The organism is Brenneria nigrifluens DSM 30175 = ATCC 13028, assembly GCF_005484965.1.
Lineage (GTDB): Bacteria > Pseudomonadota > Gammaproteobacteria > Enterobacterales > Enterobacteriaceae > Brenneria > Brenneria nigrifluens.
Map to the genome: position 1 here is coordinate 3212970 of NZ_CP034036.1, position 115343 is coordinate 3328312.

Annotated in this window: 106 protein-coding genes, 2 tRNA genes, 1 other RNA gene and 1 riboswitch (2 of these 110 cut by a window edge); of the genes, 28 read left to right on the forward strand and 81 right to left on the reverse strand. The window is 53.4% G+C overall.

The window, feature by feature from the left end:
• From EH206_RS14960 to EH206_RS14970, 3 genes are all read left to right on the forward strand, one after another.
• Positions 1-270 carry the 3' portion of an amino acid ABC transporter permease gene (locus EH206_RS14960; protein WP_198008363.1) on the forward strand. It extends 420 nt beyond the left edge of the window, so 270 of the gene's 690 nt are visible here — the last part of the coding sequence; its start codon lies off the left edge, out of view; the stop codon is at positions 268-270.
• Between the two features lie 44 nt (positions 271-314).
• Entirely contained in the window at positions 315-1541 is a 1227-nt protein-coding gene (locus tag EH206_RS14965; RefSeq protein WP_009113665.1) for a PLP-dependent aminotransferase family protein, read from the forward strand.
• 134 nt (positions 1542-1675) lie between these two features.
• Positions 1676-2197 (forward strand): rhodanese family protein, encoded by a 522-nt coding sequence (locus EH206_RS14970; protein WP_009113666.1) that lies wholly within the window; start codon positions 1676-1678, stop codon positions 2195-2197.
• 104 nt (positions 2198-2301) lie between these two features.
• Here the strand turns inward: EH206_RS14970 and EH206_RS14975 are convergent, their stop codons facing one another.
• From EH206_RS14975 to cobU, 10 genes are all read right to left on the reverse strand, one after another.
• Positions 2302-3444, reverse strand: a complete 1143-nt coding sequence (locus tag EH206_RS14975; RefSeq protein ID WP_009113667.1) for a M24 family metallopeptidase — start codon at positions 3442-3444, stop codon at positions 2302-2304.
• Positions 3445-3477: 33 nt separating this feature from the next.
• Positions 3478-4257, reverse strand: coding sequence for an ABC transporter permease (locus tag EH206_RS14980; RefSeq protein WP_009113668.1), 780 nt, complete (start codon positions 4255-4257; stop codon positions 3478-3480).
• A complete protein-coding gene (locus tag EH206_RS14985) occupies positions 4254-5105 on the reverse strand; it encodes an ABC transporter permease (RefSeq protein WP_009113669.1) in 852 nt (283 codons plus the stop codon). The genes EH206_RS14980 and EH206_RS14985 overlap by 4 nt, the downstream gene beginning before the upstream one ends.
• Positions 5102-6223, reverse strand: a complete 1122-nt coding sequence (locus EH206_RS14990; RefSeq protein WP_009113670.1) for an ABC transporter ATP-binding protein — start codon at positions 6221-6223, stop codon at positions 5102-5104. Before EH206_RS14990 ends, EH206_RS14985 begins: the two co-directional genes overlap by 4 nt.
• Positions 6223-7356 carry an ABC transporter substrate-binding protein gene (locus tag EH206_RS14995; RefSeq protein WP_009113671.1) on the reverse strand — a complete coding sequence of 378 codons (1134 nt, stop codon included), beginning with the start codon at positions 7354-7356 and terminating at the stop codon, positions 6223-6225. Before EH206_RS14995 ends, EH206_RS14990 begins: the two co-directional genes overlap by 1 nt.
• Positions 7357-7428: 72 nt before the next feature.
• On the reverse strand, positions 7429-8319 hold the full coding sequence (locus EH206_RS15000) for a MurR/RpiR family transcriptional regulator (protein WP_009113672.1): 891 nt from the start codon (positions 8317-8319) through the stop codon (positions 7429-7431).
• Between the two features lie 493 nt (positions 8320-8812).
• Positions 8813-9877, reverse strand: coding sequence for a nicotinate-nucleotide--dimethylbenzimidazole phosphoribosyltransferase (cobT, locus tag EH206_RS15005; RefSeq protein ID WP_009113674.1), 1065 nt, complete (start codon positions 9875-9877; stop codon positions 8813-8815).
• Between the two features lie 12 nt (positions 9878-9889).
• A complete protein-coding gene (locus tag EH206_RS15010; protein ID WP_009113675.1) occupies positions 9890-10498 on the reverse strand; it encodes an adenosylcobalamin/alpha-ribazole phosphatase in 609 nt (202 codons plus the stop codon).
• A 58-nt stretch (positions 10499-10556) separates the two neighbouring features.
• The gene (gene cobS / locus EH206_RS15015; protein WP_009113676.1) at positions 10557-11303 is read right to left on the reverse strand and encodes an adenosylcobinamide-GDP ribazoletransferase; all 747 of its coding nucleotides are present in this window, start codon (positions 11301-11303) and stop codon (positions 10557-10559) included.
• Entirely contained in the window at positions 11300-11845 is a 546-nt protein-coding gene (gene cobU / locus EH206_RS15020) for a bifunctional adenosylcobinamide kinase/adenosylcobinamide-phosphate guanylyltransferase (RefSeq protein ID WP_009113677.1), read from the reverse strand. Before cobU ends, cobS begins: the two co-directional genes overlap by 4 nt.
• A 306-nt stretch (positions 11846-12151) precedes the next feature.
• Here cobU and EH206_RS15025 point away from each other — a divergent pair, with 306 nt between their 5' ends.
• Complete coding sequence (locus EH206_RS15025) at positions 12152-13204, forward strand: IS110 family RNA-guided transposase (protein ID WP_009113678.1); 1053 nt, start codon at positions 12152-12154, stop codon at positions 13202-13204.
• Positions 13205-13845: 641 nt separating this feature from the next.
• Here EH206_RS15025 and EH206_RS15035 read toward each other — a convergent pair.
• The 13 genes from EH206_RS15035 to EH206_RS15095 all read right to left on the reverse strand — a co-directional run bounded on the left by EH206_RS15035 (position 13846) and on the right by EH206_RS15095 (position 25685).
• A complete protein-coding gene (locus EH206_RS15035; protein WP_040343988.1) occupies positions 13846-15405 on the reverse strand; it encodes a cobyric acid synthase in 1560 nt (519 codons plus the stop codon).
• Between the two features lie 66 nt (positions 15406-15471).
• Positions 15472-16188, reverse strand: coding sequence for a cobalt-factor II C(20)-methyltransferase (locus tag EH206_RS15040; protein WP_009113681.1), 717 nt, complete (start codon positions 16186-16188; stop codon positions 15472-15474).
• Positions 16185-16979, reverse strand: a complete 795-nt coding sequence (cbiK, locus tag EH206_RS15045) for a sirohydrochlorin cobaltochelatase (RefSeq protein ID WP_009113682.1) — start codon at positions 16977-16979, stop codon at positions 16185-16187. The genes EH206_RS15040 and cbiK overlap by 4 nt, the downstream gene beginning before the upstream one ends.
• Before the next feature lies 1 nt (position 16980).
• On the reverse strand, positions 16981-17772 hold the full coding sequence (locus tag EH206_RS15050) for a cobalt-precorrin-6A reductase (protein WP_009113683.1): 792 nt from the start codon (positions 17770-17772) through the stop codon (positions 16981-16983).
• Positions 17769-18494 (reverse strand): precorrin-3B C(17)-methyltransferase, encoded by a 726-nt coding sequence (locus EH206_RS15055; protein ID WP_009113684.1) that lies wholly within the window; start codon positions 18492-18494, stop codon positions 17769-17771. Before EH206_RS15055 ends, EH206_RS15050 begins: the two co-directional genes overlap by 4 nt.
• Positions 18488-19558, reverse strand: coding sequence for a cobalt-precorrin 5A hydrolase (cbiG, locus tag EH206_RS15060; protein WP_009113685.1), 1071 nt, complete (start codon positions 19556-19558; stop codon positions 18488-18490). The genes EH206_RS15055 and cbiG overlap by 7 nt, the downstream gene beginning before the upstream one ends.
• A complete protein-coding gene (locus tag EH206_RS15065; protein WP_009113686.1) occupies positions 19539-20348 on the reverse strand; it encodes a cobalt-precorrin-4 methyltransferase in 810 nt (269 codons plus the stop codon). The genes cbiG and EH206_RS15065 overlap by 20 nt, the downstream gene beginning before the upstream one ends.
• Positions 20341-20910 carry a decarboxylating cobalt-precorrin-6B (C(15))-methyltransferase gene (locus EH206_RS15070; RefSeq protein ID WP_009113687.1) on the reverse strand — a complete coding sequence of 190 codons (570 nt, stop codon included), beginning with the start codon at positions 20908-20910 and terminating at the stop codon, positions 20341-20343. Before EH206_RS15070 ends, EH206_RS15065 begins: the two co-directional genes overlap by 8 nt.
• On the reverse strand, positions 20900-21502 hold the full coding sequence (locus EH206_RS15075; RefSeq protein ID WP_009113688.1) for a cobalt-precorrin-7 (C(5))-methyltransferase: 603 nt from the start codon (positions 21500-21502) through the stop codon (positions 20900-20902). Before EH206_RS15075 ends, EH206_RS15070 begins: the two co-directional genes overlap by 11 nt.
• Complete coding sequence (gene cbiD, locus EH206_RS15080) at positions 21499-22665, reverse strand: cobalt-precorrin-5B (C(1))-methyltransferase CbiD (RefSeq protein WP_009113689.1); 1167 nt, start codon at positions 22663-22665, stop codon at positions 21499-21501. The genes EH206_RS15075 and cbiD overlap by 4 nt, the downstream gene beginning before the upstream one ends.
• A complete protein-coding gene (locus tag EH206_RS15085) occupies positions 22662-23294 on the reverse strand; it encodes a cobalt-precorrin-8 methylmutase (protein ID WP_009113690.1) in 633 nt (210 codons plus the stop codon). The genes cbiD and EH206_RS15085 overlap by 4 nt, the downstream gene beginning before the upstream one ends.
• Positions 23295-23310: 16 nt before the next feature.
• Complete coding sequence (gene cbiB, locus EH206_RS15090) at positions 23311-24276, reverse strand: adenosylcobinamide-phosphate synthase CbiB (RefSeq protein ID WP_009113691.1); 966 nt, start codon at positions 24274-24276, stop codon at positions 23311-23313.
• Positions 24273-25685, reverse strand: coding sequence for a cobyrinic acid a,c-diamide synthase CobB (locus EH206_RS15095; protein WP_009113692.1), 1413 nt, complete (start codon positions 25683-25685; stop codon positions 24273-24275). Before EH206_RS15095 ends, cbiB begins: the two co-directional genes overlap by 4 nt.
• Positions 25686-25814: 129 nt before the next feature.
• A riboswitch (cobalamin riboswitch) is annotated at positions 25815-25992 on the reverse strand.
• A gap of 240 nt (positions 25993-26232) precedes the next feature.
• On the opposite strand from EH206_RS15095, the gene EH206_RS15100 reads away from it, so the two are divergent.
• From EH206_RS15100 to EH206_RS15110, 3 genes are all read left to right on the forward strand, one after another.
• Positions 26233-27291, forward strand: coding sequence for an NAD(P)-dependent alcohol dehydrogenase (locus tag EH206_RS15100; protein ID WP_009113693.1), 1059 nt, complete (start codon positions 26233-26235; stop codon positions 27289-27291).
• Between the two features lie 99 nt (positions 27292-27390).
• Positions 27391-28464: a threonine-phosphate decarboxylase CobD gene (gene cobD / locus EH206_RS15105; RefSeq protein WP_009113694.1), complete on the forward strand. Its 1074-nt coding sequence runs from the start codon at positions 27391-27393 to the stop codon at positions 28462-28464.
• Complete coding sequence (locus tag EH206_RS15110) at positions 28457-29317, forward strand: GHMP family kinase ATP-binding protein (RefSeq protein WP_009113695.1); 861 nt, start codon at positions 28457-28459, stop codon at positions 29315-29317. Before cobD ends, EH206_RS15110 begins: the two co-directional genes overlap by 8 nt.
• Before the next feature lie 83 nt (positions 29318-29400).
• Here EH206_RS15110 and EH206_RS23090 read toward each other — a convergent pair whose 3' ends face one another.
• Positions 29401-29571: a hypothetical protein gene (locus EH206_RS23090; protein WP_009113696.1), complete on the reverse strand. Its 171-nt coding sequence runs from the start codon at positions 29569-29571 to the stop codon at positions 29401-29403.
• Between the two features lie 338 nt (positions 29572-29909).
• Positions 29910-31316, reverse strand: a complete 1407-nt coding sequence (gene gndA / locus EH206_RS15115) for an NADP-dependent phosphogluconate dehydrogenase (protein WP_009113697.1) — start codon at positions 31314-31316, stop codon at positions 29910-29912.
• A gap of 248 nt (positions 31317-31564) precedes the next feature.
• Here gndA and EH206_RS15120 point away from each other — a divergent pair, with 248 nt between their 5' ends.
• The gene (locus EH206_RS15120) at positions 31565-32095 is read left to right on the forward strand and encodes a plasmid pRiA4b ORF-3 family protein (RefSeq protein WP_232216511.1); all 531 of its coding nucleotides are present in this window, start codon (positions 31565-31567) and stop codon (positions 32093-32095) included.
• 257 nt (positions 32096-32352) lie between these two features.
• On the opposite strand, the gene EH206_RS15125 is transcribed toward EH206_RS15120, so the two are convergent.
• The 6 genes from EH206_RS15125 to EH206_RS15155 all read right to left on the reverse strand — a co-directional run bounded on the left by EH206_RS15125 (position 32353) and on the right by EH206_RS15155 (position 37793).
• Positions 32353-32643 carry a helix-turn-helix domain-containing protein gene (locus tag EH206_RS15125; protein ID WP_136163856.1) on the reverse strand — a complete coding sequence of 97 codons (291 nt, stop codon included), beginning with the start codon at positions 32641-32643 and terminating at the stop codon, positions 32353-32355.
• Between the two features lie 2 nt (positions 32644-32645).
• Complete coding sequence (locus tag EH206_RS15130) at positions 32646-32978, reverse strand: type II toxin-antitoxin system RelE/ParE family toxin (protein WP_009113699.1); 333 nt, start codon at positions 32976-32978, stop codon at positions 32646-32648.
• A 168-nt stretch (positions 32979-33146) separates the two neighbouring features.
• Complete coding sequence (locus tag EH206_RS15135; RefSeq protein WP_232216512.1) at positions 33147-34430, reverse strand: type II toxin-antitoxin system HipA family toxin; 1284 nt, start codon at positions 34428-34430, stop codon at positions 33147-33149.
• A complete protein-coding gene (locus EH206_RS15140; RefSeq protein ID WP_009113701.1) occupies positions 34427-34783 on the reverse strand; it encodes a helix-turn-helix domain-containing protein in 357 nt (118 codons plus the stop codon). The genes EH206_RS15135 and EH206_RS15140 overlap by 4 nt, the downstream gene beginning before the upstream one ends.
• Before the next feature lie 286 nt (positions 34784-35069).
• Complete coding sequence (locus EH206_RS15145; protein ID WP_009113702.1) at positions 35070-35972, reverse strand: sugar phosphate nucleotidyltransferase; 903 nt, start codon at positions 35970-35972, stop codon at positions 35070-35072.
• A gap of 615 nt (positions 35973-36587) precedes the next feature.
• On the reverse strand, positions 36588-37793 hold the full coding sequence (locus EH206_RS15155; RefSeq protein ID WP_009113704.1) for a right-handed parallel beta-helix repeat-containing protein: 1206 nt from the start codon (positions 37791-37793) through the stop codon (positions 36588-36590).
• Between the two features lie 197 nt (positions 37794-37990).
• On the opposite strand from EH206_RS15155, the gene EH206_RS15160 reads away from it, so the two are divergent.
• On the forward strand, positions 37991-39211 hold the full coding sequence (locus EH206_RS15160; RefSeq protein ID WP_009113705.1) for a hypothetical protein: 1221 nt from the start codon (positions 37991-37993) through the stop codon (positions 39209-39211).
• 804 nt (positions 39212-40015) lie between these two features.
• On the opposite strand, the gene EH206_RS15170 is transcribed toward EH206_RS15160, so the two are convergent.
• The 18 genes from EH206_RS15170 to wecA form a co-directional block, all read right to left on the reverse strand.
• On the reverse strand, positions 40016-41182 hold the full coding sequence (locus EH206_RS15170) for a nucleotide sugar dehydrogenase (protein WP_009113707.1): 1167 nt from the start codon (positions 41180-41182) through the stop codon (positions 40016-40018).
• A gap of 232 nt (positions 41183-41414) precedes the next feature.
• Positions 41415-42635, reverse strand: coding sequence for a lipopolysaccharide biosynthesis protein (locus EH206_RS15175; RefSeq protein ID WP_009113708.1), 1221 nt, complete (start codon positions 42633-42635; stop codon positions 41415-41417).
• A 9-nt stretch (positions 42636-42644) separates the two neighbouring features.
• Positions 42645-43877, reverse strand: coding sequence for a rhamnosyltransferase WsaF family glycosyltransferase (locus tag EH206_RS15180; RefSeq protein ID WP_009113709.1), 1233 nt, complete (start codon positions 43875-43877; stop codon positions 42645-42647).
• Positions 43878-43935: 58 nt separating this feature from the next.
• Positions 43936-44787, reverse strand: coding sequence for a glycosyltransferase family 2 protein (locus tag EH206_RS15185; RefSeq protein WP_009113710.1), 852 nt, complete (start codon positions 44785-44787; stop codon positions 43936-43938).
• A gap of 148 nt (positions 44788-44935) precedes the next feature.
• Complete coding sequence (locus EH206_RS15190; protein ID WP_009113711.1) at positions 44936-46126, reverse strand: O-antigen ligase family protein; 1191 nt, start codon at positions 46124-46126, stop codon at positions 44936-44938.
• A gap of 267 nt (positions 46127-46393) precedes the next feature.
• Positions 46394-47869 carry a hypothetical protein gene (locus EH206_RS15195; RefSeq protein WP_009113712.1) on the reverse strand — a complete coding sequence of 492 codons (1476 nt, stop codon included), beginning with the start codon at positions 47867-47869 and terminating at the stop codon, positions 46394-46396.
• Positions 47870-47925: 56 nt separating this feature from the next.
• The gene (locus EH206_RS15200) at positions 47926-48768 is read right to left on the reverse strand and encodes a glycosyltransferase family 2 protein (protein WP_009113713.1); all 843 of its coding nucleotides are present in this window, start codon (positions 48766-48768) and stop codon (positions 47926-47928) included.
• A 15-nt stretch (positions 48769-48783) separates the two neighbouring features.
• Positions 48784-49653 (reverse strand): glycosyltransferase, encoded by an 870-nt coding sequence (locus EH206_RS15205; protein WP_009113714.1) that lies wholly within the window; start codon positions 49651-49653, stop codon positions 48784-48786.
• A gap of 75 nt (positions 49654-49728) precedes the next feature.
• Positions 49729-50583 carry a dTDP-4-dehydrorhamnose reductase gene (gene rfbD / locus EH206_RS15210; RefSeq protein ID WP_009113715.1) on the reverse strand — a complete coding sequence of 285 codons (855 nt, stop codon included), beginning with the start codon at positions 50581-50583 and terminating at the stop codon, positions 49729-49731.
• Positions 50580-51116 carry a dTDP-4-dehydrorhamnose 3,5-epimerase gene (gene rfbC / locus EH206_RS15215; RefSeq protein ID WP_009113716.1) on the reverse strand — a complete coding sequence of 179 codons (537 nt, stop codon included), beginning with the start codon at positions 51114-51116 and terminating at the stop codon, positions 50580-50582. The genes rfbD and rfbC overlap by 4 nt, the downstream gene beginning before the upstream one ends.
• Position 51117: 1 nt before the next feature.
• Complete coding sequence (gene rfbA, locus EH206_RS15220) at positions 51118-51987, reverse strand: glucose-1-phosphate thymidylyltransferase RfbA (protein WP_009113717.1); 870 nt, start codon at positions 51985-51987, stop codon at positions 51118-51120.
• A gap of 17 nt (positions 51988-52004) precedes the next feature.
• A complete protein-coding gene (gene rffG, locus EH206_RS15225; protein ID WP_009113718.1) occupies positions 52005-53069 on the reverse strand; it encodes a dTDP-glucose 4,6-dehydratase in 1065 nt (354 codons plus the stop codon).
• A 47-nt stretch (positions 53070-53116) separates the two neighbouring features.
• On the reverse strand, positions 53117-54025 hold the full coding sequence (locus EH206_RS15230) for a glycosyltransferase family 2 protein (protein WP_009113719.1): 909 nt from the start codon (positions 54023-54025) through the stop codon (positions 53117-53119).
• A 109-nt stretch (positions 54026-54134) separates the two neighbouring features.
• Positions 54135-55568, reverse strand: a complete 1434-nt coding sequence (gene wbaP, locus EH206_RS15235; protein ID WP_009113720.1) for an undecaprenyl-phosphate galactose phosphotransferase WbaP — start codon at positions 55566-55568, stop codon at positions 54135-54137.
• Between the two features lie 472 nt (positions 55569-56040).
• A complete protein-coding gene (gene wzc / locus EH206_RS15240) occupies positions 56041-58209 on the reverse strand; it encodes a tyrosine-protein kinase Wzc (RefSeq protein ID WP_009113721.1) in 2169 nt (722 codons plus the stop codon).
• 16 nt (positions 58210-58225) lie between these two features.
• Entirely contained in the window at positions 58226-58660 is a 435-nt protein-coding gene (locus tag EH206_RS15245; RefSeq protein WP_009113722.1) for an arsenate reductase/protein-tyrosine-phosphatase family protein, read from the reverse strand.
• Positions 58661-58669: 9 nt separating this feature from the next.
• Positions 58670-59806 (reverse strand): polysaccharide export protein, encoded by a 1137-nt coding sequence (locus EH206_RS15250; RefSeq protein WP_009113723.1) that lies wholly within the window; start codon positions 59804-59806, stop codon positions 58670-58672.
• 124 nt (positions 59807-59930) lie between these two features.
• The gene (gene wecA, locus EH206_RS15255; protein WP_009113724.1) at positions 59931-61010 is read right to left on the reverse strand and encodes a UDP-N-acetylglucosamine--undecaprenyl-phosphate N-acetylglucosaminephosphotransferase; all 1080 of its coding nucleotides are present in this window, start codon (positions 61008-61010) and stop codon (positions 59931-59933) included.
• Between the two features lie 952 nt (positions 61011-61962).
• Between wecA and EH206_RS15260 the strand changes: the two genes are divergently transcribed.
• The 4 genes from EH206_RS15260 to EH206_RS15275 all read left to right on the forward strand — a co-directional run bounded on the left by EH206_RS15260 (position 61963) and on the right by EH206_RS15275 (position 66073).
• Entirely contained in the window at positions 61963-63549 is a 1587-nt protein-coding gene (locus tag EH206_RS15260) for a TerC family protein (protein ID WP_009113725.1), read from the forward strand.
• A 39-nt stretch (positions 63550-63588) separates the two neighbouring features.
• On the forward strand, positions 63589-63849 hold the full coding sequence (gene hepT, locus EH206_RS15265) for a type VII toxin-antitoxin system HepT family RNase toxin (protein ID WP_009113726.1): 261 nt from the start codon (positions 63589-63591) through the stop codon (positions 63847-63849).
• A gap of 132 nt (positions 63850-63981) precedes the next feature.
• Positions 63982-64917 carry an Rpn family recombination-promoting nuclease/putative transposase gene (locus tag EH206_RS15270; RefSeq protein WP_009113727.1) on the forward strand — a complete coding sequence of 312 codons (936 nt, stop codon included), beginning with the start codon at positions 63982-63984 and terminating at the stop codon, positions 64915-64917.
• Positions 64918-65173: 256 nt separating this feature from the next.
• Complete coding sequence (locus EH206_RS15275; RefSeq protein ID WP_009113728.1) at positions 65174-66073, forward strand: Rpn family recombination-promoting nuclease/putative transposase; 900 nt, start codon at positions 65174-65176, stop codon at positions 66071-66073.
• Between the two features lie 242 nt (positions 66074-66315).
• Here EH206_RS15275 and asmA read toward each other — a convergent pair whose 3' ends face one another.
• From asmA to apbC, 4 genes are all read right to left on the reverse strand, one after another.
• Positions 66316-68148, reverse strand: coding sequence for an outer membrane assembly protein AsmA (gene asmA / locus EH206_RS15280; protein ID WP_009113729.1), 1833 nt, complete (start codon positions 68146-68148; stop codon positions 66316-66318).
• 38 nt (positions 68149-68186) lie between these two features.
• Positions 68187-68768, reverse strand: coding sequence for a dCTP deaminase (gene dcd / locus EH206_RS15285; protein WP_009113730.1), 582 nt, complete (start codon positions 68766-68768; stop codon positions 68187-68189).
• A gap of 46 nt (positions 68769-68814) precedes the next feature.
• On the reverse strand, positions 68815-69456 hold the full coding sequence (gene udk / locus EH206_RS15290) for a uridine kinase (RefSeq protein ID WP_009113731.1): 642 nt from the start codon (positions 69454-69456) through the stop codon (positions 68815-68817).
• Positions 69457-69682: 226 nt separating this feature from the next.
• Positions 69683-70792 carry an iron-sulfur cluster carrier protein ApbC gene (apbC, locus tag EH206_RS15295; protein ID WP_009113733.1) on the reverse strand — a complete coding sequence of 370 codons (1110 nt, stop codon included), beginning with the start codon at positions 70790-70792 and terminating at the stop codon, positions 69683-69685.
• A gap of 198 nt (positions 70793-70990) precedes the next feature.
• Here apbC and metG point away from each other — a divergent pair, with 198 nt between their 5' ends.
• From metG to EH206_RS15310, 3 genes are all read left to right on the forward strand, one after another.
• A complete protein-coding gene (gene metG / locus EH206_RS15300; protein WP_009113734.1) occupies positions 70991-73018 on the forward strand; it encodes a methionine--tRNA ligase in 2028 nt (675 codons plus the stop codon).
• A 441-nt stretch (positions 73019-73459) separates the two neighbouring features.
• Positions 73460-74539, forward strand: a complete 1080-nt coding sequence (locus tag EH206_RS15305) for a sugar ABC transporter substrate-binding protein (RefSeq protein ID WP_009113735.1) — start codon at positions 73460-73462, stop codon at positions 74537-74539.
• A gap of 15 nt (positions 74540-74554) precedes the next feature.
• On the forward strand, positions 74555-75805 hold the full coding sequence (locus EH206_RS15310; protein WP_009113736.1) for an LVIVD repeat-containing protein: 1251 nt from the start codon (positions 74555-74557) through the stop codon (positions 75803-75805).
• 144 nt (positions 75806-75949) lie between these two features.
• Here EH206_RS15310 and pgl read toward each other — a convergent pair whose 3' ends face one another.
• Positions 75950-76948: a 6-phosphogluconolactonase gene (pgl, locus tag EH206_RS15315; protein ID WP_009113737.1), complete on the reverse strand. Its 999-nt coding sequence runs from the start codon at positions 76946-76948 to the stop codon at positions 75950-75952.
• Positions 76949-77109: 161 nt separating this feature from the next.
• Here pgl and EH206_RS15320 point away from each other — a divergent pair, with 161 nt between their 5' ends.
• A complete protein-coding gene (locus EH206_RS15320; RefSeq protein WP_009113738.1) occupies positions 77110-77931 on the forward strand; it encodes a pyridoxal phosphatase in 822 nt (273 codons plus the stop codon).
• Positions 77932-77990: 59 nt separating this feature from the next.
• Here EH206_RS15320 and EH206_RS15325 read toward each other — a convergent pair whose 3' ends face one another.
• From EH206_RS15325 to EH206_RS15350, 5 genes are all read right to left on the reverse strand, one after another.
• On the reverse strand, positions 77991-79019 hold the full coding sequence (locus EH206_RS15325) for a PDDEXK nuclease domain-containing protein (RefSeq protein WP_136163855.1): 1029 nt from the start codon (positions 79017-79019) through the stop codon (positions 77991-77993).
• A gap of 109 nt (positions 79020-79128) precedes the next feature.
• Positions 79129-80187, reverse strand: a complete 1059-nt coding sequence (gene modC / locus EH206_RS15330; RefSeq protein WP_009113740.1) for a molybdenum ABC transporter ATP-binding protein ModC — start codon at positions 80185-80187, stop codon at positions 79129-79131.
• A complete protein-coding gene (modB, locus tag EH206_RS15335) occupies positions 80187-80876 on the reverse strand; it encodes a molybdate ABC transporter permease subunit (protein WP_009113741.1) in 690 nt (229 codons plus the stop codon). Before modB ends, modC begins: the two co-directional genes overlap by 1 nt.
• The gene (modA, locus tag EH206_RS15340; protein ID WP_009113742.1) at positions 80876-81649 is read right to left on the reverse strand and encodes a molybdate ABC transporter substrate-binding protein; all 774 of its coding nucleotides are present in this window, start codon (positions 81647-81649) and stop codon (positions 80876-80878) included. The genes modB and modA overlap by 1 nt, the downstream gene beginning before the upstream one ends.
• A 279-nt stretch (positions 81650-81928) precedes the next feature.
• Entirely contained in the window at positions 81929-82084 is a 156-nt protein-coding gene (locus tag EH206_RS15350; protein ID WP_009113743.1) for an AcrZ family multidrug efflux pump-associated protein, read from the reverse strand.
• 205 nt (positions 82085-82289) lie between these two features.
• Between EH206_RS15350 and modE the strand changes: the two genes are divergently transcribed.
• The 10 genes from modE to gpmA all read left to right on the forward strand — a co-directional run bounded on the left by modE (position 82290) and on the right by gpmA (position 94913).
• Positions 82290-83081, forward strand: coding sequence for a molybdenum-dependent transcriptional regulator (gene modE, locus EH206_RS15355; protein ID WP_040343323.1), 792 nt, complete (start codon positions 82290-82292; stop codon positions 83079-83081).
• A gap of 70 nt (positions 83082-83151) precedes the next feature.
• On the forward strand, positions 83152-84672 hold the full coding sequence (gene modF, locus EH206_RS15360; RefSeq protein ID WP_009113745.1) for a molybdate ABC transporter ATP-binding protein ModF: 1521 nt from the start codon (positions 83152-83154) through the stop codon (positions 84670-84672).
• A 231-nt stretch (positions 84673-84903) separates the two neighbouring features.
• Positions 84904-85920, forward strand: coding sequence for a UDP-glucose 4-epimerase GalE (galE, locus tag EH206_RS15365; protein WP_009113746.1), 1017 nt, complete (start codon positions 84904-84906; stop codon positions 85918-85920).
• A gap of 24 nt (positions 85921-85944) precedes the next feature.
• Positions 85945-86982, forward strand: coding sequence for a galactose-1-epimerase (gene galM / locus EH206_RS15370; RefSeq protein WP_009113747.1), 1038 nt, complete (start codon positions 85945-85947; stop codon positions 86980-86982).
• A 297-nt stretch (positions 86983-87279) separates the two neighbouring features.
• Positions 87280-87726: a hypothetical protein gene (locus EH206_RS15375; protein WP_009113748.1), complete on the forward strand. Its 447-nt coding sequence runs from the start codon at positions 87280-87282 to the stop codon at positions 87724-87726.
• Positions 87727-87800: 74 nt separating this feature from the next.
• Positions 87801-88133, forward strand: a complete 333-nt coding sequence (locus EH206_RS15380) for a copper-binding protein (RefSeq protein ID WP_009113749.1) — start codon at positions 87801-87803, stop codon at positions 88131-88133.
• A gap of 13 nt (positions 88134-88146) precedes the next feature.
• Positions 88147-89406, forward strand: coding sequence for a TolC family protein (locus tag EH206_RS15385; RefSeq protein WP_009113750.1), 1260 nt, complete (start codon positions 88147-88149; stop codon positions 89404-89406).
• Positions 89403-90890, forward strand: coding sequence for an efflux RND transporter periplasmic adaptor subunit (locus tag EH206_RS15390; protein WP_009113751.1), 1488 nt, complete (start codon positions 89403-89405; stop codon positions 90888-90890). Before EH206_RS15385 ends, EH206_RS15390 begins: the two co-directional genes overlap by 4 nt.
• Entirely contained in the window at positions 90887-94012 is a 3126-nt protein-coding gene (locus EH206_RS15395; RefSeq protein ID WP_009113752.1) for an efflux RND transporter permease subunit, read from the forward strand. Before EH206_RS15390 ends, EH206_RS15395 begins: the two co-directional genes overlap by 4 nt.
• A gap of 148 nt (positions 94013-94160) precedes the next feature.
• Complete coding sequence (gene gpmA / locus EH206_RS15400; protein ID WP_009113753.1) at positions 94161-94913, forward strand: 2,3-diphosphoglycerate-dependent phosphoglycerate mutase; 753 nt, start codon at positions 94161-94163, stop codon at positions 94911-94913.
• A 112-nt stretch (positions 94914-95025) separates the two neighbouring features.
• Here the strand turns inward: gpmA and aroG are convergent, their stop codons facing one another.
• The 3 genes from aroG to nadA all read right to left on the reverse strand — a co-directional run bounded on the left by aroG (position 95026) and on the right by nadA (position 98293).
• Positions 95026-96081, reverse strand: coding sequence for a 3-deoxy-7-phosphoheptulonate synthase AroG (gene aroG / locus EH206_RS15405; protein WP_040344003.1), 1056 nt, complete (start codon positions 96079-96081; stop codon positions 95026-95028).
• Positions 96082-96298: 217 nt separating this feature from the next.
• Complete coding sequence (pnuC, locus tag EH206_RS15410; protein ID WP_009113755.1) at positions 96299-97024, reverse strand: nicotinamide riboside transporter PnuC; 726 nt, start codon at positions 97022-97024, stop codon at positions 96299-96301.
• Between the two features lie 207 nt (positions 97025-97231).
• A complete protein-coding gene (gene nadA / locus EH206_RS15415; RefSeq protein ID WP_009113757.1) occupies positions 97232-98293 on the reverse strand; it encodes a quinolinate synthase NadA in 1062 nt (353 codons plus the stop codon).
• Between the two features lies 1 nt (position 98294).
• Here nadA and EH206_RS15420 point away from each other — a divergent pair, with 1 nt between their 5' ends.
• Entirely contained in the window at positions 98295-98510 is a 216-nt protein-coding gene (locus EH206_RS15420; protein ID WP_009113758.1) for a hypothetical protein, read from the forward strand.
• A gap of 15 nt (positions 98511-98525) precedes the next feature.
• Here EH206_RS15420 and EH206_RS15425 read toward each other — a convergent pair whose 3' ends face one another.
• The 19 genes from EH206_RS15425 to sucA all read right to left on the reverse strand — a co-directional run.
• Positions 98526-99242, reverse strand: a complete 717-nt coding sequence (locus EH206_RS15425; protein WP_009113759.1) for a DUF554 domain-containing protein — start codon at positions 99240-99242, stop codon at positions 98526-98528.
• A gap of 188 nt (positions 99243-99430) precedes the next feature.
• Positions 99431-99561, reverse strand: a non-coding RNA gene (locus EH206_RS15430) — RtT sRNA.
• Between the two features lie 15 nt (positions 99562-99576).
• A tRNA-Lys gene (locus EH206_RS15435) sits at positions 99577-99652 on the reverse strand.
• 35 nt (positions 99653-99687) lie between these two features.
• Positions 99688-99763: transfer RNA gene (locus EH206_RS15440), tRNA-Lys, on the reverse strand.
• 176 nt (positions 99764-99939) lie between these two features.
• Complete coding sequence (gene cpoB, locus EH206_RS15445) at positions 99940-100701, reverse strand: cell division protein CpoB (protein WP_009113760.1); 762 nt, start codon at positions 100699-100701, stop codon at positions 99940-99942.
• Positions 100702-100710: 9 nt separating this feature from the next.
• Entirely contained in the window at positions 100711-101223 is a 513-nt protein-coding gene (gene pal / locus EH206_RS15450; protein ID WP_009113761.1) for a peptidoglycan-associated lipoprotein Pal, read from the reverse strand.
• A gap of 41 nt (positions 101224-101264) precedes the next feature.
• Positions 101265-102557, reverse strand: a complete 1293-nt coding sequence (gene tolB, locus EH206_RS15455; RefSeq protein ID WP_009113762.1) for a Tol-Pal system beta propeller repeat protein TolB — start codon at positions 102555-102557, stop codon at positions 101265-101267.
• A 138-nt stretch (positions 102558-102695) separates the two neighbouring features.
• A complete protein-coding gene (gene tolA / locus EH206_RS15460; protein ID WP_009113763.1) occupies positions 102696-103829 on the reverse strand; it encodes a cell envelope integrity protein TolA in 1134 nt (377 codons plus the stop codon).
• A gap of 56 nt (positions 103830-103885) precedes the next feature.
• Complete coding sequence (gene tolR / locus EH206_RS15465) at positions 103886-104311, reverse strand: colicin uptake protein TolR (RefSeq protein WP_009113764.1); 426 nt, start codon at positions 104309-104311, stop codon at positions 103886-103888.
• 12 nt (positions 104312-104323) lie between these two features.
• Positions 104324-105010, reverse strand: a complete 687-nt coding sequence (tolQ, locus tag EH206_RS15470) for a Tol-Pal system protein TolQ (RefSeq protein WP_009113765.1) — start codon at positions 105008-105010, stop codon at positions 104324-104326.
• Positions 105007-105411 (reverse strand): tol-pal system-associated acyl-CoA thioesterase, encoded by a 405-nt coding sequence (gene ybgC / locus EH206_RS15475; RefSeq protein WP_009113766.1) that lies wholly within the window; start codon positions 105409-105411, stop codon positions 105007-105009. Before ybgC ends, tolQ begins: the two co-directional genes overlap by 4 nt.
• Positions 105412-105544: 133 nt before the next feature.
• Complete coding sequence (gene ybgE, locus EH206_RS15480; RefSeq protein ID WP_009113767.1) at positions 105545-105838, reverse strand: cyd operon protein YbgE; 294 nt, start codon at positions 105836-105838, stop codon at positions 105545-105547.
• Positions 105835-105951 carry a cytochrome bd-I oxidase subunit CydX gene (cydX, locus tag EH206_RS15485; RefSeq protein ID WP_009113768.1) on the reverse strand — a complete coding sequence of 39 codons (117 nt, stop codon included), beginning with the start codon at positions 105949-105951 and terminating at the stop codon, positions 105835-105837. The genes ybgE and cydX overlap by 4 nt, the downstream gene beginning before the upstream one ends.
• A gap of 16 nt (positions 105952-105967) precedes the next feature.
• Positions 105968-107107 (reverse strand): cytochrome d ubiquinol oxidase subunit II, encoded by a 1140-nt coding sequence (gene cydB, locus EH206_RS15490; RefSeq protein WP_009113769.1) that lies wholly within the window; start codon positions 107105-107107, stop codon positions 105968-105970.
• 13 nt (positions 107108-107120) lie between these two features.
• Complete coding sequence (cydA, locus tag EH206_RS15495; protein WP_009113770.1) at positions 107121-108689, reverse strand: cytochrome ubiquinol oxidase subunit I; 1569 nt, start codon at positions 108687-108689, stop codon at positions 107121-107123.
• 731 nt (positions 108690-109420) lie between these two features.
• Positions 109421-110293: a succinate--CoA ligase subunit alpha gene (gene sucD, locus EH206_RS15500; protein ID WP_009113771.1), complete on the reverse strand. Its 873-nt coding sequence runs from the start codon at positions 110291-110293 to the stop codon at positions 109421-109423.
• Positions 110293-111459: an ADP-forming succinate--CoA ligase subunit beta gene (sucC, locus tag EH206_RS15505; RefSeq protein ID WP_009113772.1), complete on the reverse strand. Its 1167-nt coding sequence runs from the start codon at positions 111457-111459 to the stop codon at positions 110293-110295. The genes sucD and sucC overlap by 1 nt, the downstream gene beginning before the upstream one ends.
• 132 nt (positions 111460-111591) lie before the next feature.
• Positions 111592-112815, reverse strand: coding sequence for a 2-oxoglutarate dehydrogenase complex dihydrolipoyllysine-residue succinyltransferase (odhB, locus tag EH206_RS15510; protein ID WP_009113773.1), 1224 nt, complete (start codon positions 112813-112815; stop codon positions 111592-111594).
• A 15-nt stretch (positions 112816-112830) separates the two neighbouring features.
• Positions 112831-115343, reverse strand: partial view of a 2-oxoglutarate dehydrogenase E1 component gene (gene sucA / locus EH206_RS15515; protein WP_009113774.1) — the 3' portion only. The gene runs 295 nt beyond the window's last position; the window shows 2513 of its 2808 coding nt (coding positions 296-2808); its start codon lies off the right edge, out of view; the stop codon is at positions 112831-112833.

The following is a 115343-nucleotide window of genomic DNA, read 5'->3' on the forward strand; positions in this document are numbered from 1 at the left end:
CGACAAACCATGATGTACGTCATTTTGCCGCAGGCCATGCGCAATATGCTGCCGCTGTTCCTGACCCAGACGATTATCCTGTTTCAGGACACATCGCTGGTCTACGTCCTGTCGATTACCGACTTTCTCGGCGCGGCCGCCAAGGTCGCCCAACGCGACGGGCGCCTGCTGGAGATGTATTTGTTCGCCGCCGCCGTTTATTTCATCATTTCCTATCTGGCGTCCAACGCCGTGCGGCTACTACAGAAGCGCACCGCCATTATCCGTTAAGTGATGAAAGGTCTACGTCTTTTTCAAACCGATTGGTGAATTGAATGCCCACAACGCAAGATAACAACCAGGCCGATAACCCCGTATCCATCGCCAAAGACAACGATGCGCTGTTACGCCTGTGCGCCGCGCGCCTTGATACCCTGAAAAATGATCGCATCGTGCTCTACGCCGGCGCCAATTTACCCAGCGAAGCGGCGATCGCCGCCTACTCCCCGGCGCTAAGCGCCTATCCGGCCATGGGCCCCCGTTTCGCCAAGGAACAGCCGGATACCGATCTGGTGTCAAAACTGGAAATCGCCGTGGAAAACGAAGTGAACGCGCTGTTCGGTTCGCAATGGGCGGAAACCCGCCTGGCGAACTGCACCACGGCGAATCTGGCGGTATTCCATGCGTTTTCACAACCCGGCGATCTGCTGCTGGCGCCGACCGCCGCCCACGGCGGTCATTTAAGCCAGCGGCGCGGAGGAACGCCTGAACTGGCGGGACTGAAGGTGATGGATCTGCCGTACGACGCGCGGCACGACCGTCTGGACGCCGCCGCCGCCGCCGAAATGATCCTGACCGTCAAGCCCAGGCTGGTGATGCTGGGCCGTTCGGTAATGATTAAAGCCGACGATCTCGCTCCTGTGGTCGCCAGCGCGCACCAGATCGGCGCCAAAGTAATTTTCGACGCCTCCCATGTGTTGGGGCTTATCGCCGGCGGAATGTTTCCCAATCCGCTGGCGCTGGGCGTCGATATCATGACCAGTTCGACCTATAAAACCTTCCCGGGCCGCCCCCACAGCATTATCGCCGGCCGTCATGCAGACGATCGCCGGCTTCTATCGCGGCTGATCGAAAGCCGGATGATCGCCAACTGCGACGCGGGCTGCCTGCCGTCATTGCTGGTGACGCTGCTGGAAACCCGGCGGCATGGCGCTGGCTATGCGCGGCAAATTTGCCGCAACACCGCGGCCATGGCCGAAGCGCTGCGGGCACAGGACGTGTCGGTGATTGCCGCACAGGCGCATGAGACCGCCACCCATCAGCTATTGATCCCGATGGATTCGTCGATGCCGGCGAAAGCGACCATTACCGCGCTCGAACGGCACGGCATTCTGGTCGGCACCTGCGCCGATCCGCGCGCGCTGAATGAATTCGCGCTGCGCGTCGGCACGCAATTTATGACGCGGCAGGGAAAAAACGAAGCGGACTTCGCGGCTATCGCCCAAAGTCTGGCGCAACGGCTGGAGAAAACGGCGGCGGGACGCATGCGCTATCGGGGGTAAACCGGCGCGGCGGCAAAATATCCTCCTGCGCCGAGGATCGTCTATTAGCATCCGTAACCTGGAGAAAATCATTTTCACGCGCAAAGAGATATACTGTAGCTATATGGTCACAGGTCGCCACCAAGGAAATTAATATGCCCATCAAGCTTATCCAGCCTCAGAACGCTCGCGAACTGATCGAGAACGGCGTCCTGCTGGTCGATATCCGCGCGGCCGATGAGTACGCGCGCGAACATATCGCCCAGGCGCGGCATATTCCGCTAAGCGACATTGCGGCGCAGCCGCCGCTGACCGACGCCGGCGGCGTTATCTTCCACTGCCTCTCCGGTAACCGCACCCAGGCCAATGCCGACAGGCTAGCCGCCAGCGTGCCGGGCGACGCCTATATTCTGGACGGCGGGCTGGCGGCCTGGAAACAGGCGGGGCTGCCCACCGTGGTCGATAAGTCACGGCCGCTGGAGCTTAACCGCCAGGTGCAGATTACCGCCGGCGCCATCGTGCTGCTGGGCGCCGTCCTGGGGGCCACGGTTTCCCCCTGGTTCCACGCCCTGTCGGGATTTATCGGCGCCGGGCTTATCTTTGCCGGTATTTCGGGTTTCTGCGGGCTGGCCCGCCTGCTGCTGAAGATGCCCTGGAACCGCGGATCGCCGCTCTGATAAGCCATACGCTCCCGCCGGTATCCGGTGTAAGATCGCTGTTGGTGGATGAATAACGGCGTAATGCACGATTCAGCGCATTACGCCGCATTAACCCGCGGACATCAGCCGGCAATAAATAACCGCCGCGGCGCCTGGGTCAGGCGGACATGGCCCTGCTCCGTAATGGCGATGGTTTCGCTGAACGCCAGCCCCTCGGCATAGATATACATATGAAATACCATTCCGACTTTCAGGCGCCACTGCGCATTGGGTAAAAAGACGCGGCTGAAATCGCTGGTTCGGGGGGTGGAAATCGGATAATAGCCCAGGCTATATCCCGTAATACCGCCGTAATCCTCCCGCAGCCCGGCGGCCAGCACGGCGTTGCGCGCCAGCGCATCAATATCCTTAGCCATGGCGCCCGGCCGCATGGCGTCGAACTGGGCGTCCTGAATGGCGATCAGCTGCTGCGCTATCTCCTGCTGCCGCGGCGATGCCCGGCCGATAATCGCCGGGCGCATCAGGCGGGCGCTGTAACCATGCAGAACAGGTACTAATTCCATATGGACAATATCTTCCGTCGCCAAGGGCCGTTGATGCAAATTGCCGTGCAAAAAACTGTTCCCGACGCCGGTGGTGATAATACCGTAGCGGGCTGAGTCCAACCCATTCTGCATAAACACCTGATGAACGATAGTCGCCGCATCGCGTTCGGTTTTCCCTATGCTTAAACCGGCAACAGCGGCGGACAGCGCGAGATCTCCGACTCTGGCCGCCTCGGCGATATAGCCAATCTCTCGTTCTGTTTTGCACTCCCGTAATTGCTCCAGAACGCCGGAAAAATCACGCAAAGGCCGGGAAGGGAGGCGGCTTTGCAGGCGATTAAAGCGCGCCACCGTCATACAATAAGAGTCAAAATCCACGCCAATATGCTGTTTATCCCAACCGCGCTCGACAATCGTGCCGATAATCACCTCTATGGGATCTTGCCAGTCGGCAAAGGTTACAGTATCCGTTATCCAGCTGTTTTCCTGAAAGGTATGCGCATCCATCGCCCGATATACCATTACCGCATCGCCCTCCAGCGGTAATAAACAGGCGCGATACATATTTTCGGAAATGCTGAACCCGGTCAGGTAAAACAAAAACTCCGTCTGATCAACCAATAGCAGACCGATATCTTTATCCCGCATATAAGCGCGTATTTTTTCTATCCGCTGACGATATTCCTGCCGTGTAAAAACCAGCGTTTTATCACTCTTCATTTTATTTATCCCCGGAAAATATTCACAATGTCGCTATCGTTGTTTTGTTAGCCAATTCGCCGTCAGTAGCGTGACCATGGTAATCAGAACCAGCAATACGCTCACCGCCGCAATGGTCGGATCGAGCTGGAACTGCACGCTGTTCCATATGCGCACGGATAGCGTCTGCGCTTCATTACCCGCCATAAACATAGCGATTAACAACTCGTCAAAAGAGCTGAGAAAAGAGAAAATCGCGGCGGATATCATGCCGGGCGCCGCCAGGGGAAAAGTAATGCGCCGAAACACGGTGAAGTTGCCGGCGCCGAGGCTCATCGCCGAATACTCAAGCTGGCTGTCTATTCCCTGTAAGGTGGAAGAGATAATAATCGTCGCAACAGGTAATGAGATAATAGTATGGCCGATAATAATCGCACTGATGCTATTAAATATATCGACCGCGGAAAAGAAAAAGAACAATGAGAGCGCCGCGATAATATTAGGGACGATCAACGGCAGCAAAACCAGCACATAGATAATCTTCTTCCCGCTAAAGCGGTAGCGAACCAATGCCAGCGCCAGCAGCAGGCTTAATAGCATCGCCATCAGAGTTGACATCACAGCGATGCGAAAACTCAGCCACAGCGAATCCAGCCAGGCCGAATCGGTCAGCACTTTTTCCACCCAGCGCAGAGAAAATCCGCCGGGGGGAAACGTCAGGTAGGCCGACGGACTCAACGCCAAAGGGAAAATAATAATGATGGGCAACGCCAGAAATAACAGCACCAATAGCGCCATAATCAGCGAAAACAGCCCCGGTCTGCCGGTATTCATCGTTTTGCCTCAAACAGCTGTTCCAGACCGATAAGCCGCTGATAAAGCCAGAATAACGCTAGTGTAACGATCAGTAATACCGAGGAGAGCGCAGAGCCGAATCCCCAGTCGAAATAGGTTTCTATCTGACTTTCAATCACCATTGAAACCATCGTTTGCTGCGGGCCGCCCATCAGCGCGGGGGTAATGAAAAAGCCCAGCGACAGAATGAATACCAGCAACCCGCCCGCGGCGACGCCCGGTAAAGAGAGGGGCACAATAATTCGCCAAAAGGCGCGGCGGCGTGAAGCGCCCAGGCTTTCCGCCGCGCTCAGCAAACCAAGATCAATGCCGCGCATTACGCTGTAAAGCGCCAGAATCATATACGGCAGCAGGATATAGGTCATACCGATAAGTACCCCCGTTGAGGTATACATCAGTTTTAGCGGTTCGGTGATTAGCCCCACGGCGGTCAACAGCTGGTTCACGATGCCTTCCGCCCCCAGCAGCACCATCCAGGCATAGGTGCGCACCAGCACGCTGGTAAAATAAGGAATAATCACCACAATCAGAAAAATATTCGCCGTGCGCGGTTTCAGCGTCGCCAGCACCCAGGCCAACGGATAGCCCAGCAACAGCGTACTCAACGTCACCCACAGGGATATGCGCAGAGTTATCCACAGAACGTTTATCCAGACGGGCTCATGGATAATGCGCAGGTAGTGTCGCCAGGTAAAATCCGGGCCGTAGAGGCTGACGCTCAGCATATTGAGCAACGGGTAGATAAAGAACACCAGCAGCGCCAGCAACGACGGCGCCAACAGCAACCAGGGCTTCCAGTTACGACGCGCCGGCAGAGAGAGGTTCATTGCCGTTGCTCCCCGGCGATCAGCCACAGGTTTTCCGGCTGCCAGCCGAGGGAAACGGCCATTCCAGGGGTTATCGCCTTTTCCAGATCGATGTTCTGGGCCTGAACCAGCAGCGCCGTGCCGTCATTAAGCCGTACGGTCACTTTCACCGTGTGCCCCAGATACAGTACATCGCTTATCACGGCGTTTAGCGGCAGTTGATCCGCCGCCGCCAGACGAATTTTCTCCGGGCGTAATACCGCCAACACGCGCTGCCCGTATGACAGATGCTTGACGCCCCGTCCACTTATCCGTTCGCCGCTGTCCAGCCTGAGGTCATATCCAGCGGCATGCACCCCGTCGATATAACCGCCAATAAAATTGGATTGCCCGATAAATTCGGCAACCCAGCGGCTTTGCGGCTGTTCGTATAAGGATTGCGGCGTGTCTATTTGCGCAATCCGCCCATCCTGCATCACCGCAATACGATCGGATAGCGTGAGCGCCTCCTCCTGATCGTGGGTAACAAACAGCACCGTGGAACCGCTTGAGGTATGCAAACGTTTCAGTTCCAGCTGCATATGCTCACGCAGTTTTTTGTCCAGCGCACCCAGCGGTTCGTCCATTAGCAGAGCCTGAGGCTCAAAAATCAGCGCCCTTGCCAGAGCAACCCGTTGTTGCTGCCCGCCGGATAGCTCGCGCGGCAGCCGGTGGCCTTTATCAGCTAGTTGCACCATATCCAGCGCATCCGCCACTTTTCGCCTGATAACGTTCCCCGCTACGCCGCGCATTTCCAGCGGAAACGCCAGATTGCGGAAAACCGAGAGATGGGGAAATAAAGCGTAGTTCTGAAACACCACGCCCAGGTTCCGTTTGGCGGGAGGAAGATGCGTCACATCCCTACCGCCGATCAGGATCCGCCCTTTGCTGGGGGCGGTAAAACCGCCGACCATCATCAGCGTGGTGGTTTTTCCCGATCCGCTGGCCCCCAGCAGGGTGACAAACTCTCCGGGTTCAACGGTCAGATTCAGATTATCTACTGCGGCCGCGTGGCCAAAACGCCGGGTCAGCCCTTTCAGACGAAGCTCCGCTCCCGCTTTCAATTGGTCGGAGCGAAGCGATAGATTGGCACCACTCATTAAGCCTGACCCAAAATCCAGGGCTGCCAGACTCTCCCCACCCGTTCCAGATTATCCGACCACCACTGCGCATCCTGTACAAAGGTGTTTGCAAAATAGGCCGGGTTCGAGGGCAGTTTCGCCCGATCTTCAGGGCGGACGAAATCAAAGGCTTTTTTATTGGTCGGGCCATAGGCGATATACTGGGTCAGTTTGGCCTGAACCTCTGGCTGTAAGGCAAAGTCGATAAGCAACTGGGCATTCTCCGGATTCGGCGCGCCTTTGACCACGCTCCAGTATTGCACCTGCTGTTTTGCCTGGTTCCACTCAATCGCCAGCGGCGCGCCTTGATCAATCAATGCCTGCGCTCTGCCATTCCACAGCGCGCCCAATACCGCGTCTTTGCGCTCCAGCAACTGCGCGGAGACCGCACCGGTGTCCCACCACTTTGAAACATTGGGCTTAATTTTATTTAAGGAGGCGAAAGCACGGTCGATATCCATAGGGTAAAGCTGCGATTTATCCACACCGTCGGCCAGCAGGGCAAATTCCAGCTCCACAGAACCGGAACGCATATCCGCTAACGTCCGCGGGCCGGGGAAGCGTTTCACATCCCAGAACTCCGCCCAGCTTTTAGGGTGAGACCCAGCGCTGAAAACATCGGTGTTGTAGGCGATGACGGTGGCGAATAACAGATTGCCAATCATATTCGGATGACGAAGCTCCGGCAAAATATCATCCGGATTGCAGAATTTCATCGCCGAATAATCAATGGGGGCTAATGCTCCGGCTTTGTCCAGGTTAAACTGAATAATATCGCCTAAATCCAAAACATCAATGCTGACTCGCCCGGCTTTTACCATGGCCAATATTTGTGATGCGGTCGAGGGTATGATTTTAACCTGAATACCGGTTGTTGCAGTAAAAGGCTTATAAATCGCAGTCTCCATCGCCTCCTGATAAGCGCCGCCCAGCCCCCGAACGATCACTTCCCGGCTGCCTTTGGCAAACACCGAAGGCACAGAGAAAGCGCCAAGCGCCACCCCGGCGCTGATAATAGAACTTTGTTTTATTAAACGACGACGTGCGGTATCTATACGGTCTACCATTGAGTTCTGAATGGCAGACGGCCTCTCTCCTTTTGTATTACTCATACTCATTTTCCTTTGCAATTAGATAACGAAAACAGCTCCTCTCTGGCATCAATGATATATTAAAAGTAGATACTATTTTTTATTTAATGCTTTATTTATAAGTGTTTCCCTGGTGTTGTCATTTTTCCAATGACCAAGTAATTCCCAAGCTTTATCTGATTCCTGTAGTTTTTCTCTTACGTCTTCCGTATTCCGCACCACCATTTGCGACATTAACCAGTCAGCCATAATCAGCGTACCAATCTGTGACCACCAAGCGACCTGCGATGTACCACGTGCAACATACATCGCTTCATCAGATTCAACTGCCAGAGGTGATGAGGCCCGGTCGGTCAACGCAACAACATAGGCGCCACGGAGACGGGCCAGATGCATCAGTTCAACGGTATAAGGAAGGTAACGTTCATAACCGATGCCGATAAAAACATCCTCATCGCTAACATTCCTGATCCGATCGGCTACATCCCCCGCCCCAACATTAAATACTTCCGCATTTTTCAGCACGTTAAGCTGCATTGCCAAATAGACCGCCATTGCATGCGTCGTACCGTGCGCCGTAACCCAGATCCGCCTGGCAGAAGCCAACTTGTCGGCAATACGAGCGACGGTTTCTGGCGGATTTAGCGCCGCAGTTTGGCTGATTAACAAACCGCCATTCGCAAACACCTGCTCTTTTAACTCAGCCTCGCCGGATGACATCGGAGCCCGCTGAAATACACCACTCAAGCCGCTATTTTCAATCAGCGCCTCGCCCAGATCTTCACGCAGGTGCGCATAACCGCGATACCCCAACGCCCGGGAAAATCTTACCACCGCGGCGTCACTGACATTAATGGCGCCCGCCAACTGTCTGGCCGTCATAAAGGCTACTCGTTCCTTGTTTCTTTCGATATAACGAGCAATAAGCTGTTGTGCCGGAGTAAGACTTGAAAAACGTTCGCTAACCAATGCTGAGAAATTCATAAACCATCCTGAATGATTCAGTTACTACAGTAAAATGCAAACATGTTGTATTTGCAACAATAAAATTAACCTTTTTGAGATAAAAACAAAAAACAATTTAAAATCAAAAAGATAACATCAAAGCAGAATTCACTGACAAAACAATAAATGACTAGCGTGACTATATACAGGTATATTAATAGCTCCATTAGTATAAAATCCGTCGCGTTGCTAATATATAAATCAACAATATATTTCCTTATTAACTATTCATTCCGCTATCTGATAACGGCAGAGAACAAAGATAGCATCTCTCATATAGCGTAGATGAATAACGCCGACCGACGATAAAAATTTACGGAGGTCGTCCTGCCCTCCGCCCTGACGGGCCGCCGCCAGCGGCGTTAAAAAACGCTCCGGGCGTTTTTTCTCCCGGAGGTTTGTGTCGTCGGTTGACAGTTATATAGCCGATCGGGCGTTATACCCGACAGATAGGCGGGAAAGTGGATTTACACTATGTCGGCAGCACAATATGACTGTCCGCCAGCTGTCCCATATTGTTATGCATCGCGCAGGCCGCATCGATCAGATGCATGGCGATCGCCGCGCCGCTGCCTTCGCCGAGCCGCATGCCCAATTGCAGATAGGGTTCCAGTTGCAGATGGCGCAGCGCGATTAGCGCGCCTTTTTCCGCGGAGAGATGGGAAGGGATCAGATAGTCACGCGCCCGCGGGGCGATACGGCAGGCGGCCAGCGCCGAGGCATAGGAAAGGAAGCCGTCCAGCACCACCGGCAGCCCGGACGCCGCCGCGCCCAGCATGACGCCCGCCATGCCCACCAGATCGAAACCGCCGATTTTTGCCAGCACGTCAATGCCGTCATGGGCATTGGGCTGGTTAAAGGTAATGGCGTCACGCACCACGGCCACTTTATGATGCAGCCGGTGGTCGGGGAAATTGGCGCCGATGCCGACCACCCGTTGCGGATCGCTATCGGTCAATACGCTGATTATCGCCGCCGCCGGCGTGGTGTTCGCCATCCCCAGCTCGCCGACGCCAAACACCCGTACGCCCTCGGCCGCCTGCCGCATGGTCAGCCGGGCGCAGTCGAGCAGCAAAGCTTCCGCCTGCGCTCGCGTCATCGCCGCGCCGCGGCGAATATTGCCGCTGCCGCGCTGTACCTTCATATTCACCACGCCGGGGATGGGATCGCCGTCAATGCCGACATCCACCACCTTGACTTCCGCTCCGGCGTTCGCCGCCAGCACGCACACGCCGGTAATGCCCTTGACCATATTGGCCGCCTGAATCGCCGTCACCGCGCGCGGCGAAATCGCCACCCCTTCGTGATAAACGCCGTGATCGGCGGCCATCACCATAATCTGTTTGCGGGCGACCTGATGCCCGGACAACCCGCGCATACCGGCGAGCTGGATAGCCAGTTGCTCCAGCCGGCCGAGGCTGCCCAAAGGCTTCAATAGGCCGTCAATCCTGACCGCCGCGCGGTTTATGGCGTCGCCGTCCAGCGGCGTAATTGCCTTAACCAGCTGTGAAAGAGGGTGTCGCGGGGAGAGTTGCATACTATTTTCTCGTTATTCAGCCTGCCATCGGCAACGATGATTAAATGCCCGCAGCGTGACAAAGCCATCCTGCACTTCCAACACGCTGTAGGCGCCTTGTTCAAAGGGAAAATGCCACATCGCGGCGGGAGGCATATTCAGCCACGTTGCCAGCAGCAGGCTGAGTACCCCCTGATGCGCGACGATCAGTTGGTTATCCCCGGTTTTCTGCGTCAGCAATGTCTGCGCCACATGTTCCACCCGTTTTGCAAACGCCGGGAAAGACTCGCCGCCGGTGGGGCGCGCCTGCTGCCAGTCCGCCACCCAGGCCGCCCAGCCGTCCGTATCCTCATGCTGCAAGTCGCGATGATGACGCATTTCCCAGTCGCCGAAATGCATCTCGTTCAACGCGGCATCAGCCGCGGCCGCGATCTCCCGCGCCGCCAGCACAATGGCGGCGGTATGCTTCGCCCGCAGCAACGCGCTGCTGACCGCGGATGAAAAAACAACTTCGTCCAGCCAGGCGGATACCCGCCGCGCCTGCTCCACGCCGCTCTCCGTCAGCGCGATATCCGTTGCGCCGCAAAATACCCCGCTGAGGTTCGCCTCGGTCTGACCGTGTCTGACCAGAAATAGCCGCATCTTTTCTCCCAATGTTTCGTCGGTCGCCGGTTTGCCCGCGATGACGGATGTTCCGCGGTCAAAGCAGGGCCAGTAAAAACGCCAGCTCGCCAAGCTCCGCCGCCGCGCCCAGCGTGTCGCCGGTTTGCCCGCCCAGACGCCGGCGCAGGTAGAAGCCTAACAGCCAGACAAGAACCAGGGTGGCGCCGAACGCCGCCAGCGCCTGAATATGGCCCAACAGCCCCACCAGCAATGCGCCGCCCAGCAGCGTCGCCAGCGCTTGGCCGCCGCTCACCCGGCCGATATACAGATTCCCCAGCCCCTGCCCTTCCCGGGCGTAGCGCTGACGGTACATCAGCAGCACAATGGCGCTGCGTCCGGCCACCGAGGCCGCCGTCAGCAGCGCCAGCATCGAGGCGCCGCGCAGCGCCAGTTCGCTGACCACCAGTACTTTGGCCACCACGATAAAAATCAGCGCCAGCCCACCGTTGGTGCCGAGCCGACTGTCGCGCATAATTTCCAGCATTTTTTCGCGCGTGCGGGCGGAGAACACCCCGTCGCAGGTATCCGCCAGACCGTCGAGATGGAAGCCGCCGGTAATCAGCGCCAGCGCCAGCACATAGCCCAGCGCGGCCAGCGGCACCCCGATCCACGGCGCCAGCGCCATAAATACCGCGCCGGCGAGGCCGCCGACGATAAGGCCGATAACGGGAAAACCGACGATGCCCCGCACGTATTGCCGCATATCCAGCCCCTGGGTCCAGCGTTCAGGCACCGGAATCCGGGTCATAAATTGCAGCGTGGCAAGAAATAGACGCAGACTCATTTGATTTTTACCTCAATCCCCGACACCACCAGATAGACCTCTTCGGCGGCGGCGGCCAGGCGCTGATTAACCCGCCCGGCGATATCGCGGAAATGCCGCGCCAGCCGGTTTTCCGGCACAATGCCCATGCCCAGCTCGTTGGTGACCAGGTAGATCGGCGCGGCGCTGTGCGTACAGGCCGCAATCAACGCCTCTATCTGCTGCTGGATCGCCGCCTCAATCGCCGGGAAATCCATCCGTTCGGGCGGCGTGTCGCCCGCCAGCTCAAACAATAGGTTGGTTATCATGGTGGTGACGCACTCCAGGATCACCGCTTCGTCGGGAGCGGCCTGCTGCGCTATCACCCGGTCGAGATCGCGATAGCCTTCCCAGGTGCGCCAGTGGGCCGGACGACTGGCCCGGTGTAGCCGCACGCGCTCGGCCATTTCGTTATCGGTCACCAGCGAGGTGGCGATATACAGTACCTTGTCGCGCCGCCGCGCCGCCAGCTTTTCCGCCAGGGCGCTTTTGCCGCTGCGGGCGCCGCCGGTAATCAAGATCACATGCTGCTCCTGTTCAGGATATTCTGCTGATAGTGAGGCTGCTGGCAAAGAACCTGCGTTGCCATTAATTACCCCGTTACTTTATTCGTACCCCGTATAATGGGGTGTTAGCCAGCCAGACCCGGCATGATTACTACCCCCAGTCGTCCATGATCCGGGAGGTGATGTCACCGGGTCTGGTGGGGCGCTGGCGACCGCTAATAGGGGCCAGGTCAGGCATAGTTGTCGGGACCGTCTGTAACGTGGATGCCGGAACCTGCTCCCCGTGGTTACTGGTTAACCCGTATAAAAAAACAGGGAGACAAAATGACCGAATCCAGCGATTACGAATCAGTCCAAGTCTTTATTGGCGTTGATGTCGGTAAAGACACACATCACGCCGTTGCCGTCGCTCGTTCTGAAGGCGTCCTTGTCGGATACCTTCCCGGTCTGGCAATGCGCCGCATCGCCGATTTACACGCCGGTGAAGCCAAAACCGATGCTCGGGATGCGGCCATCATTGCCGACGCAGCACGTACCTTGCCTCATGCGCTTCGTTCACTGAAGCTCGCTGATGAGCAGATCGCCGAACTCTCCATGCTCTGCGGCTTTGACGATGACCTTGCAGCCCAGACAACTCAGGCCAGTAACCGTATCCGGGGCCTTCTGACCCAGATACATCCCGCACTGGAACGCATTCTCGGGCCACGACTCGATCATCCTGCGATACTCGACCTTATCCAGCGATATCCCTCACCAGAGAAACTTGCTTCGCTGAGTGAGAGGAAGCTGGCGACCCAGCTCTGCAAGTTGGCTCCCCGGCTGGGGAAACGCCTTGCCGCCGAGATAACTCAGGCGCTTACAGAGCAGACCGTCATCGTTCCCGGCACTAACGCCGCTATCGTTGTTCTGCCGCGCCTTGCCCGTCAGCTCATCACTCTGCGCCAGCAAAGAGACGAGGTTGCGCTTGAGGTGGAACAACGGGTCCTCGCACACCCTCTTTACCCGGTCCTGACCAGCATGCCTGGAGTCGGTGTCAGGACCGCAGCCAGACTCCTTAGAAGAGAAGTCGCTTGTCGCGCCTTCGCCTCTGCTGCTCATCTCGCGGCTTATGCCGGGCTTGCGCCGGTAACCCGGCGTTCAGGCTCATCCATACGCGGTGAACATCCATCCCGACGAGGTAATAAAACCCTCAAACGGGCTCTGTTCCTGTCAGCCTTCGCTGCGCTGAGAGATCCCATATCCCGGGCTTACTACACGCGCAAAATGAGCCAGGGGAAACGACACAATCAGGCACTTATCGCCCTGGCAAGACGACGCTGTGACGTCCTGTTCGCCATGATGCGTGACGGGACTTTTTATACCCCGCAGGCGTCATAACATGCTTGACAACTTAATAGGGGCACCTCCCGGCCTCCCTCTTCTCAGGGGGAGGAGCAAAGCTATAAACCCACCCTTGTCAGGGGGGAGGAGCTTACTTGCTCCCTCCCCTGCGACTGTCTCTTAGTCACATATTTACTGTTAACGGTATATGTGAGTTCAGCGCTATTTCGTGCGCTAGAAGGCCGTCATTTCTCTGCTATGTCGCAGCACGCGCCCGACGCAGGGTGGTTCAAGCGCCACCACCCTCCGGACCCGGGCTAGTGGCTGAAATCACGTCGCTGACGCGATGCCTTCGGCGGTCGCCCCCTGTCCCGAACCGCCAGTGACGGAATACTCGTCTCATCCCTGAGACTCGCCCTACCGGGCCAGCGCAAGCGCTGTTCAAAAACGCTCCCGGCGTTTTTGTCCGACGCGGCACTGGCTTGCGCCGCTTCCCTGCGGCGCATTCGCGGGGGCGTCCACCTCAGCGTGATTTCTTACGCCGACGAAAAGCAAAAAACAAAGAACCAAGAATGACCCCAAGACCAGAATACACATGGCCTCTAGAGGTTCCTTGGATTTGTGTATAAGAGACAGCCCCTGCGAAGGGGAGGGTTGGGGTGGGGTCACGCCCATACGCTTAAAAGCCGACAACGCCATCAACCATCGGCATTGTGTTTGCCATATCCCGCCATAAACCCGTATATCGCTTCAATATCAATATGTTCCCGCATAGCGGCCGCCAGAATATCGAACTGCTGCCGTTTGTGGCGGGCGTAATCGAAGGCTTCGCCCGCAAACGGCGCGACGCCTTTGCGTCTGCGCAGCGCGTTCAGCAGCGCGCGGGTAAATTCGCCGTTATCAAACAGGCCGTGAATATAGCTGCCGACAACGCTGCCGTCCTCGTTTACCGCCCCGTCGCTATAATCCACCAGCCGGCCGTTGCTCAGGGTCAGACGGGCAAACGGCCTTGCCCCGTCGCCAAGACGCGAAGCGCCCATATGAATTTCATAACCGCCGAGCGCTTTGCCGGCGCCGGCGGAAAAAATGCCCGGCAGCGCGTCGCCGCAGCGGCCGCTCACCCGCGCGGTCACCTTTTCCACCGCAAACTCGGTTGTCACGTCCAGCAGTCCCAGGCCAGCCATCTGCGCCACGTCCGACTCCACCCCGTCGATGATCCGCCGGCCCAGCATCTGATAGCCGCCGCATATGCCGACGATCGGCACCCCGGCCTGATGTTGCGAGAGCAGCGCCTGGGCGAAGCCGCTCCGTTGCAGCCACTGCAGGTCGCCCAAGGTATTTTTGCTGCCGGGCAGGATCAGCAGATCCGCCCCCGCCAGCGCCGACGGTTCGGCGACATAGCGCAGATTAACGTCCGGCTGGGCGACCAGCGGGTTAAAGTCGCTAAAGTTGGCGATATGCGGCAGCCGGACGACGGCGATATCCAACGCCTTTTCCACCGCGCCCGCGGCCTGTGTGCCAGCGTGGTATTTGCCGGTTTGCAGCGCCACGCCGTCCTCGTCCTCCAGCGTAATATCCAGCCACGGCATTACCCCGATAACCGGTACGCCGGTCAGTTCCTCAATCTGCGCCAGCCCCGACCGGAGCAAGGCGACGTCGCCGCGAAACTTATTGATGATCACCCCTTTCACCCGCGATTTTTCTTCCGGACGCAGCAGCGCCAGCGTGCCGTAGATGGCGGCGAACACCCCGCCGCGATCGATATCGGCCACCAGCAGCACCGGCGCATCGGCCATCGCCGCCATGCCCATATTGACGATATCCCGGTCGCGCAGATTGATCTCCGCCGGACTGCCCGCCCCTTCCAGCACCATCACGTCATACTCGCCGGCAAGGCTGTGGTACACCTGATAAATCTGCTGCCGCAACTGCGGCTTATACTGGTGATAGCTCACCGCATCCATATTACAGACCGCTTTTCCCATCAGCACCACCTGTGATTTGCGGTCGCTGGTGGGCTTGAGCAATACCGGGTTCATTCTCACGTCTGGCTCGATGCCGGCGGCTTCCGCCTGGAATATCTGCGCCCGCCCCATCTCCTCGCCGTAGGGCGTGATGCCCGAGTTCAGCGCCATATTCTGCGACTTGAACGGCGCGCAGCGGTAGCCGTCCTGGGCGAAAATCCGGCACAGTCCGGCCACCAGTACGCTTTTCCCGACGTCGGAGGCGGTGCCTTGCAACATAACGGACAGGGTCATGGCGTTCCCCCGCTGCGCAACCGGCGCAGCGGATAGCGAGAGTTTCCTTAGCTGTTGTTCCATTGGTTACTCCTCAGAACGCCAGGATTTATTCACCAGAATGGTGGAGAAATAGGGTAATTTCTGCTCGTCGCCCACCTGATCCAGACGGCGCCAGCATCGTTCGCCCGGCAGCGAGGCGTCGGACATCAGCAGGGCGTGATCCAAAAGATCAAGCCGCGCCAGCAGCTCGCGCAGCGCGGCGAAATGGCCGTAGACCTTCATCAGCACCACGCAGTCATGGGCGATAAGCGCCTGTTCCAACTGCGCCGGCGGTGCGGTGCAAGGCATCACCGCCAGCGACTGTTTTTCCATCGCCAGCGGCAATGCGGCGCGCGCGGCGATGGCGGCGAAGGAGGTCACCCCCGGCACAATCTCCAGCCACGGCTGCCGCCCAATCCGCGCCAGCAGGAACACCCAGGTGCTGAACAGCATCGCGTCCCCCAGGGTGATAAAACCCACCCGCTTGCCGTCGGCGACGTCGTCCGTTAGCCGTTGCGCCATCTCGTCCCACACCGCTTCTTTTTCGTCGTTTTCGGCGCGCATGGGAAAATGGCGGGTGCGGATTTCCGTCGCCGGCGCCAGATACTCGCGCACGATGGATAAGGCCAGACTGTCTCCGCCTTTGCGTCCCGCCGGCGCATACAGAATATCGAGGGTGGCGAGCAGACGGGCGGCACGCACGGTGATCAAATCGGCGGCGCCGGGACCGACGCCCAGGGCGTACAGCCTGCCGCGCGTCATGCCGCCTCCCGGTCGTTGCGGCGCAGCGCGGCGTCAAGATGCCGGGCGAACATCTCGCGGATCTGCGGGTTTTCCCCCAGCCCTTGCAACCAGCACTGGGCGGCGATCCCCGCCGCCTCCAGCCGTGATTTCCACGACGCCTCCTCATCCGACGCCATGTCGTTGATGGCGTGATCCCCCGCCACCAGCATCAGCGGCATCAGGTGAACCTTACGCACTTCCTGCTGTTGCAGGCGCAGAATGATATGGTCGATTTCCGGATAGCTTTCCACCGCCCCCACCAGCGCGGGAAACTGCTGCGACGCCATCAGGTGATCGAGGCAGGCATAGGCTGAAAACGCGTGATGGCTGGCGCCGTGCCCCATAAACACCACCCGCTCATCGGCGGCCAGCGGCGGCATCTGCCCGCGCAGCGCGGTCATTATCTGCCGGTAGTCATCAAAGCCGCTGAGCAGCGGCGCGCCCAGCGCCAACCGCTGGAAACGGGGCGCAAACGCCCGCGCCTCCGTAGCCACCTTTTCATACTCATCGCCGTTGATCACATGCAGCGACTGCAGCGCCACGTCCTGGTAGCCCGCCTGCGCCAGCCGGTTGAGCGCCTGCGCCGGGTTATCCACCCGCAGACCGTCGCGCTCCCGCAGCTTGCGGATAATCATTTCCGACGTGAAAGCGCGAAACAGCTCCCGTTCGGGGTAGGCGGCCGCCAGATGCCGCTCGCAGGCGTCAATGTTCTTCTGCCGGGTTTGCGGGTAGCTGGTGCCGAAACTGATAATCAGCAGTGCTTTTTTCATGCTATTTTCCTCGTTCTCTCTGCCAGTCGGCCAGCCGCCGGATAAACGCCTCCAGCGTGGCGACCTGTTCCTGCGCGTCCGCCGACGCCGCGGGGCGGCGCACCACGATGCAGGGAATATTCAATGCCAGACAGGGCGCCACCTTTTGCCGGTAGCCGCCCGGCGCGCCGGACTCTTTGGTGATCACCACGTCCGGCCGACAGTGTCGATACAGCGCCTGATTAAATTCGGCGCTGAACGGCCCGCACTGGGCGATAATCTGCTCCACCCCCAGCCCCAGCGCCTCGCACTGCGCCAGCACCGCCGCCGTCGGCAACACCCGCGCCAGCAGGTACTTTTCCGGCAGCCGTTGCCGCCAGGCCGCCAGTTCCTTGCTGCCGGTGGTCAGCAGTACGCGCGGCCCCAGCGAACGGGCGACGGCGCAGGCCGCGTCAAGGCTCTCCACCTTGTGCAGCAGCGGATGGTCGATGGCGTCAATGTCGCTGGGCCGCTGATAGCGGGTCAGCGGCAGGGATAAACGGCGACAGGCCGCCGCCACGTTGTGATGCAGCGCGTCGGCGTAGGGGTGCGAGGCGTCAATCACCCAGCGCACCCGCCGCGCGGCAAGGTAGTCCGTTATGGCGTCCGCATCCATGCGCCCGACCACCACCTCGCCCGCAATGTCGCCCGCCAGCTGTTCGCCCGTCGCCGTGGCGACGGAAAGCCGGTAGCGCTCGCCAGCGGCGTCCAGCGCGCGGCAAATCAGCCGGGCGTCGCTGGTGCCGCCGAAGATATGGATCGCCGGGTCGCTCACAGTTCATAGCCTCTGGGGGTGATCATCAGCCCGTCGCGGCAGTAGGTGGTTTTATTGCCGACAATCACCAGACTGGTCATATCCACCGGCGTGAAGTCCATCGCGCCGAAGGTGGTGATCCATTTCTCTTCTTTCTTGCGTCCGGCCGCCTTGACCACCCCGACCGGCGTCTGCACCGCCGTCCAGGGCGCCATCAGAGCAAACGCCCGCGCCAGATGCCCTTCGCGGCCGCGGCTGCGCGGGTTGTAGAAACAGATCACGAAGTCGGCCTGCGCCGCCGCGACGATGCGCTTTTCAATCACCGGCCACGGCGTCAGCAGATCGCTCAGGCTGATATGGCAGAAATCGTGCATCAGCGGCGCGCCCAGCAGCGACGCGGCGGCGATGCTGGCGGTGATGCCCGCCACCAGCCGCACCTCAAGATCCAAACGCTGCTGGCCGACCAGTTCCAGCACCAGCCCGGCCATGCCGTAAATACCGGCGTCGCCGCTGCTGATCAGCGCGACGTTGCGGCCGGACAGCGCCAGATCGATGGCCGTCTGACAGCGTTCGATCTCTTTGCACATGCCGGTTTTGATCACCTGCTTGTCGCCGGTCAGGCGTTTCACCAGATGGGTGTAGGTTTTGTATCCCACCACGATTTCCGCTTGCTGAATCGCCGCAATGGCTTCCTGCGTCATCATGGCTTCGCTGCCCGGCCCGATGCCGATTACGGTTAACATTGCGCTACTCCCCAAGCTATTCCCAAAGTAATGGTGACCCCCTGCTGACGCAGGGTAGGACCAATCAGGTTGCCGCCGCTCATCAGCCAGGCCACCGGTTGCGAAACGCTGCCGACGCCCAGCGTGCGACGCACAAATTCGGAGGCCGGAAAACGCCGTTCATGCGGACGCAGCGCATCGACGCCGAACAGCGTAAAAGGCACGCCGCGGCGCTGCGCCAGTTGCTGCAACGCCGTTTCGTCCCGCTTAATCTCGACGCTGCCGATGGCCCGCAGCGCCAGGGGATCAAGGCGGTTTTCCGCCAGCTGACTCGACAGCAGTTCCTCCAGCGTTTGCAGCGCGGTGTTCCGCCGGCAGCCGATGCCCGCCACCACCCGGCGCGGCACCAGCTTGAAAACCGGCAGCGGCGGTTCAGGCAGCCGGTCGCGCAGGGTGACGCATACCAGCGCGTCCAACGGCGGCGGCGCATCAAGACGCGCCACCGGGATAAACCCGCGCACATCGCAGCGCGAGCGCTCGCCGAGCAGCGGCTCGTCCCACCACAGCCCGACGCGCCGGCCGCTGACCAGCATCTGGTTCACCGTTTTTACCGCCGCACGGAAATCCGCCAGCTCCGCCTCCAGCTCCGCGGCCAGCGTATCCAGCGCCGCCAGTTGGTTGACATCGGTGGCGGTGGTGATCACCGCCTCGGCCCCCAGCAGATCCGCCAGACGGCGGGTCAGCGCGTTGGCGCCGCCGATGTGGCCGGAGAGCAGGCTGATAACGTGCTGTCCCCGTTCGTCGATCACCACCACCGCCGGGTCGGTCAGCTTGTCGTTTAACAGCGGCGCAATCGCCCGCACCGCGATGCCGGTCGCGCCGATCACCACCAGCGCGGCGTAGTGGTGAAAGGCGGCGCGCAGGGTGTCGGCGAAGCTGCCGTCAAAGGCGATAAATCCCGGTTCCAGCAGTTTTTCGCTGGTAAAGCAGGTCAGCGGCATATGCGCCCGGATGCGCCGGGCGAGACGTACGCCGCCGGGCGTCAGACAGAACAGCGCTATCGACTCAGGCCGGGCGGTATTCATGGCTAAACTCCGCGTCATAGAGCCGGGAATAGTGGTACTCATCGCCGAGAAAGGCGCCCACCAGAATCAGCGCGGTTTTTTGAATGGCGGCGGCGCGCGCCTGCTCGGCGATATCCGCCAGCGTGCCGCGCACCGTGCGGCTTTCCGGCCAGGTGGCCTTGTACACCACCGCCGCCGGCGTGGTTGCCGGGTAGCCGCCGGCGATCAGCCGTGCCGCCACCCCGTCGATATTCTGCACCGACAGGAAAATCGCCATCGAGGTTTGGTGCGCGGCAAACGCCTCCAACTGCTCCAGCGGCGGCATCGGCGTGCGCCCCTCAATGCGGGTGATAATCAGGCTCTGCGCCACTTGCGGCACGGTGTACTCCACCCCGAGCTGGGCGGCCGCCCCCAGAAACGCGCTGACGCCCGGCACCGAAACGAAGCCGATATCCTGTTGCGCCAGCGCCTCCCCTTGCTCGCGAATCGAACCATACAGCGAGAGATCGCCGGTTTGCAGCCGCACCACCAGCTTGCCGGCGCGCACGCCGTCCACCATCAGCGCGACGATGTCGCCCAGCGCCAGCACGGCGCTGTCGTGGCATTCCGCCTGCGGCGAGCAGTAGTCGAGCAATTCGGTATTAATCAGCGACCCGGCGTAGATCACCACGTCCGCCTGCTGCAACAGGCGATAGCCTTGCAGCGTAATCAATTCGCGGTCGCCGGGCCCGGCGCCCACGAACCATACCTTGCGGGTATCAAAGTTTTTAGCGTTGCTCACGTCAGGCGTGATGCTTTCCTGTTCAGGCATGGTTTGCCTCCTTGCGGCAAGAAATAAGATAGGTGGGGTTGGCCGGTTTAAAATAATGGCCGTCGCCCAGCGGCGTCAGCGCGGAAACCTGTAACTGCGCGCATTCCAGGGCGTTCACCGGCAGTTGCCCCAAATGCGCCAGCGCCTGGTTGAGGTTATCCAGCAGGATAAAGGTCAGCACCAGACGGCCGCCGGGATGCAGATGCGCCAGCGCCCAGTCAATCAGCGCGGTAAGCCTGCCGCCGCTGCCGCCGATAAACACCGCATCGGCCATGACCTCCAGCGGCAGCGGCGCGACGCCGGAGATAATCCCCACGTTGCGGCAGCCGAAGCGTCGGCAATTTTCCTCAATCAGCGCCAGCGCCGCCGCATTGCGCTCAATCGCCGCGACCCGAAGCCGGGGAAAACGCCGCGCCGCCTCCAGCGCCACGCTGCCGGTTCCGGCGCCGACGTCAATCAGCAACGCCGCCTCCTCCAGTTCCAGCCGTTCCAGCGCCAGTAAGCGCACCGGCTCTTTGGTCATCGGGACGCGCTGGCCGCGTAAAAATTCTTCATCTTTCATTGAGGATCACCACCACATTCATGTCATAGCGTTGCGCCACCGCCTGCGGTTGCAGGCGGTGGATGCGCTCATCCGGCAGGGAGAGGTTCTCGCCGATAATCAGCGTGCGGGTAAGCCGGCGTTGCAGGATGGCGTCGGCAATGGCGCGCGGCCCGATGCGTCCGTCTGTCACCATCGCCACCTTGTCGTGCTGTAAAATCCAGTCGAAATCCGGCTCGCGGCCGTGGCTGCTGGTAAGATAGAGATCGTTCATATCCAGCGCCGCGCGAGAACAGAGGTATTGCACCGCGCTGATGCCGGGCACCAGGCGCAGATCGGCCGCGCTGAAATGGGCGCACAGCAGCTTGCCGATGCCATACAGCAGCGGGTCGCCGGAGGCCAGCACCACCACCCGGCGGTGTTTTTGCCCGCCGAGCCACGCCGCCAGCGCGGGCAGATCGGCGTCCAGCCGCCGGGTAACGCCGCCAAAAGCGGGAAACAGCGCCAGATGCCGGGCGCCGCCCACCAATACCTCGGCGCGCGCAATCTCCCGCTGCGCCTCCGGCGTCAGATGCGCCAGCGCGCCGGGTCCGATGCCCACCACCGCGATCATCGCAGCGCCTCCAGAATCTCAGGCAGCGGGCGGTTGGTTCCCAGCACGCAATTATCGAAAGCGAACAGCACGGCATCGACGCGCGGCGGCGCGGCGGAAAAACGCAGCATCTCGTCCACCCGCTGGCAAATCCGCTGCGCCAGACGCGGGTACACCGCCTGAAAGCCGCGCTCGGCGATCAGCTCCATCGCCGCCTCGGTAGTGTCGCACTGGTTCACCGCCAGCAATAAATCATGCGGCGCGCTCATCAGGGCCAGATGGGCGATCAGGGTTTCCATCCGCCCGTCGGCGATATGGCTGTGGGTGTGAAAAATGCCGGCCGCCACTTTCACCAGCTTGCCGGGATGACCGATCAACGTCACCTGGCGGAAGCCAAGCCGCACCGCTTCCTGCAACATATAGCCGACAAAGTTGCTCATGGTCACCACCCGCTGCGCGTCGAGTCCCAGATGCTCGCGCACAAAGCGCTCGCCGTGGTTGCCGGGCACCAGAATGACCCTGTCCTCGCCGGCAGCGCGCTTCATTTCCAGCTCCAGCGCCAGCGAACGCTTCCAGCTCTCTTCCGACATCGGCGTGACGATACCGGTGGTGCCGATAATGGAAATACCGCCGAGAATTCCCAGCCGCGCGTTATAGGTTTTTTTGGCCCGCTCCTCGCCTTCCGGGGCGAAAATTTCTATTTCCGCGCCGCGCGCCGGGCCGATCGCCTCACGGACGCCGGCTTCGATGGTTTGCAGCGGGGTGCGGTTGATCGCCGCGCCGCCCACCGGCAGGCCGATGCCTTTGCGGGTCACGGTGCCGACGCCTTCACCGCCGCGGATATGGATATCGCCGTGCTCGCGCAGGGTCACCCGGGCAAAGATCAGCATGCCGTGGGTGGCGTCCACGTCGTCGCCGCCGTCCTTGCGGATCGCCGCCGTGGCGCATTGGCCTTCAATCAGCGGCTGCTCCACGTTGAGATACAGCGTGACGCCGGAGGGGGTGACGATGGAGATCTGATCGATCACCTGCTGGCGCAGCGCCATCAGCGCCGCCACTTTCGCCGCGGCGGTGGCGCAGGAACCGGTGGTGTAGCCTTTACGGTACTGCCTGCCCTTGTGCCATACCGTATCCAGCTGCGCGCCGATGTTTTGCAAATCAAAGTCTTGCGGATCGTTTTTCACAGCGTCTCCCGGATACGGTACAAAATGGCGTTGACGATCGCCGCCGCCACGTTGCTTCCCCCTTTGCGCCCCACCGCGGCGATGCACGGCAGCCCGCTGCGCATCAGCGCCTCTTTCGACTCCGCCGCGCCGACGAACCCCACCGGCACGCCAATCACCGCCAGCGGCGCCGCCCGCCGCTCCAATAAACGGAACAGCGCGGTCGGCGCGTTGCCGAAGACGAACAGCTTGTCGCCCGGTTCATCCAGCGCGATATCCACCGCCGCCATCGAGCGGGTGATGCTCTCCGCCTGCGCCCGCGCCACCACGCGGGGATCGCTGATAAAGCAGCGGCATTCGCAGCCCAGCCGCGCCAGCAGGGTTTTATTGATCCCCGATAGCGCCATGGTGGTATCGGTATAGAGCACGCAGCCGGCGCGCAGGCCGTCGGCGATGCGCGTCAGCGCCTGCGGCGCAAAGCGCAGTACGTCCAGCCAGTCGAAATCCGCGGTGGTGTGGATCACCCGTTTGATCACCGCTTCCTGCGCCGCATCCGCGAAACGGTAGTCCGGACGCTCGCGGGCGATAATGTCGCTGATGATCGCCATGCTTTGCTGCTCAATCTGTTGCGGATGCCGCAGGTAAGTCATAAGCCTGTTCCTTGTTCTATGCCGTCCATACGGCCGCCAGCAGAAGATGGACGCCGCTAAACAGCAGCAGCGCCAGCAATGAGGCGACCTGCATCAGCCGGATGCTGCGCGGGATATCATCCAGCGCGATCTCCCGACGCGCATCACCTATCCAGGGTTTCTCCACCCGCGCGCCGAAATAGTTATTGGGACCGCCCAGTCGTACGCCCAGCGCCCCGGCCACGGTGGCTTCCGGCCAGGCGCAGTTGGGGCTGGCGTGCTGACGGCGATCGCGCCAGCCGATACGCCACGCCTGGCGATAGTCGGCGCGCAGCAGCCAGGCGGCGGCGCTCAGCAGCAGCCAGCTCAGCCGCGCCGGCAGTAGGTTGGCCAGGTCGTCCATCCGGGCGGACACATAGCCGATGGCGCGGTATTGGGCGTTTTTGTAGCCCACCATGGAATCGAGGGTATTCACCGCCTTGTAGGCCATCGCCAGCGGCGCGCCGCCGAGCAGCAGGTAAAACAGCGGCGCGATCACCCCATCGACGCTGTTCTCCGCCACGGTTTCCACCGCGGCGCGGGTTATCTGCGGTTTTTCAAGCCGCGCGGTGTCCCGCCCGACGATCCACGACAGCTGGCGGCGGCTTTCTTCCAGCGTGCCGTGACGCAATGCCCGGTGCACCGCCAGCGCGGCGTCGCTCAGGCAGCGCCCCGCCAGCAGGGTGTAAATCATCCATACCTGCGCCAGCCAGCCGAGCCACGGATGGAGCGCCGTCAGCAGCGCCAACACGCCCCAGCTCAGCGCGCCGGTCGCCCCGACCACCGCCAGCCACAGCACTCCGCCGCCGATCCTCAGCGCCCGTTCGCCGCGACAGCGGGCGCGAATGCCGCGTTGCAGCCGGGAAATCAGCCGGCCGATCCAGCGCACCGGATGCGGCCAATGGGGCGGGTCCCCCAGCCAGCAGTCGAGCAAATAGGCGCAAAACCAGGCGCTCAGCGTCATAGCAGGCTCCTGGCGCAGCGCAGCCAGCGGTTCAGCAATCCCGGCCGCTGGGCGAAATGCAAATGCAGATAGCTGGCGCAGGTCTGGTCGAGCTGGTAACCGCCCTGCCACCGTTGGACCACCGCGCCGTCGCGCCATTTGGCGCAGTCGAAGGCCGGAGGCAGCGCGGTGGAAAAATCGGAGTAATGAAATTCGTGGCCGCGCAGCACCTCGCCGCGGGCGGCCAATAAGGTGTCGCGGCCTGCCTGCGCCTCACAGTAACCGAAGCGGGTAAGCCGTTTTCCCATGCGGCTTACGCCGGGCAAAATGCCCGCCATGGCGTGCCGTCGGCCGTCGGCGTCGATCAGTTCGTCGCCCAGATACATCAGTCCGCCGCACTCGGCATACAGCGGGATCCGCCGGCGGTGGGCATCCCGCAGGGCGGCATGCATCGAGGTATTGGCGGCAAGCCGCGCGGCGTGGATCTCCGGGTAACCGCCGCCGATATAGATCATCTGGCAATCCGGGAGTTGGCGGTCGTGCAGCGGGCTGAAACGGCGCAGGCGCACCCCGGCCTGCTCCAGCAGGTCGAGATTATCCTGGTAGTAGAAATTGAAGGCTTCGTCGTCCGCCAGCGCCAGCGTCAGACCGTCCGCCAAAGCCGCATCCGGCAATGCCGGCGGCTCTCCCGCCGGTAAGGTGGTGATAGCGCACAGCGCCAGCAGGCGGTCGAGCTCAATGGTCTGCTCCACCTGCCGGGCCAGACGTTGCCAGCGCAGGTCGTTATGGGTTTGTTCCCGGGCGGGAATAAGGCCGAGGTGGCGGGAAGGCAGCGCCGCGTCCTCCATCGCCGGCAGGCGGCCCAGCACCGGAATGGCGCAGTAGCGCTCGATAGCGTGGCGCAGCAGCTCATAGTGCCCCGGCGAGTTAACGCGGTTAACAATCACGCCGGCGATATTCAACGCCGGATCGAAACGGCAAAAGCCCATCACGGAGGCCGCCACCGAGGTGGATACCGCCTTGCCGTCCACCAGCAAAATCACCGGACAGCCCAGCTGTTTCGCCATCGCCGCGCTGCTGCAATAGTCGGGATCGGTGCCGTAGCCGTCGTACAGCCCCATCACCCCTTCGATTACCGCCACGTCCGCATGGCGCAGGTGCTGTTTATACAGGCCGTTGAGCGTTGCCGCCGGGAGCATAAAGGCGTCAAGATTGCGCGACGTCACCCCGCACACGGCGCTGTGCCAGCCGCTGTCCAGATAGTCCGGCCCGATTTTAAACGGCTGTACGGCTAATCCGCGTTGCATCAGCGCCCGCAGGATCCCCAGCGCCACGGTGGTTTTACCGCAGCCGCTGCCGGTGCCGGCAATAACAAACGCTTTTTTATCCGGCCCTTGGCTACCTGGCCCTTGCTTATCTGAACATGGCATACGAATCCCGACGTGCTGGCCGGAAAATACGCTGTCAACGGGACACGCGAACGCAGCGCCGCCGCGCGTATCGGATGACAACTCATTTCCCGCCGAAAGAGTTGAATCGCCGTTAACGCCGGTCGCTGCGGGCGTTATCGTCAGGTCGGTCTTCTGGCTCTGCGTCATCCTCCCCCGTTCCTTCCCGATCGGTCGATCAGTGGTATTAACGAGTTTGTCGGCATTACAGCAGCGGGGGCTGCGGAGGATTCGCACCTCCTTCCCGGTCGTAATGGGTTATCATTGAACTAACTGACGACGCGGCGGGTCCAATACCACAACTCCTATGCGTCAACGTTTCTGATGCTCCATTGCGACATTCACCTGACGGCGATAATTGTATTTTTGCTGTTTTTCTTACTATTTATTACTTTATTCACTCAGAACGGGCGCAGAGGTACTTGTTGACCCGGCTGTTGGCTAAATTACGTGGATCATTACCGCCAGATCATACTGAGTTTTCAATTCAATCTCTTGATATGGTGCAAAAACAAAGAGGAAAATTGTAATGCAAAATATACGTGGTTTTGCTGCTCTCGACGCGAGCAGCCCGTTGGTGCCCCATCAGTTCGTGCGCCGCGATGCGCGGGACAACGATGTGACGATCGATATCGTCTACTGCGGCGTATGCCATTCCGACATTCATATAGCGCGCAACGAGTGGAAAAACAGCCGCTATCCGGTGGTTCCCGGTCATGAAATCGTCGGCAGGGTGGTCAGCGTCGGCAAGCTGGTGGAGCAGTTTAAAGAGGGCGACTGGGTGGGCGTCGGCTGTATGGTGGACTCCTGTCAAAGCTGCGACGCCTGTGAAGATGGGCTGGAACAGTACTGCGTTGAAGGGCCGACCGGCACCTACGGCGGCGTTGATCGCCACGACGGCCTGCCGACCTTCGGCGGCTACTCGGAACGGATTGTGGTATCGGACAAGTTCGTGCTCCGCATGTCCGACAAGCTGGATATGAAATCCGCCGCGCCGCTGCTGTGCGCCGGCATTACCACCTACTCGCCGCTGAAGCACTGGAACGTCGGGCCGGGGGACAAGGTGGCGGTCGTCGGTCTCGGCGGTCTGGGTCATATGGGGCTGAAGTTCGCCAAAGCGATGGGCGCGGACGTCACGCTGTTCACCCGCTCGCCGGGCAAAGAACAGGAAGCGCGCCGTCTGGGGGCCGACCAGGTGGTGATCTCTACCGATGCGGCGCAGTTGAAAGAGGTCGCCAACCGCTTCGATATTATTCTGGATACGGTGCCGATGCAGCACGACCTTAACCCCTACCTGAGCACGCTGAAACGCGACGGGACGCTGATCCTGATGGGTCTGCTTGAACCCATTGAGCCGACGGTGCACAGCGGCGCGCTGGTGATGGCACGTAAGTCGATCGCCGGTTCGCTGGTCGGCGGGATTGCGGAAACGCAGGAAATGCTGGATTTCTGCGCCGAGCACGGCATTACCTGCGACGTTGAAATGATCGATATACAGTCCATCAACACCGCCTATGAGCGTATGTTGAAAAGCGACGTGCACTACCGCTTTGTTATCGATATCGCGTCGTTGAAAGCCAGCTTTTAACCTCTCGTCCGTCGCCCCGGCGCCGCGGGCAACCTAGCCGCCATTCCGCCGTTTATGGTACGCTGGCATCCATAGTTATTGCAGGGATATCAGGGCGTAATGAGCGAACATGGCGGCAATGTGCTGGAGATGGCATTAAAAATCGGCCTGGATGCCGGTGAGATTATTGACTTCAGCGCCAATATCAATCCGTTGGGAATGCCCGACGCGCTGAAGGCCGCGATTGTCAGCCAGCTTGAGCGCGCCGAGCGTTATCCCGATGTGGCGTATCGGGCGCTTCACGCGGCGCTGGCCCGCGTTCACGGCTGCGCCGCCGACAATATTATCGCCGGAAACGGCGCCACCGAACTGATTTATGCCGTGGTGCAATACCTGCGCCCACGGCGGGCGTTACTGTTGACGCCGGGATTTGCGGAATATCGGCGCGCCTTGCAGCGCGTCGGCTGTGAGATTGACGACTATGTCATGGAAGAAGTCGACGGTTTTCAACCCGACGTCCGGCTGCTGAGCGCGCTGGACAATGCCCGCTACGACTGCCTGTTTATCGCCACGCCAAATAACCCCACCGGACTGATGCCGGACGCCGGGCTGCTACAGGCCGTTGCCGAACGCTGCCGGCTGCGCCATACCGCCTTGATTATCGATGAAGCCTTTATCGACTTTCTGCCGCGGGAAGCGGGCTTTATCCCGCAATTATCCGCTTTCCCCCAACTGTATATCCTGCGTTCGCTGACCAAATTTTTCGCCATTCCCGGCCTGCGCCTCGGCTATCTGGCGAGCGGCGACCGGGCGGCCGTTGCTGCCATGAAACGGTCGCGGGAACCCTGGACCATCAACGCCTTCGCCGCGCTGGCGGGAGAGATAGTGCTGGACGACGCTCCCTATATCGCCGCCACCCGCCGCTGGCTGGCGCGGCAGCAGGCGTGGCTTTACCGGGAGCTGGCCGCCATGCCCGAGCTGCAGGTCTGGCGGCCGGCGGCCAACTATATTTTTCTGCGCTGTCGGCGCCCGAAGACCGATTTGCAACGGGCGTTGCTGGAACAGCGTATTCTTATCCGTTCCTGCGCCAACTATCCGGGGCTGACCGCCGACCATTACCGGGCGGCCGTCAAAAGCGCCGCCGACAACCGGCGGCTGGTCGCCGCGCTGCGCCGGATATTCGCTGATGGCTGAAGCGCGCTGCCCGGCGTCCTGCGGCGAGCTGCTCCAGGGGTGGATCCTCGGCGGCGAAAAGCTGATCTCCTGCCCGGTAGACTGGTTCAGCGAAGTCGCGGTAACGGACGGCGCCCCCGGATTAACCGAGCGCCCGCGCATGCGCCGCATGCTGCAAGCGGTGCTCGCGCACTTCGGCCAGCCCGCGGACGGCGGGCGCGGCCTGCATATTGATTTTTCCTCCACCATCCCCGTCGCCAAAGGCATGGCCAGCAGCACGGCGGATCTGGCCGCCACCGCGCTGGCAACCGCCCGCCATATCGGACAAACGCTGGATGAAGCAGCCCTTGCCGCACTCTGCGTTCGGCTGGAACCGACCGACAGCACGTTGTTTCGCCAGTTGACGCTGTTCGATCATCAAACCGCCGCCACGGCGATTTCCTGCGACTGGCAGCCGCGGATGGATATTTTGCTGCTGGAAAGCCCGCTGACCCTTAACACCCTTGACTTTCACCGCCGCGATCGCCGGCAGGCGTTGCTGGACAATGCCGACGCGCTGGAGCGCGCCTGGCGGCGGTTCCGCCGCGCGGTTGAACGGCGGGAGCCCCACGGGCTGGGAGAAGCCTGCGTCATCAGCGCCGGCGCCAGTCAGCGGACGCTGCCCAAGCCCGCCTTTGGCGATCTGTTGGATCTGGTCGAAACCAGCGGCATTTACGGCTTGAACGTGGCGCACAGCGGCAGCGTGGTGGGATTGTTGCTCGACGGTCGTTATCACGATGTGGACAAACTGCGCTGGCAATTGCGCCAGCGGGGCATTACCCGCCATTACCCCGTTCAGCATCTGTTGTCGATGGTCGCCGGCGGTGTGCGGTGATGGGGAGAATAGGCGGAGACAACGAAAAAACGCCGAATAACGATATCGTCATCCGGCGTTTGTCCGTTATGTAACAACAAAAATTAACGCGGGCCTGCCTGGCCGCGATGTACGTCCTGGAAGCCGCCGTGCGGACCGCCGCCGCCATGACCACCACCACCATGACCGCCACCGCCGCCCGGAGGCGGAAACAGGCAACCGCTTAGTGCGGTAATCAAAGCAACAACCCCGATGATTTTAAAAATACGACTCATATTTACCTCTGTTTTATTGGGACTTCACCAGGCGAATCATAGGAGGCCGCCAATAAGCAGGCAATGCGGAATCTTCCTGAAAAGAAGCAAATAAACAGTTGGTTACATTCGCCTACTTATTCCTGTCACGATACGGACGGCTTACTGATAAAACGGGAAAACCGCGCCGGCGGGCAGCGGCTATGAGTGCTTTTGCAGGCGGTTGATATGGATGGTCGGGAACATGATTTTATCGGTGGGCGGCGCCGCGCGCCCATCAAATGCGGGTCCCTGCCTACTACCGCAGGAACGGCGGTAAAGAGACAGGGACGCGGGAAGCGGGAACGAATATCGGGGGGTTATTCCAGCCACTCGGTGTGGAATACGCCTTCTTTATCGGTACGCTTATAGGTATGCGCGCCAAAGTAGTCGCGCTGGGCCTGAATCAGGTTGGCGGGCAATACCGCGGAGCGGTAGCTGTCGTAATAGGCGATGGCCGCCGAGAAGGTCGGGGTGGGAATACCCGCCTGAACGGCATAAGACACCACGTCACGCAGCGCCTGCTGGTATTCGTCCGCCACTTGCTTGAAATACGGCGCCAGCAGCAGGTTGGCGATATCCGCTTTCTGCTGGTAGGCATCGGTGATTTTCTGCAGGAACTGGGCGCGAATAATACAGCCGGCGCGGAAAATCTTGGCGATCTCGCCGTAGTTGAGATGCCAGCCGTTTTCTTCCGATGCGGCTTTCAACTGCGAGAAACCCTGCGCGTAAGAGACGATTTTACCCAGATACAGCGCGCGACGAACCTTTTCCACGAATTCGGCCTTGTCGCCGTCGAACGGTTTGGCCGCCGGCCCGGTCAGCACTTTGGATGCCGCCACGCGCTGATCTTTCAGGAAAGAGAGGTAGCGGGCAAACACCGATTCGGTGATCAAAGAGAGCGGTTCGCCCAGATCCAGCGAGCTTTGGCTGGTCCATTTACCGGTGCCTTTATTCGCCGCCTCATCCAGAATAACGTCAACCAGATAGTTACCGTCTTCATCTTTTTTGGTGAAGATATCGGCGGTAATTTCGATCAGATAGCTGCTCAGTTCTCCGTTATTCCACTCGGAGAAGGTGGCCGCCAGTTCTTCGTTGCCCAGATTCAGCGCCTGCTTCAACAGCGCATAGGCTTCGGCAATCAGCTGCATATCGCCATATTCGATACCGTTGTGCACCATTTTCACATAGTGACCCGCGCCGTCGGCGCCGATATAGGCTACACAGGCTTCGCCTTCAGCGCGTGCGGCGATTTTTTCCAGAATCGGCGCCACCAGCTCATAGGCTTCCTTCTGACCGCCCGGCATGATGGAAGGCCCTTTCAGCGCGCCCTCTTCACCGCCGGAAACCCCGGTGCCGATAAAATTAAACCCTTCGGCGGACAGCTCGCGATTGCGACGAATGGTGTCTTTATAGAAGGTGTTGCCGCCGTCGATCAGGATATCGCCTTTCTCCAGATAGGGCTTCAGCGACGCGATGGTTTTATCGGTCGCCTCTCCGGCTTTAACCATCAGCAGAATACGGCGCGGTTTTTCCAGGGATGCAACGAACTCTTCAACGGTGTAATAAGGCACCAGTTTTTTACCCGGATTTTCCGTAACGACTTCGTCAGTTTTATCTGCCGAGCGGTTAAAAATAGAAACGGTATAGCCACGGCTTTCGATATTCAGCGCCAGATTACGCCCCATCACCGCCATACCGACAACGCCAATTTGCTGTTTGGACATTAAAGCAACTCCCGTCTGAAAGGTAACCTGCCTGCCGCGATCATCATCCCCGCAGGCAATTAAAAGCAGGCCAACATGGTAACTCAGCTTGCGGCGGGTGAATAGTGATTGGTTTGATAGCCGCTCATGGTTACCATACTATTTTCGATACCTTTTTATACCCAGAAAGGAGGCATCCATGGATATAAGATTTTATCTGCTTAAAGTCAGTCTTCGCGGAGTGAACCCCCGCCATCTGGCGACGCTTCGTGGTTCCCTCTTCCATTACGCTCGATCGGCTGCATGACGTGCTGCAAATCGTGATGGGATGGGAAGACAACCACCTTCATCAGTTTTCCTTCGGCAAAAAACGTTTTACCGAACAGCCGGAACAAGGGGAAGAAGAAGGTTTCTATCGCCTTAACGAGTTACTGAAACGCAAAAGCAACACCCTGACTTACCTTTATGATTTTGGCGACGGTTGGGAACACGAAATCATTTTGGAAGATAGCGACTACAAACCGGACGAGTTTGATGGTTGGCTATTTTGCCTGGATGGAGAGCGCGTTTGCCCGCCAGAAGATTGCGGCGGCATACCCGGCTATGAAAACCTGCTCGGTATTCTTCAGAACCCCGCCCATAAAGACTATGAAGAAACATTGGAATGGTTGGGCATTCCGGCTGAACTGCTCGAGATTGCGCCGGATATTTTTGAGCAATTTGACCCCGGCGAGGTGAACGACAATTTACTTCTCTACACGCGCTGGACGAGAGACCGTTACCAGACGTGGTTCGGCTAGGGGCTTCCGGCGTTTATGACCTCTCCCGTCGTCCCTGCGGTCGTAGGCAGGGACCTTCCCGATGGCGGCTCGGCGTCGAAAATCCGCGCCCTGCTGCAGTTCCAAACAAACCCGAGTCTCTGGCTGAAATCACGCCGCTGACGCGATGTCATCGGCGCAATTTCTTACGCCGGATGCAAGCGGATTAAATACTTAAATTATATTTAATATCATAATGTTAAATATATTTTGGAGGAAACCGTCTGCGCCTATAAACATCACGCAACAACGCCTTCGGTCACTTCAATATTAGCTATATGGATACCCGCTGTAGCCATCATGGAGATCAGCTTATCAATGCTGAAAAGGTGAATTTTACCATGCACCAGTTCGGAAACCCTGGGTTGGGTTATGCCAAGTGTACGAGCAGCTTCTGCCTGAGAGAGTTCTTTTCGAACGATAAAGTCCGTCAGCACACGCATCAGTTGCGCGCGGATCTTCATATTTTCAGCCTGCTCAACAGTATCGCCTATAGCATCCCATACGCTGTCAAAAGTCTGAATCTGGATGGTCATTTCGTTCTCTCCTGTATCAGCGCCTTATACCGCTTTCTTGCAAGTTGCACATCTTTGGTACTGGTAGTTTCAGTTTTCTTCTGAAAACAATGAAGCACATACACAGCTTCTTCAAATTTAGCGACATACATCACTCTGTAAATGCCGAACTGGTCTTTTACGCGAATCTCTTTTACGCCAGACCCGACTGTTGTAAAAGGTTTCCAGTCATCAGGATCATATCCCTGTTGCACTTTAGCTAGCTGATACCCTATCTCCTGTCGGGGCTCATCAGGGAACGCTCGGAGAGCGTCAAGGCTGCTGTCAATAAAGCTTATTTTTTTGTGCATCCCGCACTCGCCTTATACAAAATTTCGTATAAAAGTATCGTACACCTATTACCTCAAGAACTCAATCCTACTCAACTATGTGAGGCAAAGGCGGGGATCTGCATCTGATGGCAAAAAGGTCCATACAAAATTATCTTTTTTGATAATTTTATGTAGACCTAAGGTGGGCTATTTACCAAGGCACACAAGATTGTTGTTAATAACGTCGGTGACCCGTTTCAACTCGGCATTGGGAATATCATCCGTTAACTGCATAGCAATGCGGTAAAAATTCGCCGCAACAGTTTCGACTTCTTCAATTATCGCCCTCATCTTAACTGGCGCAATATCAGCGGCGGCGGCCACTTTCATCAGCAATTTGCGAGTAATGTTCGTACCATAACCGGCGACAGACGTTTGATGTTGCCCACCTGGCCCTTCCGCAAACGTAAGATCGAAAGCTGGCGATACCACCCAGCTCTTTTCCTCATTAAGAAGAAATGCAAAGTTTTTTACATGATCATCCCGGTTATGCATAAGCACATTAAATACCATCCGCCTTGCCTGCACTTCCCGCTCCGCGACAGAACGAGTCATATAGGCCGTTGCCCGCAAAATGTCCGTATAATCCATACAAGGCTGGCGAAAATCGGCGTGTAAAGCCCCCGCCATACTCAAAACAGGGATTCGCATACGATTGAAGCGATCAAAACGCTGTATACCAAAGGCAGCCAGACCAGAACCAAGATTAAAGTAATGCACTTCTGGAATAACGATTCCAGCTCGATGGGCAATTTCTGCATACACATACTCAAGTGCGCAAACAGAGGGCTTTTCCCCGGCGGCGGGAAATTTCATCAGCCAGGAATAGCTTCCCTCAAAGGGCATTGTCGCCATCCGACCAGAACCGGGAGCGTATTCGACCAGTGCTTTTGGCCTCGCCCCCTGAGGAGATCCTCCCAATTGAATCAGTTCACGCAGCGCATCAGAGTCTTTTCCATCGACTTCCCTGTGAATCTGTTGCGCTAACTGTATCAGTGTCCGAATATTTTCCTCTGTTTGTCCATCATCAGGTAAAGGGTGTTTAGGCTCATAGGTCAGCGCCCCCATGGTATTGATACCCAGTAATGCCAGACGATCGAACACAGAAATATGACCAGGTTCGATATCATGACGCCGTAAAAACTTGTCCATAAGCAATAAGCCCCAGCCGTCCGGCAATGAATCGGCGATAAAACCTGGAATGTAATCCTGAAAATGTTCGAACGACGAGTAAGTTACCGGGCTTAAAGGTAATTTATAAGGAGAAAACTCAATCTTATGCTCCAGTGCCTCGGGCGTATATTCGAAAAGATACCGTCCACGCGCCGTACTTTCAGCCAATTGCCCCAGAACCCACTCCTCTCCCCAACCACGGTAAACCACCTGTAAGTGACTCAACGGCTGAAACAAGCTTCCCTGATTATTCATCATTCACTCCTTTTACGCTCACTGGATCGAACAATGCCCGCCGCTATAGGTTTTTTATAAGGAGATTTAGCGCGTTGCCGCACTGGCACTTTGAGTGCGTCATGTTGTGCAATATTGATTGGCTGCATCTTGAAAAGACTCGTAAGCTCACTTTCCAGACGCAAGGCAAATGCGACCTTCATAAAATTAAGCAATGTGCCTTGTCCGGTGTTCTCCAGTCTTTTCAGCGCGGATTCAGAAATACCACTTCGAGAGGCCAGATCGCGTTGGCGGATATTTTGTCGTAAACGATGCTCACGTAAACGTTGCCCCAGTTCAGTCAACAACTCGGACTCAGTAAAAAAAATAAGAGACATAAATATACCTCCAACATCACATTTAATGCCATAAGAGGTTTTTTTAGCTCCCTTATGCAAGAGAACACATATTAACCAAAATGCATAAAAGCCTCAAATAAATCTTTTATGCATGATAAATGGCAATAAAAGGTTTAAACGCGGCGTTTAAAAGAAAGTGACTGTGGATTTGACATCCGTGGACCGAGTGTGTGCAGGAGAGATTCTCACCTGCACAGAAGGAATGCGGAAATAACAGAAAGGTCTACGCGGCAAACGCTACGCGAAGAGAGCGGAAATTAAAAAATCAGGCCTGCTTTGCTAACAGCTCCTTAATGCTTTCCTTGAATGCCGCCCCGAAATCCGGGTTGCGCAAACCATAGGTGATAAACGCCTGCGCGTAGCCCAGCTTACGGCCGCAGTTAAAGTTTTTGCCCGCCATCTGCACCGCATCAACCTGCTGGGTGTGGATCAACTCGGCAATAACATCGGTAAGCTGAATGCGGCCCCAGGCGCCGGGCACGGCTTTTGCCAGCAGCGGCCAGGCATCCGCGGTCAACACATAGCGGCCGACCGCCGAAAGATCCGAACCCGCGACAGAAGGCGCTTCCGGTTTCTCGACCATCGAGGTAATGGCTGAAGCATCGCCCGCATTGACCAGCGGCTTGTCACATTCAACCACGGAATACTCCGGCAAGACTTCATAAGGACGGTGTTTTACCAATACCTGGCTACGCCCCGTCTGTTCAAAACGCGAAATCAGCAACGCCAGATTATCTTTGGTCTGATCGGCGGTGTTCTCATCCAGCACCACGTCCGGCAACACCACCACAAACGGGGAGTCGCCAATAATCGGTTTCGCACAGGCAATCGCGTGGCCCAAGCCCAGGGTTTCACCCTGCCGCACGTTCATGATGGTGACGCCTTTCGGGCAGATGGACTGAACCTCTGCCAGCAGTTGCCGCTTGGCGCGCTCTTCCAACAGGGATTCGAGCTCGAAGGAGGTATCAAAGTGGTTTTCAATCGCATTTTTAGACGCATGGGTAACCAGCACAATATCCTTGATACCCGCATTGGCGCACTCGTTAACGATTTTTTCAATTACCGGACGATCGACCAACGGCAACATTTCTTTCGGGATCGCTTTGGTCACCGGCAACAAATTCATCCCTAAACCAGCAACAGGGATAACGGCTTTCAATGATGTCATGAATGGATTCTCTTCATCAGGTTGTTTTCACTTGGTAACACAGTAACCTCTGTGTCACGCATGACATTAAGATTACACCTAATCTTGAGCAAAGCGATCGCGGCGACAGGTTTTTTCCGCTACATCGGACAATTCTGGTGCCGGTGTTTAACCGCGTTCCAAAGTTAAGAAGCCGTCTTTATCAAACAGTTCGGTGGGGGGATAAGGTGTTGGGTAGAGCCGCCGTGCCGGAATATTTTCCGCTGAATTATGATTATCTAACCGTACTTTTTTCTACTTAGCCCAAGGATTGAGCACTTTCACGCCGCCGGCTTCATAAGGGGATGTATCACGGGATGCCACAATAAATTTTCGAGAAGCCGCAATGGCTGCGATATATCCGTCAGGCGTGGGGAATCCTCTTCCGCCGTTCTTCGCTGTAACAACTAAATCGGTATAGTAGCGCGCAGCATCAGTATCGAACGGCAGGATACGTTCTCTGAATAGATCCAGTAAGCAATTTAGCGCGTGGGCTAGCATGTCTTTGCGTATCAATCCATATTGGCATAGAGCTAACATTATAAGGTGGACTCGAAATAATTATCGAACTCCAAAAATTTTTCCCCATACTCAAACTTACTCTTTCACATGCATCTCATCTATATCCACTTTATAGAGCATGACGGGATTCACCAGATCATCTATATTTGTAAGCGACGGTTTTCCGTTTATTATTTTCCCCAAATAACGCTGAGAACGTATTTTACTTTTCACTAACTGATTTTTCCCATCAGCTATTCTTATCAGTGATTCCGAGATATTTTTGAAGGTATTACTATTCATTAGTACATCAGAGATTCCGCCGTTTGTCCATATACCGTACTTCATACCGGATATAGTATTTCCGTCTATCAGAACATTTTTTATAGCATTATTTATTGCTATACCTCCAAATTGTACATTCTCTCCATCTCCACAAATATAATTCTTCACTATCTGAACATTATCAGCCGGAGTATTAATACGATTCAGAAAGATACCCGCAGTTTTAAACCTAGAAATATCATTACCTTCCACCAAGCAGTTCCCGCCAGATTCAAGGAATATTCCAGCCTTACAGTCAGCAATCGTATTATTTCTTATCTCGCCATTTTGCCGCCCTTTGTTTGCCTCAAAATCGATGGCGTTATCCTTTGTTTTTCTGATATTACATTGTTCAACGATAATGTCCGTTGGATTCTGAGCCTGAATGCCGATGTAACCCGTATTGATTATAGTTGTCCCATAACATTTACAAGAACGAGACCCCCTGGCAAATTGAATTCCATTATAGGTAACATTAGCAATCTTGGTTTTTGATGTAGTTGAACAGTTATTAGCATTAATAAACACTATTCCAGAAAAACCGTTGTTACCGCCAGCATTACTACCATCAACGGTAACTTCAATAACACAGTTACGTATCCCATCCGCTGAAGCGTTACTCATTATCGCACCACTTACCCCCTCACTCCCTTCAGCTAGAACAATTGTACCCTCCCCATAAATCCGTAAATCACTCCTTAATTTGAGACAAATCGAATTCCTTCCAATGATTCCAGGAACACCGGGGTGTTTTATCGGAGATACTATGTACTTCTTCGACAGATACAGGTTTTGGCATCCGGAATCTATTGCGGCCTGGATGGCGGGAGTGTCGTCACCACCACCTCCGGTGGCTCCAAACTGCTCCGGAGTAACAGTATCATTTCTAGACAAGGCAAGTGCCTTTTCACTAAACACACGGTTGGATACTACAATAACAGCAAGATATTTAAGGAAAAATCGTCTACTGCTTATCATTTTTTATTACCAAATTTAAACGACATCTCATCATAATACAGATAAGTATGATCGAAACATTGCAAAATGTTAGAGCTGGCAATAAAATGAGCCTGCACATTTTAAGATAATTCTTAATTAGAGAATTTTTCTTAAAAAAAACAACAGATTAAATGAATATATTATTGTTCTATATAAAAATATATCAAAGGAATAAAATGACTAACTTTCTTTATTGTTCTGTTTTTGTTCTTTTTTTGATGCCTAAAATAAATATAATATCTGTGGGTAACTATAATGCTGGTATACGTATAGATGATTTTATCATCGCTATATGGCTGTTTATTTTCCTGTTTGGTTACGTTTCAAACAAAAAGAATACAATTAGAGTCATTGACGCAAAATACTATAAATTTATTATATTTATATTTATAGGAACATGCTTTACACTATTATTTTCCAATCAAGGTTCTATCATATTTCCATTCAGATTCCTTGAATATTTTACATTTTTTATTATGGGTGTATATCTCGCAAAAAAAGATGTTTACATGATGGGAATGATGAAAGTGATTCTTTATTTTAATATAATCATTTCATTACTACAATCGATGGAAATTATTGGTGGGTTTACTGTTAGTGGTTATAATTCAGATGTGTCATCAAGAGTCATAGGGCTAACTAGCGGCCCTTGGGAGCTTGGAGTTTTATTGAACTTTCTCACTTGCTATTTCTTGTCCAGCAAGCAAGGGAATTCATATAAAATTATTATTTTTTTCATTTCCTTATTCGTTATTTTCCTTTCAGGTTCTCGTATGTCATTCGTTGCGCAAATGGTTGTGGCAGTTGCTTACTTACTAAAAACATCATCAGCATTAGGTGTTATAAAAAAAGTAATGATAATGGCTCCATTATTTGTTGCATCAGTTTTTTATCTTTCTAACTCTGCCATTGCGGAAAGATCGGTAAATCTTTTTAACGCAGATAACTTAATCGAATTACCCACGACATACAGAGCGACAACTTTACTTCATGGCAACCCTGACTGGTCAAACTTTGACATTCTGGGTGGTGATGTTGATGCAAGTTGGTCGATACGTTCCATTAAATGGGTTTATGCTGTTAAGTTATTCTTATCTAACCCGGTATTCATTGCCACTGGAGTAGGCGCGGGAACATTTGGTAATGCACTAGATGGTGACTGGCTCCGGATGTTGATAGAATGTGGAGTGGTTGGATTAATTTTATTTTTATCATTCCTTTCAGCAAATAAAAAACTTTCCTTAATGAATTATCTTATATTTTATTCATTTTCAATAAACATGATTATGATTGATATTTACATGTCTTATAAAGTAATGTCTTTTATGCTTTTCATTTTCGGGTATATGTATATAGAGACAAGAAAAACAATACAACAATTGACTTTAGAAAAATAAAATTTAAAGTATAAAATGCTTTTCACTCCTTTGTGAGTATACGAGAGGCATTTATGAATTCTCAATTGCCGGCTGGAGCCAGAGCGGTCATGCGCTGTGCCCAAAGGCGGGATGATCGCCTCGGAAGATGGCTTAATCATATCACTGAGCGCCGGGGAAAAATGAAAGCTACAGTGGCGCAGGCAAATAAGTTAACACGTATTGTCTGGCGGTTGCTGTCTGAACCGGTTGATTTCAATATGGATAAGGCATTTGCGATAAGGTAATACTGTTTGTAGCACAATATGCAATTTTACTGAGTTTGCGGGCACTGATGAAAAAATGGTAACCCTCCCTTGTGAAAGCCTGAAGTCGATCCTGGTAAAAAATACCAAATACCGGCAAAGTGATAAGGAAACAGGGTGCGGATGACATCATGGCGCGGGCAGGTTTTTCTCAAAATAGACGCCGGATATATGACAGCAAACCGGATCTCGTCAGTACTTGTAAAACACGGGACGTCCACATATGATCTACAATTACGTAAGTTATTTAGATCCGTATAAGCTTGAGCGCAAAATCAAACAGCAGTCGGCGGATAAAAAGCGCCGGTGGCAAAAACGTAATGCCCACTCTCCGCTGAACGGGCCATACCCATTATGCTGGATGATGACTTGGTTCCCTTCCTGGCCCAACAGTTGGCTCAATGAGATGCTGCCCTGCCGAAAATCGCTTTAGCTGATACCCATCACTCTATATAACGTTAATATATCTGCACAATGACAGTTCACCGATTGCTTACAAATATCTCATAGAAGTAAACACCTAATCTGAACCAAAAAGATCACGGGTATAGGTTTTTTCCGTCACATCAGACAGTTCCGGCGCCATACGGTTGGAAAGAATAACATCTGAGATTTTCTTGAATTCAACCAAATCGTGAATAACACGAGAACGGAAAAAAGTGTCTTCTTTCAACTCTGGCTCATAGACCACAACTTCAATTCCTTTTGCTTTGATACGCTTCATTACGCCCTGAATTGCAGAAGCGCGGAAATTATCCGATCCTGATTTCATCACCAGGCGGTAAACACCAACGATTTTTGGGTTACGCTCGATAACAGAATCGGCAATAAAATCTTTGCGGGTGCGGTTGGCTTCAACAATAGCATTGATTAAATTATTAGGCACACTTTCATAATTAGCTAACAATTGTTTCGTATCTTTGGGAAGACAGTAACCGCCATAACCAAAGGAAGGATTATTGTAGTGATTACCAATACGTGGGTCTAAACCAACCCCTTCAATGATCTGTTTGCTATCTAACCCATTAGTTTGTGCGTAGGTATCAAGCTCATTAAAATAAGCTACGCGCATTGCCAGATAGGTATTGGCGAACAGTTTTATCGCTTCTGCTTCCGTTGAGTCCGTATGCAACACCGGGACATCTTTCTTTATAGCCCCCTGTAACAATAAAGCCGCGAACTTCTCAGCACGCTCTGAACGTTCGCCAACAATAATACGGGAAGGATACAAGTTATCATACAACGCTTTACCTTCGCGTAGAAACTCCGGCGAAAAAATAATGCCTTCCGTATTATGCTTTTTCCGTGCTTGCGCCGTGAAACCAACTGGAACCGTAGACTTAACAATCATTATCGCATTTGGATTGATAGCCAACACATCGCTAATAACCGATTCCACAGAACTAGTATTAAAGTAATGCGTTTTTGGATCGTAATCAGTCGGAGTGGCTATAATCACAAACTCGGCTTGTTCAAAGGCTTCACGCTTGTCTGTTGTTGCCCGAAAATTAAGAGACTCGTTCTTCAGGAAATGTTCGATCTCCTTATCCACAATAGGAGACTGTTTATTATTTAGCAGCGCAACCTTTTCTTCAATGATATCTAAGGCAATAACATCATTGTGCTGAGCCAACAATATGGCATTGGACAAACCGACGTATCCTGTACCTGCGATTGCTATTTTCATTTTTCAACCATTTAACGTTAAATAAAAAATTAAAAATATTTATAAGAAGACTAAAAACATGATAAAAACCAATAGAAAAAATTCACATCGAATGCATTTATTACTTATTTTCAAGAAAGCAGATTATAAAATCATTATTACTGCCTAATGCATACATCTTTCAAAACACCATCAAATAGATAAATAACCCACCTCATAAAGTCAATTATTATATCATTGATCATAGGGAATTCTATAAGTTGCGCACTTCTTTTTTTACATGTTTATTATAATAATAATACTGGACAAGCAACCCCGTCATCTCAGCCAGCATTTCCCCTAAAAGCCCGCCCCAAACTCCATAAAAATAGCCAAAGAAACAAATAGCCAACACACCCACCACAGCAGAGGCAGCATTTGCAATCGATATTTTTTTGGATATGCCTATGGCGACCAAAGCTAAGCCATACCCCCTAGACATACAAATTATTGAGACTATAGCTCCAGCAAGAAAACAGTATTCCAAGCTTATATGAATTGTATTTGAATATATGTATGGGCTAATAAAATAACAAGTAATTGCAAATCCTATCATGCTAACAATCCCAACCACAAAATTAACAATAATTGAGATTTTTATCCTTTTAGCTCTTGTATCAACCGATGCCGTTCCAATCCAACTCTGCAAACGACTAGGAAACCCACTCAAGACTGATAAGGCCATTCTGAACAGCCGTTCAATACCTGCGAAAACGGCCACAGCTGCAGGATTCACAAATCCGATTAGTGTAATTGGTAAGGACGTGTAAAAAGTGCTAATCACTCGCCCTAAAACTAACTGATAATGCTCTTTAAATAACAATTTTAAGCCATTGTAATCATTTCTCTTCGGAATTAACGGTACTTTTAAAAAGTAGGATGCTAAAAACATTGACACAAGAAATGAGAGCAACAATGCAAGGCTATAAAAAATCAATCCACCGTAAATACGAATAAGAACAATACTAACGCCACACAGTATTAATTTTGGAATTACAATAAAGTAGAGGATATATTCAGGCTTATTCAAACCGATTAAATACCAATTAGGTAAAAGTGCCCCACAGGTAATAGCGATAGTCATTACAATTGCGGACAAAAGGAACTCATCAATCAAGAGCCAGCAAATAAATACTGAGATTTGAACACAAAAAAAACTTATAATTAACCGAGATGATAAAGACTTCCCATACCAAAACTTCCTTTTCGTATCATCTAAACCAGCTATCAACTGAGGACCAATTACCCCCCATCCCAGTTCTCCTATGACTGCACATGCACCGCCAATGGACTGAGCCACACCAACTGCAATGATAACTTTGCTGCCATACAAGGATGTTATTGTTGGATATACTATAAATGGTATCATTGCTGATAATAATGGAAGAACAAAATATAAAAACATTTTCCATATATTTTGTTTAGTGAAAATCATCACAAGACCTCAGTTAACAATACATCTGGAAATCGTTGTAATGACGTCATTCATCGGTCTCCCATAAGATTGAACCAAGGTTTCATCATATTCATAACAACCATTTTCATGTACATCCTGAATAGCACAAAAAAGTTTATCCGCCAATTTATCAGGCGATGCGACAGCCACATACATTCGTGGATGTAATCCCTGTCTAGTGCCATTCAGATCATTTGTAACTGCATATGCACCACTTGTTATCGCATCCAGCGGGGGATGCGATGGATGAGGACTACATTGAAGAGAAAAGACAATATCCGTCTCACCAAGTTTATTAAAATAACCCTCCCAAGATAGTTTACCTAATGAACGTAATGTCACCTTATCAGATAAGACTATATCTTCATGCTTCTCACCAGCACTTACAACTTCCAATTCATAATCGGTTACATCAATTTTTTTTGCAAGAAGAGTAAGTGCACCAATTCCTATATCAAACAAATTCCGGGGTTTACTGGGTCTGCCATAAAATAGTATTCTAATCTTTTTTGAAGATTTTCTGTCAGCACATGATTTCTTTAACATGTGCAAATCAATCTCAGGGAAGAAAACCAATTCTTCAGAGCAAGGTATGTTCGCTTTTTTTAATGCATTAAATAACGGATATGAATTTACTATATGATGAAATCCTATTAGATATGTCTCTTCTGTCAGAGCAAAAGCTGTAGACCATGGATGGAACCCGGATTCATGATCCTGAATTAAATACACTACGTTTTGTGGCTTGATTATACCAAGATGGGCCGCTACAGTTAAAGAATGTGCTGTCGTCCAATAAGTCGCTATCCATATATCATCAGGATTAACACTAAGATTTACGATATCATAATCACTTACAAACTCAACGCTAATATTTGGGAAAAGGTTATTAGCTATCCACCCCTTGCTCTGCTCATCAGGAAATATGCCGAACGTAATAATCCGAACATCTAAGGATAGATTTAATGATAAACGTGAAGTGAATTCCAGCGCTGTTTTAATTCCTGCAAAAACGCCATTAGGTGGTAACCCTGGCAAAATCAAATTTATTTTTTTTCCTACATTCGAATTAGTATTAATGCATGAAGCAGCTAAGCTGTACGTATTCAATCGGGAATAAGCCACAGCATGTTCGTATTTGGCACTCTTTTGGACATATAGCGCTGTTATTTTCTTTTCTTTAATTTTTGCATGAATTTTTGATTGTATTTTTTTTAACACAATGACCTCATCAATTATACTATAGCTAAAGACGGCAAATACAACTAAGAATATTTTATTAGTTCTTGGAACACTTAGGATGAACACCTAAAAAATACGCTTTTAGCATACTAAACATATTTCCCCAATTCATCTTTATAAACTCACTAAAAACTCCAGAAAAGAACTTATAATACAAATGTAAAGTAGGATATCTACGCGCAGAAATTGCTATATCTAATGCGCGTTCTCTGGTTCTGAAATCATTCTTATTTTCACTTTGTTCCAATCTGGAAAGAGAATGCATTAAAAAAGAAGACGAGCGAACTTTCACATTCTCTCCCTTACTCACAATCTTATAAATACGGCGAAAAAGGCTAAAATCCACACCGTATAAAGCATAATTTTCATCAAAGGGTTTTAAATTATGTTTCTTAAATTTCTCCACCAGAGTCCGATTTATGATCAAACCAGAACCGATGGACAAAGCAGATTCAGGATCTAGATCAGTATCTGTGGTGATAATTCCACTTTTACATACAGGATAATAAATTTTTTTATCACCAGTTGAAATAATCTTAGGAAGTTCTAAGTCTACACAACTGATTTTAATTGCATCAATGAAAGATTCTGATATTTCAGTATCATCATCGAGAATAATGAATTTCTCTGCGTTGTTGTATTTTGAAAAAATTTCATTATATATAATGCTAAGAGGCAAGTTATCAAGGCAATTAATTAACTCCACCTGATTATCAAAACAGTGCTCCAACTTAGCTAAAAACTCTCCTTCATAGTTTATTTCGCGAGGACCATTATTATGAATAACAAGTTTTGTATTGTTAAAACTATAATTGGATATTGTATCAAGGGTGGTGGACTCCTGAAGATCTTTATTATACATAATCACTAATATGATATTAGCCCACATGCTCACCTCTCATAAAAACCTCATCAATATTATCAGAAAGCACACATTAATTTTCGAAGTACATGAACAAAAAGGCTAAGGAGTTTTTTACTTCATATTCTTTATTGACAATTACCATCAATATTTTTTTCGACATAATCAAAAAACATCAATAAATGATATCTTTTTTATATAAAACATGAAATTTAGCAATAAAGAAAATTATTAGCCCTCCTGAAGCTCCGAACAATAACGGATTCACCGACCCCGAAAATATCCAAAGAGAAATAAAAATAAGCGGAACAGTAAATTTCATTCCTCCACGCGCGTCTTTTTGAATCGAATTAAAACACAAACTCATATATAAAAGAAGCAATACGCCAGCACCTAAGCTTCCCAACGTCATCAGCATCGATAAACTCTGGCTTTCGTATAGGTAAGGCGTATCCTCCGACCTCAAGGCATTAGGAATAAAGTATCCAACCCCATGTCCTAAAATAGGTTTTTCCGAGAACGCATATAATAACATTCTGTTTTGCCATACACGTTCGACATCTGACGCTATGTTTGAGTTATTGTCGCCACCAAATCTGGTTTCTATTATTTTAAAAACAAGTTCACCGAGTGGCGTCATGGTTAACAAAAAGAAAAGAACAACTGTACCTAGAATAAGAACCTTGAAAATTTTGAACAAATTAGCTTCAAGAACAATAGCAAGAGCGATAAAAAAAACCGTCTCTGCCCAAAATGCACGAGAAAGAGTAAGCAGCATTGAAATAATCAGCAGAACAAAAGCACCGTAAAGTAAAATCTTATTACCCTTGCCATAAATAATTTCTTTTGTGACGAAATACATGAAAAATGGAACAGCTGAATCTAAGGGTATTTGTAATCTGGAAATAAATGTCCCCTGAACCCCCAGTGACATCATTTGAATATTCCATGTATCGCGTATCCAGGTGATAACATCCCCCATGGCAATACCGGACAATAATGAAAATGCAAGAATACCAATTTTTATTATGGCAATAGCAACAAACATTTTTTTAATTGTTTTATAGATTAAAATTCTATTATCATCTGAATATTCGCTGCAACATATAAGAAACACAGCCACAATGACAGATAAAAACACATCTCTTGATTGCCCAAACACATACTCAGTCACATTCCCTTGAATAATAGAATACAAAACTGCAAACAATAAAAAAACAATAAAAGGGAAAACCTTTCGCGCCATCCGTTGTATCAGCACTGGCCTAGAAAAAATATACGCACCCATACTTAAAATAATTAATGGGCTACGTAAAGCCATTAAGTATATTGATAGATTTATAAAAAAACTTTTTCCTATTTTCATTAGAGTCTATCCCAATAGAATTCTATTCCGCGCCCGCGCAAGTATATAGATAATTCATTGCCATCTAGTTAAACATTTCTTTAGTGTCGAACTTGGCAACGATAAGAATGATTCATAGGCCTGTATTTATATTTCTCAACAAAAATAATATATATCCCATAACATGAAATTTATCTACCCCCCCCTCACAACCTATACAACTTAAATAAAAAACTATTATATTACACTAATTAACATAATTAAAATAGGAGCTAATTTATCCCGAAATTAATCAAAAGGCATTGGCGCGTGGCTAGGCAATGTGTTCTTAATAACTTTTTTACTATCAAATGTCCAATTAGGTAAATGATTAGTATAGATCGCAATAGGTTTGTTATCTAATGAAATACCATTCTCTGCGTTCACATCATTCTCAACATCAAGATTCCATTTTTCTATTGATACTTTCCCTTTTATCCCCGTCAAAATAGATACATTATTTTCACTATTTCGGTTATTATTCCAAGCAACAATTGAATAATGATTTTCTTTTTTCTTTTCTTTCAGAACGTAAGCTTCTACACCGTTACCGGGGAAATATCGTCCTACTAGCTCTCTCCCTTTCATTGAATCAACCGCCATTGCATAGGCTAATAACCTTAATTTTGGTTGCCAATTAACATCAAAGAGACCTGAAGAATATAGTTTATTATTTAAAAATCGATCCTGAGCCAAAAAATAGTCAACGCGTTTCATATCATAAAAGAAAAATGCTCGGGCAAATATTTTTATCATATCATACGGATTAGAATCTTTTTGATATACGATAGAGGTATCTAATTGCTCTGTATCTAAAATTTGCTTGGGCTTTAGATTAAATTTTTTCTGTTCTTCCCGGATAAAATTAGGTAGATCATCCTTCGGATAGACAAAATGATGTATTGAATAAGCATCTGTATAATTATCTATTCCAAGTCTGAACGCTTCATCGACAAATCGCCTTCCTCCATGACCTCCACCTAAAGAAGCATTTCTAGAATAAGTAGCAGAAAATGCAGTAGTTTTAATATGTTGCCCACTTCTATTGATAGCTTCTTTGAGCATTTTCATCTCTTGAACATATTGAGCGGGTGTTGAACGAATCCACCATACAGCCGGTGCATCCACCTCATTTGCCAATTCAGCGTATTCAACATTATGCCCTTTAAGCCTGGCAAGCGTTACATCAAGATAGTTATTGTATTCATTATAAAATCTTTCATTTACTGCCGATAACTTATTATTAGCGACGGTGAATTTTGCCGGAGGATAACCAAAAACAAATAACAATGAAAAGTCATATTCTTTGGCTTTTTTAAGCTGGAAATCTAATTCTTTAAAATTTGTAGGATTACCATTTTTATCACTTAAACGGTGCCAACAAGTCTCAAAACTTCTAAGGGAATCTACGCCGGCATGTGCCAACAATGAATAAACTTTATTTATCTTATTAATATCACCATCTGCTTTTATCGCAGGTATCTCCATTCCATGTAACCCGAATTGCGTGTCTGTATCTCGCCTAGAGCGCTGCTCTTCTAGATTTCTGATAATTACCTTATCATAAACATACTTCGACACATTATCATTGACTTCTTCTTTAGTTTCTTTTATCTGTTTAAAATAATCTGATTCAGCTAATGTTGATGTTGAAAAAGAAAAAGAGAACGAAAAAATCATAAAATAAAGAGAAGTATTTATAAATAAAGGCAGTGTCTTTTTCATAAAATTCCCTTCTGTCAGTCTTGAGCATAGCTTTGTTAAAAGAATATAATTAACCGTTATTTTCTTTCGATAAATTTCACCCATATATATTTTGCTACTGCGTATGCTAATGCCCTCGTTTTATAACGCCAAGCCACATCAACATCATTAATTGCAGAATGATATCTTGCCCAATAGGGCGTTTTCGATCTGCTGCTATTCCAACCCCGGCAATGAAATGCACTTATGTCATTTATGAGGGTTACCCCCCATTTTTTCTTTCTTACACGAAGAGATAGCTCTATATCTTCTTTATACATGTAATAATTACTTTCAAATCCGATATTACCAGACCTATCAGGACATTGCTCTAATGTAGTCTTTCTTACCAGCATAAAAGCGCCACATACAGCTTCAACCTCAGAGAAATCATTTTTGTTAGTATTATCACTTAAAACCGGCTGATTAGAACCTAAATCAAACCATCGACCAATAGTGTTACATGAAATACCCAGAGAATCATATATGCCAAGGGATCTCTTGTTGTCAATATCATATCTTATTAAAGGAATAGAAAATATTCCTGTTTGTTCAAATTTATCTTGAGATGCAATAGTTAAAAGACGATCCAAATCTTTCCCTTCAATCCTGGCGTCTGGATTTAAAAAAAGAACCCAATCAAAATCAGATATACTAGTAAGTGCTTTATTATTAGCAGCCACGAAACCAATATTTTCATACTCTTCAATATGAAGATGATGCTTTGTTTTTATATTATGTAAATATGAAGTATCTGTAGAGCCAGAGTCAATAATCTTAATTACTACATCACTTGTGGAAGAGTCTAATCCTTCTATTACCCAATTGATATGCTTATTACTATTATAAGTCACAATGATAATTAAACTTTTTTTTCCCACAATCACCCCATTAACTTAATCATAACGATTTATAGGTAAAAACTGCAAAGCATACTTCACAGCATATTTAGGGGCTTTCTTAGAAAAACTCCATGTAAGACTTTCCAGAAACCCGGCACGACGCTCTACTGTAGATATAATGAAATTTATAAAATCAAGATTTTCACCCTGATACATATCTTTATTTCTTTCTTTAAAATCAATTAATGCTTTACTAAACGGATAGCTTTTAGACACCCTATGCTCATTCTCCTTATGGTCATGATGCATTACATAGGTAGCCTCTTTAAATCTTCTGAAATTACCATGTTCAAAAGATAACCGTAACCAGGTGTCCCAGTCTTGCAATCTCCTGGCGCGAATGTCGAAACCGCCAATTTTTCTTAATTTTTCAGTTGTAGTAAATACCTGGTTAGATGCTATATTACAAAAAAGCAAATCCTCATAATTTCCCTCAATGTATTCTTTATTTCCTTTGTAATATAATTTATTTCTTCCATCAATATATCTTTCTATAAAATTACAACAAATAAAAGATAATTCATCACTCCAATTATTAACAAAAAACCTTATTCTGTTCGATGTGAACTCGTCATCATCATCAAGACCGGTAATAAACTCACCCGTTGCTTTAAATATTCCCATATTTCTGGCAACGCAGGCACCTTGATTATTATCATTCCTCAAATATACTATTCTCGAATCTTTTTCAGCTAATGTGCTTATATATTCTTCTGTTCCATCTGAAGAAGCATCATCGCAAACTAAAACCTCAATATTGGGGTAATCTTGTTTTAATACGGAGTCGACAGCTCTTCTAAGTTTATCCAGCCTATTGTGTGTTGTTATATATATACTAACTTTAGGCTTGTTTTTACCTGACATGATATCCCTCTACACTATAAAAATATATTCTATTAATAATTCATGCCATTTTATAGTTGGCATGAATTATAATTCCTATATTTTATTTATAATGTCATATAATGATTTTTCCCATTTTGATAATTCTATATCGAGTGATTTTATCTTGCTTCCATTTAGACTGGAGTATGCAGGCCTTTCGGCAGGGGTGGGATATTGCTCCGTATTGATTTTATTTACTTGAGGACATTTTGCTAATCTGTTTTGTTCAACGCCTATCCGAAATATCGCTTCAGCAAAATCACTCCACGCAACCTCATGGTCTCCACAATAATGATACACGCCGCCATCAGCATGCTGTTTTAGCAAATCAATAATCGCCTGAGCAATATCTCCCGCATACGTCGGGCAGCCGCGCTGGTCTGCAACAATCCCTAGTTCATCACGATCTTGCGCCAAACGCAGCATGGTTTTGACAAAATTATTCCCATACTCACTGAATACCCAGGCGGTACGGATAATAATCGCATCAGGCAATATGCTTAAAACCGCAACCTCGCCATCCAGCTTCGTTCTGCCATATACACCAAGCGGATTAGTTTTATCCGTTTCCACATAAGGCCGAGTAGCTGTACCGTCAAAAACATAGTCGGTTGAAACATGAATCAGACGAGTTCCATGCTCTTTAGCCGCAATAGCCAGATTTTCCGGCCCTGTTTTATTGACCAACGAGGCCAGTTCCGGTTCGCTTTCGGCTTTATCAACTGCGGTATATGCTGCCGCATTGATGATAACATCCGGTTGGAATGCTTTTACCGCCGTCAGAACCTTTTCCTGGTTGGTAATATCAAGCTCATCGCTATCTGTTGCCCATAGCAGCCAGCCAGCAGGCAGGCGATCCTGGAAACAACGTCCGAGCTGCCCCTTCGATCCCGTTAATAATACTTTCATGCGCTCAGTTCCTTAAACAGTTTTCCCAGTTTGTCTTTTTCGGAGAGCAGTGGGGCTGTTACCGGCCACTCAATACCGACTTCAGGATCATTCCACAGCAGGCAGCCTTCGTTTGCCGGGTTATAATAATCCGTGCATTTATATTCAAAATCGGCCATGTCCGACAACACTACAAACCCATGGGCCAGACCAGGAGGGATCCAGAATTGCGTTTTATTTTCTTCTGAAAGAATAACGCCTTCCCATGCACCATACGTCGGTGAATCTGGTCGAATATCGACGGCGACATCAAAGACTTCTCCCCGTACTACACGCACCAGTTTCCCCTGCGGATTGGACTTCTGAAAATGCAGCCCGCGTAATACACCTTTCGAGGATCGAGAGTGATTATCCTGAACAAAATCCAAATCAATTTGCAGCATCTCCTGATAACGTTTTTTTTCAAACGTTTCAAGAAAGAAGCCTCTCGCGTCGCCAAAAACTTTTGGCTGGATAATTTTTACGCCCGCAATACGGGTATCTTTAACCTGCATATTATTTATCCCCAATCAACCGGGCCAGATATTGCCCATAGTGCGTCTTGCTGAGTGACTTTGCTTCTTCAGCAACTTGTTCTTTAGTCATCCACCCTTTACGGAAAGCAATCTCTTCCAGACAGGCCACTTTAAAGCCCTGGCGTTTTTCAATAGTATGAACAAATTGCGATGCTTCGATCAGACTGTCGTGCGTACCGGTATCCAGCCAGGCAAAACCACGCCCCAGCAATTCCACATTCAGCAACCCCTTCTCGAGGTACATTTCATTTAAGGTCGTGATTTCAAGCTCGCCGCGCGAAGAGGGTTTTACCTGCTTGGCCATCTCGACGATCTGGTCATCATAAAAATAAAGTCCCGTTACTGCCCAGTTTGACTTTGGTTTCAACGGTTTTTCTTCCAGAGATATCGCCCTGTTATTTTCATCAAACTCAACTACACCAAAGCGCTCAGCATCCACTACCTGATAGCCAAACACCGTCGCACCTTCTGTACGAGCTGCCGCCGTCTCCAATTTTTTGCCAAAGCTCTGTCCAAAATAAATATTATCTCCCAACACTAAGGCACAGCGATCACCGTTGATAAACTCCTCTCCGATAAGGAATGCCTGAGCCAAACCATCAGGACTCGGCTGTATCGCATAGCTAAATTGGACACCAAAACGGCTGCCATCACCCAACAGGCGTTTGAATGAAGGCATATCCTCCGGCGTTGAAATAATCAGGATATCTTTAATTCCGGCCAGCATCAGAACAGATATCGGGTAATACACCATCGGTTTATCATAAATAGGCAACAGCTGTTTAGACACTCCGCGAGTAATTGGATGTAAACGCGTCCCGGAACCACCGGCCAATACAATACCTTTCATATTAATTTCTCCTAAAATTAACGCGTTAATCCCAGTCGTTCCCCAGCGTAAGAACCATCTTTAACACGCTGCCACCATTTCTTATTCTCCAAATACCATTTGACGGTTTTACGAATTCCGCTTTCGAATGTTTCCTGCGGTTTCCAGTCTAACTCATTATAAATTTTATTAGCATCAATGGCATAGCGTAGATCGTGTCCGGGACGGTCGTCCACATAAGTGATAAGATCTTCGTAGTTTGTAACACCTGTCGGTTTATTGGGAACCAGTTCTTCCAACAACTGACAAATAGTGCGTACTACCTCAATATTTTTGCGCTCATTGTGACCACCGATATTATAGGTTTCCCCAACTTTGCCTTCGGTGACTACTTTATATAAAGCACGCGCATGATCTTCGACATACAACCAATCACGGATCTGGCCCCCGTTGCCGTATACCGGCAATGATTTGCCTTCCAGGGCATTGAGAATGACTAACGGAATCAGTTTTTCCGGAAAGTGGTAGGGTCCGTAGTTATTAGAGCAGTTGGTAATGATGGTTGGCAGGCCATAAGTACGCAACCAAGCGCGTACCAGATGGTCACTGGACGCTTTGGAGGCCGAGTACGGACTGCTAGGCGCATAGGGTGTTAGTTCGGTAAACAGATCGTCGGTGCCGTGCAGATCACCATATACTTCATCGGTTGAAATATGGTGGAAGCGGAAAGTACGTTTTGCCTGCTCTTCCAGAGTCCCCCAGTAGTGGCGAGTGGATTCCAACAGCGTATAGGTCCCCACTACATTCGTTTCAATAAATGCGGCTGGCCCATCAATAGAACGGTCTACATGACTTTCAGCAGCCAGATGCATTACCGCATTCGGCTGATATTCATTAAAAATACTATCCAACTGAGCACGGTCACAGATATTAACGAGTTCAAATCTAAACCGCTTATTATCTGAGACTGATTTTAATGACTCCAGGTTTCCCGCATAAGTGAGGCTATCCAATACCAATACTTCATCATTGGTATTATTAATAATATGACGAACAACGGCTGATCCTATAAAACCAGCCCCCCCAGTCACTATAATCTTCATACTATCCTCGTTAAATTGACATCTTACTATTTTGAGCGTCGATAAAATTAATTCCAATAACGCTTGTGCATACTAAAATTTTTCACCAGCACACTGGGAATACGTTTATATTTTTGGCCTAACTTATATCCTGCTATTTTCATAAAGTTATTTATAAAGGCAAAGGGGATATATGCAATTCCGTGTTTCAAAAGAAAACGCAACTCAGAGAAAATAAATTTTTTTCCTTCACCACCAGCACCGCCGAACTTTTCTCTAATCCAGGGTTCATCAGCATGAAATACCCCTATATCAAAGTAGCGTTTAAACTCTTCCACTGCGCTGTAGTTATGAGAATGCCTGACTACTGCTTCAGAGACATAAGCGACTTTATATCCGGCTAATACTGCTTTAGCAGTAAAGTACATATCCTCACACAAAATAGTATCTGAAGGGAATCCACCTAACTGTTGGAGTACGTCAATACGGTAGGCAGAAAAAGAATTAGACATAAAAACGGTTTTTAACCCCATTTTTTTTGAGTCACTAATACTGTAAATATGACTTTGCCCTGGATAGTTAAAGTATCTTGCGTGCTGGGCAAGAGGATTGGCATCCAGATGAGGTAACTGCCGACCGTAGGCACAGGCCACACCAGGGTCATCAAAAACCGAAACGATTCTTTCAATAAAACCCGATTCGGGAATTGCATCCTGAGTTAAAAAAATCACAATATCAAACCTGTCAGCGTTAACCTTGACCGCCTGATTTCGGGTTCCACCATGGTTAAAATCTTTAGCATCAATATTCATGGTATCGAACCCAAGACCTTTGGCTATTTCAGCCGTACCATCTTCACTACCGGAGTCAATAATCTGAACATATAACTCATCCGGACCATAACTTTTAATTTTTTCAGCTACTACTTTCCAAACATCACCGCCGTTATAGGTTGGGATCGCTACAAAATATTTCATTTTCTCTCTTTTAGCAATATAGATTAAATAATATAGGAATGCCAAATCGAAGGAATACCTTGATGCAAATAATCTTTCCTATCTTATTTTATTACCAGAATTTTTATAATTAATATGCACCATCTCTCTTTAAAACAACGTTGATTGTTTTAAACAAAATAACGATATCATTCCATAAAGACCAATTTTTAACATACCAAGAATCGAAATAAACTCGAGTGTCATAATCAACATCACTACGCCCACTTACTTGCCATAACCCCGTCATGCCAGGTTTTGCCATTAAGTAGTAATCAACGTCACCGGCATATCTTTCAAGCTCTTTTTCAATAATTGGTCTCGGACCAACAAGACTCATTTCACCTTTTATCACATTGAATAGTTGCGGCAATTCATCCAGACTGGTTTTCCGAATAAACTTACCGACTTTGGTTACTCGGGGATCATCTTTTAATTTAAAATCTTTGTGCCACTCTTCTCTTGCTTTAGGGTCTGTCAATAGTAAATTCTCTAATACGTCTTGTGAGTTGACGACCATGGAACGGAATTTTAAGCATTTAAATTTCCTACCATTTTTTCCCACCCGTTCATGTCCGTAAACGGCAGGACCGCCATCTCTGGACACTAAGTACATAAGTAAAATCAGTAATGGGGAAAGAAGTATCGTTATTAATACCGCACCTAAAAAATCAAAACTACGCTTCAAAAAACGAGAAGTCATTTTTTCAAGATTGTTATTCACCCTCAAAATAATCACTTCATGACTAAAGATAAAAGACATATCTGTTCCGTAGAGAGGAACTCCTCGCAATGTAGGCACTACCGAAACAGAACGGCAATGATGTTTAGCCAGGTTTTTTAACCATTCATCTCGTTGTGTCTGTTCATCATATTCTAACGCCACAATAAATTGCGTACTTCGTGGATCGCTATTTTTCCATAACTCATCCTCTGAAGTGAGGATGGAAGCGTTAGGAATATCATTTAAGCAATTCTTTCCCGTTGAAAAAAATGCTCGAACATCAAACCCTAAGATAGGCTCGCTCTGTAATGCATCATAAGCATCCTTTGCGTTCTTTCCATCACCGATTATGGTCGTAGATTTTTTCCACATGCCATATTTATCCAATATTTTTTTAGTCAAGGATCTGAATAGCGGTACCAATATCAGCGCCAAACCCCATGTCAAAATCCAAATGTGGCGGGAAAATTGCCACTTTGAAAAAGCCACCATAGCGAGATCTAATACAGCAAAAATAATGAGTGTCCGTAATATTTCTTTGAGCTCAAACCAAAATGGTTTTCTGTAAGAATAATGTCTTAACCTAACCCAAAACCACGCTACACATAGGATGGAAAGAATAAAATGAGAGAGAAAACGAACTGGCAACTCTGATACTGGTATATGCTCGCGAATATCTACCCCAAGAGAAAAGATAATAAAAACCGCAATCAATAATGATAGATTAAAAAAAATCAGATCTGATACTGATAAAATCAGCTTCGCCAGATCTGTTTTACTTACACCAAAAAATGCATTCATATATATACCTTTATATTATCATTTTAATTTTATGCAAAAAATATCATTAAAATTAACACTACTTACTAATTAACCAGTGGAATTATACTTTTCTAAAAAACATTCACAGAGTATTAAATATTAACTTAATCACCTCTATATATTATTTATGTACACCCTACACCTTTAATAAACAATCTTGTCTCATAAAAAATAAAATCCATTAGAATTTTCATATATATAAAATTAATATTTTAAGAAATAACTAATGAAAGAAATGAAACCACATGAATATGATAATACTCATATGATTAATGAGGTTAGCTAGTGATTAAAAAAGAAGTTTTTAGCGGGAAATATCCTAAAGTGATAAAAAATAAGAATTACATTTATTTTTGTTGTTATATGGCAAATGCCATATAACAACTTGCTTATTCAATTATTCCATAATCTGTTTTTAATATAGAATTATCGATCCATTCAAAAAAATCAATTATTTATCCGATTTATAATCATAAGTATAGTAATGATAATTCCCATAACCATAATAACCAGCCGCACGTTTTACAATTGCATTAAGGATAACACCCTTGATTTCCGCACCATTCTGTTCAAAACGTCGAATACTTACCTCAATTTCTTTTAACGTGTTTTCTTCAAAACGCGCCACCAATAGCGATGTTCCAGCATGACGACTAATAATGGCCGCATCGGTCACTGCCAAAATCGGCGGGGTATCCAACAATATCAGATCATAGCGTTCTCCGGCCCAAGTTATAAACTCAGCAAAATGGCTATGCATCAGCAATTCGGAAGGATTTGGCGGCACCTGTCCGCGCGGAATAAAATGCATATTTTCCACCGCTGTGTTGCGCACGCTTTGTTCTGCGTTGCACTGGCCGGATAAAATATCCGATAGGCCGTTAGTGCTTTGGGTTCCCATCAGTTCATGGGCATAACCTTTACGCATATCACAGTCGACAATAAGCACCCGCTGCCCAGCCTGCGCAATCACCGCTCCCAGGTTGGCGCTGATAAAGGTTTTACCAATAGCCGGGCTGGCGCCGGAAATCATCAGTACATTATTTTTTGCTTCCATCATCGCAAAATGCAGGCTGGTGCGCAGGCTGCGAATAGCTTCAATAGCCAAATCCGTTGGGTTGCCCACTGCCAGCAACTCTGTGGAACGGGCATTCTTTTTACTCCCTTGCCCCAGAAGCGCTCTATCTTTTTTCTGCTGCCATTCAGAAAGCGGCACGCTGGCATAAACGTTAATACCCAGTTCTTCCAGTTCTTCCGGACTTTTAATCCCTTTATGCAACATAGTCTTAAGAATTACAAAAGCGGTAGAAAGCATCCCACCCAGAATCAGGCTTAATAAAATGACTAATACTTTTCTGGGCTTAACTGGCTTTAGCTGTGTGACAGCAGAGTCAATAATACGTACATTGCCGACAACGCTGGCCTTATTAATGCTAAGCTCCTGCTGCTTATTCAGCAGTTGCATATACACTTCCTGCCCTGCTTCCACATCCCGCGTTAAGCGCAATATTTCCTGTTGGGTTTTTGGCATCCCGCCCACCCGTTTATTAAGCTTATCCCTTTCTTGCTCCAGCGTTACCCTCTTCTCCATTAAGGCACGATAGGCCGGGTGCTCTTTGGTATACAGCTTGGATATTTCCGCTTCTTTAAAGGTTAGTTCATTGAGCTGTGACTCTACTGATACCATAGTATCCAGAACCGCTTTGGCCTCTAACGATAAGTCAACAGATTCATTTTGCTGACGGAATCTATTTAGTTTATTTTCAGCATCATTCAGTGAATCACGCACAAACGGCAGTTGCTCTTTAAGAAACGCCAGGCTTTTACCCGCCTCTTCCGATTTGCGCTCAACGTTTTGCTGTAGATAGTTCTGGCTGATGCTGTTTAAAATTTTGCTGACTTTAGCCGGATCTTCCCCTTCCAAACTAAGCTGTAAAACGCCGGTATCTTTCCCCGTATCAGCAACAGTAAAATCATCAATCAGCGTATTAATCGCGGTGAGTTCATTAAGTTTTTTTAACCGGAAAACCGTGCCATCCGACGCAGCAACATCGCTGACTAATAGCGAAAGTCCGTTGTGTTTCTCCAACTGACCGATAGTGCCAGTAAAACTGACAACATCACCGGCGGCCACTTGATATGTAGTGCTGTTTAATACCGTTAATTCAATTTTTTCATCCTGCCAGGAAGCAGGTACTTCCAGGCGAGAAACTGCAATTTTTCCTGGCTCCTCATTTAAAATTCGAGCCAGTCCTTTACCCACGACAGGAAAATATTTTTGCTCAACCACCGTATCCAGAGCAAGATCGCGAATGGTTTTACCAATCACCATACGAGATTTAATTAGCTCAATTTCTGCCGCCGATTGCGGCTTGGCTTCTGGCAACATGCTGGAGATATCACTTAGAAGTTTATTACCTGAGTTTTGCTCCACCTGAATTAACGCATCAGCCTTATATATTGGCGTCGCCAATGTGGCATATAAAATTCCGACAATAGCAAATAGCGCGGTAACACCAATAATCAACCATCTATTGTCCAGCAATGTTCCCAATAAACGCCCTAAATCAATTTCATCTGAATTGGTTTCAGATGCTTTTACTGAAATTTTCTCTGCCATGGGTTTCCCTGACTAGTTAACGGCTTAATGCTTGTACCCATTTCTGGGCCGACTGCTCAAGTTGTGAATAGACGAATTCAAACGCTTCGCGACTTTTACGGTAAGGATCGGCAATTTCCTGCTGATTGAGCCAATGACCGAACAACATGGTTTTGCCGCGCACCTCGGGGGCGATACGGCACACCGCATCAATATGGCCTTTTTCCATTACCAGAATCAGATCGTACTGACGGCATAAGGCGGACGTCAGTTGCTGAGCGCAATGCCCTGCAAGTGACAGGCCATGCTGGCTTGCCACTTCACTCGCGGTGGCATCTGCCGGTTTACCCACCAATGCCCCTAATCCGGCAGAGGAAACCTGTTTGGCGGGTAATGCCTGTTTCAGCAGCCGCTCCCCGGTTGGGGAACGGCAGATATTGCCAACGCAGACCACTAAAATAGAATCGAACATCATTTATCTCTATGGCCAGTTACGGATGCGCAATGTGCCTTCAGTTAATTCGTTAAAGCCGGAGATGGTCGGTACAATCTGACTGATTACGCGGTTCCAACGCGCCAGCGGTGCCGTGGTGACATAAACAATATCATAGGGCTGGAGCTGAAATTCGGTGCCCATTACCATTGCCGTGGCATCAGACATATTAAGCTGATAAATATTCGCCAGTTTTTTCCCTTCCGTGCCGCGTAAGGAACGAATAACAAACACTCCGCTAGCATCGGACACAGACTGAGATATTCCTTCGGCATTACCCAACGCCTCGGTCAGCGTCATACCACTGCGGTCCATTTTCAGCGTGCTCTGCTTACTCACTTCCCCCATTACAAACACTTTAAGATCGTCGTTACGGGGAATGTAGAGAATATCGCCGGGATACAGCAGACGGTTTTGCGACAGGTCGCCGTTTTGCATCAGAGCTTGGAGGGAGATAAGCTGCTCTTTGCCGTTGTGCGTCAGCACAATATTGCGCCAGTCGGCATTTTCCGTTAACCCGCCGGCTTTATTAACAGCGTCCAGCACCGTCAACGGCACATTGGTAATTTCCTGCTGGCCTGAAGTGGCTACTTCTCCGGTTACATACGCTTTTTGCGAGCGAAATGCGGCGATGCTGACATCAACCTGCGGGGATTCAATATAGGTTGCCAGCCGCCCCATAATCTCATCACGCACCTGCGTCACCGTTTTTCCGGCCACTTTCACCTTGCCGATATAGGGATAGAAGATGGTGCCATCGGAATGAACCCAGTTGCCGGTATCCGCCGCCGTACGGTAGGTCCCCGCCGGAGTGGTTAACTCCGGGTGATCCCATACGGTAACCATAATTACGTCGCCGATACCGATACGGTATTCATAGCGCTGCAATTCTTGATCCAGCTGTGGATTGGTCTGCGCCACCAGCGGCTTAGGGCGCATTTTATCCACCAGAGACGGGGTTAGCGGATAAACATTAACCAGTTTATCAATGTCAAAATCAGCATCCTGTTGCTTGACCACTTCTTTTCCACCGGTGGAAAGGTGGGAGCCGGGAATTATGGTACAGCCACTTAGCAACGCTGCGGATACCATCAGCGGTATCAATTTTAACCTGTGCTTTATCATTCTATTATGCCATCGCTTTTAATTGAAAATTGCGCAAGTCCCTACAAAATAATCAATGATTATAGAGAAGATTCATTCAAATAAAGCCGCCATCTAACAGCTAAAAGGCGGGTAATTTACCGCTTTAACGATGTTGCTCCGTACTGCCTGCTACCGCACTCCGGCCGTGATTGATACGTCGAACCCAGGCCAGCACCCGCCATACACGAGTGATCAACCAGAAATAACCGACGGACGCCGCCAGAAATGCGCTTAACATCATAGACTCTGTTACGCCGTTATGCTCGCTAATGATGCCGATTACCGCGAATAAAATCGCCGCGCTGACAATAACCATCAGAGTCTGCCGTGGCGTTAACCCGCCGCGCATCAATATATGATGCAAATGTTCACGGTCGGGTTTGAACGGGCTACTACCTTTGCGAATACGGCGCACCATAACGGCGACCATATCCATCAGGGGGAGCGCGATAAACCATAGCGCAGTAACCGGCCGTATTACCGCTCCCTCGCCTTGGGTCGCCAATATCAGTAGCCAGATTACCGTAAAACCAATCATCGTGCTGCCCGCATCGCCCATAAATACCTTAAATTTTTCCCCCAGTGGAATACCCAGGTTAAGCAAAATATAAGGCAGCGTAGCAGCCAGCAGACACAGGCTCCACTGAGCCAGTTCGTAATGTCCGCCAAAATAAAAAACCACCGCCAGCGCACCGAAAGTTACGCAGGAAAGCGCCCCCAGTAAACCATCGATACCGTCAGCCATATTAAAGGCGTTGATGGCGCCCCATACGGCAAACAGCGTGACGGCATAGCCGATAACGCCCAAAAACAGCTCGCGACCAAATAGGATATTTCCCAGCGATACCAGATATAACCCGGCATACATCATCACGCCGGCGACAAGCGCCTGCATTGCAATACGGGGTAATACGGGAAGATCAAAGCGGTCGTCCAGTACGCCAACAACCAGCAGCGCGCTGGCGCAGACCATATAAACGGGGAAATCAGGTAACCAGTCAGGATGGAGCGCATATAAAACCCACAGCGCCAGATAGATGGAAATACCGCCAACATACGGAATATGCCCATGATGGTGCTTTCGTGCATCGGGTTTATCCACCAACCCAACTTTTATTGCGGCCTTTCTTGCAAAGAACAGCGCAACAAATGCGCTGACGAGGATAACCGTAAATTCCTGCATTTTCGCACCACCATCAACCGTTATTAAGTATGAAGCATCAGACACGCTACCGCCCTTGGCTTCTAGCAACCAATGCGCTGTAAAAGTACGGGTCCCCTACTCCTGCTGGCGTTGAATTTGGGTCCGTAGTTCACACGGGGCGTGTGATATTTATACGTTTATCTAAGGCTGTAGTAGAATTAACAAAAAAACAACAACCTTGTTTTTTAATAAAAAAGTGACCTTCATTACAAAAACTGAATTTTGCACTCCCATAGTATTGACGAGTAATTGCAGAGCACAAGGATAAGATGTTTTAAGAAGAGTTTTTCAGAATAAGACTACGCGCATCCCTGTCCATGCCGCCTCCATTAGCATAAAACACCGACTTAAAGATTAAAGTCAGTATGTTTTGAGGTAAATTTTAGTAAAGATAATAGTCTATGCACATCGTAATTACAGTTACATCCAGACATATTCTAGGCATGGTTTGCCAACACATCAAACATTGCGCGCCATATCAGAGACATAAAGCTGAAAAGGGCATAAAAAGCCGCCAATTGGTTAAATATAAAGCTGAATATGGTTGTTCAGGTTGGTTATTTCTGCGGGGGCCCCGCAGGGCGGACCCCACGGTTTGTGGCGAGTAACCGGCAAACTTTTTGATAACAATCCGTTAGCTTTTGGTGGATCGCTGGCAGGGAATACCGTGTCAAGTATTCATCTTCGCGGGGAGGTATCTCTTTACTCCGAGTTGCCGGCGGAAGCAGATCCCCGCCTACGGTCTCGGGGATGACCGGTGGGGATTCGTGGGATGGTGGTGGTATTTCGCAAGGAGGGCGTTGGTTTACGCCGATTGCGCATAGCGGCCTGACGTTATGGTAACAAATCCCCATACACAAATTCTGGTTCATCAGCGTTTGCCCTGATACGCTAACGGGCGTCATATGCGAATAAAGGTGAAATAATAAGTATGGAGTGGATCGCAGATCCAACGATATGGGCCGGTTTAGCCACGCTCGTCGTATTGGAACTGGTGCTGGGAATCGACAATCTCGTCTTTATTGCCATTCTGGCCGAAAAATTACCTAAACAAGAAAGAGATAAAGCCCGCGTTTTCGGCCTGTTACTGGCGCTGGTGATGCGGCTGATTTTATTGTCGTCCATTTCCTGGCTCGTATCCCTGACTACCCCTCTCTTCACCCTGCTCGGACATTCATTCAGCGCGCGCGATGTCATTATGCTGGTAGGCGGCGTGTTCCTGTTATTTAAAGCGACCATGGAGCTCAACGAGCGCCTGGAAGGCAAGGATCAGGATCAGCATGCGCAGCGCAAAGGCGCGCGTTTCTGGCCTGTGGTGGCGCAAATCGTCGTTCTGGACGCCATTTTCTCGCTCGATTCGGTGATCACCGCCGTCGGTATGACAGACCACTTATTAGTGATGATGTCTGCGGTGACGATTGCCATCTTCCTGATGCTGTTGGCCAGTAAACCGCTGACCCGTTTTGTCGGTGAACATCCGACCATTGTTATTTTGTGTCTGAGCTTTCTGCTGATGATTGGTTTCAGCCTGGTCGCGGATGCATTTGGCTATCATATTCCCAAGGGGTATCTCTACGCCGCTATCGGTTTCTCGGTGCTTATTGAATTGTTGAATCAGGTATCGCAATTTAACCGCCGGCGTTTTCTTTCCTCTTCCGTTCCCCTGCGTCAACGCACCGCCGAGGTTGTGCTACGTATTTTGCGCGGCGATCATGACGAGGCCGAACTGGATAACCAGACGTCCTCGATGATTGCGGATAACGCGCACGCCGGTCAGGAGGTTTTCAACCAGCAGGAACGCCGCATGATAGAACGCGTTCTTGGTATGGCGCAGCGCGCCATCAGCAGTATTATGACGTCCCGCCACGACATCGATCCTGTCGCGCTTAATACCTCGCAGGAGGAATTGGCGCAGATATTAAAAACTAATCAGCATACCCGGCTGGTTATCGTCGATAGCGATACCTCGGATGAGCTGCTGGGGATCGTGAATGTCACCGACCTGTTACAGCAACAGCTTAACCATGAGCCTTTTGACCTGCGTATTCTAATGCGTCAGCCGCTGGTGTTTCCTGAACAGCTTTCGCTGCTACAGGCCCTCGACCAATTCAGGGAGGCGCGTACCCACTTCGGATTTGTCGTTGATGAATTCGGTTCGGTGGAAGGCATCGTCACCTTAAGCGACGTGATGGAAACCATCGCCGGTAACCTGCCATTGGCGGGAGAAGAACTGGATGCCCGCCATGATATTCAGCAGAATGCGGACGGTAGCTGGACGGCAAACGGTTATATTCCGCTGGAAGATCTGACCATGTACGTTCCGCTGACGCTGGATGAAAAGCGCGAATATTATACGCTGGCAGGGTTACTGATGGAGCACTCCCAGCGGATCCCGCAGGCCGGAGATACCTTGTCCATCGACGGTTATCAGTTCAAAATTTTAACGGTGGAAAGCCATCGTATCGTCAAGGTGTTGATTACCCCGAACAGCGAGCCGCAATCGGACTTCGAGGTCTGAATTCTTAATCTACGGCGTGCTTGTGAAGCGGCCATTGACATGGCCAATTACCTGATTCGCCGCCGGCAATTAGGCATACCGCAAAGCAGCCGGGACAGCTTTTCGTTGCTTGCGACACACGGCATCATACCCAATGAACTATCCGACAACCTGCAGAAGATGGTGGGTTTACGCAATATAGCAGTACTTGATTATCAGGCCCTGAATATAGATATCGTGATTTACGTTATTCAGAATCGGTTAGGTGATTTTGAGGACTTTATTAAAGAGATAGCCCGGAACACCCAGACTGATTCTTGATGCTGGCTCGCAAACTTCCGCTGCCCACTGCAAACGCATAAGTTTTTCCCAGAGCGCCTTTGCACAATCTTCTCCTGGTCGTTTTTTCCTTGCCGCGCGTCGTTATCATTGCCGTCAGGAAGAAATACTGCGATGGACCGCATGCAAACTCACGACGCGCTATTTAAAACCTACCTCAGTAATATTGACGTCGCCCGCGACTTTCTTACCATTCACCTGCCGCCGCATATTGGTGAGATCTGCGATTTCAGTACGCTGAGGCTTGAAGCGACCTCGTTTACCGATGAAACGCTGCGTACCCGGATGTCCGATATGCTCTATTCGCTGCAAACTCAACAGGGCGCCGCGTATATCTACTGTCTGATTGAACACCAGAGCACGCCCGACCGGCTGATGGCTTTCCGCCTGTTGCGTTACTGTTTGAACGCCATGCAGTCGCATCTGGAGCAAGGCAATAAAAATCTGCCGCTGGTCGTTCCCCTGCTGTTTTACCATGGCAGCCAAACACCCTATCCCTATAGCCTGCGCTGGCTTGACCACTTTGATCATCCGTCGCTGGCCGAAAGGATATACGGTCAGCCTTTCCCGTTGGTCGATCTCACCGTCATCCCTGATGACGAAATCAAAACTCACCGCAAGGCGGCGCTGCTGGAGCTGGTACAAAAACATATCCGCCAGCGGGACATACTGGAACTGGTTCAGGATATCGGGTTATTATTTAGCCAATGGGCGCCGCCCCCTGAACTGCGAAAAGCGTTACTGGTTTATATGATTAAATCCGGCAATACTCGCTCAGTGCCGCATTTCACCCAGATCTTAACGGAAACACTGCCTCAGCACCGGGAGGAAATTATGACCATTGCACAGCAACTGGAACAGATCGGTTTTAAAAAGGGAATGCAGCAGGGAATCGAGAAAGGTATAGAAAAGGGCATGGAAAAAGGAATCAAAACCAGTACCCGGCAAATCGCCCGCCAATTACTGCTCAAAGGCATGGATAAAGAGACCGTGCAGCAAATTACCGGGCTTACGCCGGAGGAAGTGGCGCAGTTGGCTGAAAAAGAGTAGTGAGACTGCTGTTTTATGGGGAGTCCTCAGTGCATAAGAAAACATATCACGATAACCAACGCGTGGCTTCATAAACACTCCCCTCAGGAAGCGTAATAACGCCAAATGCCAACTAGATATTTGGGCCGGCATCGCAAACTTCCGCTCGCCCCTGCAAACGCATAAGTTTTTCCCAGAGCGCCTTTGCACAATCTTCTCCTGGTCGTTTTTTCCTTGCCGCGCGTCGTTATCATTGCCGTCAGGAAGAAATACTGCGATGGACCGCATGCAAACTCACGACGCGCTATTTAAAACCTACCTCAGTAATATTGACGTCGCCCGCGACTTTCTTACCATTCACCTGCCGCCGCATATTGGTGAGATCTGCGATTTCAGTACGCTGAGGCTTGAAGCGACCTCGTTTACCGATGAAACGCTGCGTACCCGGATGTCCGATATGCTCTATTCGCTGCAAACCCAACGGGGCGCCGCCTATATCTACTGCCTGATTGAACACCAGAGCACGCCCGACCGGCTGATGGCTTTCCGCCTGTTGCGTTACTGTTTGAACGCCATGCAGTCGCATCTGGAGCAAGGCAATAAAAATCTGCCGCTGGTCGTTCCCCTGCTGTTTTACCATGGCAGCCAAACGCCCTATCCCTATAGCCTGCGCTGGCTTGACCACTTTGATCATCCGTCGCTGGCCGAAAGGATATACGGTCAGCCTTTCCCGTTGGTCGATCTCACCGTCATCCCTGATGACGAAATCAAAACTCACCGCAAGGCGGCGCTGCTGGAGCTGGTACAAAAACATATCCGCCAGCGGGACATACTGGAACTGGTCCAGGATATCGGGTTATTATTTAGTCAATGGGCGCCGCCCACTGAACTGCGAAAAGCGTTACTGGTTTATATGATTAAATCCGGCAATACTCGCTCAGTGCCGCATTTCACCCAGATCTTAACGGAAACACTGCCTCAGCACCGGGAGGAAATTATGACTATTGCACAGCAACTGGAACAGATCGGTTTTAAAAAGGGAATGCAGCAGGGAATCAAAACCAGTACCCGGCAAATCGCCCGCCAATTACTGCTCAAAGGCATGGATAAAGAGACCGTGCAGCAAATTACCGGGCTTACGCCGGAGGAAGTGGCGCAGTTGGCTGAAAAAGAGTAGTGAGACTGCTTAGACAAGTTCGGAGCTTTGCCATTAATGCCACCTCCCGGCATCCCCTTTCTCAGTTGTCTCTTATACACAAATACAAGCGCTCCTTGTCGGGCGCGTGCTACGACGTGGCATAAAAATACCTTTCTTTTCGCGCACGAAATAACACCGACCTTACATAGAACCATTATCGGTAATTTGTGACTAAGAGACAGCCTTTCTCAGGGGGAGGAGCAACCCCAAAAAACGCTGCCTTAAAGCCGATCAAGCAGTTGTTTCAGATCCTTGCCTTTCTGGCTTTGCTGATTCTTATCCGCCCACTGGTTTAAGCGCTTTTTCATCTCATTCTGCAAGCGCTTACGCAATAGTTGATCCACCTGCAACTGATAATTAAGCTTATCCCACGAACCGTATAGCCGTAACGGAATCGCCGTATCCCGCAGTACCTCAATCAACTGCTCATCGCCCTGCCAGCCATCGGTGACCCGCACGTTCAGGTTGGTATCGCAGGTTCTCGCCGGGAGGTCAATCTGCCCGGCTCCCGTCAGCGCCAGGAATTCAGAGCTGCCGCTCAGTTCATTTATCTTCAGCTTGCCCGCGTTCAACTGAATGTTTGCCGTCAACTGCCGGACTTCGGTATAGCGTTCGTAGCGTTCCTGGCCCCGCACGCTGTTGCTGCTGCGCACGACGGCCATCTGCACCATCTGCTGAATGTTCAATCCGTGGAAACGCAGATTGCGGGCTTGCAGCGCCGCGTTCCCCCGCCACTGCTGCGTCAAGGCCGGCAGAGTAAAAGCATCGCCGCCGAACTCGCCGCGCATGGAGAACTTACCGCTAAGACTTTCCGGCAAGGCAAATGCCGCCGTCAGCGGTGCGATATCGATATTATCCAGTTCCGGCTGAATAGTGATGACGGGAGATGCGGTGATATCCATCTTGCCCGGCAGAGAAAAATGTCCCTCCCCCAATTTTCCACTCAGCCTGGCGATATTCAGCAGCCCCTGCTGATTGGTCGCCTGCACGGTAAACTGGTTAATGTTAAGCCCGCGATAAATCAGCGATTCAGCCTGCAAGGACAAACGCGCGGTGAATCCCTGTAGAGCGCCCTCGCCTGGCTTCGCCGCGTTTTCAGCAGAGATAACCGGCTTGCCCGCTTTGACCTGAGCAGGTGAGGAACCGCGCTCCGCGCCAAGCTTGATGCCGAGCAGAGCATCCAAATCGAGCTTGTCTGACTTCAAATCCAGCACATAGTCGGGAATCTCGCCAAGCGCGGCGCTGCCGCTTCCCGTCAGTTGACTCTCATTGGCGCTCAGCGCCAGCTGGCTTACAGTAATCTTTTCCGGCTGGCGCTGATAGCTGGCCTGCAAGCTGCCGCTGCCGGTAATGCCGCCCGCCGGAATGTCCGACCCCTGAATCTGGTAATCCAGCTTCTCAATATTCGCATTGACCTGCTGCGGGAAATGCAGCATATCCAGATCGGCGGACAGCGAGACAGCGATATCCCGCTGATCGCGATTGACGCGGCTGGACAGCTCGATGCTCACCTGACGGTTGCCGTCCTGTTCCATTAATAGATTGATATCGCGAACGTTTATCTGTTCATTGTCGTTGCGTTGCAGAATCAGCAGGCTGTCCGCAACCCTTAACTTATCAATATCCAGCTTCCAGCCTTGCGTCTCGGCGGGCGCCGGCGATCCTGGCGGGGCGATGGGGGCATTGCCGGTGGGTTTAGCTGCGCTTTCCGGCGTCAACCGGATAACCGCGCCTTTCAGCATCACCTGCTTGACGGCGAGCTTATGGGAGAGAAGCGGCCAGAGTTTGACATCCAGACGCATGTTTTCGGCGCTGACCAGCGGCGCGGCCGCGCCCGGCGCGCTCAGCGACATGCCGCCGGACAGAATGCTCAGCTGCGGCCAGACATGCCAGCGCAGTTCGCCATCCAGCCGCAGTTGATAGCCGCTGCGATCCTCGACCTGCCTGACCATATAAGCGCGAAAGTCATTGGGATTAACCAGCACCACCAGCGCCGTCATTCCTGCCACCAGCACAACAAGCAGAATCGCCAGTGTCGTCAGAAATCTTCTCATGCCATCCTCATTGTCATTCGCCTTACAGCAGCAATCAGTCAGTCTTTGTCGATGCGGCTCGCCACGGCGCCCTGCTGATCTTTATATTTGGCATCCTGACGGCGGTTGTACGGGCGGGCCGCCGGCCCCGAAAGCGGCTCAAAACTCAGCGCGCCAATCATCATGCCGGGGCGCAACGCCAACGGCAACTTACCTGAATTATAGAACTCCAGCACAATTCTTCCCTGCCAACCGGGATCGATACGGTGCGCGGTTACGTGAACCATCAATCCTAAACGCGCCAGCGAGGAGCGTCCGTCAAGCCAGCCCACCAGATTATCCGGCAAAGTTACCGACTCCAGCGTGACCGCCAGCGCCAGCTCGCCCGGATGCAGAAAGAAGGCTTCGCCTTCCGGTAGATTGATTTCATCGCTCATGACGCGATCCAGCGCCGCGCTGACCTCATCCTTCGGCCCGCTTAGATCAATAAAGGCCGCGGTGTGTCCTCTGAAAACCCGAAACTGATTGCCTAAACGGACATCGACGGTCGCGCCATTAATTCTTTCTGTTGGCGGACGGGGCGTAATTGATAACCGGCCGTCATCCAGCCAGGCTTCAATATCACGATCACACAGTCTCATTTTTTCTCCACTCGAATCGGTAATGGGTAAAAAAAGCCCAAAAAGATTATTCAAAGAACTGGCTTATCTTGGCTTTCAGAATATCAATCGCAATACGGTTTTTGCCGCCGCGCGGCACGATAATATCGGCATATTGCTTGGAAGGCTCGATGAATTGCAGGAACATCGGACGTACCGTTTTCTGGTACTGCTCCATCACCGAGTCCATGGAACGGCCGCGCTCGTTGACGTCGCGGCGCATACGGCGCATCAGGCAGATATCCAGCGGCGTATCGACAAAAATGGAGAAATTCATCTCGTCGCGCAGGCGGGCTTCCGTCAATAGCAGAATACCTTCCAGAATAATGACCTTCTTCGGCTCAAGATGCACCGTTTCCCGCATCCGGGTATGTTCGACATAGCTATACAGGGGAAGCTCTATCGCCTGACCGGCTTTTAACATTTGCAGATGCGTTAGCAGCAGGCTGTGATCCATGGCGCTGGGATGGTCGTAATTCGTTTTGACCCGCTCTTCCATCGTCAGATGGCTTTGATCTTTGTAGTAACTGTCTTCGGGTATCACACCAATATGTTCGTCACCAACCTGGTCACGCAATTCACGGTATAACGTGCTGGAAATAAGACTTTTACCGGAAGCAGACGCGCCCGCTATCCCGATGATGACACACTGATGAGACTTATCAGTCATGGTAATTAACGACCTGATTAACATAAAAAAGAGAGGGATACACCAATGGTGCTGCGACGCGGCAATTATAAGGAGTTAGCACTGTTCGCGCCAGCCTTTCCACCATTGGCGGCGGAGACCACGAAGGAAATGCAGGGACAACGAAAGCGAAGCCGGAACGATGACGGGAAAAGGCGCGGCGAAACCTTGGTGCCGCCGCATGGATAATCGCAACCGTAATGCGACGCTACAACGCCCGAAAAGAAATCTCTGTCGGGATAACCTCGCCCTGCCAGTAAAGCTGCGCCGCAACCTGCCCGGCCAGCTCGCGGTATAATGAGGTAAATTCACCGTCGGGATGGCTGACCACCGTCGGTTCGCCGCGATCCAGATCCTCACGCAGCGAAATATGCAGCGGCAATTGTCCGAGCAGCGCGCAGTGGTATTTTTCCGCCAGCCGCTGCGCGCCGCCGGCGCCGAAAATCGGCTCCAGATGGCCGCAATGGCTGCAAATATGGACGCTCATATTTTCCACGATGCCGAGAACCGGCACGCTGACTTTCTCAAACATGGCGATACCCTTCATGGCATCCATCAGGGCGATATCCTGCGGCGTGGTCACCACCACCGCGCCGGTGACCGGAATGCTCTGCGCCAGCGTCAGTTGGATATCCCCGGTGCCCGGCGGCATATCCAGCACCAGATAATCCAGGTCCGGCCAGAGGGTGTCCTGCAACAGCTGCAACAGCGCTTTACTGGCCATCGGCCCGCGCCACACCATGGCGTTATCATCGGTAACCAGGTAGCCAATGGAATTGGTCGCCAGCCCGTGCGCCATAATCGGCGCCATATGCTGACCGTCCGGCGAGGTGGGCCGCTCGCTCGCCGCGCCCAGCATGGTAGGAATCGACGGCCCGTAGATATCGGCGTCCAGAATGCCGACATTGGCGCCTTCCGCGGCCAGCGCCAGCGCCATATTCACCGCGGTGCTGGATTTGCCGACGCCGCCCTTGCCGGAGCTGACCGCGATAATATTTTTCACCCCTTTTACCCCGGCCTGATCGTTCACCCGGCGCAAGGTGGCGATACTGTGCGTCAAACGCCACTCCAGCGCTTTCGCCCCGGACAGGCGCAGCAGCTCATCGCTTACCGCTTCCTTTAACGCTTCCAGACCGCTCAGCCAGGCAAACGGCATGGTCAATTCAATATGCAGCACATCGTCCAGCAGCGCGCAGTGGTGCAGCGCATGCAGCGTGGTGAGATTATTTTTCAACGTCGGGTGCTGAAAAGTCGACAGAACCCCGGTAACCAGGGCGCGCAGAGCGTCCGGACGCCGATCGGGGAGTTTAGAGTTCATTCCGGCTCCTTGAATTTTTCATTTTTTAACCGATAGAAAACGGTTATAGCATACCAGAAGGAGACCCCGACATTCATACTCAATCATCCGCCCGGCCATATCCATGCGGAAAGGATTTAGGCGAGGCAGCGGTTTACGCAGCAAGGCGCTATCGGTTAACATCAACTTCCCTCTATCACAAAAGAAAGCAAGTTCCTCATGACTCAAGTCGCAAAGAAAATATTGGTAACGTGCGCGCTGCCTTATGCCAACGGTTCGATCCACCTCGGTCATATGCTTGAACACATTCAGGCGGATATCTGGGTTCGGTATCAGCGAATGCGCGACAACCAGGTTTACTTTATCTGTGCGGACGATGCCCACGGCACGCCGATCATGCTGAAAGCCCAGCAGATGGGGATCGCCCCCGAGCAGATGATTGCGGCGATAAGTCAGGAACATCAGCAGGATTTCGCCGGCTTCAACATCAGCTACGACAACTATCACTCCACGCACAGTGAAGAAAACCGCGAGCTGTCCGGTCTGATTTATCGCCGGCTCAAGGAGAACGGTTTTATTAAAAACCGCACCATCTCGCAGCTTTACGATCCGGAAAAAGGCATGTTCCTGCCGGACCGCTTCGTCAAGGGCGCCTGCCCGAGATGTAAAGCGGCCGATCAGTATGGCGATAACTGCGAAGTCTGCGGGGCGACCTACAGCCCGACCGAACTTATCGATCCGAAGTCGGCCGTTTCGGGCGCCACGCCGGTAATGCGCGAGTCCGAGCATTTCTTTTTTGACTTGCCCGCCTTCAGCGACATGCTGCAAGCTTGGACGCGCTCCGGCGCGCTGCAGGAGCAGGTTGCCAATAAGATGCAGGAGTGGTTCGACGCCGGCCTGCAACAGTGGGATATCTCCCGCGACGCCCCTTACTTCGGCTTTGAAGTCCCGGACGCGCCGGGCAAGTATTTCTATGTCTGGCTGGATGCGCCAATCGGCTACATGGGCTCATTCAAAAATCTATGCGATAAGCGCGGAGATATCGATTTCGATGAGTTCTGGCGCCAGGACTCCACCGCCGAGCTATATCACTTTATCGGTAAAGACATTGTTTATTTTCATAGCCTGTTTTGGCCCGCCATGCTGGAAGGCAGTAATTTCCGTAAACCCACCAATCTGTTTGTCCACGGTTATGTGACGGTCAACGGCGCCAAGATGTCAAAATCGCGCGGCACCTTTATCAAGGCCGATACCTACCTCAAGCACCTGGATGCGGACTGCCTGCGCTATTACTACGCCGCCAAGCTCTCTTCGCGCATCGACGACATCGACCTTAATCTGGAAGACTTCGTCCAGCGCGTGAACGCCGATATCGTCAACAAGCTGGTCAATCTGGCCTCCCGTAACGCCGGTTTTATCAACAAGCGTTTCGACGGCAGGCTGGCCGATACGCTGGCCGACGCGGAGCTGTATAAAACCTTTACCGACGCCGCCGCCGGCATTGCCGATGCCTATAATCAGCGTGAGACCGGCCGGGCAATCCGCGAGGTGATGGCGCTGGCCGATCTGGCCAACCGTTACGTCGACGAGCAGGCGCCGTGGGTGGTGGCGAAAGAGGAAGGCCGCGACGCCGACCTGCAGGCCATCTGCTCTATGGGAATCAACCTGTTCCGCGTACTGATGACCTACCTGAAACCGGTGCTGCCGTCGCTGGCGGAGCGGGCGGAGTCTTTCCTGAACCAGGAACTGCGTTGGAATGAGATCGCCGCGCCGTTGCTGGGCCATCGCATCAACGCCTTCAAGGCGCTGTTCAACCGCATCGATGCGGATAAAGTCAACGATATGGTGAACGCCTCCAAAGAGGACATGACGGCGACGAAAACCGCTTCCGGCCCGCTGGCGGAGACCCCGGTGCAGGAAATTATCGGCTTTGACGACTTTGACAAGGTGGATATGCGTATCGCCCTGATCAAACAGGCTGAGTTGGTTGACGGCTCCGATAAGCTACTGCGCCTGACGCTGGATCTTGGCGGTGAAACCCGTCAGGTATTCTCCGGCATCCGTAGCGCTTATCCCGATCCGTCTGTGCTGGAAGGCCGGCTGACCGTGATGGTCGCCAACCTGGCGCCGCGCAAAATGCGCTTTGGCCTATCCGAAGGAATGGTGATGGCGGCGGGCCCCGGCGGGAAAGATATCTTCCTGCTCAGCCCGGACAGCGGGGCGCAACCCGGTATGCAGGTCAAATAATCCCGCGCTCAGGCCGAACATCCGTTCGGCCTGCTATTTTCGCCGCTTTTTCCGATTGTCGTCCGCCGTCTTCCCTTGCCTGCCTCGTTACACTATCGAACCTAAATTCAGCACATATTTAACTCCTCGCCGTATAAAACGTGATACGGCGCACATAATTCATATCTATCGAGGGTTAATCAGATACTTTAAATACTCAAATTTTGATTTCGCGCAAAGCCCACTTTTTTGTATTGTTAAATGCAGAAACAGCGCTCCCTTTAAACAAACCAAAGGTTATAACTTGCGCCCAAAAGTCATAACGCCGCCCCATTCCTCCCCTATAACATAGCGGTTATGATGCGCTATCGTCGCGGAACAGACATCCAGACATAAAGACAGCTATAAAACTGTCGCCCACTGCCAACATAATATAATGCTGATACACCATGGAGCCGATAAATGAAAAAATTTACCCCTGCACTGCTAGCGCTGAGTCTGACGACCGCTTTCCCGGTATTTTCCGCCGAGACCGCCGCCATTGCGCCACTCCCGCAGGCGCTGGCGCAGCATGACGGCCCGGTGCGTATCGCGGTTATTCGTAATCTGGGGTCTGACGACAACACCACGCAGTTTATTTCCGGCGTGCTCGAAGAGGGCAAAAAGCTGGGCTTCAAGGTCAGCACCTTTCTGAGCAACGGCGACGACGCCCGCTTTCAGGATTTCGTCAATCAGGCCATCAGCCAGAAATACGACGGCATCATTCTCTCCCAGGGACGCGACCCCTACTCCACCGATTTGATCAAACGCATCGTCGACAGCGGCATCGCGGTTTCGGTGTTTGATACCGCCGTCAACGGCGAAATCCCCGGCGTGACTGTCTCTCAACAGGATGACGCTTCCCTCACCCATGGGTCGTTCGGTCAGTTGGTCAAGGACTTCAACGGCAAGGCCAATATCATCAAACTCTGGGTAGCAGGTTTCCCGCCGATGGAACGCCGCCAGCTCGCCTATCAGCAGCTTCTCAAGGAAAATCCCGGCATTAAAGAGCTGGAATCCATCGGCGCGGTATCATCGGATGTGCAGGGCGACACCGCCAACAAGGTCGGCGCGGTGCTGGCGAAATACCCGAAAGGCAAGATTGACGCCATCTGGGGTTCATGGGACGCATTCACCCAGGGGGCTTATAAGGCGCTGAAAGAAAACGGCCGTACCGAAATCAAAATCTACAGCATTGATATCTCGAATCAGGACCTGCAGCTGATGCGCGAAGCCAACAGTCCGTGGAAAGTGAGCGTGGCGGTCGATCCCAAACTGATCGGTAAAGTCAACCTGCGCCTGGTAGCCAATAAAATCGCCGGCGAACCGACGCCGGCCACCTATGAATTCAAAGCCGCGGTGATCCCTCAGGCGCTGTTAGCCAGCCAGCCGGGCCCGGTAAACGTGGCCGGACTGGGTAAAATCATTCCCGGCTGGGGCCAGACCGATGATTTTATCGCTCCGTGGTTCGCCACGCTGGAAGCCCAGGCCAAGGCTAAATAACAACGGAGACAACCGATGGCATCACAACCCCTGCCGACACCGGACTACAGCCGCAATATGCGGCTGATCGGACACAGCGACCAGGGAGGCAGATCCGATGGGGTGCAAGTCATGGTCCATCGCGGCTACGCCTATATCGGACATATGGTTTCACAGGGCGTATCCATCGTTGACGTCCGTGATGCCAAAAATCCCCGGCCGGCCGGCTTTATCGCCGCGCCGCCCGGAACCTGGAACATACACCTGCAGACGCACGATGATTTACTGCTGGTGGTCAACGCGCGGGATCTGTTCGCGGATGCCAGCTTCGCCGAAGAGAAAGTTTACTACACCCGTTCGGTCGCCGAGACGGTAAGCACCAAACAGCAGGACAAAAGCTGGAGCGCCGGGCTGCGCATCTTTGATATTTCCACGCCGCATACGCCGCGCGAAATCAGCTTTCTGCCGCTCGACGGCATCGGCATCCACCGTATCTGGTACGCCGGCGGCCGCTGGGCCTATGTTTCCGCGCTGCTGGACGGCTACAGCGACTACATTTTCCTCACCATCGACCTGGCCGATCCGCGCCATCCGGAGGTCGCCGGGCGCTACTGGCTGCCCGGCATGCATACCGCAGGCGGCGAAACAGCGAACTGGCCGCAAGGAAAGCGCTATGCGCTGCACCATGCCATCGTCAGCGGCGATACCGCCTACGGCAGTTGGCGCGACGGCGGATTGACACTGCTGGACGTCGGCGATCGCCGTCATCCCAAACTTATCAGCCACCGCAACTGGAGCCCGCCATTCGGCGGCGGCACGCACACCGCGCTGCCGCTGCCCGATCGCGACCTGCTTATCGTGCTGGACGAAGCGGTGCTGGACAATCAGGAAGACGGCGAGAAGCTTATCTGGGTGTTTGATATTCGGGAACCGCGCAATCCGGTCAGTATCGCCACCTTCCCGCAGCCCAACGAAACGGATTATGTGAAAAAAGGTGCCCACTTCGGTCCGCATAACCTGCACGAAAACCGGCCGGGGAGCTTTATCAGCTCATCGCTGATTTTCGCCACCTATCAGAACGCCGGCGTCCGGGCTTACGATATCAGCAACCCTTATCGGCCGAAGGAAACCGGCGCGCTGGTGCCGGCGGCGCCGCAAAAAATGGTCGACAAACGTCCCGGCCGACCGCGGGTGATCCAGTCCTGCGATGTGTTTGTCGATGCCGAGGGCATTATCTACAGCACCGACTACAACGCGGGCCTGTCGATCATCGAGTATCGCGGCTGACCGGACGACTTCGGATAGCGGCTATGTCGGATACCGCAGAGCGATAAGAAGAGGATCCCCGCCTGCGCGGGGACGACGGTGGTAATATTCGCAGGAGATGACCGGTGATACTCTTCACTACGAATGACATGATTGCCATTGGACTCAACCCAGCGCCAGAATGCTGACCCACATCGGTCCCTGCCCTACCGCATAACGCGCCAACGGCTGTAATGCGCCGTCCGCGGCGTTAATACGATACACCTCGATATGCCGGGATTTCTGTCCGGCGGAAATCAGGAATTCACCGCGATGGTCAATATTGAAACCGCGCGGCTGCGTCTCCGTCGGCTGATGTCCGCTTAATGACAGCACGCTGCCGTCTTCCGATACCTGGAAAATGCTTAACAGGCTAGCGGTGCGGTCGCTGGCGTAAAGAAAACGGCCGTCCGGCGTAATATGAATATCCGCCGCCCAGCGCGTATCGGCGAAATCGGCGGGCATCGCATCCAGCGTCTGAACCCGGCGCGGCTTGCCGTCCGGCGCGTTAAGCTGGTAAACATCCACTGAGCTGTTCAGTTCGTTCACGCAGTAGGCAAAACGCTGATTGGGATGAAACGCCATATGACGCGGTCCGGCGCCGGCGACGGAGGTCAAATCCGCCGGCTGATGCGTACTCAGTTCACCCGCGGCGCTCAAATCATACAGACGAATGCGATCTTCTTTCAGACAAGGCGCCCACACCAGCGAATTGGTCGGATCGATATTGGTGGAATGACAGCCTTCCAGGCCGTCCAACTGCTGGATCGGCGCGCCTGCCAGACCGTTTTCATCGATCGGGCTGACGCTGACGCTGGCGCCGCTGTAGGAGGCGCTGAACAGGAAACGCCCCTGGCGATCGGTAGATAGGTGCGTGGGGCTGCCGGGTAACGGCGCCGACCCGGCCTCAGTCAACAGGCCTTTATCATCAATACGGTAACTGATAACGCTAAACGCCGGGCGCACGCCCACGTATAAATGACGCCTATCGGGCGCAATCACCATCGGCTGTACCTGTCCGGGCGCTTCAACCACCTGTAATAACGTCAGTTCGCCCCGGGCGCCAAGTTGCCATACATGGATCTGCTGACTCTCCGGACTGGCGACATAAACCACTTGCTGCATCCTATTCTCCTTTTCATTCATGCGAATTTTACTGCTCAGGCATACGTAGAATTTTTTATCAAAAGCAGAGATGAGTCATCTTTCTCATATTTTGCGCAACCTGACTTAAGGTGTACCATCATGCCCATATCTTTATTCTACAACCACTTTACGAGACTACTATGGCCTATCGTGTAATTGCGCTCGATCTCGACGGAACGCTTCTGGATCGACAGAAAAGAATCTTGCCGGAATCACTTGCCGCATTAGCGCTGGCGCGCCAGCAAGGTATCAAAGTGGTTATCGTCACCGGCCGCCATCATTCGGCGATCCATCCTTTTTACCAGGCGCTGCAACTCGATACCCCCGCCATCTGCTGCAACGGGACCTACGTGTACGACTATCTGTCGGGTCAGGCGTCTCATACCAGCCCGCTCTCCGCCGATCAGGCGCGAAGCGTTCTGGAGCTACTGCAAAAATTCGCCATCCACGGCCTGATGTACGCCGATGACGCCATGTATTACCAGCATCCGACCGGACATGTTACCCGCACCCAGGCCTGGGCCGCCTCATTGCCGGAACTGCAGCGCCCGTCGTTCATACAGGTCGGGGATTTGGCGCAACAGGCGGATTTATCGCACGCCATCTGGAAGTTCGCCACCCACCACGCGGATATCCCTACCTTAAACGATTTCTCCGGCACCGTGGAGCAAGAACTCGGTTTAGCCTGCGAGTGGTCGTGGCAGGATCAGGTGGATATCGCGCAAACCGGCAATAGCAAAGGTAAGCTGCTGCGCCAATGGGTTGAAGAGCAAGGCATGCGCATGCAGGAGGTTGTCGCCTTTGGCGATAACTTTAACGATCTCAGCATGCTTAAGAGCGCCGGACTCGGCGTGGCGATGGGCAACAGCGCGGATGAAATCAAAGCCTGCGCCGATCTGGTTATCGGCCATAACGAAGAACCCGGCATCGCCGAGGTGATCCGCAGCAGAGTGTTGAGATAAAAAATCGCCAGCGGCGGCCTGAAGGGCGGCGGGCAGCCCGTGAGCATCCGGACTACTTCTTATCGTTGGCTATCCCTGAGACGAGTCACTCCACGCGACTCCAACATGCGCCGTGTGCTCTCAAGCTCTTTTTGCAGTAACTCGGCATCCGGCAGCACCGTCCGATAGTTTGCGGCCATGACCTTGGTGGGCAACCCTTCCAGCGCATACCTCGCTAGGGCGTGCCCCTTGTCAGCGCAGAGAATCAAGCCCACAGGGGGATTCTCACCGGGAAAGGTCCAGTGCTCCTTGGCATAGTTGCAGTACATATGCATCTGGCCCACGTCGGCATGAGACAGGCTGCCAAGCTTCAGATCGACGATAACCAGGCACCGCAGCCGTCGATGGAATAACAGCAAATCCACCCGATACCAGGTCTGGTCAATGCGCAATCGGCGCTGCCGCCCGATAAACGTAAATCCGTCGCCGAGTTCAAGCAGAAAATCCTCCAGCCGCTGGATCAAGGCCTCTTCAAGATCGGATTCCGAATACTCGTCCTTGAGGTCCAGAAACTCCAGCACATATGGGTCTTTGATCGCTTCGTCGGGCGTGACCGTATCTTCCGGCTTCGGCATCGAACCTTCGGCCAGCATTGCGACCTTGTCCCTGGACAGCGCCGTCCGCTCATAGAACTGACTACTAATCTGCCGATCGAGCTGGCGCACGCTCCATCCTCCCTGCAAAGCTTCGTTTTCATAGAACTGACGGGCATGAACATCTTTGACAGATAGCAGCCGGACGTATGCGGACCACGGCAGCGTGAAAACCTGCGCTAATTCGTCAAGTCGCCAGGCGCGCGTCTGCATTATCCTGGAATCCCTTTGCGATGGAGTTGGAGAAGATTCGCCAGACAGCGTCTGGCGAATTGGCCAAGTCAAAAAGAATGATCGCATCTGCTGCAAGTTCTGGCGACTAAATCCGCGACCGAATCGCTGGGCTAGGTCGTTCGAAAGCCGTTCAATCAACTGTTCACCGTAGCCGGCACGCCGCTTGCCCTGTTGCTCGGCTTCGACGATGCGGCGACCGATTTCCCAATAGCTCGCCGTCATCAACGCATTGACGCTGCGCGCTGCTGCGATCAGCGTTCGAATATCGCCTAGCAAAGTCGATGATTCAGCGTGAGTAACGGATGCTTTATGTTTGCGGCGGATACCACTCTCAGGGGGTGATCGACACGCTTTTTACCTGCGCATAGAGCGGCAGATTCGGGCGCAACGCCAGATCGTCCCGCGCCCAGGGGGTAATTCTCGCCCACAGGATTTGCTCGCCGACGGCGAGCTTCACCTCGATTTGATCCTCAACCTCAATACACTCCACCACCCTGGCCGGCAATATATTGCGGATGCTGCTCACCTGCGGCGGCTGGAGCACCAGCGACACATCCGCGGCGTTAATGCGGATACGCAACGGCGTATCAAGCGGCGCGTCAACCTTTCCCACCCACAGGTGCCGCTCGCCCAGCGACAGCGCCGTCATCGCGTAGCGGTCATGGTGCTCCAGCACGCGCACATTGAGTATGCTGCTCTGCTCTTCCCGCGGCAGCCAGGGACGTAACGCGCTGCTGGCCCAGACCTCCTCCAGCGGCCCCTGCGCTTTCACTTTGCCCCGGTCCAGCACCAGTACCCGATCCGCCAGCCGCAGAACTTCCTCCATGCTGTGGCTGACATACAGAATGGGAATATTCACTTCTTTCGCCAGCCGCTCCAGATAAGGCAGCAGCTCGCGCTTTCGCGGCAGGTCGAGGGAGGCCAGCGGCTCATCCATCAGCAGCAGTTGGGGTGCGGTCAATAAGGCGCGGCCGATCGCCACGCGCTGCTTTTCACCGCCGGATAACGTCAGCGGATAGCGATTGAGCAGCGGTGCGATTCCCAACAGCGCGACAATATCATCAAACTGTTTGCCCATGGCCGCGGCCATGCCATAACGCAGATTACCGCGCACGCGATAATGAGGGAAAAGGCGCCCATCCTGAAAAACATAGCCGATACGGCGCTTTTCCGGCGGCAGGAAAATCCCCCGCCCGGTGTCCGCCAACACGCGATCGTTAAGCAGAATACGCCCCGAGTCGGGCCGGGTTAAGCCGACAATGGTATTGATTAACGACGTTTTCCCCGCGCCGGAGACGCCAAAAACGGCGGTAATGCCGCTGGCGGGTAAATCCTCTTTAACGCTGAGCTTCAGATCGCCAAGCTGCTGGTTAAAATCGAGTTGCAGCATTATTCCCCCAACCGCTTACGGCTCCAGCGCGTCAGCCATTCCGACAATAATAACGACACCAGCGAGAGCGCAATCGCGATAACGCACAGCCGCGCGGCGGCGGATTCCGCTCCGGGCGTTTCGATCAGCGTATACATCGCCAGCGGGATGGTTCGCGTCTCCCCCGGAATATTGGAAACAAAAGTGATGGTGGCGCCGAACTCGCCCAGAGAACGGGCGAAAGCCAGAACCGTGCCGACCACAATGCCGGGAAAAGAGAGCGGCAGGGTAATGGTGAAAAATACCCGCCAGGGCGCGGCGCCCAGCGTGCGCGCCGCCTGTTCAAGACGCCGGTCCACCGCTTCCAGCGACAAACGTATCGCTCTGACCATCAGGGGAAAAGCGACGATCGCCGACGCCAGCGCCGCGCCGCGCCAACTGAAACTGAAGCTGAAACCAAACCAGTCATACAGCCAGACGCCAATCACTCCCCGGCGCCCCATCGCCACCAGCAACAGATAACCGATGACCACCGGCGGCAACACCAGCGGCAGATGGATCACGCTATCCAGCAGGGACTTGCCGGGAAACCGGCAGCGCACCAGAATCCACGCCGTCAGTATCCCCAGCGGCAGGCTGCAAATCACCGCCACAACCGAAACTTTGAGGCTCAGCTCAACCGCCTGCCACTCGTAGTCGCTTAACATCATTAACGGGGGGTAAATCCATAGCGTTTAAACGCCGCGGCGGCCTGCGGCGTTTGCAGATAGGCATAAAAGGCGCTAACCGCCGGGTTTTGGCGATCTTTTACTATCGCCACCGGGTATTCCACCGGTTTATGGCTGCTGGCCGGGAATTGCCCGATAACCTTGACTTTATTACTGGCGACCACGTCCGAACCATACACAATACCCAAGGGCGCCTCTTCGCGTTCCACCAGCGCCATGGCGGCACGAACGCTATTCGCCCGCGCCATCAGCGGAGAAAGTTCATCCCACGCCTTCAGGTTTTGCAGCGCTTCTTTGGCATAGATGCCGGCCGGAACGTGATCCGGGTCGCCAACCGCCAGACGCCCGCCTTGCAGCAGACTTTTCCAGTCGGTTTTATCATTGATGGCGATCTCTTTTTGCTGACTGCTCTTGGGGGCAATCACCACCAGTTCATTACCTAACAGCGTATGGCGACTATCCGCGTCGATCAGATTTTTATCCTGGACATAATCCATCCACTGCTGATCGGCGGAGATGAACAGCTCCGCCGGCGCCCCCTGCTCAATCTGCCGGGCCAGGGTTGACGATGACGCAAATGAGGCGACAACCGCAACGTTTTTCTCTTTCTGATACTGCGCCGCAATCTCTTGCAGCGCGTTAGTCAGCGACGCCGCGGCGAATACCGTCACCTTTTCTTCCGCCGCCATTGCCGATACCGCCATGCCTGAGCTGAGCACCAGCGCCGCCAACCATTTCAACCATTGCCGTTTCATTTCCGTCTCCTGACCATCACCGTTGTGTAATTGATGATATAACGATAATTCCACCAGTGTCTATGTGGTTTAACGGCAATTTGCGCCAACATCAGAAAAACGCCCGGCGGCGTGCCGGCGTCAGAATTGAGGGATAGAAAGTAAATCAATGGAGGGTGGTCGGACCCCACCCCAACCCTCCCCTTCGCAGGGGAGGGAGTTTGGTCTCCTCCCCCTGACAAGGGGGAGGCCGGGAGGGGGTCGTAACGGCAAGGCGCTGAACTTTGTCAAAGCCTGAAATCAATACTGCTTTTTAGCGCCGCGCTCTTCCTTATGACCAATTTTGGAAAGAACGTTAAATACTTCGCCCAGACCGTAAATGGCGCCCAGAATGACCGCCATCATCACCGGTACCATGGCTACTGCAAATAGCAGGCTTTTTAATAAATCCAACATGCTTACCTCACTTATCGCAACGGCTACCGTTACTCCAGTCGCTCACTCTGTGAGCCGTTTCACCGTAAGCTATCATAATCACCGACCTGCAGTGTACCTTAACAAAGGAAAATAGCGCTGCCATTTGTGCGATTTGCCCCTGATGAAGAAAATGGCGACAATACAAACCATTAAAATCAGGCATCACTTACCCGGGCCCTTAGCCATGCATGCTGAAATCCTCCTTACCCTGAAACTCCAGCAGCGTTTATTTGCCGATCCGCGCCGCATCGAATTGCTGAAACAGGTCCGCCATAGCGGATCAATCAGTCAGGGCGCCAAAATGGCCGGGATCAGCTATAAAAGCGCCTGGGACGCCATCAACGAAATGAATCAGCTGGCCGAACATACCCTGGTTGAGCGCATGACCGGCGGAAAAGGCGGCGGCGGCGCCCGCATAACGGGCTATGGCGAACGGCTGATTCAGCTTTATGACCTGCTGGCGCAAATTCAGCAAAAAGCCTTTGACGTCCTGCAGGAAGACGGTTTGCCGCTGGATAGCCTACTGGCCGCCATCGCCCGTTTTTCGCTACAAACCAGCGCCAGAAATCAGTTTTTCGGCACCGTGCTCACCCGCAGCGATCGACCGGTGCAACAGCATCTGGACATTTTACTCGCCGATGGTAAAACCACCATCGGCGCGTTGATTACCCGGCAAAGCGCCGAGCGTTTACAGCTCCGGCCGGGTAAAGAAGTGCTGGCGCTGATTAAGGCGCCGTGGGTGAATTTACGCGCGGGGTCGCCCCCGGATGCGTCAGCGGACAACGTGCTGCGTGGGCGCATCGCCGGCATTCAGCCCGGCGCTGAAAACAGCGAAGTGCTGGTGACGCTGACCGGCGGGGAAACGCTGTGCGCCACCGTCCCCAATGAGGTGGTCTCGCAACAGCAGCTCAGGCAGGATGGGGATGTCAGCGCTTATTTTGACGCCGATAAAGTCATTATCGCCACGCTCTGTTAAATATGGGCCGACAGGCCATACAATCCCGCATTCTCAGATTACCGCCCGATTCGCTGACGAAGGATGGAAGATGTCGTTATTACATATATCGCAAGGGTTATTCCGGCTGGGTGATACCCGCATGCTGCGTCTGGATGAACTGACGCTGAGGAAAAATCAAGGCTGGGCGTTTGTCGGCGCAAACGGCAGCGGGAAATCGGCGCTGGCGCGGGCGCTGTCCGGCGAATTACCGCTGCTGAGCGGTGAACGCCGCTGCGATTTTCAGCGTGTCGTCCGCTTGTCGTTTGAGCAGTTGCAGCAGTTGGTCGCCGAGGAATGGCAGCGTAATAACACCGATATGCTGAGCGCCGACGAAGACGATACCGGGCGCACCACCGCCGAGGTAATTCAGGATAGGGTAAAAGATCGGGCGCGCTGTCAACAGCTTGCCCGGCAGTTTGGCATTGAACCGCTGCTGGAGCGCCGCTTCAAGTATCTTTCCACCGGCGAAACGCGCAAGACCATGCTGTGTCAGGCGCTGATGCCGCAGCCGGATCTGCTGATTCTCGACGAACCCTTTGACGGGCTTGACGTCGCCTCCCGCGGGCAACTGGCCGCGCAGTTGCCCGAACTGGCCGCCCAGGGATATACGCTGGTGCTGATCCTGAATCGGTTTGACGATATTCCTGATTTTATCAATCACCTGGGCATTCTTGCCGACTGTACGCTGACCCGCATCGGAGAACGCGAGCAGATCCTCTCGGAAGCCCTTATCGCCCAGTTGGCCTACGGCGAGAAACTGTCGGGCAGCGCCCTTCCCGAAGCGGAAAATCCGCGGCAGCACGCAAGGCTTCCCGCTGATCAAGCGCGCATCACGCTGCGCAACGGGGTCGTGCAGTACAACGATCGCCCGATACTGCACGGGCTGAACTGGGAGGTGCTGCCCGGCCAGCACTGGCAAATCGTCGGCCCGAACGGCGCGGGAAAATCCACCCTGTTGAGCCTGATTACCGGCGACCACCCGCAAGGCTACAGCAACGATCTCACGCTGTTCGGCCGCCGGCGCGGCAGCGGAGAAACCATCTGGGATATCAAACGGCATATCGGTTACGTCAGCAGCAGCCTGCATCTTGATTATCGCGTCAGCGTCAGCGTACGTAACGTTATCCTGTCCGGCTTTTTTGATTCGATCGGCATTTATCAGGCCGTTTCCGACCGCCAGCGCCAGTTGACCGGGCAATGGCTGACCCTGCTGGGCCTGAACGGTCCCCTGGCGGATGCGCCGTTCCAGGCTTTATCCTGGGGGCAACAGCGACTGGCGCTGATCGCCAGAGCGCTGGTTAAACACCCGGCCTTGCTGATCCTTGATGAACCCTTGCAGGGGCTGGATCCTCTTAACCGCCAACTGGTGCGCCGCTGGCTGGATATCCTGATTGGGGAAGGCGATACGCAGCTGCTGTTCGTCTCCCACCACGCCGAGGACGCGCCGCAGTGCATTACCCACCGGCTAACCTTCGTCGCCAGAGATGAGGCGTATGACTACCAAACGGAAGAAATCCCTCCCGCTTCCCGGCAAGGACAGGCTGAAGATAAAAGAACCTCAGGATTCTGATTGCTTTCGCGGCATAAAGTTACAATCCTATGAGACTCGTACGCGGAAATATTAGTAGTGATAACGATACCATTCAAAAAATATCCACGTAGCATAAGCGGCTACTTAAACTTTTTACTTACGTTTACTTGTTAAAATAATCATCGATAACGGACGCTGTTTTCGCGGCAGATCACCTTTTTCAGCCGCCAGCCATGTTATTTTTGCTGAAACGTCACGATAGAGGTCATTATGAACGTTCTTGTTACGGGTGGAAGCGGTTACATAGGCAGCCATACCAGCGTCCAGTTATTGGCCGCCGGGCATCATCCCGTCATTCTCGACAATTTATGCAACAGCAAAGCCAGCGTGGTTAAAACCATCACGCAATTGACGGGCAAAGCCCCCGATTTTTACCAGGGCGATATTCGCGACGGCGCGTTGCTGAATGACATTTTTTCCCGCCACGCCATTGATTCGGTGATCCATTTTGCCGGCTTGAAAGCCGTAGGGGAATCGGTCCGCAAACCGATAGACTACTATGACAACAACGTCTACGGTACGCTGGCGCTGGTCGAAGCCATGAAGCAGGCCGGGGTGAAAAACCTGATTTTCAGCTCCTCCGCCACGGTTTACGGCGACCAGCCGCGCATTCCCTATCAGGAGAGTTTCCCGACGGGCCATCCCGCCAGCCCATACGGCCGCAGCAAGCTTATGGTCGAGCAGATTTTACAGGATTTGCAGCATGCGGAGCCTGAGTGGAGCATTACCCTGCTGCGCTATTTCAATCCGGTCGGCGCCCATCCTTCAGGCGAAATGGGCGAAGATCCGCAGGGGATCCCCAACAATCTGATGCCCTATATCGCCCAGGTTGCGGTCGGCCGCCGTGAATCGCTGGCCATTTTCGGCAATGACTACCCGACGGAGGACGGCACCGGCGTGCGTGATTACATCCACGTTGTCGATCTGGCCGACGGTCACGTCGCGGCGATGAATACGCTGCAAAACCGCGCCGGAGTGCATATTTACAATCTGGGCGCCGGCGTCGGCTACAGCGTTTTGCAGGTGGTTAAGGCTTTCAGTCAGGCATGCGGCAAGCCGGTTGCCCATCACTTCGCCCCGCGCCGTCAGGGCGATCTGGCCGCCTACTGGGCCGATGCGCAAAAAGCCGCCGACGACCTGAACTGGCGGGTAAAACGTTCGCTGCAAGAGATGGCGCAGGATACCTGGCGCTGGCAATCCGCCCACCCTAACGGCTACCCGGACTAACTTGATGAGCCACAGGAGCAAACGATGCTGAATGAAAAAACCGCGGCGCCGGACGGCCGGCCGTTTCAGTTGACCTGGTTACAGAATGCGGCCGGGATGCGCGTTTGCCTGATGGACTGGGGCGCCACCTGGCTTTCCTGTCAGCTTCCCATCCAGGACGGCGTCCGGGAGGTGCTGCTGGGCTGCGCGTCGCCGGAGCAGTATCCACAACAAAGCACCTATCTCGGCGCCTCGATCGGCCGTTACGCCAACCGTATCGCCAACGCCACGATCCGTCGCGGTGATGAGATCTTCCTCCTGGCCGCCAATCAGGACCAGCATCAGCTGCACGGCGGACCGCAAGGGTTCCACACCCGGCGCTGGCGCACTCTCAGTCAGGATGCGTCGCACGTCACCTATCAGCTCTATTCGCCGGATGGCGATCAGGGCTATCCGGGTCAGCTTAACGCCCAGGTATGTTATCGGCTGAGCGAAAATAACGCGCTGGAAATCGTCTATCAGGCCACCGCGGAGAAACCCTGTCCGGTGTGCCTGACCAATCACGCCTATTTTAACCTCGACGGCAGCCCGGGCGACGTACGGCAACATCAGCTGCAACTGTTCGCGGATTATTATCTGCCGGTAAACCCCGCGGGTATCCCCGGCGACCATCTCGCTCAGGTACAGGGCGGCGGGATGGATTTCCGGCGGCCTAAAACGCTGGCGCAGGACTTTCTGCGCGACCAGGATCAGATTGCCGTCGGCGGCTACGATCATGCCTATCTGCTGCACGGCACCTGCGGCGCCAGTGAAAGTCCGGCGGCGAATCTGTGGTCGTCCGATAGGCGGGTGTTAATGAGCGTATTTACCAGCGCCCCTGCCTTACAGCTCTACAGCGGAAACTTCCTGGCCGGTACGCCGTCGCGGGAAGGCGGCGGCTATGAAAATTACGCCGGGATAGCGCTGGAAAGCGAATTTCTGCCCGACAGCCCCAATCACCCGGAGTGGCCGCAGCCAGACTGCTGGCTGCGGCCGGGACAGGTTTACCGCTCCGACACGACTTACCAGTTTTTTTCGCAGTAGCCGACGATTAGCGGTCACGAACGCCGAAGGCACCGCGCAGCGGCGCGATTTCCCGCGAAAAGCCAGGGGTCACGGGGCGACGGCGATTGAGCCGCCCCGTGTCGGGCGCGTGCTGCGACGGTCACAGAAATCGTTTTAGGTTAGTGCGCACGAAACCCTCACTGCGCTTACAGAAACGTCTTCCCCAAATTTTGGGATTATTTTTACCCCCGCCAATTTACAAATCTCTTCAATTCCGTGCTTGCCCGGCACAAATCCCGGCGATTACACTGAGATAACTCTCTGTAAGGAAACGTTATGTCAGCATCCCGTTTATCGCCGTCGTTCATTCATCATCTGCGCAACAAAGGTAGGTGGGGATGGCTGTTGGCGTTATGCTGGCTGTTTCTGAATGCGCAACTGGCCATCGCCGGGCATCAATGCGATTTGGCCGTCAGCCCCGATTCCCCGCTGATGCAGCATCAGGCGCATCTGCAACAGACAACCTCTCATCGCGCTCACCATCACCATGATGCGATGCCGACACCCGCGGCCGACCAGCAAACGCCGCTGTGCGAGAAACACTGCGTGCCGGACTCCATCAAGAAGGATAACGCCTCCCTGGTGTTGCTGGCTATTCCGGTCAGCAGCGAACTGGCCCTGGCCGATCAGCCGCATGCGGTCAACTGCGCCAGCGAGGCCTGGCTTTCTCCCCCCGCCGCCGGTCCCCCGGCTGAAATCCGTTTCTGCCGCTTTAGAGAATAGCTCCACGATAGATGACCAACCTGCGCCATCAGGCGTAATTGATTGTTATTCATCGTTTTTATGGAGCTATTATTATGCGCATCACTCATACGGCGTTTCTCGCCTGTCTGCTTGTCTCTTCCCCGCTGTGGGCTAACGACCATCAGCACCACGCCGCGATCCCTGCGGATACCGCCGCCAAGGCCTATCAGGCCAGCGGTACGGTTAAACAGTGGAACGCCGACAGCGTCACCATCGCCCACCGTCCGATTGCCGATTTGCATTGGCCGGCGATGACCATGGCGTTCCGGCTGCCGCAGCCGTCCGGCAAATTTGCGCCGTTGCCGGCGGAGACCTCCGTGGCGTTCAGTTTTACCCAGAGCAACAGCGGCTATACCCTGACCGCGATTACGCCACAGCAAAAATAACCGGGGAAAGAACATGAACATATCCAAGCGGCTCTCAACCAGGGCGTGGCTGGCGATGTTGCTGTGGCTGCCTGTCGCCTCCTTTGCGGCGGATCTGGACCTTGAACAGGCTTTACAGGCGGCGGAACGCTATTCCGCCGACCTGTCGGCCAATCAGCACCAGATCCGCGCGCTGCAAAACATGGCCGACTCCGCCACGCAGCTCCCCGATCCGCAACTCAAGTTCGGCGTGGAAAACCTGCCGTTAGGCGGCAATAACGGCAGCCGCCTAACGCGTGAAGGCATGACGATGCAGCGTATCGGCGTTATGCAAACCTATGTCAGCAGCAGCAAACGCGACAACAAGGCGCGGACTTTCCGCGTGGAAGCCGACAGCCTGCGCAGCAATCACGACATCATTCGCGCCCGGCTGCAACGGGAAACCGCTCAGGCCTGGCTGGAACTGGCGCTGTCGCGACAGGCGCTGCAAGACGTGCGCTCGCTGGTCAACGAAAGCCAGCGGCAGATCGCACTGCAAAAAGCCGGCGTCGCCGCGGGAGGAGAAGCCAGCAGCGTGCTGGATGCCCGCCTGACGCTGGCGGAGATGCAGGATAAATTGGCCGATGCCGAACGGGACGTGCAGATAGCGAAAGCCAGAATGGTGCAGCTTACCGGCGTGCCGGATATCAACGTGCGCGGCGCGCTGCCCCGCATCGAACGTTTACCCGCCTCCCCTGACCAACTGAGTAAAACCATCCACCTGCACCCGGAAATGCAACTGGCGCAGCGCGAATCCGAACTGGCTCAGGCGCGGTCGGCGCAGTCCGCGGTGGCGGCCATCCCCGACGTGGGCGTCGAGATCTATTACGCCAAACGCGGAGATAACTACGACGATATGGCCGGCATGATGGTGACGGTCGACCTGCCGCTGTTTAAATCCCAACGGCAGGATAAAGACTACGCCGCCGACGTGGCCCGCAGCCAGGAGGCCCGCGACCGAGTGCTGTTGACCGGCCGGGAGCATCAGGCGCAGCTCGATACGCTGATAGCACAGTATCAGGCGGCCCAGTCACGCTGGCAGCGCCAGAAAAATGAGGTGCTTCCCCTCCAGCAGCAGCGCAACAAGCTGATGCAGGCCCAGTATCAGTCCGGCGGCAGCAACCTTGCCGACGTACTGGAGGCGCGGCGCGCCATGCTGGAAAGCCAAATCGCCACGCTGAACGCCACGCGGGAAATGGCGCAGCTTTGGGCGGCCATTCGCTATCTGACGCCACAGGGGAACCCATTACAATGAATAAGCCATTAACTCTCGGCCTGCTTACCCTGGCGATCGTCAGCGCTGTCGGCGGCGGTTATTTCTGGGGCAGCCAGCAATATCGGGCGGCGGCGCCCGCCTCTCCGGCTGCGGCCGAACGTCCCGTGCTGTACTGGTACGATCCGATGGTGCCCGATAAACGCTTCGATAAACCGGGTAAATCGCCATTTATGGATATGCAGCTGGTTCCGCGTTACGCCGATGAGGCGCAGGACGACGGCGGCGTGACCATCAGCGCCCGCCAGCAGCAGAATCTGGGGGTGCGCATCGCCCGGGCGGAAATACGCACCGTCAACGCGCAAACGTCGGGCTATGGCACCGTGGCGCTGAATGAACGCGGTCTGCGCACACTGGTCGCCCCCAGCGGCGGCATTGTCGAACTGCTTGCGGTGAACGCGCCGCAACAGCAGGTGAAGCAAGGGGAAACGCTGGCTACGCTGTGGAACCCGGCCTGGGCGGCGGCGCAGCAGGAGTATCTGGCGGTGCGACAATTCGGCGACGCTTCGCTGACGCAGGCGGCGCGGCAAAAGCTGGCGCTGTCGTTTATGCCGGAAGCGGTGATTCGCCAGGTGGAGCGCAGCGGCAAGCCGCAGCCGCGCATGACGATTACCGCGCCGCAGGCCGGTTACGTGAATAAGCTGGAAGTACGCGCCGGGATGCAGCTCACCCCGGCGCAGCCGTTATTCGAATTGGCAAGTCTGGACCCGGTCTGGGTGGAAGTGGATTACCCGGAAGCCCAGGCCGCGCAGCTGAGCGTCGGCAGCGAGGTGACCGCCGGCAGCAGCGCCTGGCCGGGAAAAACCTTCAGCGGAAAAGTCAGCGAGCTGCTGCCGATGCTGGACAGCGCCACCAGAACGCTGAAAGCCCGCGTCATCCTGGAGAACCCCGAGCATCAGCTAAAACCGGGCATGTACCTCTCCGTACGGATTGCCGGCCCGCAGCCGCAACGGCTATTGATGATACCGCAACAGGCCTTGCTGGTGAGCGGCAGCCACAACCGGGTACTGCTGAGCGAAGGGGACGGCCATTTCGTACCGCGCAACGTCACCGTCGGCATCACCCACAACGACTGGACGGAAATCACCGCCGGGCTGAACGAAGGCGACAGCGTCGTGACGTCAGGTCAGTTCCTGATTGACTCCGAGGCCAGCCTGCGCAGCTCGCTTGCCCAGTTTGGCGATGCGCAGCAGGATAACGATGAGGCAAATAGCGCCGGCTATCAGACGCAGGGGGTGATCAAGGCTATCAACGGCAATCAGCTCACCATCGAGCATGACGCCGTGCCGACGCTTAACTGGTCGCCGATGACCATGGATTTCACCCTGCCGCCAGAGGGCCTGCCGCCGGGTATCGGCATCGGCAGCCAGGTCGACTTTCATTTCCGCATGGACGACGGCGGCATTCATATTCAGCAGATCTCGCCCCTTGGCGCGCCCCACGCCGGGCATGGAGGCCACCGATGATCGCCTACGTTATCCGCTGGTCGTTGAAAAACCGGCTGCTGGTGCTACTGGCCGCGTTGCTTATGGCGGCCTGGGGGGTAATTTCCCTGCAGAAAACGCCGCTGGACGCCCTCCCCGATCTTTCCGACGTGCAGGTGATCATTCGCGTCAGCTATCCGGGCAAAGCCCCTCAGGTGGTGGAAAATCAGGTTACCTATCCCCTGACCACCACCATGCTGTCGGTGCCGGGGGCGAAAACGGTGCGCGGCTTCTCGATGTTCGGCGATGCCTACGTCTATATTCTGTTCGAGGACGGCACCGATCCTTACTGGGCGCGTTCCCGGGTGCTGGAATACCTCAGCCAGGTGCAGTCCAGCCTGCCGGCGGAAGCCAAAACCGCGCTGGGGCCGGATGCCACCGGCGTCGGCTGGATCTATGAATACGCCCTGGTGGACCGCAGCGGTAAACATAGCCTGGCCGATCTGCGCGGCCTGCAGGACTGGCTGCTCAGGTTCGAACTGAAAACCGTGCCTAACGTCGCCGAGGTCGCCAGCGTCGGCGGCATGGTGAAGCAGTACCAGGTGGTGGTCGATCCCGAGCGAATGCGCACGCAAAATATTACCCATCAGCAGATTATCAGCGCCATTCAGGCGGCGAATCAGGAGAGCGGCGGCTCGGTGCTGGAGCTGGGGGAAGCGGAATATATGGTGCGCACCTCCGGCTATCTGCACAGCGCGCAGGATTTCAATCAGGTGGTGATTACCGTGCGTAACGGCATTCCGGTGTTGCTGCAGGACGTCGCCACCCTACGGGAAGGGCCGGAAATGCGCCGGGGCATCGCCGAGCTGAACGGCGAAGGGGAAGTGGCGGGCGGCATCATTGTGCTGCGCTATGGCAAAAACGCCCTGGAAACCCTGCATGCGGTCAAGGCGCGGCTAAATGAAATCCAGAAAAGCCTGCCCGCCGGGGTGGAAATCGTCCCCACCTACGACCGCTCGCAGCTGATTGAACACGCCATCGAAACGCTCAGTCATAAGTTACTGGAAGAGTTTGCGGTGGTGGCGGTGATTTGCGCCCTGTTTCTGTTCCATTTCCGCTCGGCGCTGGTGGCGATTATCAGCCTGCCGCTGGGCATCCTCGGGGCATTTATTATCATGCGCTATCAGGGGGTTAATGCCAACATCATGTCGCTGGGCGGTATCGCCATCGCCATCGGTGCCATGGTGGACGCGGCCATCGTCATGATAGAAAACATGCATAAGGTGGTTGAGCAGTGGCGTCACGATCACCCGGGGGAAACGCCGCGCGAGAAGGACTGGTGGCGACTGACCGAGCGCGCCGCCACCGAAGTCGGCCCGGCGCTGTTTTGCAGCCTGCTGATCATCACGCTGTCGTTTGTGCCGGTATTTTCGCTGGAAGCGCAGGAGGGACGCATGTTTTCCCCGCTGGCTTTCACCAAAACCTATGCTATGGCGGTGGCCGCCGGGCTGGGGATCACCCTGGTGCCGGTGCTGATGGGCTATTTCGTGCGCGGGAAAATCCCCGATGAGCAGGCTAATCCGCTCAATCGCTGGCTGATCGCCGCCTATCACCCGGTGCTGCAGAAAGTGCTGAGCTTCCCCAAAACCACCCTGCTGATTTCCGGCGCATTACTGCTGCTGACCCTGTTCCCCCTCAGCCGCCTCGGCAGTGAATTTATGCCGCCGCTGGATGAGGGGGATCTGCTGTATATGCCGTCGACCCTGCCCGGTATCTCCGCCCGGGAAGCAGCACGGCTATTGCAGCAGACCGACCGGCTGATCAAAACCGTTCCCGAGGTCGAGTCGGTTTTTGGTAAAGCCGGCAGAGCGGAAACCGCCACCGACCCCGCGCCGCTAACCATGCTGGAAAGCACCATTCGCCTGAAACCGCGCGATCAGTGGCGATCGGGAATGACCATGGACAAGCTGATCGCCGAACTGGACGCCACCGTCAACCTGCCGGGGATCGCCAACGTCTGGGTGCCGCCGATCCGCAACCGTCTGGATATGCTGGCGACCGGCATCAAAAGTCCGGTGGGCATCAAGGTGAACGGCAATAACCTGCAGGATATCGAACGTATTGCGGCGCAAATCGAACGGGTGGTGAAAAACGTGCCGGGCGTGACGTCCGCCCTGGCCGAACGTCTGGCCGGCGGCCGCTATATAGATATCGATATCGACCGCCAGCGGGCCGCCCGCTATGGCGTGTCGGTGGAAGAGTTGCAGTCGCTGGTGGCGACCTTGATCGGCGGGCAGAATATCGGCGAAACCATTGAAGGGCGCCAGCGCTACCCCATCAATATCCGCTATCCGCGCGAATTGCGCGACTCGCTGGAAAAGCTGCGGGATTTACCGGTGGTGACGCAGAGCGGCGCCCGGGTTGCCCTGGCCGAACTGGCGAATATCCGCGTCAGTGAAGGTCCGCCGATGCTGAAAAGCGAGAACGGCCGCCTGTCCGACTGGATTTACGTCGACCTGCGCGGCCGGGATCTGAAATCGGCCGTAGAGGAAATGCAGCAGGTCGTTGCGCAGCAGGTGACGCTGCCGGAAGGGGTTTCGCTCAGTTGGTCGGGGCAGTTCGAATATCTGGAGCGCGCGACGGAGAAAATGAAAATCGTCGTGCCCTTCACGCTGCTGATTATTTTCGTGCTGCTGTATGTCACCTTTAACCGGGTCAAGGATGCCCTGCTGATTATGGCGACCCTGCCCTTTGCGCTAATCGGCGGCGTCTGGCTGCTGTATATCCTCGGCTATAATCTCTCTGTGGCCGGCGCGGTGGGATTTATCGCCCTGGCGGGCGTCTCGGCCGAATTTGGCGTTATTATGTTGCTGTATCTCAATCATGCGGTGGAAAAACATCGCCTGCCGGGACAGCCGTTATCACGGCAGCAACTGATGGACGCCATCCATGAAGGGGCGGTACTGCGGGTACGGCCGAAAATGATGACCGTCGCGACCATTATGGCCGGCCTGCTGCCCATTATGTGGGGCGGCGGCAGCGGTTCGGAAATCATGCAGCGCATCGCCGCGCCGATGATCGGCGGAATGGTCAGCGCGCCGCTGCTTTCCATGCTGGTGATCCCGGCGGTGTATCTGTTATTGCATAGGATCGATGCGCAATAGCTGAAACGATAAAGCTGGAGCGTGATTTTGAACAAATATCGGGCTGATAAATCGCGCTGCCGGCGACTATCGATTGCCGATAACCGTTTTCCGCCCCTATAATGGGGCCAATTATCACAGAAATCTTAGCACATGAAGGAGTTTAGCTATGGCTGTAACTAAGCTGGTACTGGTACGACACGGTGAAAGTCAGTGGAACAACGAAAACCGTTTCACCGGCTGGTACGACGTTGATCTGTCCGACAAGGGCCGTACAGAAGCGAAAGCCGCAGGCAAGTTGCTTAAAGACGAAGGTTTTTCCTTTGACTTCGCCTACACCTCCGTGCTGAAACGCGCCATCCATACGCTGTGGAGCATACTGGACGAGCTGGATCAAGCCTGGCTGCCGGTGGAGAAATCCTGGAAGCTGAACGAGCGTCACTACGGCGCGCTGCAAGGGCTGAACAAAGCGGAAACCGCTGAAAAATACGGCGACGATCAGGTGAAACAGTGGCGTCGCGGCTTTGCGGTTACGCCGCCGGAACTGACTCGCGATGACGAGCGTTTTCCGGGACACGACCCGCGTTACGCCTCTCTGAGCGACAAAGAGCTGCCGCTGACCGAAAGCCTGGCGCTGACCATTGAGCGCGTGGTTCCCTACTGGAACGAAACCATTCTGCCGCGCATCAAAAGCGGCGAGCGCGTGATTATCGCCGCTCACGGCAACTCGCTGCGCGCGCTGGTTAAATACCTGGATAATCTGGGCGAAGATGAAATTCTTGAGCTGAATATCCCGACCGGCGTGCCGTTGGTGTATGAGTTTGACGAAAACTTCAAGCCGATCAAACGCTACTATCTGGGCAACCAGGATGAAATCGCCGCTAAAGCGGCGGCGGTAGCCAATCAGGGTAAAGCCAAGTAAGTATCCTGAACAGATAAAAAATCGCCGGGAGCGATTTTCAACGTCGCTTGCGACGGCCCGTCATAAAAAACCCGGTGCCTGGCGCCGGGTTTTTTATTGACCGCCATTCAACTTACCGACTGCGACGATCGCGCACCGCGGCCGCCAGGCGGCGCAGCAGCACCTCGGTATCTTCCCAGCCGATACAAGCATCCGTCACGCTCTTGCCGTATACCAGCGGCTCGCCGCTTTCCAGGTTCTGGTTGCCTTCCACCAGATGGCTTTCCACCATCACGCCCACAATCGCTTTTTCGCCCTGCGCGATCTGGCGGCCGACGTCTTCACCCACCTCCATCTGCTTTTTGAACTGCTTGCTGCTGTTCGCGTGGCTGAAGTCGATCATCACCTGAGGCGGCAGCCCGGCTTTTTCCAGGCCGCTCTTAACCTCTTTAACGTGCTCCGCGCTGTAATTCGGCGTTTTGCCGCCGCGCAGAATAATGTGGCAATCACGGTTGCCGCTGGTATTCACGATGGCCGAATGTCCCCACTTGGTGACCGACAGGAAGCAGTGCGGCGCGCTGGCGGCGTTAATCGCGTCGATCGCCACCTTGATGGTGCCGTCGGTGCCGTTCTTGAAACCGACGGGGCAAGACAGGCCGGAAGCCAGCTCGCGGTGCACCTGGGATTCGGTGGTCCGGGCGCCGATAGCGCCCCAGCTCATCAGGTCCGCCAGATATTGCGGGGTGATCATATCCAGAAACTCGCCCGCGGCGGGCATGCCGGCATCATTGATATCCAGCAGCAACCGGCGGGCAATGCGCAGACCGTCATTGATCTGGAAGCTGTGATCCATATGAGGATCGTTAATCAACCCTTTCCATCCGACCGTGGTGCGCGGCTTTTCAAAATAAACCCGCATCACCACTTCCAAATCGTCACTCAGTTCATGACGCAGCTTAAGCAGGCGGGCGGCATATTCCTTGGCGGCTTCAGAGTCGTGAATAGAGCAAGGGCCGATAACCACCAGCAGGCGGTCGTCATTGCGGTTAAGGATTTTGTGAATGGCGGAACGCGCGAGCGATACCGTTTCTGCCGCATGGTCGGTAGCCGGGAATTTCTCCAGCAGCGCCACCGGCGGCAAAAGTTCCTTAATCTCTTTAATCCTTAAATCATCATTTTGGTAATTCATCATCATTCCATCAATTCCAGGGCGGTATTTTACACCGCTCCCGATGCGCCATCCCTATGCAAGATAGCCGTAAGATTGAAAAAAAACCGTTCAGCGTGCAGACTGGCTATTATATATCAAGCCGACGACTTCAGGGCGTTGAAATAGATCGAGTCTGCATACGACGGCTACCCAAAGGATGAACGCGCCAGGTTGGCGCTTTCTGCTCATTGCCGGCTTACAGGCTGCGCGATAACGGCCTGGAGCGGTTTTCTCCGGCGCTTTTAATCCACAGCCAGGAGCCGTTCAAGGCGATCAGCGTCAGAATGGCGTATTCCACCGCCATGGCGTAAACCCCCTGATAGGCGAAAATCACCACGCTGATCACATCAATAACCACCCATAGCAGCCAGTTTTCCACGTATTTACGCGTCATTAGGATCATGGCGACGATCGACAAGACCATCATGGTGGAATCCCAGAACGGGAAAGCATCCGGCTGTAACTCCGGCATCTGCGCGCCCAGTCCCAGCGCCTGCATAGCGGAGACCGCGATACGCGTCAGCACGGCGAATACCGCGTCGATGTAGCGGGTCATCAGCCCGATGGCCACCACACACACCGCGGCCCAAGCGAGCAGTTTCGGCAGCGGCAGCCAGCGGACCTTAAGCTCCAACTGATTCGCATCCGTCTTGCGCGACCAGGCGTACCAGCCATAAATATTGGCGGCAAAAAAGAAAATCTGTAACAGCAGACTGGCGTAGAGCTGGATCTGGAAAAAAATCACCGCAAACAGCGTGACATTAATCAAACCAAATAAATAGTTAATGGTTTTTTCCTGACTTGCCAGCCAGATACAAAGCAGCCCGAATAGCGTGCCTATCGCCTCTATCCAGGAAAGATCGTATCCCCCCGCCCCCAAAGGGATATGAACCAAAATATTACCGGTACTGAAAAAATCCATCTCGCCATCCTGTCTCAATAATCATCCACAAGGTTATTTTTAGGTATATACCCTAAATAATTCGAGTTGCAGGAAGGCGGCGACGCAACGAATCCCCGGGAGCTTACACCAGTAAGTGACCGGGGTGAGTGAGGAAAGCCAACACACCTGCAGCTTGAAGTATGACGGGTATATCAATGTATAAGCATAAATAAAAACCACAATCCATCAGGCATTGCCGCGTACGCGCAACTTCAGTGTAGCAGCAAACTCAAGCATTCGATTCAGCGGAACCAGCGCGCCTTCCCTTAGCGCCGCATCGACATGAATTTCATGCGTTTCGCCACTCTGTTCCAGGCCTTCGGCAATCGCCTGCAACCCGTTCATCGCCATCCAGGGACAGTGCGCGCAGCTGCGGCAGGTCGCCCCCTCGCCGGCGGTCGGCGCTTCCAGCAGGGTTTTGCCCGGACACGCCTGCTGCATTTTGTAAAAAATGCCGCGATCGGTGGCCACAATCAGCTCCCGCTGCGGCAGGGTTCTGGCGGCCTGAATAAGCTGGCTGGTGGAGCCGACGGCATCGGCCATCTCCACCACGCTGTGCGGCGATTCCGGATGCACTAAAATAGCGGCGTCGGGATACAGTATTTTCATACGCCTTAAGGCCTGGGTTTTAAATTCATCATGCACGATGCAGGCCCCCTGCCAGCACAGCACATCGGCGCCGGTTTGCTTCTGCACATAGCTTCCCAGGTGGCGATCCGGCGCCCAGATAATCTTTTCACCCAAGCTATCCAGATGTTCAATCAGCTCCACCGCGATACTGGAGGTGACCACCCAGTCGGCACGCGCTTTTACCGCCGCCGACGTATTGGCGTACACCACCACGGTGCGGTCGGGATGCGCGTCGCAAAAGCGGTTGAAGGCTTCAATGGGGCAGCCGAGATCGAGCGAGCATTCGGCCTCGAGCGTCGGCATCAGCACGGTTTTTTCCGGGTTAAGGATCTTTGCCGTTTCGCCCATAAAACGCACGCCCGCCACCAACAGCGTCGAGGCGGGGTGCGTGCTGCCAAAGCGCGCCATCTCCAACGAGTCGGCGACGCAACCGCCGCTTTCCTCCGCCAGGGATTGAATTTCCGGATCGGTATAGTAGTGCGCCACCATCACCGCATCGCGCTGCCGCAATAACGTTTTTATTCTGCTACGGTAGCGTTGCTTTGCTTCATCCGATAACGGTTTAGGCTTCGCCGGAAAGGGATAAATAGTTTCATTGCTATCAAAAAGGATGCTCATTATGGATTTCCATGATGGACAACACAGAGGCCTGAAAACGCAAAACCGCACCATTCACGCCGTGGTGTTTTTTATCCTAAACAAATTAGCGAAAAAAAAGCGCGAAGTCGCTCTATTTTTACATAAATATCGTTTTTTTGTTTATTGCATTAAAAAATTGCCGCTTGCAGCGGCCCGCAGGATGACGGGCAGGAAACCCGTCATAAAAAACCGCTAACGCCAGGTTTGAGCTTTAGGAAAAAAACCGATGCCAATACAGCGATATAGGGATAACCAGAAATAGCGCGGGGAGAAAGTTCACCACGGCGAAGGTCTTAATCTGCGCAATCCGCAGCCCCACCGCAATCATGATAATGCCGCCGCAGGCGGAGAAATCGCCTGCCGTGACCACCGTCATAAACGGCATAATCAGCTTGGCGGAAAAGAACAGCAGCGACTGGACAATAAGCTGGGGGATAGCGATCGACATAACCGCAAGGCCCAGTGTAATGGAAAAAATCAACGCGGTGAAAATATCCAGCGCGGATTTGATAATCAGCAACTGGTAGTCGCCGTTTAACCCTTCGGTCAGCGCCCCGACCACCCCGGTGCCGCTGGCGCAGAACAGCACGATAAGCGCGGTAAAATTCTGCGCGTAAACCTCCTGCGGCAGGCGGTGCTCAGGCGCCGGAACGATACGGCTGAGCGCGCGTTGCACCGCCGTCCCCGCTTTCTGTACCCCATACTCCATACGCAATAGTTCGCCGGCCGCGACGCCAATGATGATCGCCAGCGCCACCGCGGGCAACTGCTGCACTTTAATAACCAGCGTAACACCCATTGCTATCGACACCATGGCGAATGCCGGCGGCAGCCCGTCTTGCAAGCGCTGCGGGATAAAACGCCGCAGCACGATGCCAAGCCCGCCGCCGATAATAATGGCGGCTGCATTAATCAAAGGACCGATCATAAAACTCCCTTACCACTGCTATCGTGCTTACCTCGTAACATATAACCACAACTGACGGCTATACGCTCCCACGGAGGACTAAAGAAACGTAATATACAGCAAACCGTCGGATAGCGGGGAAACGGTCATGGCTGAATATGGGGTGGGTGGTGCAACAAATGCGCTTCAAAAGGGAATATTGCGAATATTGGTGGGTCGTGCAGGATGACTCGGCCTACGGCCTCGCCCCTTCGGGCCAACGCTTGACGCGTTGTTCAAAATCGACGATGTCGATTTTGTCGAACCTTACGGTTCTCATCCTTCACGATTCTAAGTCACTTTCTTAATTTGAAATTGGTGGGTCGTGCAGGATTCGAACCTGCGACCAATTGATTAAAAGTCAACTGCTCTACCAACTGAGCTAACGACCCGCAATGCGGAACTGCTGAAAAACCTACTGCTGAAATGGTGGGTCGTGCAGGATTCGAACCTGCGACCAATTGATTAAAAGTCAACTGCTCTACCAACTGAGCTAACGACCCAAATTTCATGCTGCTTCAGGCATTTCGTTCATGCCTTGGCAACGGCGGCATATATTACTAACTTAAATTTTCAGCGCAACCTATTTTCCATAAAAACGGTTCGACTGCTTATTCTTCACACGTTCAGGCACAAAAATTGCTCATAAGGAGCAACTTTTGCGCTTGAGGAAAGGAGATCAAGAGGCTGATAAGCGCTTTTGCGCCTGCTTCGCGCTTTCAGTATTGGGATAGGCTTTTACCACCTGCTGGTAAACGGCTTTGGCTTTGTCAAGCTGCCCTTTTTCCTGCATGATCACCCCGACCTTCAACAACGCTTCCGCGCTTTTCGGAGATTTGGGGTAGTTTTTTACCACATTGGCAAAGTAGTAGGCGGCATCGTCTTTCTTCCCCTTGTTGTAATTCAACTGCCCGAGCCAGTATTGGGCGTTGGGCTGGTAGGTTGAATCCGGGTATTTCTTGACGAAAGCCTGAAATGCGCTGATGGCCTGATCGTACTGTTTTTTCTCCAGCACCAGGGCGACAGCCTCATTGTAATCGCTGTTTGCATCACCGCTACCGGCCGGCGCGCTATTGTCGGCGCCGCTATCCGCCGTCGGCGCGCTCGGCGTCGGCGTCGCGGCCGGCGATGAGCTTAAGCCATCAATTTGCTGATAAATCTGTTTTTGCCGCTCCACCACCTGATTCAGCTGGTACTGACTTTCCTGAATCTGCCCGCGCAAATTATCGATATCGCGTTGCGTGTCGGAAAGCTGTTGCTGAAGTTGGGTTAATAGCTGACTGTGAGCGTTGGAAATACGCTCCAATTGAGTGACTCGATCTTCCACCGAGCCAGAGCCGGCATTACTGATTGGCGCTGCCTGGGCAGTAGCGGCCCACAGGACCGCTACGCCAACCAGTAACGACAGACCCAACGAGTGACGTCTGAAGTTACCGATCATGCGATTCTCTTAATATACCAGGACGGCACGACGGTTTTTGGCATAGGCCGCTTCGTCATGACCCAGAACGGCTGGTTTTTCTTTACCGTAAGATACGATAGAGATTTGGTCGGAAGAAACGCCTTTACCCTGCAGGTACATTTGTACCGCGTTGGCGCGGCGCTCGCCCAGAGCGATGTTGTATTCCGGCGTACCGCGTTCATCCGCGTGACCTTCGATGGTCACTTTGTAAGACGGGTTGCTGCGCAGGAATGCCGCATGCGCGTCCAGCAGTTGAGCGAAATCAGAGCGAATATCGTACTTGTCCAGATCGAAGTAAACGATATTGTTACGCTGTAATTCCTGCACCTGCAGACGAGCCTGCTCGGAAGAAGAGCCACTGCCGTTCTCAAAACCGCTGCCGCTACCGCCGGCGCCGATGGAGGATTGGTCGCTATCCGCATTTTTATTAGAACTACATGCGGCAACTGCCAGTACCGGCAGAGCCAACATCAGGCCTTTCAGCACTTTATTGAATTGCATCTGTTTGTGTCCTTTAAATAGTTTATTGTACATATCTGCACTTATAGATACGGCGACCAGGCAGGAAATTTGACCTGTCCATCAGTAGCCGGAAGACGCGCTTTGAAACGCCCATCCGTCGAAACCAGCTGTAACACCGAACCCAGCCCCTGTTTGGAGCTATAGATAACCATGGTGCCATTAGGCGCGATACTTGGCGTTTCGTCCAGGAACGTGTCCGTTAATACTTGCACGGCGCCCGTTACCAGATCCTGTTTGGCAATATGCTGAACGCCGGCGTTGGAGCTCACCATTACCAGAAATTTACCGTCGGCGCTCACTTCAGAATCCTGATTTTGGGCACCTTCCCAAGTCAGACGCTGAGGCGAACCGCCGTTGACATTCGTTTTATAAACCTGAGGACGACCGGCCTGATCCGAAGTATAGGCCAGGGTCTGGTTATCCGGGAACCAGCTGGGTTCGGTGTTGTTGCTGCGCCCGTCGGTTACCTGGCTGATTTGACCGGACCCCAGATTCATCACATACAGATTCAGGCTGCCGCTTTTCGACAAGGCAAACGCCAGCTTGCTGCCGTCAGGAGAGAAAGAAGGCGCCCCGTTGTGACGCGGGAAAGAGGCGATCTGACGGATGGCGCCGTTCGCCAGCGTTTGCACCACCAGCGCCGAACGTCCGCTTTCAAAGGTCACATAAGCCAGTTTGCTGCCGTCCGGCGACCATGCCGGAGACATTAGCGGTTCGGGAGAACGGTGAACCACAAACTGGTTATGGCCGTCATAGTCCGCGACGCGCAGTTCAAAAGGGAACTGGCCGCCATTGGTCTGCACCACATAGGCGATACGGGTACGGAAGGCGCCCTTGATGCCGCTCAGTTTTTCAAACACCTCGTCGCTGGCGGTATGCGCGGCGTAGCGCAGCCACTGCCTGGTGACCTTGAACTGGTTCTGCGCCAAAACGGTTCCCGGATTAGCGGCGGTATCCACCAGCTGGTAGGAAATAACATAGCTGCCGTCGGCGCTGGGCTGCACCTGTCCGACAACCACGGCATCAATGCCCAGCGCCGTCCAGGCGGCCGGCGTTACCTCGGATGCGGTGGCGGGTTGCTGGGGCATACGGCCGGCATCAATCGGGTTGAACTTGCCGCTGTTGCGTAAATCGGCGCCGACAATGCCGCCGATATCCTCAGGCGCGGCGCCCGGTCCCGCCCATTTAAAGGGAACGACGCCGATCGGACGCGCCGAGTCCACCCCCTGGGTAATTTCGATGCGCACTTCCGCATGCAGCGCCACGGCCCACAGCATTAAAAAACTTAATGCGACCTTAAGTACCTGCTTCATTTAATCTCCCTTATCCAGACGCAGCGTCTGCGATAATTAGCAGAATTTTAACAAAAACAAACCAATGTCAACAAAACACTATAACCTGGTTTGTTTACCATAGTAATAATCTTAAACCCATATCGGTAAACGGCCCGGTTACTGCGGTTTAAAGTCTATCGGCGCATTTTTGAAAGCCTCATACACATCCGAACTTGGCGGCTTCGGAATTCTGGCCTGTTTCGCCGCGGCAATCGCCGCCTGGCACAAGGCGGGATCGCCGCCTTCAGCATTCACATCAATTAGCAGACCGTCCGGCGCCAGTTTGATGCGCAACGTGCAGGTCCGTCCTTTATACAGCTGCCAGTCATAAAACTTGTTCTGGATCGCCGCGCGCACCTGACTGCCGTAGCTGTCCAACGCCGCGCCGGATGCGCCGCTTTGCCTGTTGTTTCCCGTTCCCGCCGGCGCGCCGCCGCCCGACCTGGGCGCGTTTTTTGACGATGCCAGCCCGCCAAGCAGGTCATCAACGGTGTTTTCCTGTTTGGCGGCTTCCGCGGCGGCCCTCTTTTTATCTTCCGCCGCTTTTTTAGCCGCGGCGGCGGCCTCGGCTTTCTTCGCCGCGTCCGCGGCCGCTTTTTGTTTCGCCAACTCGGCGGCTTTGGCCGCTTCCGCTTTAGCCGCCTCCTGCGCTTTCTGCTTCGCGGCTTCCGCGGCGGCTTTGGCTTCCTCTTCCGCCTTTTTCTTCGCCGCCGCCGCGGCCGCTTGGCGTTGAATTTCTTCTTCGGCTTTTCTCTTCGCCTCGGCGGCTGCCTTCGCCTGCTGTTCCGCTTCCGCCCTGGCTTTGGCCGCCGCGGCCTCGGCCTGTTGCTGCTGTTCCTTCGCCTGCTGCGCGGCATCTTCAGCTTGCTTACGCTGCACGGCCTGCTCCTGCGCCTGCCGTTTAGCCTCTTCCTGCGCCTGCAGGCGCTCTTTTTCCAACTCTTTCAGCCGCTGCTGCTCCGCCGCCTGTTTCTGCTGCAGCTCTTCGGCCTGCTGCTCCGCCTGCCTTTTACGCAGCTGCTCGGAGCGCTGTGCGTCGGTCTGCTGTTGCTGCTGGCGGTTGTATTGCTCGACAACGGCGCTCGGATCGACCATAACGGCATCAATGGATGAACCGCCGCCGCCTCCGCTGGCATCCATCGTTTGCGTGAATGAACTCCAGATCAGCAAAGCAATCAGTAAGATATGCAGAACCACCGAAATAATAACGGCGCGTTTCAGCTTATCGTTTTGTTCGGTTGCTTTTAGCACAATCGATTCCCAAAAACAGTATTGCCAACAATATGCCCGACGATCGTCACGCTGTTTCAGATCGGTTGCGTCATCAGCCCGACGGACTTGACCCCGGCCTGATGCAGCAGGTTCAGCGCCTTGATGATTTCATCATAAGGAACATCTTTCGCGCCGCCAATCAAAAATACCGCTTTCGGGTTGGCCGCCAGCCGCGCCTGCGCTTCGGCCACCACCTGTTCCGCCGGAAGCTGTTCCATCCGGTTCTGCTCAATCACCAGACTGTATTGCCCGACGCCTGACACTTCAACAATCACCGGAGGATTATCACTGCCGGAAACCGTCTTTGAATCCGTCGCCTCCGGCAGATCGACCTCCACGCTCTGGGTGATGATGGGGGCCGTCGCCATAAAAATCAGCAACAACACCAGCAGCACGTCCAGCAGCGGAACAATGTTGATCTCGGATTTCAGTTCACGACGGCCTCTGCGTACTCGTGCCATGATCCCCCCTGATTATTTGCTGTTATCGCTGGAGAAGGCTTGACGATGCAGGATGGCGATAAACTCTTCCATAAAGTTGTCATAGTTCTGCTCCAGCTTGTTCACCCGCTGATTAAGGCGGTTATACGCCATAACCGCGGGGATAGCGGCGAACAGACCGATCGCCGTTGCAATCAACGCCTCGGCGATACCGGGCGCAACCATTTGCAACGTCGCCTGCTTTACCGCCCCCAGGGCGATGAAAGCGTGCATAATCCCCCACACCGTGCCAAACAGGCCGATATACGGGCTGATGGAGCCGACGGTTCCCAAAAACGGAATATGGGTTTCCAACGTCTCCAGCTCACGATTCATGGAAATACGCATCGCCCGCGACGCCCCTTCCACTACCGCTTCCGGCGCATGGCTGTTGGCGCGATGCAAGCGTGCAAACTCTTTGAACCCGGAATAGAAGATTTGTTCTGTTCCCGTCAGACTGTCGCGACGCGTCTGACTCTCCTGATACAGGCGGGACAGCTCGATACCTGACCAAAATTTATCTTCAAACGCTTCAGCATCGCGCGTCGCCGCATTCAGGATACGGGTGCGCTGGATGATGATCGCCCAGGAAGCAATGGAAAAACAGATTAAAATCAGCATGATTAGTTTGACCAGAAGGCTAGCCTTCAGGAACAAATCAAGAACATTCATGTCAGTCACTGCTTGAACTCCGCGACAATAGACTTAGGAAGCGCGATCGGCTTCATTTGGTGTGGATCGATGCATGCGGCCAAAACTTCAGCCTGACTCAACAAGCTGCCGCATGAATTGAGAATGCGCTGTGAGAAAGTCAGAGAAGCGCCGCGCATCGCGATGATTTCGCTTTGCACTTCCAACAGATCGTCAAGGCGCGCGGGGGAAAAGTACTCCACCGACATGCGGCGAACGACAAAAGCAATATGTTCGCTCATCAACGCCTGCTGGTGAAAATTGCGTTCACGCAACATTTCCGTTCTCGCCCGTTCATAAAAGGCGACATAACGCGCGTGATAAACAACACCACCTGCATCAGTATCTTCAAAGTAGACCCGAACTGGCCAGCGGAATAACGTCTTACTCACTCTACATCCCGGCAATGCGATAAACATCGTTACTATACGCAAGAGGAATGAGGTTGGGAATGGATTGCAACAGCGGAGAGAAAATAATTATGGGTTGCAGACAACCCATAACCAAATGGAATAGTCAGCGGGATTAGCTGAAGAAGTAATACAGGCCGAGCGCCAGAATGACAAAGGCCGGAAGCGGACTGAAAAAAGCGCGCCAGCGCAACCGCCGCGGGCGAAACCCCACCCCGTGGACCACGCCGGCGCACACCGCCCAGATCAGCAACAGCCCCTGCCATACCGATAATTCGCTGGTTCTTGCCGCAAAGCGGGCGGGATCCCAGAAAACACACCCGGCCGCCGCCAGCGCCATGATCAGGGAAAGAGCCCGAATCGGGCTCTTATCCATCAGGCGGTATAGCTTATCCACCAGATCGCTCATTGCGTTTTATCGTCGGTCGCTTTGCTTGCCTCGCTCTGCTCAAGCGCCAGGGCGGTAATAATCCCCAGCGAGCAAGCAAGAAGCGTTCCGAGTATCCAGGCAAAATACCACATAAATTAAGCTCCTTACTTAGTACAGCGAGTGGGTGTTCTGCTCAATATGTTCTTTGGTAATCCGTCCGAACATTTTGTAGTAACACCACGCGGTATAGGAAAGCACAATCGGGACGAAGATAATCGCCACCACCGTCATCACTTTCAGGGTCAGCAGGCTTGAGGTCGCATCCCACATCGTCAGGCTGACGTTGGGCACGGTGACCGACGGCATAATGAACGGAAACATCGCCACGCCCGCCGTCAGAATCACGCACGCGATGGTCAGGGATGAGAACAGGAACGCGAACGCGCCTTTCTCCAGCCGGGCGGAAGTGATTGTCAGCAGCGGTAATATCACGCCCAGCAACGGAATCGCCCACAGCACCGGATGATTGTTGAAGTTAATCAGCCAGGCGCCCGCCTGTTGGGCGACTTCTTTATGCAACGGGTTGGACTCGGCGGCGGTATTGATGGCGGAAGTCACCACATAACCGTCAATGCCGTAAACCACCCAGACGCCCGCCAGGGCGAAAGTCACCAGCATGACCAGCGCGGAAAACTGCGCCGCCGATTTTGCACGCACATGCAAATCGCCGGTGGTGCGCATCATCAGATAGGTCGCCCCCTGCGCTACGATCATCGTCAGGCTGACAATGCCGGTCAGTAACCCGAACGGGTTCAGCAACTGGAAGAAGTTGCCGGTATAGTACAGGCGCAGATACTCGTCGACATGGAAAGGAACGCCCTGCAACAGATTGCCGAATGCCACGCCGATAACCACCGGCGGCACAAAGCTGCCGATGAAGATGCCCCAGTCCCACATGCCGCGCCAGCGCGGATCTTCGATTTTGGAGCGATAGTCAAAACCGACGGGGCGGAAGAACAGCGACGCCAGCACCAGGATCATGGCGATGTAGAAACCGGAAAACGCCGCGGCGTAGACCATCGGCCAGGCGGCGAACAACGCGCCGCCGGCGGTGATCAGCCACACCTGGTTGCCGTCCCAGTGCGGGGCGATGCTGTTGATCATTATACGGCGCTCGGTATCGCCCCGGCCCATCAGCCGGACCAATATCCCTACGCCCATATCAAAACCATCGGTGACGGCAAAACCAATCAGCAGAATGCCGATCAACAGCCACCAGATAAAACGCAACACTTCATATTCAAACATAGTGGACTCCTGTTTACCGTGCTTCCTGCGCAACCGTCAGCGGCTGTTCAAAGTGGTAGCGCCCCGTTTTCAGGCTGCTTGGACCCAGACGCGCATATTTGAACATCAGATACATTTCCGCCACCAGGAACAGCGTATACAGACCGCAAATCAGCGCCATAGAGAACAGGATATCCCCCGCGGTCAGTGACGAGGTGGCGACCGCGGTCGGCAGTATTTCACCGATAGCCCAGGGTTGACGCCCGTATTCGGCCACGAACCAGCCCGCTTCCACCGCAATCCACGGCAAAGGGATACCGTACAACGCGGCGCGGTGCAGCCATTTTCTTTCGCCGATTTTGCCGCGCAGCACGGTCCAGAAAGAGAGGCCGATAATCAGCAGCATCAGGATGCCGCACGCCACCATAATGCGGAAAGAGATATACAACGGCGCCACGCGCGGAATCGAGTCCTTGGTGGCCTGCAGAATTTGCGCTTCGGTCGCGTCGGAAACCTGCGGCGTATAGCGTTTCAGCAGCAGACCGTACCCCAGATCCTGTTTCGACTGGTTAAACGCTTCTTTAACCGCTGGATCGCTATTCCCGGCGCGCAGTTCCTGCAGCAGTTGGTAAGCCTTCATGCCGTTGCGGATACGAACCTGATGCTGTTCCATCAGCTCTTTCAGGCCGGTCACTTGCTTATCGGTGGAACGGGTGGCGATCAAACCAAGAACATAGGGGATCCGAATAGCATAATCGTTTTCCATGGTGCCTTGATTCGGCAGGCCGATCAGCGTGAAAGAGGCCGGCGCCGGCTGGGTTTCCCATTCGGCTTCTATCGCGGCCAGCTTGGTTTTCTGTACATCGCCCATTTCATAGCCGGATTCGTCGCCCAGTACAATAACGGAGAGCACGGAAGCCAGGCCGAAACTGGCGGCGATGGCAAAGGAACGTTTGGCAAAGGCGATGTCGCGGCCTTTCAGCAGATAGTAAGAACTGATGCCCAAAATAAACATGGCGCCGGTGCAGTAGCCCGCGGCGACGGTGTGAACGAATTTCACCTGAGCAACCGGGTTCAGCACCAGATCGGCGAAGCTCACCATTTCCATGCGCATGGTTTCAAAGTTGAAATCAGAGGCGATGGGGTTTTGCATCCAGCCGTTGGCCACCAGGATCCACAGCGCGGAGAAGTTGGAGCCCAGCGCGACCAGCCAGGTCACCGCCATATGCTGAACTTTCCCCAGCCGGTCCCAGCCGAAAAAGAACAGGCCGACGAAAGTGGACTCGAGGAAGAACGCCATCAGGCCTTCAATGGCCAGCGGAGCGCCGAAAATATCCCCGACGTAATGGGAGAAATAGGACCAGTTGGTGCCGAACTGAAACTCCATGGTCAGTCCGGTGGCAACGCCGAGGGCAAAGTTGATTGCAAATAACTTGCCCCAGAACTTGGTCATATCTTTATAGATTTGTTTGCCCGACAGCACATACACCGTTTCCATAATCGCCAGCAAAAACGCCATCCCCAGCGTTAATGGCACGAATAGAAAATGGTACATTGCGGTTAAGGCAAACTGTAAGCGTGACAGTTCGACTATATCAAACATCTTGACTCCTTGCTCCTCGCAGGAAGGTTTTAGCTTGCAGGATCTGACAAGCCACTAAACACCCGTCAGTAAACACTCAAAAAGAACACAACAAGAAATTGCTTAAGCACTGGCTTTAACAAACGCCGCTATATTTCCCGGCGCATCCAACGGCAAGCCAAAGAAAAATCACAAATATTATTGCTAACCAATCCTAAGCCCCAAGACTGAGTGACGGTATATTACGCCTCTAATCCCCTACAATAAATAGGTTTTTACGTGACCCAGATTAGATTTTCAGTTGCAAATCAACTTTCCCGCTAACCACATCGCCAGCAATAATTGACTTGGCGCAATTTAATCTCATTTCTAAAAATATATCCATAGCCAGAGTTTGATCTAAAACAAATTACCTCTTTTTTGTTAATTAAGCGTTTATATTAATTCCACTCACCCCCACATTGTTAACGCAATGTGTTTTTCTGGTTGAAATAAAAACCAATTCGGTAATATATTTTTTACTTTAACCGCGCTTATTGGTGCTTAATGGCGTATCCCCCCTTCACTTAATTCACTCTATTTATAGACGATAATTAAGCACTTTAATTGTTAGCGCATTGTTGCAATAAATTAACAATATTCATTACCGGTTATAAACCGACTGAATAGGCTGGTTTTCCCGATAAAAAAGGCCACCCGAAGGTGACCAAACATGTCGAACTTTGCCAGAGTAATAGGTTGTTATTGCCGAATCAGCGGGACAGCACCGCTTTGACCGCCTCGCCGATATCGGCCAGACTGCGCACCGTTTTCACCCCGGCGGCTGCCAAAGCCGCAAACTTATCATCGGCGGTGCCCTTGCCGCCGGCGATAATCGCCCCGGCATGTCCCATACGTTTTCCTTTGGGAGCGGTTACCCCCGCAATGTAGCTAATCACCGGTTTGGTCACGTAATCCTTAATATAGGCCGCGGCCTCTTCCTCGGCGGTTCCGCCGATTTCACCGATCATTACAATCGCCTCCGTCTGCGGATCCTGCTCGAACAGCTTCAGGATATCGATAAAACTGGCGCCGGGAATAGGATCGCCGCCGATCCCCACACAGCTGGATTGTCCCAGCCCGGCGTCGGTGGTCTGTTTTACCGCTTCGTAAGTCAGGGTGCCGGAACGGGAGACGATCCCCACTTTGCCCGGCAGATGGATATGGCCCGGCATGATGCCGATCTTGCATTCGCCCGGCGTAATGACTCCCGGACAGTTCGGGCCGATCATCCGCACGCCGCTCTGCTCCAGTTTGACCTTTACGCTCAGCATATCCAGCGTCGGGATCCCTTCGGTAATGCAGATAATCAGTTCGATGCCGGCGTCGATGGCTTCCAGAATCGAATCTTTGCAGAATGGCGCCGGAACGTAGATAACCGAGGCGGTGGCGCCGGTCGCGTCGATGGCTTCACGCACGGTGTTGAACACCGGCAGCCCCAGATGTTCGCTGCCGCCTTTGCCCGGCGTTACGCCGCCGACCACCAGCGTGCCGTAAGCAAGCGCTTGCTCCGAGTGAAACGTCCCCTGACTGCCGGTAAAACCCTGGCAGATGACTTTGGTGTTTTTATCGATCAGAATGGACATTATTTATCCTCCGTCGCGGCCACGACCTGCAGCGCCGCATCCGTCAGGCTAGTGGCGGCAATAATATTCAAGCCGCTGTCGGCCAGCTTTTTGGCGCCAAGATCGGCGTTATTCCCTTCCAGACGCACCACCACCGGGACATTGACCCCCACTTCGGCAACCGCGCCGATGATGCCGTCGGCGATCAAATCGCAACGCACGATGCCGCCAAAGATATTGACCAATACGGCTTTGACCTTGTCGTCGGACAGGATGATTTTGAACGCCTCGGTCACCCGCTCTTTGGTGGCGCCGCCCCCCACGTCAAGGAAGTTGGCCGGCGCCCCGCCGTGCAGCTTGACGATATCCATCGTCCCCATCGCCAGACCGGCGCCGTTCACCATACAGCCGATATTGCCGTCCAGCGCCACATAGTTCAGCTCCCACTGGGCGGCGTGCGCTTCGCGGGAGTCTTCCTGGCTCGGGTCGCGCATTTCGCGCAACTCGGGCTGACGGAACAGGGCGTTGCCGTCGGCCGCCAGCTTGCCGTCCAGACAGATCAAATCGCCTTGTTTGGTAATCACCAGCGGGTTGATCTCCACCAGCGCCAGGTCGCGCTCCAGAAACATCGTCGCCAGCCCCATAAAGATTTTGGTGAACTGGGCCACCTGTTTGCCGCTCAGGCCCAGCTTAAAGGCCAGTTCGCGCCCCTGATAGGGCTGCGGCCCGGTCAGCGGATCCAGCGCCGCTTTATAAATCCGTTCGGGGGTTTCTTGCGCGACTTTTTCGATCTCCACGCCGCCTTCGGTGGAGGCCATAAACACCACGCGACGGCTGCCGCGGTCGACCACGGCCCCCAGATAGAGTTCCTGGTCAATCTCCGTCGCCGCTTCCACCAGAATCTGATGAACGGGCTGCCCTTGCGCATCGGTTTGATACGTCACCAGGTTTTTACCCAGCCAGCTTTCAGCGAATGCGCGGATATCTTCCTTATTGCCGACGACTTTCACCCCGCCCGCTTTACCGCGGCCGCCGGCGTGAACCTGGCATTTGACCACCCACGGGCCCGCGCCGATTTTCGAGGCGGCTTCTTCCGCTTCGCGCGGCGTCGTACAGGCATAGCCGACCGGCGCCGGTAGCCCATACCGGGCAAATAGCTGTTTTGCCTGATATTCATGTAGATTCATGATGTTCTATCCATCTAAGTTTAAAGATAAGTCATTGACTTTCTTATATTTTTATGATTCCGCAAACAGAGCGGCCTGCATAGCACATAAATGAAGGGCGGCGGGTAGTCGGTGCCTCGCCGCCCGGGCGGATCAGATATCCAGCAGCAGACGAGTGGGATCTTCCAGCAACTCTTTCACCGTCACCAGGAAGCTTACGGATTCGCGCCCGTCGATCAGGCGATGATCGTAGGAGAGCGCCAGATACATCATCGGCAGGATAACCACCTGACCGTCTACCGCCATCGGCCGATCTTTAATCGCATGCATGCCGAGAATGGCGCTTTGCGGCGGGTTGATGATCGGGGTGGACATCAGTGAACCAAAGACGCCGCCGTTGGTGATAGTGAAATTACCGCCGGTCAGCTCTTCAACCGTCAACTTGCCGTCGCGGCCTTTTACCGCCAGCTCTTTGATCTTCTTCTCGATGTCGGCCATACCCAGCGCATCGACGTCATGCAGTACCGGGGTCACCAGACCGCGCGGCGTCGACACCGCGATGCTGACGTCGAAATAGTTATGGTAAACCACATCTTCGCCGTCAATGGAGGCGTTGACTTCCGGGAAGCGCTTCAGCGCTTCAACCACCGCTTTGAGGTAGAAAGACATAAAGCCCAAACGGATACCGTGGCGCTTCTCGAACACCTCGCCGTACTGCTTGCGCAGATCCATAATGGGCTTCATGTTGACTTCATTGAACGTGGTCAACATGGCGGTGCTGTTTTTCGCTTCCAGCAGACGTTCCGCCACCCGTTTGCGCAGGCGCGTCATCGGGACGCGTTTTTCGCTGCGCGCGCCCAGCGCCGGGGCCGGGGCTGACGGCGCGGCGGGTTTATCCTCTTTTTTGGCCTCTTGCTGGCGCGCGGCCAAATGCTTGTCAACGTCTTCCCGCGTGATGCGCCCCCCGACGCCGCTGCCTTTAATGGCGGCGGCATCCAGGTCGTGCTCGGCAATCAGACGGCGGATCGCCGGGCTGAGCGCATCGCTGCTCTGCTCTTCCAGCGCGGCCGTGTGGCGCTGCGCCGGATTGGCCTCTTTGGTCTGCGACTTTTCGCTGGTTTCCTTACCGGAGCTGTCGCCCCGGCGCAGGCGGCCCAGCACCTGACGCGCCGTCACCGTGGCGCCTTCCTCTTCCAGCACCGCATCCAGAATACCGGCTTCGGATGCCGGCACTTCCAGTATGACTTTGTCGGTTTCAATCTCGACCAGCACCTCATCACGCTGGACGCTGTCGCCCGGTTTTTTATGCCAGGTCGCCACCGTGGCGTCAGCGACGGATTCGGGCAGGTCGGGGACGAGAATATCTACGCTACTCATTATCTATCCTTTTATTTAATCAACGTTCAGCGCGTCATTAACCAGATCTTGCTGCTGTTTCTGGTGTACGGAAAAATAGCCCACCGCGGGTGAGGCGGAAGCTGGACGTCCGGCGTAACGTAAAGAAGCCCCAAACGGAATAACTTCACGGAAATGATGCTGGCTGCAATACCAGGCTCCTTGATTCAGTGGCTCTTCCTGACACCACACGAAATCGTGCACCTGGGAGAATGGCTCCAGCGCCGCCTGCACAGCCTGGTGCGGGAAGGGATAAAGCTGCTCGATACGCACCACAGCCACATCTTTTTGATCGTTTTTGCGCCGCTGCTCTACCAGATCATAATAAACCTTGCCTGAACAGAGCACGACGCGTTTGACCGCTTTGGGATCGAGATCGTCGACTTCGCCAATCGCCGGCTGGAAATGACCGTCGGCCAGATCTTCCAGCGAGGAGATCGCCAGCGGATGACGCAACAGCGATTTCGGCGACATGACGATCAGCGGACGACGCATGCCGCGCAGCGCCTGACGACGCAGCATGTGATACACCTGGGCCGGCGTGGAAGGGATGCACACCTGCATATTCTGTTCGGCGCACAGCTGCAGGTAGCGTTCGAGCCTGGCCGAGGAGTGTTCCGGCCCCTGCCCTTCATAGCCGTGCGGCAGCAGCATCACCAGCCCGCACATCCGTCCCCACTTTTGTTCGCCGGAGCTGATGAACTGGTCGATAACCACCTGCGCGCCGTTGGCGAAGTCGCCAAACTGCGCTTCCCAGATGGTCAGGGTGCGCGGTTCCGCCGTGGCATAGCCGTATTCAAAGGCCAGCACCGCCTCTTCGGAGAGCACCGAGTCCCAGACGTTGAACGTTCCCTGCGCGTTATGCACATGCTCCAGAGGCGTATAGCCGGAACCGTTTTTCTGATTATGCACCACAGCATGGCGATGGAAGAAGGTGCCGCGGCCGGTGTCTTCACCCGACAGGCGTATCGAAATCCCCTCGTCAACCAGTGTGGCGTACGACAGCATTTCCGCCGCGCCCCAGTCAAACGGCTTATTGCCGTTCGCCATCTCCGCCCGGTCGTGATACACCTTGGCGACCCGCGGCTGCATTTCTATCGCCTCCGGGATCTGGCTGATGCGCTTGGCCAGCTCCTGCAAACGCTTCATCTCGACCTTGCTGGGATAGGGTTCGTCCCACTCGTGGTTCAGATAGGGCGACCAGGTGAAGGACTGCATGTCCATCTCGCGCCACTCTTCCACCACGCAGTCGCCGCCGTCCAGGGCATCCCGATACAGGTTGATCAGCTCGGTGGCGTCTTCCAGCGTGACCACCTGCTGCTGTTCCAGACGGTCCGCATACACTTTGCGCGGCGTCGGATGTTTTTTGATTTTCTGGTACATCATCGGCTGGGTGGCGCTGGGTTCGTCCGCCTCGTTATGACCGTGCCGGCGGTAGCAGATCAGGTCGATAAACACATCGCGCTTAAAGGTGTTGCGGAAATCCAGCGCCAGACGGGTAACGAAAGCCACCGCTTCCGGATCGTCCGAATTAACGTGGAAAATGGGCGCCTGCACCATTTTGCCGATATCGGTGCAGTATTCCGTGGAGCGAATATCCAGCAGGTTCGAGGTGGTGAAACCGATACGGTTGTTGATGACGATACGCAGCGTGCCGCCGACCTCATAACCGCGCACCTTGGACATGTTCAGCGTTTCCTGCACCACGCCCTGCCCGCTTATGGCCGCATCGCCATGAATGGTCACCGGCAGCACCAGCGTATCAACCGGATTATCCAGCCGGTCGAGACGGGCGCGCACCGAACCGGTCACCACCGGGCTGACGATCTCCAGATGGGAAGGGTTGAACGCCAGCGCCAGATGCACCAGCCCGCCCTCCGTTTCCAGATCGGAGGAGAATCCCTGATGGTATTTCACATCGCCGGTGCCCAGGTGCTCTTTATGCTTGCCGGAGAATTCATCAAACAAATCCTGCGGTTTTTTCCCCACCACGTTGACCAGCACGTTCAGGCGGCCGCGGTGCGCCATGCCGAGAACCACTTCGCGCGTGCCGTTTTTGCCCGCATGACGGACCATCTCTTTCAGCATCGGCACCAGGGCGTCGCCCCCTTCCAGCGAGAAGCGCTTGGCGCCGGGGAACTTGGCGCCGAGGTAACGTTCCAGGCCTTCCGCCGCGGTCAGCTCCTTCAGGAAACACCTTTTCTCTTCGGCGCTGAACGAGGGCTGGCCCACCACCGACTCGATACGGTGCTGGATCCAGCGTTTTTCTTCCGTATTGGTGATGTGCATATACTCCGCGCCGATCGGCCCGCAGTAGGTCTGTTTCAGCGCCTGATACAGTTCGCCCAGCTGCATGGTGTCCTTGCCGATGGCGAACGACCCCACGTTAAAGGTTTCCTGCAAATCATCCTGCGTTAGATTGTGGTAATCGAGATCCAGTTCGGGCACCGGAATCTGGGGGCGCAAATTCAAGGGATCGAGATTAGCCTGCTGGTGGCCGCGAAAACGGA

What these genes read in the sequence shown, in the direction of transcription:
- EH206_RS14965 (WP_009113665.1), top strand. Translation starts at nt 315, where the DNA reads ATGCCCACAACGCAAGATAACAACCAGGCCGATAACCCCGTATCCATC.
- EH206_RS14970 (WP_009113666.1), top strand. Translation starts at nt 1,676, where the DNA reads ATGCCCATCAAGCTTATCCAGCCTCAGAACGCTCGCGAACTGATCGAG.
- EH206_RS14975 (WP_009113667.1), bottom strand. Translation starts at nt 3,444, where the DNA reads ATGAAGAGTGATAAAACGCTGGTTTTTACACGGCAGGAATATCGTCAG.
- EH206_RS14980 (WP_009113668.1), bottom strand. Translation starts at nt 4,257, where the DNA reads ATGAATACCGGCAGACCGGGGCTGTTTTCGCTGATTATGGCGCTATTG.
- EH206_RS14985 (WP_009113669.1), bottom strand. Translation starts at nt 5,105, where the DNA reads ATGAACCTCTCTCTGCCGGCGCGTCGTAACTGGAAGCCCTGGTTGCTG.
- EH206_RS14990 (WP_009113670.1), bottom strand. Translation starts at nt 6,223, where the DNA reads ATGAGTGGTGCCAATCTATCGCTTCGCTCCGACCAATTGAAAGCGGGA.
- EH206_RS14995 (WP_009113671.1), bottom strand. Translation starts at nt 7,356, where the DNA reads ATGAGTAATACAAAAGGAGAGAGGCCGTCTGCCATTCAGAACTCAATG.
- EH206_RS15000 (WP_009113672.1), bottom strand. Translation starts at nt 8,319, where the DNA reads ATGAATTTCTCAGCATTGGTTAGCGAACGTTTTTCAAGTCTTACTCCG.
- cobT (WP_009113674.1), bottom strand. Translation starts at nt 9,877, where the DNA reads ATGCAACTCTCCCCGCGACACCCTCTTTCACAGCTGGTTAAGGCAATT.
- EH206_RS15010 (WP_009113675.1), bottom strand. Translation starts at nt 10,498, where the DNA reads ATGCGGCTATTTCTGGTCAGACACGGTCAGACCGAGGCGAACCTCAGC.
- cobS (WP_009113676.1), bottom strand. Translation starts at nt 11,303, where the DNA reads ATGAGTCTGCGTCTATTTCTTGCCACGCTGCAATTTATGACCCGGATT.
- EH206_RS15025 (WP_009113678.1), top strand. Translation starts at nt 12,152, where the DNA reads ATGACCGAATCCAGCGATTACGAATCAGTCCAAGTCTTTATTGGCGTT.
- EH206_RS15035 (WP_040343988.1), bottom strand. Translation starts at nt 15,405, where the DNA reads ATGACCCTGTCCGTTATGTTGCAAGGCACCGCCTCCGACGTCGGGAAA.
- EH206_RS15040 (WP_009113681.1), bottom strand. Translation starts at nt 16,188, where the DNA reads ATGACGCGCGGCAGGCTGTACGCCCTGGGCGTCGGTCCCGGCGCCGCC.
- cbiK (WP_009113682.1), bottom strand. Translation starts at nt 16,979, where the DNA reads ATGAAAAAAGCACTGCTGATTATCAGTTTCGGCACCAGCTACCCGCAA.
- EH206_RS15055 (WP_009113684.1), bottom strand. Translation starts at nt 18,494, where the DNA reads ATGTTAACCGTAATCGGCATCGGGCCGGGCAGCGAAGCCATGATGACG.
- cbiG (WP_009113685.1), bottom strand. Translation starts at nt 19,558, where the DNA reads ATGAATACCGCCCGGCCTGAGTCGATAGCGCTGTTCTGTCTGACGCCC.
- EH206_RS15065 (WP_009113686.1), bottom strand. Translation starts at nt 20,348, where the DNA reads ATGCCTGAACAGGAAAGCATCACGCCTGACGTGAGCAACGCTAAAAAC.
- EH206_RS15070 (WP_009113687.1), bottom strand. Translation starts at nt 20,910, where the DNA reads ATGAAAGATGAAGAATTTTTACGCGGCCAGCGCGTCCCGATGACCAAA.
- EH206_RS15075 (WP_009113688.1), bottom strand. Translation starts at nt 21,502, where the DNA reads ATGATCGCGGTGGTGGGCATCGGACCCGGCGCGCTGGCGCATCTGACG.
- EH206_RS15085 (WP_009113690.1), bottom strand. Translation starts at nt 23,294, where the DNA reads ATGACTTACCTGCGGCATCCGCAACAGATTGAGCAGCAAAGCATGGCG.
- cbiB (WP_009113691.1), bottom strand. Translation starts at nt 24,276, where the DNA reads ATGACGCTGAGCGCCTGGTTTTGCGCCTATTTGCTCGACTGCTGGCTG.
- EH206_RS15095 (WP_009113692.1), bottom strand. Translation starts at nt 25,685, where the DNA reads ATGCCATGTTCAGATAAGCAAGGGCCAGGTAGCCAAGGGCCGGATAAA.
- EH206_RS15100 (WP_009113693.1), top strand. Translation starts at nt 26,233, where the DNA reads ATGCAAAATATACGTGGTTTTGCTGCTCTCGACGCGAGCAGCCCGTTG.
- cobD (WP_009113694.1), top strand. Translation starts at nt 27,391, where the DNA reads ATGAGCGAACATGGCGGCAATGTGCTGGAGATGGCATTAAAAATCGGC.
- EH206_RS15110 (WP_009113695.1), top strand. Translation starts at nt 28,457, where the DNA reads ATGGCTGAAGCGCGCTGCCCGGCGTCCTGCGGCGAGCTGCTCCAGGGG.
- EH206_RS23090 (WP_009113696.1), bottom strand. Translation starts at nt 29,571, where the DNA reads ATGAGTCGTATTTTTAAAATCATCGGGGTTGTTGCTTTGATTACCGCA.
- gndA (WP_009113697.1), bottom strand. Translation starts at nt 31,316, where the DNA reads ATGTCCAAACAGCAAATTGGCGTTGTCGGTATGGCGGTGATGGGGCGT.
- EH206_RS15130 (WP_009113699.1), bottom strand. Translation starts at nt 32,978, where the DNA reads ATGCACAAAAAAATAAGCTTTATTGACAGCAGCCTTGACGCTCTCCGA.
- EH206_RS15135 (WP_232216512.1), bottom strand. Translation starts at nt 34,430, where the DNA reads ATGATGAATAATCAGGGAAGCTTGTTTCAGCCGTTGAGTCACTTACAG.
- EH206_RS15140 (WP_009113701.1), bottom strand. Translation starts at nt 34,783, where the DNA reads ATGTCTCTTATTTTTTTTACTGAGTCCGAGTTGTTGACTGAACTGGGG.
- EH206_RS15145 (WP_009113702.1), bottom strand. Translation starts at nt 35,972, where the DNA reads ATGACATCATTGAAAGCCGTTATCCCTGTTGCTGGTTTAGGGATGAAT.
- EH206_RS15155 (WP_009113704.1), bottom strand. Translation starts at nt 37,793, where the DNA reads ATGATAAGCAGTAGACGATTTTTCCTTAAATATCTTGCTGTTATTGTA.
- EH206_RS15160 (WP_009113705.1), top strand. Translation starts at nt 37,991, where the DNA reads ATGACTAACTTTCTTTATTGTTCTGTTTTTGTTCTTTTTTTGATGCCT.
- EH206_RS15170 (WP_009113707.1), bottom strand. Translation starts at nt 41,182, where the DNA reads ATGAAAATAGCAATCGCAGGTACAGGATACGTCGGTTTGTCCAATGCC.
- EH206_RS15175 (WP_009113708.1), bottom strand. Translation starts at nt 42,635, where the DNA reads ATGATTTTCACTAAACAAAATATATGGAAAATGTTTTTATATTTTGTT.
- EH206_RS15185 (WP_009113710.1), bottom strand. Translation starts at nt 44,787, where the DNA reads ATGTGGGCTAATATCATATTAGTGATTATGTATAATAAAGATCTTCAG.
- EH206_RS15190 (WP_009113711.1), bottom strand. Translation starts at nt 46,126, where the DNA reads ATGAAAATAGGAAAAAGTTTTTTTATAAATCTATCAATATACTTAATG.
- EH206_RS15195 (WP_009113712.1), bottom strand. Translation starts at nt 47,869, where the DNA reads ATGAAAAAGACACTGCCTTTATTTATAAATACTTCTCTTTATTTTATG.
- EH206_RS15205 (WP_009113714.1), bottom strand. Translation starts at nt 49,653, where the DNA reads ATGTCAGGTAAAAACAAGCCTAAAGTTAGTATATATATAACAACACAC.
- rfbD (WP_009113715.1), bottom strand. Translation starts at nt 50,583, where the DNA reads ATGAAAGTATTATTAACGGGATCGAAGGGGCAGCTCGGACGTTGTTTC.
- rfbC (WP_009113716.1), bottom strand. Translation starts at nt 51,116, where the DNA reads ATGCAGGTTAAAGATACCCGTATTGCGGGCGTAAAAATTATCCAGCCA.
- rfbA (WP_009113717.1), bottom strand. Translation starts at nt 51,987, where the DNA reads ATGAAAGGTATTGTATTGGCCGGTGGTTCCGGGACGCGTTTACATCCA.
- rffG (WP_009113718.1), bottom strand. Translation starts at nt 53,069, where the DNA reads ATGAAGATTATAGTGACTGGGGGGGCTGGTTTTATAGGATCAGCCGTT.
- EH206_RS15230 (WP_009113719.1), bottom strand. Translation starts at nt 54,025, where the DNA reads ATGAAATATTTTGTAGCGATCCCAACCTATAACGGCGGTGATGTTTGG.
- wbaP (WP_009113720.1), bottom strand. Translation starts at nt 55,568, where the DNA reads ATGAATGCATTTTTTGGTGTAAGTAAAACAGATCTGGCGAAGCTGATT.
- wzc (WP_009113721.1), bottom strand. Translation starts at nt 58,209, where the DNA reads ATGGCAGAGAAAATTTCAGTAAAAGCATCTGAAACCAATTCAGATGAA.
- EH206_RS15245 (WP_009113722.1), bottom strand. Translation starts at nt 58,660, where the DNA reads ATGTTCGATTCTATTTTAGTGGTCTGCGTTGGCAATATCTGCCGTTCC.
- EH206_RS15250 (WP_009113723.1), bottom strand. Translation starts at nt 59,806, where the DNA reads ATGATAAAGCACAGGTTAAAATTGATACCGCTGATGGTATCCGCAGCG.
- wecA (WP_009113724.1), bottom strand. Translation starts at nt 61,010, where the DNA reads ATGCAGGAATTTACGGTTATCCTCGTCAGCGCATTTGTTGCGCTGTTC.
- EH206_RS15260 (WP_009113725.1), top strand. Translation starts at nt 61,963, where the DNA reads ATGGAGTGGATCGCAGATCCAACGATATGGGCCGGTTTAGCCACGCTC.
- hepT (WP_009113726.1), top strand. Translation starts at nt 63,589, where the DNA reads ATGGCCAATTACCTGATTCGCCGCCGGCAATTAGGCATACCGCAAAGC.
- EH206_RS15270 (WP_009113727.1), top strand. Translation starts at nt 63,982, where the DNA reads ATGGACCGCATGCAAACTCACGACGCGCTATTTAAAACCTACCTCAGT.
- EH206_RS15275 (WP_009113728.1), top strand. Translation starts at nt 65,174, where the DNA reads ATGGACCGCATGCAAACTCACGACGCGCTATTTAAAACCTACCTCAGT.
- asmA (WP_009113729.1), bottom strand. Translation starts at nt 68,148, where the DNA reads ATGAGAAGATTTCTGACGACACTGGCGATTCTGCTTGTTGTGCTGGTG.
- dcd (WP_009113730.1), bottom strand. Translation starts at nt 68,768, where the DNA reads ATGAGACTGTGTGATCGTGATATTGAAGCCTGGCTGGATGACGGCCGG.
- udk (WP_009113731.1), bottom strand. Translation starts at nt 69,456, where the DNA reads ATGACTGATAAGTCTCATCAGTGTGTCATCATCGGGATAGCGGGCGCG.
- apbC (WP_009113733.1), bottom strand. Translation starts at nt 70,792, where the DNA reads ATGAACTCTAAACTCCCCGATCGGCGTCCGGACGCTCTGCGCGCCCTG.
- metG (WP_009113734.1), top strand. Translation starts at nt 70,991, where the DNA reads ATGACTCAAGTCGCAAAGAAAATATTGGTAACGTGCGCGCTGCCTTAT.
- EH206_RS15305 (WP_009113735.1), top strand. Translation starts at nt 73,460, where the DNA reads ATGAAAAAATTTACCCCTGCACTGCTAGCGCTGAGTCTGACGACCGCT.
- EH206_RS15310 (WP_009113736.1), top strand. Translation starts at nt 74,555, where the DNA reads ATGGCATCACAACCCCTGCCGACACCGGACTACAGCCGCAATATGCGG.
- pgl (WP_009113737.1), bottom strand. Translation starts at nt 76,948, where the DNA reads ATGCAGCAAGTGGTTTATGTCGCCAGTCCGGAGAGTCAGCAGATCCAT.
- EH206_RS15320 (WP_009113738.1), top strand. Translation starts at nt 77,110, where the DNA reads ATGGCCTATCGTGTAATTGCGCTCGATCTCGACGGAACGCTTCTGGAT.
- EH206_RS15325 (WP_136163855.1), bottom strand. Translation starts at nt 79,019, where the DNA reads ATGACGGCGAGCTATTGGGAAATCGGTCGCCGCATCGTCGAAGCCGAG.
- modC (WP_009113740.1), bottom strand. Translation starts at nt 80,187, where the DNA reads ATGCTGCAACTCGATTTTAACCAGCAGCTTGGCGATCTGAAGCTCAGC.
- modB (WP_009113741.1), bottom strand. Translation starts at nt 80,876, where the DNA reads ATGATGTTAAGCGACTACGAGTGGCAGGCGGTTGAGCTGAGCCTCAAA.
- modA (WP_009113742.1), bottom strand. Translation starts at nt 81,649, where the DNA reads ATGAAACGGCAATGGTTGAAATGGTTGGCGGCGCTGGTGCTCAGCTCA.
- EH206_RS15350 (WP_009113743.1), bottom strand. Translation starts at nt 82,084, where the DNA reads ATGTTGGATTTATTAAAAAGCCTGCTATTTGCAGTAGCCATGGTACCG.
- modE (WP_040343323.1), top strand. Translation starts at nt 82,290, where the DNA reads ATGCATGCTGAAATCCTCCTTACCCTGAAACTCCAGCAGCGTTTATTT.
- modF (WP_009113745.1), top strand. Translation starts at nt 83,152, where the DNA reads ATGTCGTTATTACATATATCGCAAGGGTTATTCCGGCTGGGTGATACC.
- galE (WP_009113746.1), top strand. Translation starts at nt 84,904, where the DNA reads ATGAACGTTCTTGTTACGGGTGGAAGCGGTTACATAGGCAGCCATACC.
- galM (WP_009113747.1), top strand. Translation starts at nt 85,945, where the DNA reads ATGCTGAATGAAAAAACCGCGGCGCCGGACGGCCGGCCGTTTCAGTTG.
- EH206_RS15375 (WP_009113748.1), top strand. Translation starts at nt 87,280, where the DNA reads ATGTCAGCATCCCGTTTATCGCCGTCGTTCATTCATCATCTGCGCAAC.
- EH206_RS15380 (WP_009113749.1), top strand. Translation starts at nt 87,801, where the DNA reads ATGCGCATCACTCATACGGCGTTTCTCGCCTGTCTGCTTGTCTCTTCC.
- EH206_RS15385 (WP_009113750.1), top strand. Translation starts at nt 88,147, where the DNA reads ATGAACATATCCAAGCGGCTCTCAACCAGGGCGTGGCTGGCGATGTTG.
- EH206_RS15390 (WP_009113751.1), top strand. Translation starts at nt 89,403, where the DNA reads ATGAATAAGCCATTAACTCTCGGCCTGCTTACCCTGGCGATCGTCAGC.
- EH206_RS15395 (WP_009113752.1), top strand. Translation starts at nt 90,887, where the DNA reads ATGATCGCCTACGTTATCCGCTGGTCGTTGAAAAACCGGCTGCTGGTG.
- gpmA (WP_009113753.1), top strand. Translation starts at nt 94,161, where the DNA reads ATGGCTGTAACTAAGCTGGTACTGGTACGACACGGTGAAAGTCAGTGG.
- aroG (WP_040344003.1), bottom strand. Translation starts at nt 96,081, where the DNA reads ATGAATTACCAAAATGATGATTTAAGGATTAAAGAGATTAAGGAACTT.
- pnuC (WP_009113755.1), bottom strand. Translation starts at nt 97,024, where the DNA reads ATGGATTTTTTCAGTACCGGTAATATTTTGGTTCATATCCCTTTGGGG.
- nadA (WP_009113757.1), bottom strand. Translation starts at nt 98,293, where the DNA reads ATGAGCATCCTTTTTGATAGCAATGAAACTATTTATCCCTTTCCGGCG.
- EH206_RS15420 (WP_009113758.1), top strand. Translation starts at nt 98,295, where the DNA reads ATGGATTTCCATGATGGACAACACAGAGGCCTGAAAACGCAAAACCGC.
- EH206_RS15425 (WP_009113759.1), bottom strand. Translation starts at nt 99,242, where the DNA reads ATGATCGGTCCTTTGATTAATGCAGCCGCCATTATTATCGGCGGCGGG.
- cpoB (WP_009113760.1), bottom strand. Translation starts at nt 100,701, where the DNA reads ATGATCGGTAACTTCAGACGTCACTCGTTGGGTCTGTCGTTACTGGTT.
- pal (WP_009113761.1), bottom strand. Translation starts at nt 101,223, where the DNA reads ATGCAATTCAATAAAGTGCTGAAAGGCCTGATGTTGGCTCTGCCGGTA.
- tolB (WP_009113762.1), bottom strand. Translation starts at nt 102,557, where the DNA reads ATGAAGCAGGTACTTAAGGTCGCATTAAGTTTTTTAATGCTGTGGGCC.
- tolR (WP_009113764.1), bottom strand. Translation starts at nt 104,311, where the DNA reads ATGGCACGAGTACGCAGAGGCCGTCGTGAACTGAAATCCGAGATCAAC.
- ybgE (WP_009113767.1), bottom strand. Translation starts at nt 105,838, where the DNA reads ATGAGCGATCTGGTGGATAAGCTATACCGCCTGATGGATAAGAGCCCG.
- cydX (WP_009113768.1), bottom strand. Translation starts at nt 105,951, where the DNA reads ATGTGGTATTTTGCCTGGATACTCGGAACGCTTCTTGCTTGCTCGCTG.
- cydB (WP_009113769.1), bottom strand. Translation starts at nt 107,107, where the DNA reads ATGTTTGAATATGAAGTGTTGCGTTTTATCTGGTGGCTGTTGATCGGC.
- cydA (WP_009113770.1), bottom strand. Translation starts at nt 108,689, where the DNA reads ATGTTTGATATAGTCGAACTGTCACGCTTACAGTTTGCCTTAACCGCA.
- sucD (WP_009113771.1), bottom strand. Translation starts at nt 110,293, where the DNA reads ATGTCCATTCTGATCGATAAAAACACCAAAGTCATCTGCCAGGGTTTT.
- sucC (WP_009113772.1), bottom strand. Translation starts at nt 111,459, where the DNA reads ATGAATCTACATGAATATCAGGCAAAACAGCTATTTGCCCGGTATGGG.
- odhB (WP_009113773.1), bottom strand. Translation starts at nt 112,815, where the DNA reads ATGAGTAGCGTAGATATTCTCGTCCCCGACCTGCCCGAATCCGTCGCT.